We start from the raw sequence: 115,343 nt of genomic DNA, 5'->3' as shown, positions 1-115,343 counted from the left end.
TTGATGACCTGAAAGTCAAAAGTACCGGCTATCACACGATTGTGATGCAATGGGATGCGGTGCCGGTACTGGATGCAGGCGGATTAAAAGCGTTTCGCCGTTTTATTGATGAAGCCGGTGTGGACACGCATATTGTCGTTACTGATATTCCGTTCCAGCCGCTGAAAACCCTGGCGCGGGCACGCATCGTACCGGTTGAGAATAAAATCAGTTTTTATCCGTCAGTCAGCAAGGCTCTGATTGAACTGGGGCTGATGAGCGGTGTGACCTCTGAAGCATGACAATAGGTTATACTGAATACACGGCGGGCGCAGAGTCCGCCGTTTCTTTATCCGGCACCGGAGAAAAATCATGGCTGTATTTCGTCTTCCGTTTCTTAACTGGCTGATTATCAATGGCATTGCTGCCGCCTGGCTGTATGCCAAAGATGCACTGGTTATTCAGTTCAGCGGATGGGGCGGTATTTTAGCCATTCTGATCGGGCTGGAAAGCCTCGGCTGGATTGGTGCGTCACTGGTGTATTTCCGCCGCCATAACACCACGCCGAACCCGCTCGGCGAAGCCACGCATCTGATCACCGGCGGGCCGTTCCGGCTGTCCCGTAATCCGGTTTATCTCGCACTGACCACGGCCTGTACCGGGTTTGCGCTGCTGACCCATTCTTATTATTTTCTTATCGGCGGACTGATTTTCTGGCTGATCACCGATCTGTTCAGCATCCCGCAGGAAGAGAAATTCCTTGCCGGAAAATTTAAACAGGAATGGACGGCATATTGCCAGCAGACACGACGCTGGCTGTGATTGCGAATATTGCAAATCAGATATTGTAAATCAGATATTGTAAATCAGAGAGCGCTGCCCTGACCGCCGTTTGCCAGCAGATACTGCCACAGGCCGTTCATACCGAGCCAGCGGTTGCTGCACCAGTCCGGTGCCAGTAAGGTCGGACGCCGTGCGCTGGCGCAGATTCGGTGATAAATTACGTCCGGCGGCGTGTGGCGGATCATCTCTCCGGCAGTGGCAACATATTCTTCCAGCGAAATCACGGGTAAGCGCCCCGCCCGCCAGGCTTTTGCCATCGTGCTGCCGTCCACAATATGCAGCGGATGCAGTTTGATGCCCTCAACCCCGGTATCCAGCACACACTCAAGTGTGATGAGATTATCAGCGGCAGTTTCTCCCGGCAGACCGCTGATCAGGTGACAGCACACTTTCAGTCCGCGTTCGCGGGCCGCCCGGGTCGTTGCCTGATAACAGGCAAAATCATGACCGCGGTTGATGCGTTTCAGGGTTTTATCATGTGCGGTCTGCAATCCCAGCTCCAGCCATACTTCATAGCCCTGCTGCTGATAATGCTGAAGCAGATCCAGTACCGCCTCCGGTACACAATCCGGCCGGGTGCCGACACATAATCCGACCACATCCGCCTGTGTCAGTGCGGACTCATACATTTTTCGCAGCAGTTCCACTTCCGCATACGTACTGGTATACGCCTGAAAATACGCGAGATAACGTTTGGCGCGGGTGATTTTGACGGACTGCTGACTCAGCTGATCCTCAATAGAATCATACTGTGCATTTTCATCCGCAAAAGAGGCCACATTACAGAAGGTACAACCGCCGCGCCCGAGGGTGCCGTCACGGTTGGGGCAGCTGAAGCCGCCGTGGAGGGTGATTTTATGAATTTTTTCGCCATAACGGCGCTGAAGATCAGCGCCGAACATGTTAACGACTGTGTGAAGCTGCATCGGAAATTATTCGGTATCCAGCTCAGGGAAGCTTTTCACCAGATCGTCAATCGCTTTAACCTGCTGCAGGAACGGTTCCAGTTTTGCCAGCGGCAGTGCGGAAGGACCATCACAACGGGCATTATCCGGGTCCGGATGCGCTTCCAGGAACAGACCGGCCAGGCCAACCGCCATCCCGGCACGGGCCAGTTCAGCCACCTGACCACGGCGACCGCCGGATGCGGCACCAAACGGGTCACGGCATTGCAAGGAGTGCGTGACATCGAAAATCACCGGGCAACCGCCGGAAGCTTTTTCCATCACTTTAAAGCCCAGCATATCCACAACCAGGTTGTCATAACCAAAGTTTGCGCCGCGATCACATAAAATGATCTGATCATTACCGCCTTCACGGAATTTATCCGCGATATTACCAACCTGCCCCGGGCTGATAAACTGCGGTTTTTTGATGTTAATGACTGCGCCGGTTTTTGCCATCGCTTCCACCAGATCAGTCTGACGCGCCAGGAAAGCCGGTAACTGAATCACATCCACCACATCCGCCACCGGCTGTGCCTGCCAGGATTCGTGAACATCAGTAATAATTTTAACGCCGAAGGTTTTTTTCAGCTCTTCAAAAATCTTCATCCCTTCCTCAAGACCCGGACCACGGTAAGAGTTGATGGAAGAGCGGTTTGCTTTGTCAAAAGAGGCTTTGAAGACATACGGAATATTCAGCTTCTGCGTGACAGTCACGTAATGTTCGCAGATTTTCATCGCCAGATCGCGGGATTCAAGTACATTCATGCCGCCGAACAGAACAAACGGCAGCGCATTGCCGACACGAATATCCCCGATAGATACGACTTTCTGTTGCATGGTATAACCTTTTGGCAGAGGCAATTAAATTGCGTTTATGGAAATCACTAAACCGGTATCAGTTTATTAATGCAGAACGATATGCTGCTGTTCGTATGTGTGGATCTGCATTTTTATCATTTCCGATACCGGGTCCTGCGGACATTGCTCAATAAAATAGTTCAGATCGGAAATCGCGATATGACTGCAATCCAGCTGGGCATAGATCAGCCCGCGGTCACGGATTTCATACGGATCATCCGGGTCAAATAATAAAATGGTTTCGCTGACTTTCAGTGCCTGCTCCATTTTTTTCTCTTCCATCAGCGCGACTTTAATACTGTCGAGGTATTTGCGCACCACATGGCTGTTTTCGGCTTCCTCAAGGTCATCCCCGGTGAGATGATGGGCCGGGCTGACCGTGCCTTTAATCCAGACATCCAGCGTGTGCTGATCCAGAATATCGCCGTTAATCGGATTGATAAACAGCGTATCGTCATCAAGATCCGCCCGCAGAATAAGCTGGGTCGGGAAAACCACCGGCACAACCGGCAGACCGATGGCCTGTGCAATATGCAGGAACAGGATGCCGAGTGAAACCGGTGAACCGCGCTGTGTGCGCAGCATATTGTCCAGCCACAGCGTGTCAGACAGTGAATAAACACCGCTGGCACCACCGAACTGCCATTTATGATAAAAGAGGGTAATCAGTGTCTGTAAACAGGTCTGTTCGTCGGACTGCGGCGGGAGGCGCTTACGGGTCTGGCGGATAAGTTCATTGATGTGTGTTTCTGCCTTTTCCCGGTCAAAATCAGGGCGGACAGTTTTCAGCACTAACATAATGCCGTTCAGTAACGGCGCACCATTGAATTCAAAATCGGCAATGCTTTTCATTTCTCTTCCCGTTGACCTAAAGTAACCCGATCATTTCCGCCATAATCGCGGCGGGTTTCCACCCGGCAAAATCCGTTTTCCCGGAACAGTTCACGGACAGCCTCTCCCTGCCGCCAGCCATGTTCCACAATCAGCCACCCGCCGGGTGTCAGATAATGTACGGACTGCACAGCAATTTCCGCCAGATCGGCCAGACCGTTCTGCGGGGCGACCAGCGCACTGCGCGGCTCGAAACGGACATCCCCCTGCACCAGATGCTCATCATTTTCATCAATGTATGGGGGATTACTCACTATCATAGCAAATTGATGAATCGGCAGTGAAGCAAACCAGCGACTTTCTTTAAACGCTGTATTTGTCAGTCCCAGGCGGGCAGCGTTACGCTGCGCCAGTGCCACCGCATCCGGCTGAATATCCGCCCCGGTCACATGACAATCCGGCCGTTCGGAAGCCAGAGCCAGTGCGATGGCGCCGGTGCCGGTACCGAGATCCAGAATATCGCAGGATGACGACGGTAACAATTCCAGTGCCGCCTCCACCAGACATTCGGTATCCGGCCGCGGGATCAGTGTGGCGGGAGAAACTTCCAGCGGCAGTGACCAGAACTCACGCACACCGGTGATATACGCTACCGGTTCGCCCTGCTCCCGGCGGACGAGCAGCGCCTCAAGGCGTTGCTGTTCATCCCCGCTGAGCGCGGTTTCATCAAACGCAATAATGTAACTGCGGGTACGGCCGGTGACAAACGTCAGCAGAATCTCCGCATCCCGTTTCGGGCTGTCGCTGTGACTTAAACGGCTGACAGCCTCCGCCAGCCATGTCCGGAACGTCATCACTCCTGCTCAGACAGCGCCGCGAGCTGATCTGCCTGATATTCATTCACCAGCGGCTGGATCAGTGCATCCAGCTTGCCTTCCATCACTTCATCCAGACGGTACAGCGTCAGGTTGATGCGGTGATCGGTCACACGCCCCTGCGGGAAGTTATACGTGCGGATACGATCCGAACGGTCGCCGGAACCCAGCAGATTACGACGCTCAGAGGCTTCAGCCTCATGACGGCGGGATTCTTCTGCTGCCTTGATACGTGCAGCCAGCACTGAGAGAGCTTTGGCTTTGTTTTTGTGCTGTGAACGTTCGTCCTGGCACTCCACCACAATCCCGGTCGGAATATGGGTGATACGGATAGCGGAGTCCGTGGTGTTAACGTGCTGACCACCGGCACCGGATGAACGGAAGGTATCAATACGCAGATCCGCCGGGCTGATATCCGGCAGTTCCGCTTCCGGTACTTCCGCCAGTACCGCGACAGTACAGGCAGAGGTGTGGATACGTCCCTGGGATTCGGTTTCCGGCACACGCTGCACGCGGTGACCGCCGGATTCAAACTTCAGATTACCGTATGCGTTTTCACCGGTGACTCTGAAGATGATTTCTTTATAACCACCGTGTTCGCCGTCATTACTGTTCATAATCTCAATCCGCCAGCGGCGTGATTCCGCATAACGGCTGTACATCCGGAACAGATCACCGGCAAACAGCGCCGCTTCATCACCGCCGGTGCCCGCACGGACTTCCAGGAAGCAGTTGCGTTCATCATCCGGATCTTTCGGCAGTAATAAGACCTGTAATTCCTGCTCTAAGGTTTCATTCCGCAGTTTTGCGTCTTTCAGCTCTTCCTGTGCCATCTCCTTCATTTCAGGATCATCAAGAAGCATTTGCGCGGTTTCGATATCATCCTGAATGGTCTGCCAGGCTTCAAAACATTTCGCAACGTCAGTCAGCTGCGCATATTCTTTCGACAGAGCACGGAATTTATTCTGATCAGCGATAACATCGGCGTCCGCAAGGTGCGCCTGAATTTCTTCATAACGTTCTTTCAATGCTTCCAGTTTTGCGACAATAGAAGGCTTCATTCGTAGTCTGCTACCTTAAAAAATAATATAGAGGAAGTTAATGATGCTCCAGCCCGAGGCTGTCGCGTAACAGAGTCAGGCGGCCGGTATCACCATCGCCGGCGGCCTGCTGAAGTGATTTGGTCGGTGCGTGGATCAGGCGGTTGGTCAGCTGCTGCGACATCTGGTTGATGACCTCTTCCGGGTCATGCCCCTGCTGAATCAGTGCCACCGCTCTGGCGGCCATCGCAGCGCGGATCTCTTCGGCCTGTTCGCGGTATTCACGGATCGTGTTTACCGCGCTCTGGGCGCGCAGCCATTCCATAAAATGTCCGCTTTCCTGCACCACAATGGATTCTGCCTGTTGTGCCGCCACCTGGCGTTGTGCCAGATTGTGCTCAATAATCGCCTCAAGATCATCCACAGTGTAGAGATAGACGTTACTGAGTTTTTCGACATCGGCTTCAATATCACGGGGAACCGCAATATCCACCAGCAGCATAGGCTGATTACGCCGGGCTTTAAGTGCGCGTTCCACCATACCTTTACCGATAATCGGCAACGGGCTGGCCGTGGAGCTGATAACAATATCCGCTTCCGCCAGCCGGCTGTCGATTTCCGGCAGTGTGATCACCTCTGCATTGACTTCCTGCGCCAGCACGCGGGCCCGTTCACGGGTACGGTTGGCGATCATCATATGTTTTACGCCGTGCTCATTCAGATGACGGGCAACCAGTTCAATGGTTTCCCCCGCCCCGACCAGCAGGATATTCAGTTTGGATAAGGATTCGAAAATCTGACGCGCCAGTGTACAGGCCGCAAACGCCACCGATACCGCATTGGCACCGATATCAGTTTCAGTACGCACCCGTTTGGCAACAGAAAAGGATTTCTGGAACAGGCGCTCCAGTTCACGGGAGAGTGAACGGCATGTCTGCGATTGTGCAAAGGCTTTTTTGACCTGCCCCAGGATCTGAGGCTCACCGAGCACCAGAGAGTCCAGCCCGCTGGCCACGCGCATCAGATGACTGACGGCGTCGTTATCCTGATGCCAGTAAAGACTGGACATCAGTTCCTGCGGGTTGATGTTGTGATAGCGGCACAGCCAGTCAATCAGCTGATCGCGCTGATCGTTCTGTTCATCCACACTGAGATAGATTTCTGTCCGGTTGCAGGTAGACAGCACAACGCCGCCGCTCACGGACGGTTGTTCGAGCAGATTGGTTAATGCCGCTTCCATGCTGTCCGGTGAGAAAGTCACTTTCTCACGCAGGGCCACAGGGGCGGTTTTATGATTAATGCCGAGTGCTAATAAAGTCATATCCTGCAATACAGACCGGGGTAAGTGTGTAAAATACCGGTTAAGTATACCGGAAATCAACACCCTTACTAAGGATAACTGCATGCATTTTAGCAGCCGGTTCCGTGCAATTAAAGCGTTAAACAGGAAACAGTGATAATAAGCACATAATATGATGCGCAACAGGAGGCATTCACGGCACGGATAATTGCGTAAATCAGCGTAAGAGAGGTAGGAAACAGCCACTGAAACAGGCACAATACTGTTATTGCTTTTATAAGTTGTTAAAGGAAATTACAACGTGGCCTCTATTCAATTCCCGCGCTTTATCCGGTTACTGCCTCTGTGCAGCCTGATACTTGCCGCCTGTACCCTGCCCGACAATACAGAGAAAGGCGATGTTTCCGCCACTTCTGCCGGCTGGAAAGCACAGACACAACACATTAATCAGTTACAGCGTTACCAGACACGCGGGTCGTTTGCCTACATCGGCGCAACGCAAAAAACCTATGCCCGTTTTTTCTGGCAGCAGTACTCTCCTGACAGCTACAAACTGCTGCTCACCAACCCGGTCGGCAGTACCGAACTCGAACTGATTGTCAAAGACGGACAGACACAGCTTACTGATAACAAAGGTCAGAAATATTACAGTGATGACCCGGACAGTATGATTTACCAGCTGACCGGCATGGCCATCCCGATGGAAAACCTGCGTCAGTGGATTGTCGGCCTGCCGGGCGATGCGCAGTCTTATGCCATCAGTAATCAGTATCACCTGAAAGCACTGAACTGGTCGCAGGGCATGGAAAAGTGGAAAGTCACTTATCAGTCTTATGATGAAAAAGTGTCCCCGCAACTGCCGAACCGCCTGGATATCGAACAGGGTGATAACCGTATTAAGCTGAAAATGGATTCATGGACACTCAACTGACATCTCTGACCTGGCCGTCCCCCGCCAAACTGAACCTGTTTCTGTATATCACAGGCCGCCGTGCGGACGGCTACCACACTCTGCAAACCCTGTTTCAGTTTCTGGATCATGGTGACAGTGTCACAATTACGCCGCGCACTGATGGTGTGATCCGTCTGCTGACTCCGCTTGCCGGCGTACCGGATGAGCAGAACCTGGTGATCCGCGCAGCCCGTCTGTTACAACACTATGCCAGGGAGCATCAGCTGACCGCCGGTTTACCCGGTGCGGATATTGCCGTTGAAAAAGTGCTGCCGATGGGCGGCGGTATCGGCGGCGGTTCCTCCAATGCGGCCACAGTGCTTATCGCACTCAACTATCACTGGCAGTTACAGTTACCTGACGACACGCTTGCAGAACTCGGAGTCACACTCGGTGCCGACGTCCCGGTATTTGTCCGGGGCCATGCGGCCATTGCTGAAGGAATAGGCGAAATTCTGCACCCGGCATCTCCGCCGGAGCGCTGGTATCTGGTCGCACACCCCGGAATTTCGGTTCCGACACCGCTTATCTTCACAGATCCGCAATTAATTCGCGATACGCCGATCCGCTCTCTGCCCGCATTATTACAGGCTCCGTACGCAAATGACTGTGAACCGATTGCAAGAAAACGTTTTCGTGAGGTTGATGATCTTCTTTCCTGGCTGCTACAATATACCCCGTCACGCCTGACCGGTACGGGTGCATGTGTGTTCGGAGAGTTCGAAAACCAGGCAGCCGCCCGACAGGTGTTAATTAACGCGCCGGCGTGGGTGAAGGGCTTTGTGGCACGTGGTGTCAACATTTCGCCGCTTCATCAGTTCCGCGCTGGTCTACTGTAATTGCCCCTGATTCCGTCCCCGGACGCTTTCAGGTTCACAATTCAATCTCTCTGGACGCATGCCTGAGGTTTTTCTCGTGCCTGATATGAAGCTTTTTGCTGGTAACGCCATCCCGGAACTAGCACAACGTGTTGCCAACCGCCTGTACACTAACCTCGGAGACGCTGCAATCGGTCGTTTCAGCGACGGTGAAGTCAGTGTTCAAATCAATGAAAACGTGCGCGGTGGTGATGTATTCATCATCCAGTCTACCTGTGCACCGACCAACGATAACCTGATGGAACTGGTTGTTATGGTTGACGCGCTGCGCCGTGCTTCTGCGGGTCGTATCACTGCTGTTATCCCGTATTTCGGCTATGCCCGTCAGGATCGCCGCGTCCGCTCCACGCGTGTGCCAATCACCGCGAAAGTGGTCGCTGACTTCCTCTCAAGTGTGGGTGTTGACCGTGTGCTGACAGTAGATCTTCACGCTGAGCAGATTCAGGGCTTCTTCGATGTCCCGGTTGATAACGTATTCGGCAGCCCTATCCTGCTGGAAGATATGTTACAGAAAAATCTGGATAACCCGATTGTGGTTTCTCCGGATATCGGTGGTGTGGTCCGCGCCCGTGCGATCGCCAAACTGCTGAACGACACTGATATGGCTATCATTGATAAACGCCGCCCGCGTGCGAACGTTTCTCAGGTGATGCATATCATCGGTGATGTTGCCGGTCGTGACTGTGTACTGGTTGACGATATGATCGATACCGGGGGCACGCTGTGCAAAGCTGCGGAAGCACTGAAAGAACGTGGTGCGAAACGTGTGTTTGCATACGCAACTCACCCTATCTTCTCCGGCAACGCGGTAAACAATATCCGTGATTCTGTGATTGATGAAGTGATTGTCTGTGACACCATTCCGTTATCAGCGGAAATTAAAGCACTGAATAAAGTCCGTTCACTGACTTTATCCGGAATGCTGGCAGAAGCCATCCGCCGTATCAGTAATGAAGAGTCTATCTCCGCGATGTTCGAGCACTGATTTAACCATCAGCGTACACATTGCGTGTCTGAACCCGTTGTGAACACAACGGGTTTTTTGTTGGCAGGTATTTAACCGCAGAGGGTAATAACCGTTCCCGGTTATTTTATGACACCCGTGTTACGGCATTCGGCGGCGATAGCGGCTGTGGAAATGACGCAGCCAGTAATATTTATCCGCGATGGATTCACGACGCCCGCTCAGACCGGCTCCGCTCAGCCATACCAGAGCACCGATAAAGATCCCCATCAGAGAGGCTTCGGAATAAATATCCGGTAACGGGAGTGCGAAAATAAGGACACTGACAGTAAAGGCCATGCTGCCGACCATCAGTAACATACCGACAACCATCAGCAGGTTACCGAGTAATAAGGATAATTTACGTTTCATAGGGACCTCCGCCACTCTTTTGTCTTTTAACAACTCAAAGTACGAAAGCAGGAATTCCTTCTTGACACTAAGTATAGCCTGAATTTGCCGTAATATGTTGCGGTTCAGATCACACAGACCAAAAATAAAACATTTTATTTGGCTTATTGTGCCAAAAAGCGAAATTTAATAATTCATCACTAAATTATTGCACAAATAGTCACACCCGTCCCGGAAGGACGTTTCTTTTGTACTCCGCGCGGGTGACGGGTAGAATAACCCTCTTTGCAGTCAAACCTGCCTGAACAACAAGTGATACAAGTGTGAGTCAGATAAAATTAATTGTGGGGCTGGCCAACCCCGGTGCGGAATACGCCCAAACCCGCCACAATGCCGGTGCCTGGTATGTGGATGAACTGGCCCGCCGTTATAACCAGTCATTAAAATCAGAAAGTAAGTTTTACGGTTATACCGCGCGCCTGAATATTCAGGGAAATGATGTCCGCCTGCTGGTACCGACCACCTTTATGAACCTGAGCGGAAAAGCGGTCAGCGCCCTCGCTGGTTTCTATCAGATTGCCCCGGATGAAATTCTGGTGGCACATGATGAGCTGGATCTCCCGCCCGGCGTGGCAAAAATGAAACTCGGCGGCGGCAACGGCGGCCATAACGGCCTGAAAGATATCCAGAGCAAGCTGGGCAACAACCCGGACTTTCATCGCCTGCGTATCGGCATCGGCCATCCGGGTGATAAAAGTAAAGTGGTCGGTTTTGTGCTGGGCAAGCCCCCGGCTTCTGAACAGCAACTGATAGATGAAACCATCGATGAAGCGGTACGCTGCACCGATGTGCTGATGAAAGACGGCATGGCAAAAGCCATTTCACGTCTGCATACATTTAAAGCCGGTCAGTGAGCCGCAGGTATCGTCTGTTTATCCGTAACCGTGTATAATCGGTGGCAATTATTTAACGTGCTTGCAGGCCGTTTTGGTCTGCTGTCATTTTTAAGGTGAAGAATTTATGGGTTTCAAATGTGGTATCGTCGGTCTGCCGAACGTCGGGAAATCAACGCTGTTTAACGCGCTGACCAAAGCAGGAATTGAAGCGGCGAACTTTCCGTTCTGTACAATTGAGCCGAACACCGGCGTAGTGCCGATGCCGGATGCCCGTCTGGATGCACTGGCGGAAATCGTAAAACCACAGCGTATTCTGCCGACCACCATGGAATTCGTCGATATCGCCGGTCTGGTGAAAGGCGCATCCAAAGGTGAAGGTCTGGGTAACCAGTTCCTGACCAACATCCGCGAAACAGAAGCTATCGGTCACGTTGTCCGCTGCTTTGACGATGATAACATTGTTCACGTTTCCGGCCGTGTTAACCCGGCAGAAGATATTGATACCATCAATACCGAACTGGCGCTGGCTGACCTCGACACCTGCGAACGCGCTATTCACCGTGTGCAGAAACGTGCCAAAGGCGGCGATAAAGACGCGAAACTGGAACTGGAAGTACTGGAAAAATGCCTGCCGCTGCTGGAAAACGCACAGATGCTGCGCACGCTGAACCTGAACAAAGAAGAAATGGGGGCTATCCGCTACCTGAGCTTCCTGACACTGAAACCAACCATGTACATTGCCAATGTCCATGAAGATGGCTTTGAGAACAACCCGTATCTGGATCAGGTGCGTGAAATCGCAGAGAAAGAAGGTTCAGTGGTTGTGCCGGTATGCGCGGCAATTGAATCTGATATCGCCGAGCTGGAAGATGGCGACCGCGAAGAGTTTATGGCTGACCTCGGTATCGAAGAACCGGGTCTGAACCGCGTGATCCGCGCCGGTTACGCCCTGCTCAACCTGCAAACCTACTTCACCGCCGGTGTAAAAGAAGTCCGTGCATGGACCATCCCTGTCGGCGCAACCGCTCCGCAGGCAGCCGGTAAAATCCACACCGACTTTGAAAAAGGCTTTATCCGCGCCCAGACCATCGCATTTGAGGATTTCATCCAGTACAAAGGCGAACAAGGTGCAAAAGAAGCCGGTAAAATGCGTGCAGAAGGCAAAGATTATATTGTGAAAGACGGCGACGTGCTGAATTTCCTGTTTAATGTTTAACTAAAATTTGTAGTCTTATGATATTTTGCTGATATCAGAAGCATCGTAAAAAACCATAAAATCCACGCTATTGCGTGGATTTTTATTAGGATACTTACAACCCCTCTCAGCTTCGCCGGATAATAATCGAAAAAATGCTCCGCAGCACTGAACCCGTTTCTCAGGCAATTGCCAGCTTAATCATTTCGAAGACTTTTTTAGCACCGGCGTTGGATTGAGTCAGTGTGATTTTCTGTTTTTTTCCCTCTTTCAGCCAGAGAGTAATTTGCTTATTCAGCGCACCGGAAAAAGTGACCTTCCCGATATTACTGAACCGTGTGAAGAATTTCTCTTCATCCTCAAACATGCCCGGTAAACAATAGATAGCCTCATCGGTTAACACTACGCCACGATCACCTTTACCCATCAGTGTTTCATCAAAGTAAACAAGGACATCCTCTTTTTTAAGAGGCGGTAATGTTCCGGCTCCGGCAACAGCCTGAATAAAGTTACCGATTTTTTTATCATTCAGCCCATCATAACGATAAAAGTGATGATCTTTGTTCGTCGCGCAGCACTGTTTTTTTTCATCATTCAATCGTTTGGCAGACGGTTCATCCGCAGCTGCGCTTAATTCAGCCAGTGAACCGGTTAACGATGCCCCCACGGCGCCGGCGCCGGGAACAATCACGGTGGAGACTACTGTCTGAGTAACATTGCGCGTGTAGCCGGCAACAACCGTTCCCTTGGCTGTAGTGTATCCGCTCACCGACTGAGGAAGTTTCGTGGTTGTTTTTACCAGGCTCGTCCGGAATGCCGCACGCAGCGAGGCGACAATTGACACAATCAGCAGCACAATCATCGGTACAGAGAGCAGCATAACTGAAAAGAGAAACAGGCTGTGTTTTGTCGTATCCGAACGCTCGCTGATACGCACAACACATCCCGCTGCTGCGATAAGGTAGACAACTCCGCATCCTATCGTCAGTAATAAATTACTGCTGCCGTAATAATTAAACTGACAGATGACAGGAATTAAGAGACTGCCATATAGTGCCGCGCTCAACAGGGCATCCGGCAGCAAATTCTGAATGCTCTCAAATGCCCTCACGATGTTGTAAAATATCCAGCATACCAGGAGTATCCAGCCAATAACGGGGATTGCCGCAGCGATTGCCATCAAAATGAAGCTTACAATGACTCCGCCCAAAATAGCTGCAAGGTGCCCTTCCGATGCCAGGTAGTAAATAAAAAACAGAAGTGCAAAACCAATCATCCCGGGTACAACAATAAAAATAGTGTCCGGTATGAAAAACACGACAACCCAGGCCGCCAGCAATAATAAAAAGCAGAGGCCGGGTCCGGCATTCTGTGCTTTTACCGTTACATCCGTATAATTGGTCATACCGTCGTTCATCCTCTTATTTACTCACGTTTCTATGTTGTAACCGGAGAACACATTGTGTGTTTCTCCCGGGTGTTTATATGAAAAACCAGCGTCCCGGGGAAATACTCCCCAATATATTAAATAATTATTTTCCGCATAACATTGTCTTTACAAAAAGTAAGGAGCACTCCTGTGACAACATTAACTTTTTTTATCATCATTCATATACCCGCTGTCACTCAGATTTCCGTTAAAATAAACAGCGTAACACCCTAAATTAATAAACATACTCATAATTAATTTCCGCATGATGGTTATAGACACCGTCCTTTTCACCATTCTCACTTTCAATTAACACCGTTATATCCTGTTCTGCACGTGTACATCTGCCGAATTTATTCCAGTCTTTGCATGTTGTCACGGTTGTTTCGGTTGTGGAAAATGTCTGAACCATTGTACTGCCTGATTGTTTACCATCCGCCGTATAGGTATATTCTTCCGTTGTGGTATCTGACCGGGTTCGTGTTAAGCGGTCTTTGTCATCATAAAAATAGCGTGTATTTGAGCTGTCATTTGGTTGTGTACTGACTCTGTCCAATTTTGACAACCGTCCTTTCTTATCACTTAAAAAGCGGGTCTCCGCTTTGAATTTCATACGTTCATCACCGAGCGTGGCATAAGACGTATCTTCCGATTTTGTTATTTTCCCGTTGCGGTCAGTCAGGAATTTTCCGTGCTGTCTTTGAACCATAAATGTGTTATCAACACCATACTGGTCAATATCAGACAGTTTAAATGTCATATTATAGCGCCAGTTTTCATCCTGCTTATTTATCCTGATGTTAAAGACATTGACGATAACATGCTCTTTTATCCGGGATTTAACGACCTTATTGTTTTCCAGTATCAGTAATCCACCACAACCATCAAATTTCACATACGCATTGTTATCGATATAGTCATCACTGCTTTTTATATGCATTTTCATTTCTTTCACAGAGTCGTTAAAAGGCCGCTCCTGAATAAAAATAAAATTATTAAATGCGTTAACGGCAGCCGTTTCTGCTGAACAGGTATTTTCACCGGCATACATATTATAAGAAAATCCACATATCAGGCTTAACAGCAATAATCTTTTCAACGTACAGACTCCCGGCAACGGAATAAAACGGAATAAATGGTTAATGTTTACGAATTATAGATTGATGACGGCTGACTGCAAGATGTATTCCTGTTATTCACCTGCTCTTTCCACGGTCATTGCATTCAAAATCTTTGACCCGGTTAAAAGATATTATTTTTCACTGCGGTACATTGACCCTGTACTTAATAGGTCCTATTAGTCAGGAGATAACATCTCCATAACGGAGTCATATAATGTCCGCAACAAAAATAATTATCATCATTTCCGGTATTATTATAGGGATCAGCGCTGTACTCCTTGGTATATACGGAAACCCGCCAAATATGGGTGTTTGTGTCGCTTGTTTTATCCGGGATAGTGCAGGCAGTATGGGGTTGCATAATACCGAAACCGTCCAGTATCTTCGTCCTGAAATTTTTGGTTTTATTCTCGGCTCATTCGGGGCTGCGGTTATTTTTAAGGAATTTCAATCCAAAGCCGGTTCCGCACCGGTTATCCGGTTTACACTCGGTTTTCTGATGATGGCCGGTTGTCTGGTCTTTTTAGGGTGTCCGCTGCGGATGATCCTGCGGATCGGTGCCGGTGATTTAAATGCCGTTGTCGGGTTATTCGGCCTGGTCGCCGGTATTGGTATCGGTAGTCTGTTTATTAAAAAAGGATTTTCATTACCACGTAATTATCAGCAGTCTGCCGCTGAAGGTCTGATATTACCGGCCGTGTGCCTGGTGTTATTTGTGCTGTTTATTATCGACAGTTCCATTTTCAAATCCAGTGTCAAAGGGCCGGGGGCCGCTCATGCTCCGGTCTGGATGGCAATAACCGCCGGGCTTATTATCGGTGTGATTATTCAGCGCACCCGCTTCTGTTTTATCGGGATGGCGAAAAATATCTTCCTGTCACGCAATTACACGATGGCAATCGGCGTTCTCGCTCTGCTGCTGGTTGTTATTGCCGGTAATATGCTCACCGGAAAAATCAATATCGGCTTTGATAACCAGCCGATTGCGCATAATGACGGGCTGTGGAATTTCCTCTCCATGTCGCTGGTCGGATTATGCGGCGTCTTTATTACCGGCTGCCCGCTGCGGCAGTTAGCTAACGCCGGACAGGGTAATACCGATGCGGCGGTCAGTGTGCTGGGTATGCTGACCGGTGCGGCCTTTGCACATAATTTTTCTTATGCCTCAAGCCCTGCCGGTGTGACTGAAAACGGTAAACTGGTTGTTATTATTGGTCTGGTACTGACTATCGCCGTCGGCCTGATTTACACCCGGCTTGCCAATAAAAAATCCGGAGCTGAGAATGTTTCATAACTATCTGTTTCATAATTATCTGTTTCTGTTCCACGTGCAGCACGGATTAAAAAAACTGAAAATCCGTTTGCAGGAAGATTCCGTGACATCATCTGTTATCGATGCACCACGAAAAATAACCACGGAATGTGAAACTGCACTGGCGGTACAGTTTTCCGCTGAACATGATTATCTCAATTATACCGGTGAAAATATCCGTGAAGTCTGGCGGGTGAACGGGACAGATTATCAGCGGGTATGGGCAGACGAAACCATGTAAGATCGTCTTTGCTGTATTATGATATGGATGGCAAGGCGGCAGCCGGATCTGCCGCCTTTTTTGATCCTGCTGCTCTGTTCAGCTGAAAACAATTTACAATCAGCGGCAATCAGTTCACTATCAACTATTTCGTATTATCTGCTGTTTATTTTAGAAAAGCCGGTGGTCATCCTGTGATATCAACCCGTTCCCGAGTCATTATCCATCTGAGCAGTTTTTTGATAGTGATTTACAGCCTGACGCTGTTGTTACCGATGCTGGTTGCACTTATTGCGCAGGAACAGAGCTTTTTTGCGTTTGCCGGCAGCTTCCTGATTTTTTTTTCCCGCAGGATTAATCTGCTGGTACCGCAGTAAAACAAGCGGACTGCAATTACAGACGCGGGATGGCTTCCTGGTTATTGCTGTCTTCTGGCTGTTATTTTCCATCATCAGCGCGATGCCGTTCTGGCTGGATGATCACCTGAACATGGCATTTGAAGATGCCTTATTTGAGGGCGTTTCCGGGATTACCACTACCGGAGCTTCGGTCTTCCATAATGTGACGGATTTACCCCGTTCCGTTTTATATTACCGTGCCCAGCTCAATTTTATCGGCGGACTCGGTGTTATTGTTCTGGCGGTGGCGATATTCCCGTTGCTGGGTATCGGCGGAATGCGCTTATATCAGTCAGAAATGCCCGGTCCGTTTAAGGATGAAAAATTAACCCCGCGCCTGGCCAGTTCAGCCCGTAATTTGTGGTTTACCTATTTATTACTGGGATTTCTCTGTACGGTTGCGTTTAAACTGGCCGGAATGTCATGGTTTGACGCATTATGTCACGGACTTTCGACGGTGTCGCTCGGCGGGTTTTCCACTTACAGTGAAAGTATCGGTTATTTTAACAGTTCTGCGATTGAGCTGGTGGCAGGTGCGTTTTCATTATTATCCGCCGTCAACTTTACCCTCTATTTCGTCGCGCTGGCAAAACGCAGCCTGAAGCCCTTATTCAGTAATACGGAATTACGGTTTTATTTTGCAGTGGCCGCCTTTATTATCGCCCTGGTCTTTTTTGAGGTCTGGCGGGCAAATATGTATTCTTCCGCGGAAGAGTCTTTTGTACATGCCTTTTTTCTGACCAGTTCCATGCTGACGGATAACGGACTGGCCACCGGTGATTATGCACAATGGCCGTCTCATATTATTGTTCTCCTGCTGTTTGCCAGCTTTTTCGGCGGTTGTGTCGGTTCCACCTGCGGCGGGATAAAAGCGATCCGTTTTTTAATTCTCTCCAAACAAAGCTGGCGGGAAGTCTATTCTCTTATCCATCCGCGGGCACAAACACTGATAAAGGTTGGTGATACGGTTGTTCAGCACCGGCTGATTAACTCCGTGCTGAGTTTTTTCTTCCTTTATATTATCAGTACCTGCTTTTTTATCTGGTGTCTTAACCTGATGGGGTACGATTTAATGACCTCGTTTGCCAGTGTGGCGGCCTGTATTAATAATATGGGGCTGGGATTCGGATTAACGGCGCCCGGGTTCGGGGAGATCTCCCCGGCGGCAAAATATCTGCTCTGCTTCGCCATGTTATTAGGCCGTCTGGAGATATATACCCTGCTGGTGCTGTTATCGGTCAGTTTCTGGCGTAACTGGCCGTAGCCCCGTCACATTCTCAGCGCAAACGCATTGGTTTTCCCTGTGTTTTTGATTACCGTGATCGGTAGTCAAAATAAGAAACAGGGAAAGCCGTATGTCTTCATCTGATAGTATCCTCCGTAAAATCACCGCCCTTCTCGATAACCACCACGCCCGTTATGAAATAATGAGTCACGATGCTCTCGGGTTTACCTCTGATGAGGTCGCTCAGGTACGCGGCGTTGAACTGGGACAATGTTCCAAAGCCGTGGTACTGAAGGTGAAAGGTAATGGTGTGAAGAAAAATGTGCTGGCGATATTACCCGGAGATGAAAAAATTAACAGCGAAAAACTGGCTGGTTTTTTCGGTGGTAAAAAGATCTCTTTTGCCACCGCTGAACAGGTAAAGACATTAACTGACTGCGTTCCGGGTGCACTCGCACCGTTTACCTTTAATCCGGATCTGGAACTGGTGATTGACCCGGTACTGTTTGAGCGTTATACCGATATCGCCTTTAATGCCGGTACACTGACAGAAACCATTGTTCTGAATGCGGATGATTACCGGACGATTGTGAAACCACAGGAATTCAGCTTTATTCTGTGATACGGTTTTATTCATAAATAAAAATAGCTTATAAATCAAATAACAAACAAAAAAACGTCTTATTTTTGTTTTTTTATTTCACAAATAAAAGGGGTTATCACTTTTATTATGTGATACCTGTCACATTAAAATGAAACAAATACTATTGTTACATTCAAAACAATCGGTTCAGCCCGATTTTATCGAAAGTCATTAGTGATTTAACAAATGTCAATAAGAATGATTTTATAGCGGTAAGAATAAAACACAATTACTGTTACTAATTGCGGCTTATTTTGTTAATTTAATGTTATTTTGATGCGATGATACGTAATTAAATTACATAAAAATATTAATTAAACAATTTATTATTAATTCTGTAACATTATGATATCAATAATGGGCGCAGATCACATTTTTAGCGTCTACTCCCCCTTTTTATTATCCCGGCTCCTATAGTCAGGCTTCTATTTGGTCTCCCTGCAACACTCTCTGTATCCATATAAAAAGGGTTATTACCGATGAAGAAATCATTTTTTAAAGTCGCTGCATTATCTGTTGCGCTTTTCTCTGCCAGCGTCATGGCAAAAGAATACGAAATCGTCAACGTCGTCAAAGTCTCCGGGATTCCATGGTTTAACCAGATGGATAAAGGGGTTCAGCAGGCGGCAAAAGATCTGGGCGTCAATGCGTATCAGGTCGGCCCTTCCACGCCGGACCCGGCTCAGCAGGTAAAAATTATTGAAGACCTGATTGCCAAGAAAGTTGATGCGATTACCGTTGTTCCGAACGATGTAACTGTTCTTGAGCCGGTCTTTAAGAAAGCCCGTGAACAAGGCATTGTGGTGCTGACTCACGAAGCGCCGGACGGTCATAACGCTGACTGGGATATCGAAACTATCGATAACGATGCTTATGCCAAAGCCACAATGGATGAGCTGGCGAAAAACATGGGCGGCAAAGGCGGCTATGTGATTTATGTCGGTTCCCTGACGGTGCCTCTGCACAATAACTGGGCGAATCTGGCGGTTGAGTATCAGAAAAAAACCTATCCGGAAATGTTTGAAGTGACCAGCCGTATGCCGGTTGCCGAAAGCATTGATGCCTCTTTCGCGGCAACCAATGATCTGATGAAAGCCCATCCTGAAATGAAAGGGATTGTCTCTTACGGTTCGCTGGGTCTGATTGGTGCCGGTGAGGCCATCAAGAAAAAACGTGCGAAAAATAAAATCAGCACCGCAGGTATCCTGATGCCGGCCCAGGCTGCACCATACCTGAAAGGCGGCGAAATCAAGAAAGGTTACCTGTGGAACCCGGCTGATGCGGGTTACGCACTGGTGTCGGTCTCCAAAGATATACTGGACGGCAAGAAAGTCGCCGATGGAGTGGAAGTCAAAGATCTGGGTAAAGCCGAAATCGATACTCAGAAACAGGTGATTAAATTCAATAAAATCCTGGAAGTTGACGGCAATAACGCCACCTCGCTCGGTTTCTGATCCTTCTCTATTTTTTGTTAAAAAGGGCAGCATACGTGCTGCCCTGTTATGGGCTGGTATATGTCAAAAGACGCACTGATTACCTTAAAACAGGTTTCCAAACACTTCGGCTCCGTCATTGCACTCGATAATATAAATCTGACGTTTAACCGGGGTGAGGTTCATTGTCTCGCCGGCAAGAATGGCTGCGGCAAAAGTACCTTATTCAAGGTGATCTCCGGTGTTCATCCGCCGGAAAAGGGCGCGGAAATTATTATTAACGGGCAGAGCTACAGCAGGTTAAACCCGCAGCAATCTATTGAGCAGGGTATTCAGGTGATTTACCAGGATCTCTCGCTCTTTCCTAACCTGACCGTTGCTGAAAATATTGTGATTCAGGAACATGTCAGGTGGTACAAGGGGCTGGCCAACCGCCGCCGCCAGATGAAACAGGCGCAGGAAATTATCAGCCGAATTGGCTTGTCCCTGCCCCTGCATAAACGTGTTGAACAACTTTCCATTGCTGAATGTCAGCTGGTCGCTATCTGCCGCGCGATGGCAAATGATGCCCGGCTGGTGATTATGGATGAACCGACAGCCTCACTGACGCGCAGTGAAGTCAATCAGCTGATCCGCGTGGTCGCTGATTTGAAAGCAAACGGCGTCACGGTGGTGTTTGTCAGCCATAAGCTCGATGAAGTGATGGAAATTTCCGACCGGATCTCCGTGATCCGTGACGGAAAACTGATCGGAACGTATGACGCGGATAAGATGAACAGTGATGAGCTGGCGTATCTTATGACAGGTCAGCGTTTCGAGTTCACACCACTTTCTGCGTACAACACCGGGGGACTCTTACGTCTCAGCGCAGAGAAACTGACAAAGCAACATCAATTTTATGATATTGACCTGAAGCTGCATGCCGGCGAAGTGGTCAGCATTACCGGGCTGCTCGGTTCCGGACGCACAGAGTTGTGTCTGTCACTGTTCGGCATGACGAAACCGGACAGCGGCACCCTGCTGATCAACGGTTCACCGGTTCAGCTGCACTCCAACCGGGATGCGATTAATCACGGCATCGGCTATGTATCGGAAGACCGCATGAGCACCGGACTGGTGATGGAGCAGTCCATTCACGACAACACCACCTCGGTGGTGCTGCCGCGTCTGACCCGCAAAGGCGGACTGCTCGACCATACCCGGGCGCATGACCTGGTCAGTAAGCTGATTGAGGCACTGCAGATAAAAGTGTCCGATCCGGCGCTGCCGGTTACCAGTCTGTCCGGCGGGAACGCCCAGCGTATCGCTATCGCCAAATGGATAGCGGCGAAACCGGACATTCTGATCCTCGATTCCCCGACAGTCGGCGTTGATGTCGCCAATAAAGAGAGTATTTATCAGATCATCAGAATGCTGGCCGCCGAAGGCATGGCAATTCTGATGATCAGTGATGAAATTCCTGAAGTATTCTATAACAGTCACCGGGTCATTGTGATGAAAGAAGGTCGTTTTACCCATGAGTTCAATCCGTTAACAACAACGGAGCAGGCAATTACGGAGGCGGTTAATGCTTAAGTCATGTCGTCATCTGTTTGCGCATCATGAGTTCTGGCTGGCGGTATTAATTGTGCTGCTCAGTGTGTTTCTCAGTGTCACCAATGAAGATTTTATGACATTGGGAAATGTGTTTGATATGACCACCAGCACCGCTATCCTGGCGATTATGGCCTGTGGTCTGTTTGTGGTGCTGGTCTCCGGCGGGATTGATATCTCCTTCCCGGCCACGGCGGCAACCGCACAGTATGTGATGGCAACGTATGTGCTGTCACAGGGCGGTAATTTCTTTATCGCCTTTGCTATCGCGGCTGTTGTGGGTTTACTGCTGGGGCTGATCAACGCCCTGCTGATTTACCGTCTGAAAGTACCGTCTATTATTATCACCATCTCCACCCTGAACGTCTTTTTCGGTCTGCTGATCTATTTCACCAACGGTGAATGGCTGTACGGCTTCCCGGAGTGGTTTATGGATGGCGTTGAGGTGATGTCATTTACCGGCAGCGACGGTTATGACTACGGCCTTTCCCTGCCGATCCTGACACTGATTGCGGTGGTTATTTTCACCGGTTTTCTGATGAGCAAAACCCGTGTCGGCCGTCAGATTTATGCGGTCGGCGGTAATGCGGATGCCGCGAAGCGCGTGGGTATCAGTATTCTGGGCGTGATGCTGTTTGTTTACGGCTATATGGGTGCCCTGGCGGGGATCGCCTCTGTGGTACAGACACAAATCACCCAGTCTGTGGCACCGAATGCCCTGATGGGATTTGAACTGACCGTGCTGGCAGCCGTGGTATTAGGCGGTGTCAGCATGACCGGCGGCAAAGGTACGCTTACCGGGGTTATCCTCGGGGTTGCCCTGCTGGCGATTGTCAAAAACGGCCTGACCCTGGCCGGTGTACCGTCTTACTGGCACACCGTGCTGACCGGGCTAATCATTGTTATCAGTATCAGTTTCACCGCGTATAACGAAAAACGCCGTGCTGCTGCCGGAGGTCATCTGTCATGATGTCAATGCTGAATCTGCGGAGTGACCGCAACATTATTTACCTGCTGGTGATTATGGCCGCTATCCTGCTGTTGCAGGGGATGTTTAATGCAGGTGCGTTTTTCTCTGTCTCCAACTTCCAGTCGATGACCTCTCAGATGCCGCTGCTCGGTATGCTGGCGCTGGCGATGTCAGTCTGTATGCTGACCGGCGGGATCAACCTGTCCATTATCGCCACGACGAATGCCTGCGGACTGGTGATGGCGAGTGTGATGGCGATGAGCCCGGGCGACGGTGCCATGTTACTGCCTGCCCTGCTGGCCGGTCTGGTCACAGCTGTGATTATCGGGCTGATTAACGGTTTCCTGATTGCGTTTGTCGGGGTGTCTCCGATCCTCGCCACGCTCGGGATGATGACCTTAATCAACGGTCTGAATGTGCTGATTTCCGGCGGTACGGTGATCTCCGGTTTCCCGCCGTCATTACTGTGGCTGGGCAACGGTACGCTGCTCGGTATTCCGATGCCGCTGATCCTGTTCCTGCTGTTTGCGTTCCTGCTGTGGGGACTGCTGGAGTACACGCCGCTCGGCCGTACCGTTTATCTGATGGGTTCCAATGAGAAAGCAACGCGCTTTTCCGGCCTGAACACACAGAAAGCGACGATGGCCGTGTATGTGATTTCGTCTGTCCTGTGCTGGGTGGCCGCGATTATTATGATGGCCAAGTTTAACTCCGCCAAAGCGGGATACGGGGAATCTTATCTGCTGATCGCCATTCTGGCTTCCGTGCTCGGCGGCGTGAACCCTGACGGTGGTTTCGGGCGCATTATCGGTATTGTGCTTGCTCTGTTTGTCTTACAGATGCTGGAAAGCGGCCTGAACCTGCTGGGTGTCAGCAGTTACCTCATCATGGCGTTGTGGGGCGGTATTCTTATCTTATTTATTGCATTGCAGAAAGCCCGGTCATAAGGGAGCGGATTATGAGTGTCTATTTTATTGGTGTGGATGTCGGGAGCGGCAGCGCCCGGGCCGGGGTTTTTGATGCAGCCGGACGCAAAAAAGGCGAAGCAAAGCGGGATATCCGTCAGTTTAAGCCGCAGGCGGATTATGTGGAGCAATCCTCCGATGATATCTGGCGCAGTGTGTGTCTCGCGGTAAAAGATGCCGTGGCACAGGCGCGTATTGATCCGATTCAGGTCAAAGGCCTTGGTTTTGATGCCACCTGCTCCCTGGTGGTACTGGATAAACAGGGTCAGCCGCTGACCGTCAGTCCGACCGGACGCAGCGAGCAGAACATTATTATGTGGATGGATCACCGTGCTATCAGTCAGGCACAGCGGATTAATGATACCAAACACCCGGTGCTGGCGTATGTCGGCAACCGCATCTCACCGGAGATGGAAACACCGAAACTGTTATGGCTTAAGCAGAACATGCCGACCACCTGGGCGAAAGCCGGTTATTTCTTTGATCTGCCTGATTTTCTGACCTGGAAAGCCACTTATACCAACAGCCGGTCGCTCTGCTCCACTGTGTGCAAATGGACTTACCTCGGCCATGAAGATCGCTGGGATACCCATTTCTTCCGCCAGATTGGTCTGGATGATTTGCTGGAAAACGATGCGCAGATTATCGGCCGTGAGATCCGCCCGATGGGTGAACCGGTCGGTAACGGCCTGACACCGAATGCAGCCGCCGATTTGGGGCTGATCCCGGGAACACCGGTTGCCACCTCGATTATTGATGCCCATGCCGGCGGGATCGGTGTGCTGGGTGCTGCTGATGCCACCGGCGCACAACCGGATTTCAATACCCGGCTGGCGCTGATTGGCGGCACCTCATCCTGCCATATGGCGGTCTCCAAAAATGCCCGCTTTATCGACGGTATCTGGGGTGCTTATTACAGTGCCATGATTCCGGGCTACTGGCTTAATGAGGGCGGACAGTCCGCAACCGGTGCGCTGATCGACCATATGATCACGTCACACCCGCAATACAGTGATGCGAAAAAACTGGCGGAACAGAATCAGCAGACTGTTTATCAGCTTCTCAACGACCGCCTGCTGGCACTGGCGGGGTCAAAAGAAGATATCGCCCTGCTGACACGGCATATCCATGTGCTGCCGTATTTCCACGGCAACCGCTCACCGCGGGCGAACCCGAACCTGCGTGGTGTGGTGACCGGTCTGCGTATGACACAGACCCTTGATGATCTCGCGCTGATTTATCTGGCGACCATCCAGGCGATTGCGCTGGGCACCCGTCATATCATTGAAGAGATGAATAAAGCCGGATATGCCATTGATACCATCATGGGATGCGGCGGTGGCACCAAGAACCCGATCTTTATTCAGGAACATGCCAACGCCACCGGCTGCGCCATGCTGCTGCCGGAAGAGAGCGAAGCCGTTCTGCTGGGATCGGCCATGCTCGGCTCGGTAGCGGCGGGCTTCTATGCCTCGATTCCGGAAGCGATGCAGGCGATGAGCCGGATCAGCAAAACGGTCACGCCGCAGACGGAGAGCATCAAACAATTTTATGATGCCAAATACCGCGTATTCCATCAGCTGTATCATGATGATCAGCGTTACCGGCAACTGATGTCAGAAGTCTGATAATAAACAGGTTCCGGCGGATTCAATCACCGGAACCTGTTATTATTTATGCCCTTATCCATTAAAACCGCAGGTTCTCCGGCAGCATTATGAATGGAGCCGGGTATAACCGTTATTTTTCCAGCGTCACCGAAAATACACCGGTTGCGGGGATCGGCATAAACATCTCATATAATTCTTTGCGGGTCTCTTCAGGATCCAAATCAGAAAACAGCTCCGGATGCAGCCATTTCGCCAGTGCCTGAAGTGCAATAATATTCTCCGGCGAATCATAGAAAATATGCCATAAACCATGAACTCTGCCTTTTTCAACGGCGGATAATTCACCGATCGGGCTACGCTGAGATATTACTTTCAGACTGGTTTGTGCCGCCTGCGGTGTTGCAAAATACCCCAGTGTCACGCCGCGGCTCCCTTCGGGAAAGACACCAGTGGCAACATAAACATCCGGATGACGGCTTAAAATGTATTCCGGATTTAATTTACCAATAGCGCCCGGAATAATGGTTTCACCAATCGCCGTGCCGCCGGCAAGATTAATCATATCCGTCAGACTGCCTTTGCCGGGTGAACCGCAGCACTCTTGTAAACCGGGTAAATAGTCCACAAAAATCACCGGTTTCTTGTCTGCCGGAATATTCACCGGGATACGGGCAATAACATCATCCATTTTTTGCTGATAATAGTGATTAAACCGTTCTGCCTCAGCTGTTTTTCCGATAGCCTGCCCGAGAATATGCATACTTAATTGTGTATTCTTTACCGGATGCCGGCTGAAATCCACATGAATAACCGCAATACCGGCTGATGTTAATAACCTGGCCGCTTCACTGCCGGCACCCGGTCCGTGTCCGCCTGTCATCGGTAAAATAACCAAATCAGGCTGCAATGCTAATGCCTTTTCAATACTGAAGGTATCTTCTGAGCCGCCCCCCACCACAGGAACGGCATCGACCTGCGAAAAGACCGCTTTAAAAGCGGCATAACCCTGAACATCCAGATCACGAAAATCACCCTGCCAGCCGGCAATCCGTTCAAATGGCGCGTCTTTTTCCAGTATGGCGAGCGGATAAATCATTCTTCCCTCACCCAGTAAAATCCGCTTTACATTATCCGGTACATCAACCTGACGTCCGGTAATATCGGTGACCATAACCGCCTGAGAATATAACGAGGACATTAACAGCCCCGCAGATAAAGCTGTTTTTAGTATTGTTGATACTGTCATTTTGTATTCCCGTTGACAGAAGAAGTATAATTATGCCGATGTTTTCTTTTTTTCCACCAGATAACAATGCCGCTGATATACAGCAGCGGCAGTAATATTCCTGAAATAAATGCGATAATAAGGCCCGGCATTCCGATACCTATATTGCGGTGTAACTGAGTAATCAGTAATTTATATTCAGGTATGACTGACAAAATATCAGGCCGTGCCAGAAAAATACCGGTAACCGCGATCAATAACAGCGGCAGAGAAAAATAGACTGCAAAAAAGTAATGCCACTGCCGCCACTTTGCCGCGCCCTGTAATCCAGGGCGGAATAAAAACAGCGCAGATATAAACTGACGCCACCCTCTGCGCGGCCACCACAAAATAATCCCGCTGATAACAGAGAGGGCCAGAATAATGCCGCATAATGATACCAGCCAACCGCCGGAAACCGGCGGTAATAAAAGAGTCCGGTGCAGAGACACAATCCGAGAAAAAATCAGGTCATCAAAAATAATAAACCCTTTCGGTATGCCGGTTACCGGATCAATAAAGGCGATCCCCAGTTTGTCCGAATCAGAAACGGAACCAAAAACCATTGCGTTCGTTGCCGGAATAAAGCCACTTCCGGGCGCCGCTTCCCCCATCACACGGGTGAGTTCAGGGTAAGCCATCTGCGCATTCTGCCGCCAGACTTCCGGCGGCAAAAAAACAGCGGTTCCGGTTACCGGCGGCGCATAAAGCACCGCCTTACCTATTTCCCATTCCAGAACCGGTTTTTTCATTAATAACACCGCACCAGATATTCCGAGCAGTGAAATAAAGAACCCGGCAATAACTCCCGGCCAGAAATGTAACCTGAGCCAGTTTTTACGTGTTATGTACTGAGTCATTGCGATTACCAGTTATAGCGCAATGACGCAATAATTGTTCTGTCAAAACCGACAGAACATCCCCCGGCTGAGCAACTGGTGTAATATTTTTTATCAGTGACGTTATTGATATTAATACCGGCACGCCAGTTTTTAAAATCAGCATTGATTCCGCCCAGATCATAATGTGCTGCCATATCAAATAAGGTATTTGACGGGTTGGAAATAGTGCCGTCGTTATTAACCGGTGAAGACCCGGTATAACGGGCACCCGCAGCAAAACCTAATCCCTGTAAGTACCCTTTCTGAATAGTATAATCTGCCCATACTGATGCCGTATGTTCCGGTAAACCGACAGGACGCTGTCCTTTCTCTTCCGGATCGGTCGTTTTGGTATTTTTCAGTTTATTAAAGGTATAAGCTGCCGTCAGATTCAGTCCTTCCGCCGGCATATAGGTTCCCTGAATTTCAACACCCCGGGAGCGGACTTCAGCTGTCTGAATACTGTTTAAATTATTATCAGGATCTGTCGTCAGCATATTTTGCTGTGTCAGTTCAAAGACCGTCAGTGTGGCATTAATATCACCGCTTTCCGGCTGATATTTAAGACCGGCTTCCGTTTGTTTCGCTGTTACGGGTTTATAGGTTTCTCCGTAAAAATTAACACCCAACTGCGGATTAAATGAGGTTGAATAACTGACATACGGCGCTAACCCGAAATCTGTCTGATACATTGCTGCTGTACGATAGGTAAATTTGCTGTCACGCTGATCGCTGCTGCTGTTTGTTTTCCGGTTTTTTGTTTTGCTGTCAGACCAGTCTTCTCTTCCGCTTAAAACCAGTATGATGCCGTTATCAAACTTTGCCTGCTGCTGTAAATAAATACCCGCCTGATCACTGGTCTGAAGGGTATTTGCCATCATATTATTCACCGGCCCGTACTGACCGCCGTAAACCGGATTGAAAATATCAATCGGTGCCGCTTTCCCGGACATCAGTACATAATCTTCCCGTGTATGGCGGTAATCAACACCGGCCAGCGATGTCATTTCCGTATCTTTCAGCCACCAGTCTGCTTTTATATTATTATCCAGGCTGAACACATCGCCTTTAATACGAAAATGATAAGCCGCACGGTTAAGCGTACGCATATCCGGTGACAGATATAACCCCTGAGCGATATTGGTATTTAAGTCAGTGTGGCTGAACCGCGCACCTGAGTGCCCGGAAAAAGTATCATTAAAGGTATGATCTAACTGATATCCCAGTGACGCCTGTGTACGGTTATTTTTTAACCCCGGTTCATCGAGGAAAACATTCGGATTCACTTTACCGTCAGGATTGGGTAACAGTGTTCCTGCCAGAGGTAAAAACGGGCGTGGTGCACCAAATTTATCATGCGAGTAATCGGCCAAAACAGTCAGAGTTGTATCGTCATCCAGCCAGGTCAGTGCGGGAGCGATATAGACTTTGTCATCTTTAACATGATCAATTTGCGTATCACTGTTACGGACAAGCCCGGTCAGCCGGTAAAAATAATGGTCACTGTCGCCCACGGGACCACTTAAATCGCCCCGGATCTGTTTGCGGTTATAATTACCGCCCTGTACCTCAATTTCATGAAAGGGTTTATATAACGGGCGCTTTGTTACCTGATTAATAATACCGCCGGGTGAGTTCTGACCATATAATACAGATGCAGGCCCGCGGATCACATCAATACGTTCGAGCCCGTATTGTTCCGCTTTCGGCCATGCCTGTGCCGTTGTGCTGCGCAGCCCGTCTCTCAGCATCCCGGTGCTGGTAATATTAAAGCCGCGGATACTTAAATTATCAAAACGGGAAGATGCGGCATCGTTTGTCTGCAAAACACCGGCGGTATAACGCAATGCTTCACTGACAGACTGTGCATTATGCGCGGTCATTTCATCGCGGGTTAATACCGTGACCGACTGTGGCGTTTCAATAAGCGGTGTATCTGTTTTTGTTGCACTGACACTGCGGGTGGCAATATAACCGTCTATTTTACCGGCGGGTGATTGTGCCGGTTTGGCAGTAACGATTATTTCATCATTATTTTCGCCGGACTGAGTTTCAGACGCGGCAACTGAGGAAAACAACAGCGGCAGGAGAGCAATACATACCGGAGAAAATGCACGACCTGAGATAACCGGATAATAAAGAACAGATTTTTTCATTGAAATACGAACCCGCAGAGAGAATGAATACAGTAATGATAATGTATCTCATTTACCGTTTTATCTTCTGCGGGAGACTTTCGCTGTTATGACTATTTGTTTATCACAAATACTATCTGTTTGATTGTACTAACATAAATCTTTAGGTGAAAAACCGAACCGTCTGCGGAAAGCCGTTGAAAATGCAGCCGGTGAATAACCGACCTGCCAGGCAACAGCAGACACCCGTCTGTCACCGGCACACAGCAGGCGATGCGCTGATTGTAAGCGCTCTTCCTGAATAAATGACGCGACAGACAAACCGAACAGCTGCTTAAAGCCAAAACTGAGTTTACGCATATTCAGACCGGATTGGCGGCTGAGCTGATATACCCCCGGCGGATTGGCCAAATCGGCTAAAATACAGTCTCTGATATCATACAAACGCCGTATATCATTTGTCGTCAGTTTAGGATGATGGGGCGTGCGGGTATTTTGCTGAATGTACTCAAATGATATTGCGCATAATTCAAGAATTTTGCCTGTCAGATACATCTCACCCGGCGCGCCGCCAAGCGGATTATTCAGAATCTGATTTCCCAGTGCAGTTAAGACATTTCCCGCTTTTCCGGACAGTAATTGTGGTCCGGCCGATACCGCTGCTGTTAATAAAGGCGGTGGTGCGATTTTAAATGCATCCATCAGACTGTCTGATAAACAGACTGACACAAAGCGGATGTCTTCCTGCTGTAAAAAGCGCTGACGGCTTTCCTGTTCATCAAGGTTATTGGTAATAACACATAAGGAAGCCCCGGAAAGTGAAATACTGTTTTTATTATCCGGCTGACATTCCAGTTCACCATTCATCATCAGAACCAGTTTCAGCCCTTTCCATAACGGCTCGCTGACCCATTGTCCGGCATCCGGTGTCATTTTTCCGCAATAAAAAAAGGAATCCGCGCCGGGCAGCAATGTATTCATTTTACCACCGTGCATGATATTTCACCTTTTGCACCTGAATAAAAGCGAATAGTAACCATTATCACATTTAATTTCCACCCCGGTCATCTCATACCATTAGTCTATTATCCTTCATTTATTTATAAATACAGTCAATTTGACTATCAGGAATAATGTCTGTTGCGTACCGGTAGTAAGATCATCATCACAAAATAGCAGCGCAATCCTGTTGCTTATAATCTGCCTGAGTGCACAATTCTGTTGCGTTTCGTGACAACCCTCACAGTTTACAGGGGTAACGCGTGTGTCACCTTCAGGGTTTCCATCGGTACTTCTGTCTTAACACTTTGAATACTGGGTATTTGTGTCAGGTGATCAGCATGGAAGCGCCGGTAAGAGGTCAGGTCTTTGGTCACAATACGGATCATGGCGTCACATTCACCGGCCATCAGGTGACACTCGACAATCTCCGGCATTTCATTAATGGCGGCGACAAAATCATTGATCGTCTGTGCGTCCTGTCCCTTAAACCAGATACGGGCATAGAGCATCAGCCCCGCACCTATCTTGCTGCCGTCCAGAATCGCCGCATAGCGCCTGATAACGCCGGTTTCCTCCAGACGCCGCACCCGTCTCAGACACGGTGACGGCGAGAGCCCGACTTCGCGTGCCAGCTCCACATTTTGTATTCTGCCGTTACGTTGCAGCTGATCCAGTATCCGCCGATCCATCTTGTCCAGTTCAATTGACATTTAAATCATCCTCTGACGACTTCTGCGCAATAATATTGCTAAGAATAGTTTTTTCGGGTCAATTTAACAACCTAATTTCCTGCAAAGCTCCGTATAATTCACATAACAAATCAGGACGTCACAAAATTGAATTAAATTCTTAATATTCAACAAATTGTGAATTATTAATATATTTTTGAACTTGGGGTGTCGTATGGTCATAAATACATTGATGGTGTTTGGCGCAACCGTGTTACCCATTGTATTTGCTCCCGGACCCGATATTTTATTCGTTTCGTCGCAAGGTCTTGCCAGCGGTTCCCGTGCGGCGCTGAAAGCCAATATGGGCGTGCTGCTGGGCTACGGGATGCATTCGGTTCTGGCGGCATTCGGACTGGCAGCCGTTGTTGTGGCATCCCCGCTTCTGTTTAACGGCATGCGCTGGTTCGGTGTGGCCTATATTGCTTATCTGGCTGTCCGCATGGTGATGTCCGCCATGCACAAGAGCGAAATGCCGCCGATGCAACCGGCGGCCAAATCTGTCATTACCAAAGGTTTTTTCACCAGTTTCCTGAATCCGAAAGGCTTGCTGGTCTACTTTGCTATCCTGCCGAACTTTATTTCCGGCAGTGAAAGTGTCGCGATGCAGTCCCTGCTGTTATCTGGTGTCTATATCGCCAGCTGTGCAATAGTTTACAGTGGCGTGGCTCTGATTTTCGGCCAGATGAGCAAAGGGGAATACAACGACAAGCGCCGCCGTCTCGGTGAAGGTGTTGCCGGAGGATTACTGGCCACCGCCGCAGTTAGTCTGGCATTTAGTTAATCCGCATCTGTTTTCGGCAAAACGGGCACTTTCAGTGCCCGTTTTTTTATGTTTGTCTCTCTGTATGCCGCAGTAATCCGCTTTATCTTATCCCTGTGTTTTCTTCAGTACATGGCACAACTGCCCCAGCACTTTCATCGCGTTATCCAGCCGGTCATTCCATTCAAATGAACAGTTCAGGCGGAAAGCGTGGTTAAACTGGTCGCTGGTGGAAAACATGGAGCCGGGTGCTATGCTGATCTGCTCATTAAGTGCCATCCGGTACAGTTTGACCGCATCAAACGGCGGTTCAAATTCCAGCCAGAGAAAATAACCGCCCTGCGGACAGTTCACTTTCACATCTTCCGGGAAATATTCACTGATGGCATACAGCATCCGGTGCTGGCGCTGCTCCAGCTGCTGGCGCAGTTTTTTCAGATGCGCGTCATAACCGCCCTGACCGAGGTATTCCGCAATGGCCTGCTGTGTCGGCATACTGGCGGATACGGTACTCATCATCTGTAACTGCTGGACTTTTCGCGCATGCTTTCCGGCCGCCACCCAGCCGACACGGAAGCCCGGTGCCAGACATTTGGAAAAAGAGGAACAGTGGAAGAAATTGTTGTCTTTATCCAGGCTTTTCGCCGGCTGCGGTGCTTCATTACCAAACCAGAGCTCGCTGTAGACGTCATCCTCAATCAGCGCAATATCATGCCGTGTCAGGATCTCCACCAGCCGCCGTTTATTTTCCGGCGGCATTGTGCCGCCGAGCGGGTTCTGGAAGTGGGTCATCAGCCAGCAGGCTTTGATATCATAGCGCCCGGCCACGTCTTCCAGTGCATCAGGATCCATGCCGGTCTGCGGGTCAGTTTTGATCGCCACCGCTTTCAGGCGCAAACGCTCAATCGCCTGTAATGCCCCGTAAAATGCCGGGGATTCAATTACCACCCAGTCACCCGGTTTGGTGACCGCCTGTAAACTCAGTGACAGAGATTCCATTGCCCCGGCGGTGATAACAATATCATCCGGTGAAACATGGATACCCTGCGCAGCATAGCGACGGGAGATATTACGCCGCAGTTTTTCATTCCCCGGCGGCATATTGACCACCGCACTTTGCGGAGCGATACGGCGGGCTACGGCGCCCAGCGCTTTGGAGAGCTTCGGCTGAACCAGCAGCGAGGGGTCAGGGAATGCAGAGCCAAACGGGATGATAGCAGGATCTTTGCAGGCCTGAAGCACATCAAACAGTGATGCGTTAATCTCCACATTTTCACTCAGATGCATACCCAGGCCGCCTTTGGCCGGAGCAAACGCCGGTGCCCGTTTGGCGACAAAGTAACCGGACTGCGGACGCGCCACCACCCAGCCCTGACTTTCCAGTAACTGATACGACTGTACGACAGTCATCAGACTCAGCCCCGACTGTCTGGCACTTTCACGCAGGGACGGAAGTCTGTCCCCGACCTGCCAGATATCATCTTCTATCTGTTGTTTTATCTGTTCTGCTAGCTGTTCATAGCGTGTCATGACGCAATCCCCGGATAACTGTTATATACATATTATGATTAATTGTCACTATTATAGTCTAGCAACACATGGTGTACTGTGCCACACATTTCATCTGCGTAGTATTTGCATAGCTATAACAACGAGAGGTCACTATGTTTGGGTTAAGTGCCCTTGAGCTTGCGCGAATTCAGTTCGCCTTCACTGTGTCGTTTCATATCATTTTCCCTGCGATCACCATCGGTCTGGCGTCATTTCTGGCGGTGCTTGAGGGAATGTGGCTGAAAACCCGCAATGAGGATTACAAAAAGCTCTTTCATTTCTGGTCAGCCATCTTTGCCGTGAATTTCGGTATGGGTGTGGTCTCCGGTCTGGTGATGGCCTATCAGTTCGGTACCAACTGGAGTTTCTTTTCTGAGTTTGCAGGATCAATCACCGGTCCGCTGCTCACCTATGAAGTTCTGACCGCGTTCTTCCTGGAAGCCGGTTTTCTCGGCGTGATGCTGTTCGGCTGGAACCGTGTCGGTGAAAAGCTGCACTATTTCGCCACCTGTATGGTTGCACTCGGCACGCTGATGTCCACTTTCTGGATTCTGGCGTCCAACAGCTGGATGCAGACCCCGCAGGGGCATGAGGTAATCAACGGTGTTGTCGTGCCGGTGGACTGGTTTGCCGTGATTTTCAACCCGTCGTTCCCGTACCGCCTGCTGCATATGACAACCGCTGCATTTCTTGCCTCCGCCTTTTTTATTGCCGCCTCTGCGGCCTGGCATCTGCTGCGCGGCAATAAATCCGGAGCCATGAAAAAGATGTTTTCCATGTCATTGTGGCTGATTGTGGTACTCGCACCGCTCCAGGCACTGATTGGTGATGCGCACGGGATCAATACCCTTAAATATCAGCCGGTTAAGGTGGCGGCGATGGAGGGTCACTGGGAGAATAAACCCGGTGAAGCTACACCGCTGATCCTGTTCGGGATTCCGGATAATGAACAGGAAAAAACCCGTTATGCCGTGGAGATCCCGGGGCTGGCCAGTCTGATCCTGACACACAGTCTTGATAAACAGGTACCTGCACTGACTGAATTTCCGCCGGAAGACAGACCGGATAACGTGTTTGCGGTGTTCTGGTCATTCCGCGTGATGGTCGGCCTCGGCATGCTGATGCTCCTTGCTGCCGCCCTGAGTCTGTGGCTGCGTTACCGCGGGCGTTTGTATGATTCGCGTCCTTTCCAGCGCTTTATGTTATGGATGGCACCGTCCGGGCTGATTGCCATTCTGGCGGGTTGGTTTGTAACTGAAATCGGCCGTCAGCCGTGGGTGGTTTACGGATTGCAGCGCACGACTGATGCTGTCTCAGCACATGGTGATATGCATATGAGTATCAGCCTGCTGATCTTCTTTGCTGTTTATGGTTCTGTGTTTGGCATTGGCTATATCTATATGATGAAGCTGATCCGCAAAGGTATCGCGCCGGAGGTGTCTCATGGGCATTGATTTACCCCTGATTTGGTTCGTCATTATTATATTCAGCACACTGATGTATATCGTGATGGACGGATTTGACCTCGGCATCGGCATTCTCTATCCCTTTGTGAAAAGCAACGCTGACCGGGATCTGATGATGAACAGTGTTGCGCCGGTCTGGGACGGCAACGAAACCTGGCTGGTGCTGGGGGGAGCCGCGCTGTTCGGCGCTTTCCCGCTCGCCTATGCGGTGATTCTGGATGCACTCGCCATTCCGCTGACACTGATGCTGGTGGCCCTGATTTTCCGCGGCGTGGCCTTTGAGTTCCGTTTTAAAGCGGATGAAGACCACCGTTATTTCTGGGATCGCGCGTTTCTGATCAGCTCGGTTATCGCCACTTTTGTCCAGGGCGTAGTTGTCGGCAGCGTTATTGAGGGCTTCCCGGTCGCCAACCGTGCCTTTACCGGCGGTGCATTTGACTGGCTGGCGCCGTTCCCGCTGTTCTGCGGTTTCGGTCTGGTGATCGCGTATGCCCTGCTCGGCTGCGGCTGGCTGGTGATGAAAACAGAAGGCCATTTACAACAGCAGATGTATAAGGTGCTGAAGCCGCTGACGCTGGTAATGCTGGCGGTACTGGCCGTGATCAGCCTGTGGACGCCGCTGGCGCATGACGCCATTGCGGTACGCTGGTTCAGTTTCCCGAATATTCTGTTCTTCCTGCCGGTGCCGCTGCTGGTGCTTATCTGTGTCGTTGCGCTGTTCCGCAGTGTCAGCCGCCATCTGCACTACACGCCGTTTTTTGCGGCACTCGGTCTGGTTTTTCTGGGTTTCACCGGACTCGGTATCAGTATCTGGCCAATGATTATTCCGCCGGTGATTGATTACAAAATGGCCGCTGCCCCCGGTGAAAGCCTGAGCTTTATGCTGGTCGGTGCTTTATTCATCATACCTGTGATCCTGGTATATACCTGGTGGAGTTACTATGTCTTCAGAGGAAAAATCACCCATGACCAGGGCTACCACTGATCCTGCCGCACCGGCGCCATGGTGGAAAAAAACCGCCTGGATGCTGGCTATCTGGGCAGGCAGTGTGCTGGCACTGTTTGCAGTCTCATCACTTTTCCGCTTATTAATGACGGCGGCGGGAATGAAAGTAAAATAGTCGTCATATCTCATCAGTAAGTACCTCATCAGTACGTCATGCACTGTTTATACAGCTGCATTGCCCGGCACACCGCACCCCCATGCGGTGTGCTTTTTTTAATAATTTTATTGATAATGATTACCATTCTTCTAAATTCCTGATACACTCCGCGAAATAGATATAACGAAACTAACAACAATAAAACGGAGAATTGCGCATGAGCCGGGAAAAAAATATCTACTGCCCTGCACCACCGCGTCTTATTCAGGTGAAATCCTTTACCGATGTTACCCCCAATCTGCGCCGAATTACCTTTACGGCAGATTCTCTGGACACCTATCCGGCAGATTGTGAAGGCGGACACCTCAAGCTGTTTATTGCCAAAGACGCGCCGAACCCGCCTGCACTGCCGGTACTGTCAGATAAAGGACCGGTCTGGCCGGAAGACAAACCACGTCCGGTTGCCCGTACCTATACGGTGCGAGCAATCCGCCCTGAACTGAAAGAAATCGATATTGAATTCGCCATGCACGATGATGCCGGCCCGGCAGTGGATTTCGCGAGAAATGCCAAACCGGGTGATTATCTCGGGATTACCAATCCCGGCGGGCCTGATCCGCTGTTACCGGCAGCAAAACACTATTATATGGCGGCTGATTTAACCGCACTGCCTGCGGTTGCCGCACTGCTGGAAAAAATGCCCGCTGAGGCGCAGGGAAATGTGGTTATCCGTATCGATCATGCTGAGGATCAGCAGGAGCTGAACAAACCGGCCGGTATCACCCTGCACTGGGTAACCGGCGGTACGGAGAAAACTGCGGAGATCACCGCACTGTTTAAAAGCTGGCCGGTCGCCGATGTGACAGAGTGTACGTTCTGGATTGCCGGGGAAGATGCGATGGTCAGGGATCTGCGCCGCTATGTGCGCCGGGAACTGAACGGGGAACACAGCCAGATGTATGCGATCCCTTACTGGCGCTTCGGTTATGATGAAGAGGGTTATCACCGCCAGCGCCATGATGTGATGGATGCTGACGACTGATGATAAACAGGCTGCGGCAGGTTCTCTGCCGCAGCTGCTGTGAATCAGTTATACGCCTGTAATGCCCGCAGACAAAGCGATGAACGCACGCAGTCATCCTGTGTGAAAGACACCACTGACACCATTTCATCATCCCGGAAACGGCGCAGCGCATCTGCCAGCCCGGACGGGACATTGCCCGGTAAATCACACTGACTGACATCACCGTTGACAATAACTGTCACATTTTCCCCCATCCTGGTCAGAAACATTTTCATTTGTGTGACAGTCACGTTTTGCGCCTCATCGAGGATCACCACCGCATTCTCAAAGGTTCGCCCGCGCATATAGGCAAACGGCGCAATTTCCACCTTACCTATCTCCGGACGCAGACAATACTGCAAAAATGAAGCACCCATCCGTTTCACCAGAACGTCATATACCGGCCGGAAATACGGGGCGAATTTTTCACTGATATCCCCGGGCAGAAAGCCCAGATCTTCTTCCGCCTGTAATACCGGACGGGTGACAATAATCCGCTCTATTTCCTTATTAATCAGCGCATCTGCCGCCAGTGCGGTACTGATAAAGGTTTTACCGCACCCCGCCTCGCCGTTGGCAATAATCAGCTGTTTATGGGCTATCGCCCGGATGTATTTATCCTGCGCATCATTTCGCGGCAAAACAGTACTGTTATCGCGTTTTTCCCGCGCCATACCGATGGCTTCCACCCCGCCTGCCGGGATAAATACCGCCACATTATCATCATTAAAACGTGCCCTGCGCGACTCTTTCCGGCTCATTCGTTTTGCCTCTTTGCGTGCTCTGACTACCGCTTTTTGTCTGCCCATAATCTTAATCCTGTTGATTTATGATGACGGAATAACTGAAACAGTGAGTTAGCAACCGGCGGCTCCCCTCAAGCCATGAGTGAACATTCAGATAAAAAAAAGCCGGTGATAAATCCGCCCTGTTGTTCAGGGTATTTATCACCGGCCGGTACTGTCGTTCGTCTGTATGTCGCATTCGTTATCCTCAGATGACAAACTAAAGCGAACACTAAACTGACTTTGTGACAGTATAATGACAATACTTTCTTTTCAGCAATTAAAATCTGCAGACATTTAACATTTTTGCCACATTTCTGTTATCCGCCGCACATCAGCGTGCTTTGCAGTTTTTCGCCATGCTGTAACCTGCTGCCTGCGCGGATACCGCATCCGGGAACATTTCAATATTTTTACTGCTGATCCGGTTATAGCCGGGGCAATCCGGAAAGTGGTAAATCCTGCTGTTACGATTACCGCGGATACGCTGATCAGCCGCTTTTTTTTCTGCTTTCGGCGGTACTTTCACCGGTGTTACCGGCGCAGACGGCAGACGGGTAAAAATACCGTCAGCACTGTTGATATGCCCCTGTTCCCAGCGTCGTTCACCGGTCACAAACGGGTTTGACTGCCCGGTCACCGCACTGATACGGCGATCCCGTTCCCGCTCGGCGGCCGACGGCGGAAATTCGCTGTCCCAGACCATCAGTAATTTCTGCTGCTGTTCTGACATTGCCAGGTCGTAGCGGTCATGCATATAAAACCAGACACGCGCCACCTCACCTTTGACTTCATCGCGCGGCTCGAAAACACGCTGTTTAAAATCCACCCGGCTGGTGCACTGCCCGTAACTCAGTGAACCGGCACCGCGGGCGATGCCGTACCGGAAGTTACTGCGATCACCGTTAACTTCACCGACCGACGGGGCGAGATTGTGAAGATCGGCCTCCATAGCGCGGAATACCGGGTCTTCACTGATACAGTTTTTGCGTCCGCCGTTCTGCCAGCACTGACGCTGATGCCCGAAAACCCAGGCCGGAACGATATGCTCCCACTCAATCCGCTCTGCACGGGTCACCTGTGCCCGCACACGATAGCCGCAACTGCTGAGATCCACCCGGCCGCCGGATTTTCCGGCCCAGTCCCACTGACAGCCGCAATAGAGCGTACCCTCTCCCTGCGGATTACGGTTCTGGTCGTGATAGACCTTCTCACGGGCAACTATTTTTGCCTCGTCGAACCGTTCCGGTGCTGCAGCACCGGCGGCAAACGTAATAACACAAAATAAAAATAATAAAATACGAAATGATTGAAAAATATGCATATAAATCATAAACCAACAGAATACCGGGGAGGACAATTATGCCACGCTGCGCAGGAATTATCGCCTCAGATCTTTTATTTATCCGCCAATCCGCCGGATAAGGCCTTTTTAGGGCGTTTTTTTACAGAATGGTTTTAATCCGAAACTTTATACTCTGCTGACATCAATAATAATTTTGGAGAATAATCATGCATCCGCTGGTTGATGAGATGATCGATGAGATAGTCGGCACTGCCTGTGCCCATAATGAGGAAGAAGTTGATGTCCGTGTGCAGGAGAGCAATAACCGGGTGCAGATTCAGATTAGTGTGACCGATAAACCGGTGATGGACATTATTCTGAATCTGACCCGTATCAGTTAAACGCGCGGACGCTTGCGGTAAAGCCATAAACCGGGGACTGACAGCCCGATGGATAAAGCGCCGACCACAAAGGCCGCCCGCAGAAAATTACTCACCAGCATTTCCAGCAGTTCAGGGGTAAAACCTGACTGCGACAGTTTAATAACCGCCAGCATCGCCATATAGGCATTAATTCCCGGAAACATCGGAATAATGGCCGCCACCGTAAAAACTTTCGGGTGTGCCAGCCACCAGCGGGACCACTGAATACCGATGATCCCGACCAGAACCGATGCCCAGAATGTGGCGGAGACAATATCAAAACCGGCGGCAATCAGGATAAACCGGCTGCCGTGGCCGATTGCCCCCAGCAGTGCACAATATTTCAGTGCCCGTTTCGGCACATTGAATACCATGGCAAACCCGGCCGCGGGGATCGCCGCCAGCAGCATATCCTGTGCCAGTGCTGCCAGGAAGGATAATATCGTCATCATATCCAGTCCCTCAGGCTGCCGAGTGTAATTGCGGTAAAGATACCGATACAGGTTGCCAGGGTAAGCAGACTGGCCATCGCCCAGCGGGCAAGACCGGTGTTAACATGTCCTTTGAACATATCCGCAACCGCATTGATCAGCGGGAACCCCGGAACCAGCAGCAGTACGCTCGCGGCCATGGCAATACCGGATGTTGCCGAAAACAGCGGGATTTTCAGCATCATTCCCGCCACCATCGTGGCAACAAACGCCGTAAAACAGAAGTTAATCAGCGGGTTCATATGCCGTGCGGTCAGCACCTGACGGACATACATGGCGCAACCACTGGCCGCAAAGGTAATCACCGCCCCGTCCCAGCCGCCGTTATTCAGTTTGCAGAAACAGGCGCAGGACAGTGCCACCATCAGCACCATTACCCAGCGCGGATAGCGCAGCGGTTTCATATGCGCGAATTTTTTCTGCACCCCTTTGCAGTCCAGATGTCCGTGCTCCGCGAGGATCACCACATGCTGCACCTCCGTCACGATATGCATATTGATACCGCGATCCACCACCTTACGGGTGGATGTCAGGCAGTGCCCGTCAATGATCGTGGTGAGCACAATGGCATTCGCCGAGATGGCGCAATCCACCTGATCTGCCCCGAGTGCTTTTCCTGTCCGCCCCGCCAGTTCTTCCACCAGCATACTTTCCGCGCCATGCTGTAACAGCAGCAGCCCGCATTCGATACACAAACGGGTGATAGTCCGCTGCATATCCTGAGTCACCTCTTTCCCCTGCCCCATAGTTTTACCGTTAACCGTTGATGGTCCGACTTTCCCGCTATTCTAATTCTTTGTATTAACAACTCACTGGGTTTGATCAATAGTTTGATAATAAATCGTCATACTGTACCGTAATTGCAGTATGGCAGGGAAACGGGCTATTGAGCAATCCGGCGCGGCGTGGTTAAATCAGAGCTTGTCACTGTTACCGGAGCCCGTATCTGTTATGTCACCAACCCCGTCACCATTAACCCCGAAAGGGCAGCGCCGCCGTCATGCCATTCTTACTGCCGCTGCGGATGTTTTTATCCTTCATGGTTACGAAGGCACGACACTGGATATGATTATTGAGCAATCCGGCGGTTCACGCTCCACACTGTATACCTCTTTCGGCGGGAAAGAAGCGCTTTTTCTGGCGGTTATAGAACATCTTATCAGCGGAATTTTTGAGGATAATGAAGAGGAAGAACCGGAAGCAGCCACCGATGCGGAAACATTGTTATACACCAGCGGAAGACGTTACCTGAACAGTATTGTTCACCCGCAGTCACTCGGTTTATATCAGCTGATTCTGGCGGAATCACAGCGCTTCCCGCAAATCAGTGAACAATTTTACCGCGCGGGCCCGCTGCGCGCCGCACAGCAACTGGCTGCCGGGCTGAAAACACTGCCGGGAATTGCCGCGTCGGAGGAAACATTGCTGGCTGTTGCCGCCCGTTTTCTGGAAATGCTGAAAGCCGACCTTTATCTGCCGGTTTTCAGTCATCAGCATAAGAAACCAACGGCGGAATTTATTGAAAAGCAACTGCCGTTATCCGTGGAGATAACCGCCTGTTACCTCCGCCACAAATTAACACCCCAATGAACAGCAGTTACTGTTAACATCTGCCTTCAGGCGGTAACTTCTGCCGCCTTTGCCTGTGCCGCAGCCATATCATCCGCCACAAATACCGGTACACCGTAAACGGCACCGGCCATCGGCGCGAATTTTTCCAGTTGTGCTTTATCGCCGGTTTCCCGGTTAACAGTCAGGATCATTACGCTGCAATATGCCGCCATTTTCTCTTTTCCGGTTTTCAGCCAGCGGCGGACATACTTCCGTGCATCCATATCTTCCTGCGTATCCGGTTTTTCCGGACCTGTTTTCGGCGGATAAATTAAGGCAAAAGGTGTCTGCTTATCCAGTAGTGCATCCAGCTCTTTCACCCATTGTTCTGTCTGTGCCATATTTTCCGGGAATGACTGCATTATCACCACAGGAAATGCAGTGGTATCCATATGAACAAAATTAACTGCTGACATAATTACTCCGTAATCTTTTTTGTATTCATTGGTACAATATTGTTACGTCCATAACCTGTCAACAAATAAGAATGCGTTTCAATTGCATCCGCACAAATTGTTCATTGTGTGATCAGTCATTCCCGGCCATGTTATTCTTATGCAAAAAGTAAGTAGTTATTCTGAGATTCATCTTATTCTTATATATATTCCATGATATTTCGGGGCATATTGATTAATTATTCATATCCGTTCCTGCCTACAACATAAGGTCTATAATGAAAAAGCTGACACTAATTTCCCTGGGATGCCTGTTCTCTGTTACTGCTTTCGCTGCTAACGCCAGCAAAGTCTGTGATGAATATTTCACCGAGATTGACGCGATGGTCAAACTTGCAGAACAGGAAGCCAAAGGCGATGCTGATGCAACAGCACAGATCAATGCCATGAAACAACAGCTGGAAACAGCGAAAACACAGATTAAATCCGTGCCGGAAGAGACTCAGGACATGGCGTGTCAGCAAGGTCTGGATGCACTGAAAGAATTCAAAGCATCGATGGAAAAACAGTAATTCTGTCTTCTGCAAAAAAGGTCCGTGTTTACGGACCTTTCCGTTCCTGTCATGATACTCAGCGGACAACCAGTACAGAAATCGGTGCGTGTGCCACAATCCCCGATGCAGTTGACCCCAGCAGATGCGTTGAGATACTGGGATGCCGCGAACCGACAACAATTAAATCCGCATGAATTTCTTTTGCTTTTGCCAGCACCTTATCTCTCGGGGTGCCGTAATCCACAAAATAGCTGATCTGTTCCGCCGGTAAATCCACTTTTTCTGCAATCGCTTTCAGCTCTTCTTTTGAACGGGCGACCGCTTTTTCGGCAAATGAATTCAGTAATTCATAGTGATAGTTATAGCTTATCGAGAATTTAGAAATATCCGGCACAGAGTGAAACAACATCAGTTTCGCCTGTGACATTTTCGCCAGATAAATCGCATGTTTCAGTGCATTGCTTGTCAGTACATCTTCTGTCACATCAATAGGAACTAATATCGTTTTATACATACCATCCCTCATTGTCAGCCCGTGTTATATTTGATTTAAGTATAGGCAATAAACCGGAAACCACCGTGCCCGGCATCATGTTTTTTCAGAAGAAACAGACAGGAAAATATCCGGTGGCACTGAAGGCCACCGGAGAAATATCAGAGACGCGCTGAACTCAGCGGACGACCATCACCGATACCGGGGCATAACGGACAACACCACCGGCGGTGGAACCCAGCAGATGGGTGGAAATATTCGGACGGCGGGAACCGATAACAATAATATCCGCTTTCACTTCCTCCGCAGCCTGAATAATTTCATCACGCGGGGAACCGAATGTAATGGTATAAGCAAGACGTTCCGGCGGCAGATCAATAGAATCCATCAGCATATGAATATCTTCTTCCGCTTTGATGGTTGCTTTATCTTTTATTTCCATATAACCCAGCGCATACGCATTAATAATCGCGGATGAAATAGGCAGGACATGGACAATATGCAGCTTAGCCCCTGTTTCATTCGCCAGATAGAGTGCGTGGCGGACAGCTTTGCTGGTCAGTTCTTCTTCTGAAATATCAATAGGAACCAAAATTGTATTATACATACTGCCTCCTCGGGTAAGTCATGCGATATGGCATTACTATACTGAACAATGAGGAAAATATCTGTGAGATTGATACCGTTAACTCTTATTACCCTGTGTTTTTGTTATCAGGCGGTTACGGATCAGTCTGACGTAATCAATAATTTCATGGGCGGTTAATCCGACCGGGCCGGTACCGGCAGCCACACATTCATCTGCTGCCGCGCCGTGCAGCCAGACCCCGCCGCACACGGCTTCCTGTACCGGCAACCGCTGAGCCAGCAGACTGCCGATAATGCCGGATAACACATCTCCGCTGCCTGCGGTCGCCAGCCCTCGGTTACCGCTGTGATTACACCACAGCACGCCTTCCGGTGAGGCAATCAGGCTGTGATGCCCTTTCAGTACGGCCCAGCAGTGATACTGTGCCGCCAGTGCCAGCGCTGCGGCCGGGCGATCTGCCTGAATATCCGCCACCGTGGTATGCAGCAGCCGGGCGGCTTCCTGAGGATGCGGGGTTATCACGCACTGATCATCCAGCGCAATACCCGGCGTCACCGCCAGGATATTCAGTGCATCCGCATCCAGCAACTGTGGTTTTCCTGTCTGTATAAACGCAGCTTCCGCCAGTGCGCGGCTCTCTGCACTTTGCCCCAGACCGGGGCCGGTGACCTGCGCGGTTACCGCCGGGTCATCCGCCGGGGATCGGGCTGTCCGCAGCATCAGTTCAGGCGCATTTTCAATAAACGGTACCGGTAATTGCGGCTGGTTAAATCCCAGGATCACTTTACCGCAACCGGTTTTCAGTGCCGCACACCCGGCCAGAATTACCGCGCCGGTCATTCCCTCCGCACCGCCGGTGATCCCGAGTGTACCAAAGGTTCCTTTATGGCTGTCCTGCGGACCCGGTGTCTTTAACATCGGGTAATCACGGGTTATTGCATTGATATCAATAATATTCATCTTATTATTTTGCCTTTTTCAGCGGATAATGAATACACCCTGTTTATCAGCATAGTAGGAAACTAAAAAAGAAAGTAGAGCAGTGACGGGCAGATCTGGTATTCTTTGCGGCTGAAATATCCGGGAACGATAAATATAACGGTTGAGGTTAACCATGAATAACGCATTTAAAACAGAAAACGATACTGAAAAACTGGCTGCGGAAGTGACCTGCTTAAAGGCACTGGTGACATATTTACTGAAGGCGGTGGGTCAGGCGGATGCCGGCCGTATTATCGTCAATATGGAACGTCAGATCAGTGAAATTGATGATGAACATCTGGCCGGTACATTTAAAGATACCATTGCTCAGATTAAAACAGAGTACCGGAAATAATTTCCGGCCTGGCAATTAATGCTGTCCGGGAATAATGCAACGAATCGCTAAAGAGAGGATGAGTTGTTTGTGTCAGGATAATGTTCCTGTACTAAATACCCTTTCTTTTTTATTTTCGTTTCTGTCCGCACGCTGTTATACCATTCTGTTATACAACGTGCGGACTTTTTTTATACTGTTCTGTTATTACTTATCCGGTTTCACTTCTTTCAGCAGACGGACAGCAAATATCCCGAGTACAGCCACCCCGGCTACCAGAATTCCCCACAACAGCCAGGTTTTCCAGGCAAACGGCGGTGCCGCTTCCGGTGCCGGCAGTAACTTCGCTTCGCCGCCCAGCGTAACCACCTTTTCTGATACATCCGCCCGCGGAATCGCATCCTGATTATTCAGATAATTACCCGGCAGCAGCTGTGCCAGCGGTAAAAACGCCGCTCCGGCATCATGAGCCCCCCATACCAGCAGATACGGCGCAGAGCCCTGGGCGTTAAAGGTCAGATATTGTGCGTATTTCACCCCGGTAACCTGCGGCGGGCTATCGCGCCAGCTGCTGTTAATCGCCGTCAGCCGCACCTGACGGACCGGCAGATCATTCATCCGGATGCTGCTGTTCCGGTTTTCTGTGTCATCCGATACCAGTGAATAAAGCACTTTGTTATCCAGCGGCAGCCAGTTCCCCGCTGTACCGCTCCGGTATTCGATCCGCACCGGCAGAACCGTATTTTCCTGGTCGATATGAAAATCCAGGCGGCTGAGATTCTGCGTATTCGGCAGACTGTAAATCATACTGCCATCGGTGTCTGCTTTCGGCGTAAAGCCGAAGCGGTTAACCTCCCGGCGTTCCACTGTCCGCGACCCCGTTCCTTCCGCTGTTGTGATCTGCGGTGGTGCCTGATTGTTATCCCCGGTCACGGAAAGCAGCCAGTATTTCGCCCTGCTTTCATCACCGCGGATATAGTCCGGGATTTTTATCTGCTGTGCCAGCAGTGTGTCATCGCCGGATTTCAGATCCATCAGCGGCACATCGCGGATCACCGGAGACCAGTTCTGTTTGTCATCGCTGCTGAACAATGATGCTCTGGCCTGCATATTACCGGTCTGCTGCGGCCAGTTCAGTGTGATTTCGCGCAGCGGCAGCGGGAGCTGCTGTTTATTATCCGGCACCAGCAGATAGGTTTCGGTTGCCGGCCGCACCAGGCTGTCCGCATTATCATTGTAGATGGTCAGTTCTGTGCCGTTATCCGCTTTCAGACGGATTTTACGGTTGCCGTCCTGCTCTTCCGCACGGCTTTGTGACAACGGATAAATAACGAAGCGGATACGTGCACTTTCATCTTTTATCTGCTTTGCCGCCGTCAGTGACATCGGCACCGGTGTTCCGGTGCTGTCAAAGATACGGATATCCCGCAGATCCGGCCATACACTGTTCAGCCAGACATTATCCGGTACTGTCAGCCGGTAAAATGGTGAATTCTCCGTTCCCGGCTGTAACTCCGCCCCCTGGTTAAAGTCATTCAGTGTTTTAGCCCCGGTTTCCGCGCGGGAAAGCATTGTCACTGATGCCAGTACCGCCGCCAGGAGCACCGTTCCGGTATGCCATTTGCGGCGAAATGCTGTCTTTTTACCTGTGATCATCCGTTATTTTCCTTATTATTCTGCATATCAGTGCCTGTCTTCGGCGGTAACGGCGAGAAATAGCCCACAACCAGAATCAGAAGTGCCACCCCGATAAATGCACCGGCTCTGGCAAGCCCGCTGCTCTGGTTCATATCAACCACAAAGAGTTTGAGGATCACCACAGCAAAGATAACCGCGCCCGCGACCCACAAATGGCGTTTATGCCGCCGGGTGGCGGTTGTCATCAGGATCACCGCCGTCAGTGCCCAGACAATCGCCAGTGTGGTCTGGATCAGACGGGACTGTAACAGTGCCGCGGTTGTCCATGCGGTTCCGTCCGCAAAGGCCAGAGCACGGATCAGAATCCCGTTCGCCCACCAGACAGCCAGCCCGGCGGTAATAATACCAAGCACGCGGACCACATCAGTCCGGAAACGGACTTTCGGTGTGGTTCGCATCACGGCATCGCGCAGACACCACAGGGCGGCAAGACCGAACAATCCGGCTTCATCCAGCGGATTCAGCAGCGGGACATATTGCCAGAGTGATAACTGACCATCCTGCATATTTCCGGCAAATAATCCCATCCCCAGCAGAACGGCCAGCGGATACACGCTTTGCCAGTACAACGCACCGTGATTATCCAGCGGCGGCCACCGCAGGCGCTGCATGGCATACAGCACGAAAAATACGCCGCATACTGCCAGCATCGCAATAAAGTAAGCCCACTCTTCCATGCCCCACGGCAATTGTGCTTCCGCCCACAAGACTTCAGTGATCAGCAGGCCGATCAGTGTCCAGAGTGTTGCACCGTGCATCAGATTGCTGACAACCCGTGGTGCCTGTTCCGGCAGCAGCCGGATCAATGCAATCATCGTACTGATGACCAGCAGCCAGATAAAGCCGCCGTACAGTGACCCGGCCGGATGTATCCCGGCAGAAATATAACCGCACAGCATCAGCAGACTCACTATCCACAGCGCGCTGATGCAGTAATACAATTGAGTCCACTGTACTTTCCGGGCCAGGAAGAACCAGCTCCAGACGGAGATCACAAGCCCGGTCAGCACATACTCCTCACCGGACAGTAATTCCCCCGCCGGTGATAACCACGGCAGAATCCACAGCCAGGAGAGCCAGGTAATCATTGCAGGGATAATCAGCAGCCCGGAAATCAGTTTGCTGCGCGGCATCAGGCGGAAATGGTGATGAAGCGCCCCGGCAACCAGCAGCCCGCCCCACTGGAAGATATACATCCAGGTCGTTTGTTCTGACCAGTATATGAAGTCCATGCTGTAGAGCAGAGAGGCAAACCCGAGCAGCACCAGTCCGGTGGCACTCCAGCCGACAATCCGCTGTTTTTGCAGACAGGCAAACCACAGGATCGCCAGCCCCTCAATCGTCCACGCCATTGACGTCCATTGTGGTGACAACGCCATCGGCACCGCCAGTGAGATAAAACCGATACTGAGCAGCAGGAACCCGAGAGACAGACGCTGCCCGTCCGCCCGGAAACGGCGCAGGCTGACCACCGTCAGCAGCAGATAGAGCAGCCCGAAAGCAAGCGACGAGATTGCCGTACCGAGATAAAACGGTTCTGTAATGGCATATTGCAGTGAAAACGCCAGTACCGGCGGTGCGAACAGCAGCACCGAATCCACCATCAGCTGTTTTCGTCCGTTGTCAGTCAGGACATGATGGCGGGCATACTGCTGGGTCATCAGCCCGTAGATCACCAGGTTCAGAATAATAAAGATCTGGCAGCTCAGATAAAATTCCGGACGGTAATTTTCCACGCCCCAAAGCACACCGACCACAAACGTAAAGGTGAAACCGACAATATTCAGAACCCGCCAGCCCTGCCAGTAGTTCATCACCAGAATCGAGACGGAAAGCATCAGATAATAAGAGAACAGCGCGATATAGTTACCACTGCCGGTGGAGAGCAGCACCGGAGCCGCGTAACCGCCGATCACCGCCAGAACGGCCAGGCTGACCGCGTTTTGTATCACGGCAAAGAAAACAGACGCCAGACAGATAATGACCATCAGCGCCAGTGCAAACGTCAGCGGCAGGAACTGGTAGAGCTTATAAGCGGCAAATATCGTGATATAAAACGCACCGAGGCTGCCGCCCTGAACTATCAGGCTGTACAGCCGGTTTTTATGGCGGACACACCAGCCGACAACAAAGAGCGTCACGGACAAAATTGCCGAGCCAATCAGGCGGACTTCCGGTGTCAGGATATTATTTTCGATACTGAATTTCAGCAGATATGAGAGACCGATAAACAGCAGCAGAATACCGGTTTTAGCCGGGAGATTACCATTAAGCAGCCATTCAATAATACCGGCTGCCGGGCTTTTCCGCGCCGTATCCGCAGTACCGGCCGGTAATGGTATAATAACAGGTTCAGGATCAGGTTCCGGTTCATCGTATACAACCGGTTCCGGCATCACCGTGACAACGTCAGACAACTCAGCAGACTGAACGTCAGTATTTACCACCGGCTGACCACCGGTCAGTGCATCCAGCTCCCTGCGCAGTGATTCCGTTTCCTCTGTCAGAATACTGACCTGCATTCTCAGCTGCGTTGTGCGCCTCAGCGCCGCAACAGCAATAAACGGCGTCACCACAATGAGCGCCACCAGCACAAAACCCCAGAAGAGTAATGAATCCATGTTTATCCTGTTTTTCAGTCTTTAACTTACAGTGTAGACAATTTTTAATTTCCGTTATCTCACATACTGCCTGTTATGCTGCTAAAAATCCGGCGAATAAATACGGATAGCTGACAAATACCATAAAATGCTGTTTTATCCCGTTAATGCGTTGTTAAAACACCACTAATAGCGGCAGGTACCCCGGTTTCGTATATGTTTTAACTGAAAATCATTTTTTCGGATTTTAAATATTGACTGTTATCACAAAAAGAGGCAATTTTGAGATACTGATCACAACAATATAAGGACACTCATTATGCGATTTTTAGCCCGTTTCTTAAAAGAGTTAGATAATGTCACTGCGTCCTTCTGTGTGGTCGCATTTTACCGGAACCGTCTCTGAATTCGGATAATGCCGGTCAGCATTTTCGAGTCTTATCGCTCCAAATCAAATTTAGTTGAAATGTTAAATTTAATTTGTGACAAAGGTTGACTCTCATCAACAAAGTGCTACAGTTATGTCATCGAATTGTGAGAACGCAATAAACAAGAACGCAATTATGTTACCTGCAATAAAAAATATCAGACGTTTTATCTCAGAGCTCAATAAAATCGCCCGTATTATATTCTGAAGATAAACGCACATCGTTTCAGGCTCCCTCTGCGGAGCCTTATTTTTTTCTGCGCTGTACCCCATCCTGCACCGAAAGGTTTATACTGACCGCATTATTTTTTATGAAATAAGGAGCAACTGTCGTTATGCAACATGACATCCAGCGTCTCAGAAGAATTCGTCAGACCCCGCAGATGCGTGATCTGTTCCGGGAAACCTCATTAAGCCTCAATGATCTCGCGTTACCGATTTTTGTCGAGGAAGGTGCCGATGACTATAAAGCCATCGACAGTATGCCGGGCGTTATGCGCATTCCGGAAAAACGTCTTGCTTATGAAATCGAGCGGATCGCCAAAGCCGGTATCAAATCCGTTATGACGTTCGGCGTATCTCATCATCTGGATGCGACCGGCAGCGATGCCTGGGCGGAAGACGGGCTGGTTGCCCGTATGTCCCGTATCTGTAAAGAGACGGTACCTGAAATGGTCGTGATGTCCGACACCTGTTTCTGTGAATACACCAGCCACGGGCACTGCGGCGTGGTCCATGACGGCGTGGTGGACAACGACGAAACACTGCATAATCTCGGGTTGCAGGCGGTGATTGCCGCGCAGGCGGGTGCTGATTTTATCGCCCCTTCTGCTGCTCAGGACGGCCAGGTACGGGCGATCCGTCTGGCTCTGGATGCCGCCGGGTTCCATCAGACCGGGATTGTCTCCTACTCCACCAAATTTGCCTCTGCCCTTTACGGCCCGTTCCGTGATGCAGCCGGCTCCTGCCTGAAAGGTGATCGCAAAACCTATCAGATGGACCCGATGAACCGCCGTGAAGCCATCCGTGAATCACTGATTGATGAGCAGGAAGGTGCCGATATGCTGATGGTGAAACCGGCCGGCGCTTACCTGGATATTCTGCGTGATGTACGCGAGCGTTCAAACCTGCCGCTGGCCGCCTATCAGGTGAGCGGTGAATATGCGATGATCAAACTGGCCGCACAGGCCGGTGCAATTGATGAAACCCGCGTGGCACTGGAAACGCTGGGCTCAATCAAGCGCGCCGGAGCTGATTTAATCTTCAGTTATTTTGCCCTGAGTCTGGCAGAGAATAAGATCCTGAGCTGATTGTGTAAAAGCTTATGCTGATTAGCCTGTGGTAACGGGCAGGTCAACGAAAAGCATGCGCGTCACGGATGACGCGCCTGAGCGCACACGGATGTGTTTACAGCGACTTTTCGTTTTGCCCGTTGCCGGCAGGCGTAAACTCCGGACTTACAGACCTCACTTCTTATTTTTTTCTTCCAGATACGCTTTCAGCACTTTCGCCTGATTGTGCTCTTTATCTTTTGCCGCAAACAGCAGTGTCAGATTACCCTGCGCGGCTCTGTCCAGCAGCGGTTGCCATCCCTGCGGTCTGCTGTCCAGTTCTTCGCGGTAACGCCGTTCAAACTCAGAAAACTGATCGCTGTTAGCGTGGAACCACTTGCGTAAATCGGTATCCGGCGCAACATCCTTATTCCATTCATCATAATTCAGATCGGTTTTTTTAATGCCGCGCGGCCACAGCCGGTCAACCAGCACACGGTAACCGTCACTTTCCGCGACCTCATCATAAACCCGTTTGCAGAAAATCATATTGCAGCTCCTTTAATCTGTTTTTCATGACTCAGTAACCAGGCTTTGCGTTCAATTCCTCCGGCATAGCCGGTCAGTTCACCATTTTTGCCGGTAACACGGTGACACGGCACCAGCACTGAAACCGGATTCATGCCGTTTGCCCGTCCGACAGCCCGGACAGCACGCGGGCAGGATAACGACTCAGCCAGCATACTGTAAGTAACCGTACAGCCAAACGGCACGGACAGTAAAGCATCCCAGACTTTTTGCTGAAAAGGCGTTCCCGGCAGCACCAGCGGAACCGTAAATTCCGTCAGTTTACCGGCAAAATAGCCCTGCAATTGTGTATCCAGCAGTGTCAGATGAGGATGACTTCCGTCTTTCACCGCCATTTTCAGCCTGGACGAAACCAGCTGCAAGGTATCTTCGCGACGGTTGTCCTCAGTAAATTCCAGAAAACAGATACCCTGCTCCGTTGCTGCTGCCGACATATCACCCAATACTGTGCTGATTTGTGTACGATATATCATCAGAGTTCCTTTGTTTTTCGCGTACCGTTATAAGGTGTACTGTTTTCTTTACGAAACTGTCTGTTTTTTGAGTTAAAATTGATTTTATTATGCTCAACTTCTTTTTAGTGAAAACTTGATTGAACTCACACTAATGAGTAAAGTACACCCCAACGATACAGCACATTGACTGTACCATTTTAGATTAACAGATAAACACGTTCACCTGAGTATTGAACATTATTTTCAGAAATAATGGAGGAATTGTTATGGCTAAATTAATTAAATCCACAAAAACAACTTTCGATCGTATTACCACTGCAGTTATGACAATTTCTGTACCGCACTTCTTTTAATTAAGACGCGACAAATTGCCGGTGCCGCTGTTATTTATGCGGCACAAAAAAAATCGACAGCTCAAATGCTGTCGATTTTTTTATTTATGTTATTCCGCAACTAACGGTTTATTGTGCGCTTTTTGCGATATCAGGCACTTTGGCCAGGTCAGCGGCAATCTTAACGGTTTCATCAAGATACGCATCCGGTCCTTCGTAATCTTTCGGCAGTGCCTCCAGATTCGCCAGCGGTTTCTTACCTTCACGGGCATAACGTTCATTAATCCGTTTCAGTCTGATCCCTTCCAGTTCTTTATCTTCTTTATCACGCTTCGCGTAATTCAGAGAGATAATATACTGTGTTGGTTTATTCGCCTTAAACCGGGTCAGATCTTCATAAATATATCCGAATTCCGGATCGGCTTTTGAACGTTCCTGATATTTCTGTGCCAGTTCAGGTACCGCTTTACGGATAATATCAGTCTGTGAATACTCCGCCGGGGCAATGCTGTCCCACGGCAGTGCATTATCCTCAAAACTTTCACCGATATCGTCGTTATCAAAGCCGGTCGGCATAATGATATCCGGGGTTACCCCTTTACGCTGGGTACTGCCGCCGTTGATACGGTAGAATTTCTGGATGGTATATTGCACAGAACCTAAATCCGGCCATTCCGGGCGCAGCATCTGATCGTAAATCCGGCTGACCGGACGGTGCTGCTGCACAGTTCCTTTACCGAAGGTCGGCTCACCGACAATCAGTGCACGGCCGTAATCCTGCATCGCTGCCGCAAAAATCTCAGACGCGGAAGCACTCAGGCGGTCAACCATCACCACCAGCGGACCTTTGTAGTAAATGACATCATCGCTGTCAGCATCTTCACGGACACGGCCGTTATTATCCCGCACCTGCACCACCGGACCACTGGTGATAAACAGACCGGACAGATCCACCGCTTCAGTCAGTGCACCACCGCCGTTACCGCGCAGGTCGATAATCACCGCATCCACTTTCTCTTTCGCCAGTTTCTGCAGCTGAGTTTTGGTGTCATTGGTCAGACCCACATAGAAACCCGGAATATTGAGCACCGCGACTTTCTGGTCGCCGACCTGTTTGATGGTCATTTTCACCGCTCTGTCTTCCAGGCGGATCTGCTCACGGGTCAGGGTGACAATACGCGGTTTGGCACCTTTGGTATCACCCAGCACTTCGAGGCGAACTTTACTGCCTTTGGCGCCTTTGATCTGCGATACCACGTCATCCAGACGCCAGCCGACCACATCCACCATCGGCTTTCCGGTCTGGCCGACAGCCAGAATTTTATCCCCGACCGCCAGTTCTTTGCTCTTCAGCGCAGGACCACCGGCGACCAGTGAATTAATCACCGTATAATCATCATCCATCCGCAGCACGGCACCGATGCCTTCCAGAGACAGGCTCATTTCAGAGTTAAACTGCTCGGTATTGCGCGGGGAGAGATAACTGGTGTGCGGATCGATCTCGCGGGCAAACGCGGTCATGATCAGCTGAAAGACATCCTCACTTTTGGTCTGAGTCAGACGCTTAAGGGCATAGGTATAGCGCTTGGTGAGGGTTTCTTTGATTTCGTTGTCATCTTTGCCGGACAGTTTCAGGGTCAGCCAGTCATATTTGACTTTGGCATCCCACAGTTTGTCCAGCTCGGCTTCTGTCTGCGGCCACGGTGCTTTGCTGCGGTCCACATCAATGACATCATCGCCGTCAAAATTCATCGGCTGTTTCAGACGGTTCAGCGCATACTGAAAGCGCTCGAAACGGCGTTTCTGTGACAGATTAAACAGATCATATAACGGCTGTAACTCCCCTTTGCGGAGATAGTTGCCGACATCTGCTTTATTTTTGCTGAATTTCGCCACATCAGACGCTAAAAAGACGTTATGGCTGTAATCCAGCAGATTCAGATAGCGTTCCAGGATTTTCGCTGAAAATTCCGGGTCCAGCTGAAACTGGCGGTAATGGGAGTGCAGAAACCGGGATGTCACACGCTCACTGACCGTGGAGTGCTCCGGTGCCTGCTGAGTATCCGGTAACTGGCTGATTTTGACATCCGGCAGCGCAGTGGTGCCGGTTTTTGCCATCGTATTGCCGGTTAAACTGAATCCGATGAGCAACGCCAGGGGTAAAAATTTGTTCATGCCTCGGTTGACTCCGTATCAGAATTTTAAGTGTTCCGCACGCACGATCATTGCCAACCCTGAAGGCAGCTGAACACGTACACCGTCTTTGGTGATCTCGAGAACCTGCGCATCCATAACGCCGGAACCGACTGTCACTTTCAGTTGCTGTCCAACCTTCAGTGCCTGAATATCAGTAATTGGTGTCAGTTCAGACTGAGATTCGGGACGGGGTGCACGTGGTTTACGTGGTGCGTCAGCGGATTTTGGCGACTGAGCTTTGCCGGTACGCGGCGCTTTAGGCTTGTCCGTACGGCTGCTGCGGGAGTCAGCGGCAGCTTTATCTGCCTGACGTGGTTTTTTCCCGCCTTCCTGCTCACGTTTCTGCGCGCGCTGTGCCTGGACTCTGGCTTTAGCTTCCGTTAACTGGGTACGGGCATGTTCAACATGTTCCGCTTCCAGATCGCCGCAATCGTTACCATCCAGATCAACACGTTTAGCCCCTTCTTTAACGCCGTACAGGTAGCGCCAGCTCGAGGTGTACATCCGCAGTGCGGTACGTAACTGTGTTTTACTGATACCATCTTCTTCAGTGATACGACTGACGATATCGCGGAAGATGCCGATTTTCAGCGGACGGGCTTCGCCTTCTGCCACAAAACATTGCGGGAAGCGCTGAGCCAAAAATGAAATAATTTCTTTACTGCTATTCAACTTGGGTTGATTTTCCATGAATTTTCCTGATTACAACGGTGCTTTGCCAACCAGCAGGCATGAACAGGCGTCATTATAATAGTGTTGCAGACAAATGCTATGCTCCCGGAGGCCTAACTTGCGATCATTTCACGATATTTCGGCATAAAGCACGTTGCAAGATGTGCGCAGAGCGCGTCATTCAAGGCTTTGAGACCAATTTCATCATTATTATCAAAACGATTAAAAATCGGGCTGTCGATATCCAGCACGCCGATAATCTGACCATTTACGATAAGCGGCAACACGATTTCTGAGTTACTGGCCGAATCACAGGCAATATGTCCGGCGAAATCATGCACATCATCCACACGGATGACCCGTCCCTGCGCAACCGCCGTTCCGCAGACACCCCGCCCCGCAGGAATACGGACACAGGCGACTTTGCCCTGAAACGGTCCCAGCACAAGGGTATCACCCTGGAGAAGATAGAATCCGGCCCAGTTTATCTGTTCCAGTTCATCAAACAGGACAGCACTGACATTGGACAGTGTTGCGATGACATCCTTCTCATCACTGATGAGCGATGTTAAACGGCGGGTTAAATCCTGATAAAACGCGAGTTTGTTCATGTGTCACACTACAGTTACGGGTTAAATATCCGGTTAAAGTAATGTTTAATTTATATCAAATAACAAGGCAGCCCTATAGGAATAATTACAAATCCTTTCACATTTTCCGGGAATAAGGAGAGAAAAAACGGCGGGAATAAAAAAGAGACCGGATAAAGTCCTCTATCCGGTCCAGGGAAAAAGGCTCGTAGCGAGCCGTGCGCTAAAATTGCCATTGAAAATATCGTACAACCTACATGATTAAGATTAGTCGGTTTGGTTACATATGCAAAATATTTATTTATCAAATCGTTAACATATATCTGATTTAAATGGCTTATATTTCAGTTGGTTAATTAATAACCGAATATTAATCGTTAAATTTCATAATTAATATGTGTTATTTATCACCACACAGCGCACCGGCAGCCTCTTTCACCGGGGTCAGATCCATCTCTTTTTCCGGGTTTCCGGGTTGTTTTAATGTAATAACTGAGAGATCAGTCACTTTTATTTTCTGCTCTTTCGCCTGTTGTGCCGCCACATCATTCAGCGGGTATGACATCAGTGTGGACGGATTAATCACCCACAGTGCATTTCCGTCCCGGCAGTTGAGCATCACTTCCTCACGGGTAAACGGCCATTTCTCACCAAACTGGAATTTGCTGATGGTTTTCAGCGGCGCAGCCTGTGCCGCTCCCGCCAGTAAAAGAGGAATTAATGCCAGAGCTTTCATCATCGTATGTCCCGGTTGTCAGCCCGCCGGAGAGTTACGCAGGCTGATAAGTTGCAAAAATCGCCACCATTAAAATGGCCAGTGTGCCGAGAATTATCTCAATCCAGCTGTTAATCATCAACAGGCGGAAGCGGCCTGATTGTGCGATTTTCGGTACTACCGCATAACGGTTGATTACCGCCAGCAGGACCATCGTCAGTACCAGCCCGGTTTTCAGCCACAACAGTGCCTGATAATCACTGCCGCTCCACTGCGGCCAGTCCGGCAGCAGCATCAGAGTGCTGATAAGGCCGGTTGCCAGTACCAGGAAGACAGCAAGGTGACCCAGGTTTGAAAAACGGATCAGTGTCGCGGTAACGTCCTTTGGCAGCCCCTCGGCAAGCGTGTCCCGCCGGAGCAGGATCAGCAGACAGACCAGGAACGGCCATAATCCGCCGAACCAGTAAGCAGCACTGAGAAGATGAACAACCTGATTAAGCTGATATAACCGCCCCGCCCAGCCGCTGTACAGCATACCGTGGCCGGTAAACGCATGCAGCGCCAGCATCACAGCCGCACACACCAGGAACAGCGAACTTTGTGCTCTGCCGGCCGGCAGAAGCAGTCCGCCGCAGAGAACCACCGCAAGCACCAGTTGCCAGCGCCAGATCTCCCCGAAAGATGTCGACAGTACGGCGGATATAATGTCCGGGTCCCGCATATCTGCCCAGCCATCCCCCATCAGTGCTGCCTGTAACAGCAGCCAGAGAACGGTTGTCAGAGCCGCGAGCACCGCTGCACAGCGCGCAGTGTAACGAAGCCTGACCCGCAGCAGCAGCGCCACCCGGTCACCGGAGAGCAGGACAGAGAACAGGCCGCAGCCCGCAAGGAGCATCACGGCCGTAAAATGAATGAAGCGGCAGATAATCAGCAGCGCTTCCGGTGTCAGTTCCATAACCGGCTTATTTCACCGTAAACTGATAGGCACCGTTGGTTTTATGTCCGTCAACAGAAACCACTTTCCATTCGACATGATAGACACCGGCAGGCAGCGTTTCCGTCAGCGGGAGGATCAGACGGGTATCATTCCCTTCCGCCAGTTCCGGTTTTCCGGCTGCCACACTCTTATTCTGTGCATCTTTCACACTGATTTTACTGAATTTAAGTTCAATACCTTCGGAGAAGTCCAGTGAGATATGTTCAGGCGATCCGGTCACTGCGGTATCAGCCGCCGGTACCAGCGTTTTGACATGCGCATGCGCGAAAGCCTGCTGGCCGGATAAACCAACGAATAAAACAACAACAGCAGATAATTTGCGCCAGTGCGCCGTCAGGTTAGTTAACATAATGGTATGCCTCATTTTTGCAGGTGATGTAATTATGCGGGACATACTAGCGCAACCAGGGGTATTGCGGAAACCTTCACAGGCCGGAGAGTGTTTTTTGTGATCGGTAACACAAATAAAAACCACACAAATATCAGTACATTATGATAATTGTGTGGTTATATTATAAATAATAATGCTGTCAGCAATAATCAGCTTGCTGAAGGCTCGCTCGCCATGCGACCCAGATCTTTATCCAGCAGGAACATCGATTTACCGCTGTCACCCACCATCGCAAATTTATCCAGTACAGATTTGAACAGTTTTTCTTCTTCGTGTTGTTCAGCCACATACCATTGCAGGAAGTTAAAGGTGGAGTAATCCTGTGAGGTCAGCGCAGCATGTACCAGTTTATTAATTTCATCAGTAATTAATTTTTCATGCTCCAGCGTCAGAGTGAAAACTTCACTCACTGAACCGAATTCAGTCGGTGGTGCATCGATGGCTCCCAGCAGCGGCATCGCGCCGGTATCGCTGAGATAATTAAACAGGCGCTGCATATGTTCCATTTCTTCCGCGGCATGCGCTTTTAAAAATGCGGCAGCACCCTCGTAACCTTTATCAGCACACCATGCGCTCATCTGCAGATATAAATTCGAGGAATAGAATTCAAGATTCAGCTGGGCATTCAGTTGTTTGACCATATCCGTCTTTAACATATACAGGCTCCTGAGTAATAGTTTATTTCATCATCTGCGGTCATTATGCACACTCCTGCCGGGAAGAAAAGTGCTATTTAATAACTTCACAACATATTGAAAACAAAATGATTTTGTAAAGATAATCAGAATTAATCGCATTCTCTTTACTGGCAAACTGAATACGCTTTAATCCGGGCTTGCAGTCCGGCGGAAGCTCAGTTAAGTTAAGGCCGTCAGCCGTTACAGGAGCATATCGTGGGTTATAATCTTGCCGAACTCAGTCAGGAAGAGATGGATAAAATCAATGCGGACTTAGCCGCATCCGGTGTCGCCTTTAAAGAGCGCTATAATATGCCGGTGATCGCCGAGCAGGTGCAGCAGACACTGCCGGAATCCCTGCGTGCCTATTTTGCCGAACGTCTGGTGTTTTACCGTCAGCGCAGTGCCGGATTATCCCGCCTGCCGTATGAGCCGAACGCCAAACGCTGAATATAATAAAGGCGTGCCTGAGCACGCCTTCAGGCCGTCGACAAACCCGCAGGGGTTGGCGACGACCGACAAATATTGTAAAAATAAATCAGGAAAATCAATTTATTGATTTTCGGCTGATAACACAAAGCAGGAAAAACCGCGTTTTATCCTGCTTTGTCTGCAATATTAAGGCGTGCAGTTGCACGCCTTTTTACGGTTTAACCGTCAGTGTCATTACTGCGGCAGACCGTAAGTCATGGTTTTTGCCGCACAATTGATATCAACGGTATAGCTGACCTGCTTTTTCGAGCCGCGCACTACCAGCGGCACGCTGTAATTACCGTCTTTCTCAGTCACTTCCGCCACATTCACCCAGGCAACCGGCTTGCTGCCCAGCAGCGCTTTATCATCCTGCCAGCGCGGGTAACGGCTCTGCACAAAATCATATTTCACCTGTGCCGCTATCTGATCTTTGTTCAGCGATTCGCACGACGGGAACGTCACCATACGCTCATTTTTGACTTCTGCTGTCGCCGGCGCCTGTGCGCTGACGGTAAATGCCAGCAGAATACCTGCACCTGCCAATCCGGTACGGGTGAACAGATTCATTGCTTTCATAAAACCTCCTGTTTTAATCCCGAAAGAGACTAAATGTCATTTTTATACAATAGCGCTTAATCAAATTTTACTTAATGCTTATTGATACAAACTAACATATTTATTATCAGGAAATTGTGACACTTGTTAAATATTTGTTTCTGTTATTCGCTGTCGTCATCTTCCTCATCAAACATCGCGCGGATCTGCTCACCGCCGTGATGCCGTTCGCGTAACTCTGCCGCAACCTGTGCGATGGCCTCACCACTGCTCATTCCTTCCTGCATCAGGGTATGGATACGCTCAACAGCGGCCTGCTGTTCTTCATGACTTAACGCGGGCATTCCGGTAAACATAATCACCTTCTATAACATTTCAGTAAAAAACACATTATACTCATAATGATGGCGGTACGCATCCGCCTGTTTTCCGATAAAATAACCGGCAGTTTCCGGACACAGATTACTGACAAATTTAATGATGACATCACATTCCGTACCTGTACTGACACCGCTCGAATACCAGCCCGGTCTTGCCCTGAGCCTGTTTGCCCCGCTGTCACATCAGCCTTGGGCCATGCTGCTGCACTCCGGCAGTGCACAACATCAGCATAACCGCTTTGATATTCTGACCGCCGATCCCCTGATGACCCTGACCACCCGGGGGGATGAAACCTTAACTGAAGATAGCCGGGGCCGGTGTGTCCGTCAAAATGAGGACCCGTTTCAGTTACTGGATACTGCACTGGTACAGTGCGGGCTGAATCCGCTGCCGCACGATGATTATCCGTTTGCGGGCGGTGCCATGGGATTGTGGGGATATGATCTCGGACGACGGACTGAATCCCTGCCGTCGCTGGCACGCAATGAGCTCTCTGTCCCGGACATGGCCGTCGGTATTTATGACTGGGCGGTGATTGTTGACCACCAGCGCCGCTGCGCCACATTAATCACTTATACTGATCCCGCCGCACGTCTGCACTGGCTGGAAAACCAGACCACACCGGAAACCGTGCCTTTCGCCCTGACCGGTGACTGGCAGTCCGATATGACCGAAACGGAATATCACGCCAGTATTGCCCGTATTCATGACTATTTACAGGCCGGTGACTGTTATCAGGTCAATTTATCGCAGGGATTTACCGCCCCGTATGAGGGGGATGAATGGCAGGCTTTTCTGCGGCTGAATGACGAAAACAAAGCGCCGTTTTCCGCATTTCTCCGCCTGCCGGATGCCGCTGTGCTATCTGTGTCGCCGGAACGCTTCCTGTGGCTGAAAGACGGCACCGCCGAAACCCGTCCTATCAAAGGTACCCGTCCCCGTCATCTGGCTGATCCGCAGGCTGACGAGGCAGAAAAACAGGCACTGGCCGCGTCAGAAAAAGATCGCTCGGAAAACCTAATGATTGTTGATCTGATGCGCAATGATATCGGCCGGGTGGCACTTCCGGGTTCGGTCAGTGTACCATCGCTGTTTGCTGTTGAGCCGTTCCCTGCGGTCTGGCATCTGGTCAGTACCATTACCGCACAATTACCTGCGGCATGCCGGGCGGCACATTTATTGCGGGCCTGTTTTCCCGGCGGTTCCATTACCGGCGCGCCGAAAATCCGCGCGATGGAAATCATTGAAGAACTCGAGCCTGTCCGCCGCCACGCCTACTGCGGCGCTATCGGTTATATCAGCGCCTGCGGCACCATGGACACCAATATCGCGATCAGAACACTGATTGCAGAAAACAACCACCTGTATTGCCGTGCAGGTGGCGGAATTGTCGCCGACAGCCGTGCCGCAGACGAATACCAGGAAACGTTTGATAAACTGGGCCGCATCCTGACGGTGCTGCCGGAGAGAAAAAATGAGTCCGCTTGAACGCTTTATTCCGCGGTTTCAGTTAACCCGCCCCTCTGAAGCGGAAATTGCCGGTGAGCGTGATCGCCGGGCGGCGGTGTTACTGCCCATTACCAATAAAGAGCGGCCCGGCATTCTGCTGACACAGCGGGCCGCGTCGATGCGTTCCCATCCGGGTCAGATTGCCCTGCCGGGCGGCGCGGCGGATCCCGGTGAAATCTCCCCCATCGCTACGGCATTGCGTGAGGCACGCGAGGAAGTCGGTATTCCGCCGCAGTCTGTGAAGGTGCTGGGACAAATGGCACCAGTGGACAGTGTGACAGGTTTCCGGGTGACGCCGGTGGTCGGGATTATTCCGTCATCACTGCCGCTGTCGGGTAACCCGCAGGAAGTGGCGGATATCTTTGAACTGCCGCTTGATGCCGCTCTTGATCTGAGCCGTTACCGCTACATTGATATGGCCCGTAATACCGTAGAGCGCCGCCTCTATTTTTACCTGTATGAAGGACGGATGATTTGGGGATTAACAGCCGGTATTTTATATCGTCTCGCAACGCAAGTGAAAAATGATTGATTTGTAACCGATTTCACACTTCTGCCCTATTTCCCCCTGTTTTTTTTCATCAGGTATGCCCGATTTTTATCCGAAAGCGCTGTTACGCAGTGAAAAATGCGATAAACTACTTTATCCGTGTGAGCAAATAACAGTAAAGTAACGCGCTTTACGATAAATCACTATTACATTGTTTTTTAAGGAGTCTGACGTGATTAGCGTTTTTGACATGTTTAAAGTGGGTATTGGTCCTTCCAGCTCCCATACCGTAGGGCCGATGAAAGCCGGGAAGCAGTTTGCTGATGAGTTGGTTGAAAAAGGTCTGATTTCCCGTGTGACCCGCGTTTCTGTTGATGTCTACGGATCACTCTCCTTAACCGGGAAAGGTCACCACACCGATATCGCCATCATTATGGGTCTGGCCGGGAACTTACCGGCAACCGTTGATATCGATGGTATTGCCGGTTTTATCCGCAATGTGGAAGAGACTGAGCGTCTGTCACTGGCCAATGGTCAGCAGACCGTGGATTTCCCGCGTGAAGGCGGCATGAATTTCCACACCGGTAACCTGCCGCTGCACGAAAACGGTATGAGCATCACTGCATTTGCCGGTGATGAAGAACTGTACACCAAAACCTATTACTCCATCGGCGGCGGGTTTATCGTCGATGCAGAGCATTTCGGTCAGGATAACGCCAATGAAACACCGGTTTCCTACCCGTATGCGTCAGCTGAAGAGCTGCTCAATCACTGTCATCAGACCGGGCTTTCAGTTTCCTCTCTGATGCTGAAAAATGAGCTGGATATGCACAGCCGTGAAGAGATCGACGCGTATTTCGCCGATGTCTACAAAACCATGACTGACTGTATCGCCCACGGTCTGGAAACCGAAGGTATTCTGCCGGGGCCGCTGCGTGTACCGCGCCGCGCCGCCGCGCTGAACCGCCTGATCAACTCAGCCGGTAATCTGTCCAAAGACCCGATGAACGTGGTTGATCTGGTTAACATGTTTGCACTGGCCGTCAACGAAGAAAACGCCGCGGGCGGCCGTGTGGTCACCGCACCGACAAACGGTGCCTGCGGGATCGTACCTGCCGTGCTGGCGTATTATGATCACTGCATCGAGAAAGTCACGCCGGAAACCTACCTCCGCTACTTCCTCGCCTGCGGCGCGGTCGGTATTCTGTACAAGATGAACGCATCTATCTCCGGTGCGGAAGTCGGTTGCCAGGGCGAAGTCGGCGTAGCCTGCTCCATGGCAGCGGCCGGTCTGACTGAAATCCTCGGCGGCAGTGCGGAACAGGTTTGTGTCGCAGCTGAAATCGGCATGGAACACAACCTGGGCTTAACCTGTGACCCGGTTGCCGGCCAGGTTCAGGTGCCATGTATCGAACGTAACGCCATTGCCTCCGTGAAAGCGATCAACGCCGCCCGTATGGCTATGCGCCGTACCAGCGCACCGCGTGTTTCTCTCGATAAAGTCATCGAAACTATGTATGAAACCGGGAAAGACATGAACGCCAAATACCGTGAAACATCACGCGGCGGTCTTGCAATCAAGGTTCAGTGTGACTGATTTTGTGAATTAAGTCTCAAAACATAATTCGGTAACATTAATATCCCTGCAACATTGCAGGGATATTTTTTACCTGAAGCGCATCAGCACCGGTTGTTTTTCAATCAAACACCCTGTTTTCAGGCAGAAATGCTAACAATATGTGAAACCCATCAACACAACACTCTGATAAATGCCTCATTCACAACCCATCACTCTGAGAAATAACTCTTTCAACACAATAATTAACTATAATTAAGTGTTTAATGTTTCTGTTTTGTTGTTTTCTGACGGAAAGCAAGTTTTTTTACATCCATAGAATGTTACTCTGTCATTTAATTAGTGCCCCGAAATTAATTACCGCTGCTTAAACGTAAATAATTAGCGGTATCACGGGCCTGAGACTATCTTTACACCGGAGTCTTACGGTTTTTTTCCTGACCCATAAAAGATTCTGTGTAATACACAAGAACCATCCTGTCTGATGTTAAGGGGGAACAGAGGTGAGTATAGCCATTATGATTGGCACCCACGGCAAAGCCGCTGAGCAGTTACTGCGCACGACTGAAATGCTGATCGGTGAACAGGAGAACGTCTCCTTCATCGATTTCGTACCGGGGGAAAATGCCGACACACTATATGCGAAGTACAATGAAAAGCTGCCCGGTTTATCAACCGCTGACGGGGTTTTATTCCTCGTTGATACCTGGGGCGGCAGCCCGTTCAACGCAGCAAACCGCATCGTAACCGAGCAGGACCAGGCCGCAGGCGGCAACAGTAATTATGAGATAGTCACAGGCGTCAACGTACCGATGCTGGTCGAAACCTTTATGTGCCGCGATGACAATCCGTCATTACAGGAACTGGTTGCGGTCGCACTGGAAACCGGCCGCGAAGGTATCCGCGCCCTGAAAGCACAGGAAGAACCGGCACCGAAAGCGGCACCTGCACCAAAACCGGCCGCACAGCCGGCGGCACCGGCAGGCCCGGGCGGACACATGACCATCGCCCTCGCCCGTATCGATGACCGTCTGATCCACGGCCAGGTCGCCACCCGCTGGACCAAGGAAACCAACGTCAAACGTATTATTGTTGTCAGTGACGATGTCGCCAACGATACGGTCCGCTCAACACTGCTCAAGCAGGTCGCGCCTCCGGGTGTTACTGCGCACGTGGTGGATGTCGCCAAAATGGTCCGTGTCTGGAATAACCCGAAATACGCCAATGACCGCTGTATGCTCCTGTTTACCAACCCGGCCGATGTTCTGCGCCTGGTGGAAGACGGCGTGGAGATCAAATCGGTTAATATCGGCGGGATGGCTTTCCACGAAGGTAAAAAACAGGTTAACAATGCGGTTTCCATCGATGAGAAAGATATTGAGGCATTTAAAGCACTGAATGACCGCAACATCGAGCTGGAAGTCCGTAAAGTCTCCACCGATTCAAAAATAAAAATGATGGATTTAATCAGCAAAGCTGAAAGTTAATTTGACCCATTACTCAATACAAAATTTGTTGTTTGCAAAATGACTGGTTAAAGGAGAAACACAATGGAACTTTCCGTTGTACAAATCGTCCTGGTCTTCATCGTTGCCTGTGTCGCGGGTATGGGGTCAATCCTCGATGAATTCCAGTTCCACCGCCCTCTGGTCGCCTGTACGCTGATGGGGATCGTACTGGGTGATATGAAAACCGGGATCATGATCGGCGGTACGCTGGAAATGATCGCGCTCGGCTGGATGAACATCGGTGCGGCTGTGGCACCGGATGCGGCGCTGGCATCCATCATTTCCACCATCCTGGTTATCGCCGGGGGTCAGAACATCGGTGCCGGTATCGCGCTGGCGATTCCGCTGGCGGCAGCCGGTCAGGTGCTGACCATTATTGTCCGTACCATTACCGTTGCCTTCCAGCACATGGGTGACCGTGCGGCGGATAAGGGGAATCTCACCGCTCTGGGGATGATCCACGTCAGTGCCCTGCTGTTACAGGCAATGCGTATCGCTATCCCGGCTGTCATTGTGGCCGTGTCTGTCGGTACTGATGTTGTCCGTGAAATGCTTGACTCGATTCCGGACTGGGTCACCAACGGTCTGAATATCGCAGGCGGCATGATTGTTGTGGTCGGTTACGCGATGGTTATCAACATGATGCGTGCCGGCTACCTGATGCCATTCTTCTATCTGGGTTTCGTTACCGCGGCATTTACTGATTTCAACCTGGTTGCGCTGGGTGTTATCGGTGCGGTTATGGCTGTGCTGTATATCCAGCTCAGTCCGAAATACAACAAATCGGAAGTCGTTGTCGCTGCCGGCAGCAAAAACGACCTGGATAACGAGTTAGACTAAGAAGGTGAGCAACATGGTTGATACTACAAGCAACGTAACCGGCAGAAAACAGTTAAGAAAGAGCGATATCCGGGGTGTTTTCATCCGCTCAAACCTGTTTCAGGGTTCATGGAACTTTGAACGTATGCAGGCGATGGGCTACGCATTCTCGATGGTACCGGTGATCCGCCGTCTTTATCCGGAAAATAATGAAGAACGCAGGCAGGCTATCAAACGCCATATGGAGTTCTTTAACACACATCCGTATATGGCTGCCCCTATCCTCGGTGTGACCTGTGCGATGGAAGAGCAGCGTGCGAATGGCGCGGCTATCGATGATGGTGCCATCAACGGTATCAAAGTCGGTCTGATGGGACCGCTGGCCGGTGTCGGTGACCCGATCTTCTGGGGTACCGTGCGTCCGGTCTTTGCTGCCCTCGGTGCGGGGATTGCCATGACCGGCAGCCTGCTCGGGCCGTTACTGTTCTTCTTCCTGTTTAACCTGGTCCGCCTGGCAACCCGTTATTACGGTGTGGCTTACGGCTATAAAAAAGGACTGGATATTGTTCAGGATATGGGCGGCGGCTTCCTGCAGAAACTGACAGAGGGGGCATCAATCCTCGGCCTGTTTGTTATGGGTGCGCTGGTAAATAAATGGACAAAAGTGAATATCCCGCTTGTGGTGTCGGAAATTAAAAACCCGACCACCGGCGAGATGGAAATCACCACTGTCCAGACCATCCTCAACCAGCTGATGCCGGGCCTGATGCCGCTGCTGCTGACATTCGGTTGTATGTGGCTGCTGCGCCACAAAGTGAATGCCCTGCTGATTATTATCGGCTTCTTTGTGCTGGGCATTCTGGGTTACGTCTTTGGTTTCCTGGGACTGTAACCGGCAGCACGCGCGTTAACGGACGTATATTTTCAGAGCGCGTATTTTCAGAATGAATATGTTAGTTTAAACGGGAGGCTCGCCTCCCGTTTTTTGTTTCACTTCAGGGGAAAGAACCACAATGACTGTAAATGATATTGTTCTGCTGGCCGTGATTGTGCTGATGCTGCTGTTTGCCGTTTATGACGAATTTATTGTTAACACACTGAAAGGCAAAACACAGCTGCGGATAAAACTGCGCCGTAACCATCGCGCTGATGCCGTGATCTTTATCCTGCTTATCGGTATTGTTATTTATAATAATATAACCGGACACGGCAGCCCGTTAACAACCTATTTACTTTCCGGGTGTATTATCATTGCAATTTATCTGGCTTTTATTCGTTCACCAAAGTTATATTTTAAACAGGATGGCTTTTTTTACGCCAATGCATATATTAAATATGACAGAATAAAAACAATGAATTTATCAGAAGACGGCATTCTTCTTGTGGGTTTGGAAAATCGGAAAATTTACATAAAAGTCACCCATCTTGATGATTTACAAAAGATTTATAATTTTATGATTAATCATAAATAATAACCCCTGATTTTTATCCCCCTACAGAAATAAAGACTAATGATAATATTAGTCTTTATTTTCTTATTAAATACCCTGGTAATGAAAATCATTCTCATTAGCATCTTTATAAATTAAAATATATATTCTTGCCTTTTTTATTTTCTGTGATATCTTTCCGGTCACGTCATTGGGGAGTAGCCTGTTCTGTTATTAACCTCACAGAGAAATAACAGAAAATCCGTGTCAACATACTTGCGTGATATTATATCAGCATGGTGCGGATGCCGTTTCGGTTGGCAAGACCATAGACACGCAGTTCACCGGAGGTCGGGGTTGGATTGTGTGTATATGGATAAGCTACCCGACCGAGACTGAGTTTATGAGTTTTTACGCCACCCTCGTCCTTGCCCTGGCCCTGTCTATGGATGCCTTCGCCGTTGCTGTCTGCAAAGGCGCTACCCTGAACAAACCACCTTTACGTGAAGCACTGCGCACCGGTTTTATCTTTGGCATAATTGAAGCTGTCACCCCGCTTATCGGCTGGGCAATCGGCATTTATGCCAGTCAGTATGTGATGGAATGGGATCACTGGATTGCCTTCTCACTGCTGTTTATCCTCGGTGCACGTATGATTTACAACAGTGTCACTGCCGGTGATGACTGCTGTGCCCGTCATGAAAAACCACAACGTCACAGCGCATTACATCTGGCAACCACGGCTGTTGCCACCAGTCTGGATGCCATGGCAATTGGCGTCGGTCTTGCCTTCCTGGAAGTTAATATTGTCCATACCGCGATGACTATCGGGCTGATGACCATGATTATGGCCACCACAGGGATGATACTCGGGCGTTATATCGGCCCGCTGCTGGGCAAACGGGCTGAAATTATCGGCGGGATTGTACTGATTATTATCGGCTTCACCATTCTGTATGAACACATCGGTTAATCCGCAGTGGTGATACGTTCTGATGACCCGCTCCGGCGGGTCTTGTTGTTTCTGAATCTGACTTATTCTTCCCGGCGGTATACCCGGATCAGAAAATTGGTTTCACAGGAAAATGCGGTTTCGGCTGCCAGCTGATTTCTGACCGCGTCCGTCGCTTTCCAGGCAAACGGTGTCATGGAGAGCAGAGCGAGTGCATCCGCACCGTTCAGCACCATCGGATAAGCCACCTGCTGTTCCTCTGCCGGGCCGAATCCCGGAAAATGTTCTTCTTTCAGCGGATGCAGATGTACCTCATCATAAATACGTGATTTCAGCTGATACAGATGACGCGGTCCCGGTGTTACCGTAATCACAATACCGCCCGGTTTCACCACCCGGGTTAACTCGTCAGGATTACATGGCGCATAGATCCGCAGCACGCCCTCCAGACTGTTATCCTCAAAGGGTAAACGCTGGCTGGAGGCCACACAAAAGCTGACCTGCGGATAACGTTTTGCCCCGTAGCGGACTGCGACCTTCGCCACATCCAGCCCGTAAACCGTAATCTGCCGTGCTGCAAGGCGTTCCGCCAGCGCACTGGTGTAATAGCCCTCACCACAACCGATATCCAGTACCTGTTCTGCCTGTGCCGGTAAATATTGCTCAAATGCAGCGATCACCTGATCCCGCAGCGGACGGTAATGATGATTATCCAGAAATGCCCGGCGTGCCTGCATCATCTCTTTACTGTCACCCGGTTCTTTTGAGCGCTTGAACTGAACCGGCAGAAGGTTGATATATCCCTCTTTCGCAAGATCAAACTGATGGTGATTTTTGCAACTGTAACTGCCGGAACGGCGTGTCAGCGGGTGCTGGCAAAGCGGACATTGGTAAGACATAATCATTCACTGTGAAATAATGTAAAGGTGCAACCGGCAACGGCCTGTGCCGGTGACGGAAAATCTGAGGCGAAACCATACCATGAAAACCTACTGGTGGCAGGATAAAATTGATGATTATCAGCAATGGCACAGCCTGCTCATCAGGGTTAATCCGGAAACGGCAAATAAGGATGCGCCTGCTCTGCTCAGCGGTCATTACAGCCGGATGCAATTACAGCTGCGCGGCACTCCGCTGTTCTGGGCAACCGTTCTGCGCGACCATTGCGGTGTCTGGCTGATTTGTAATCAGGACCATCCGGCTCAGCAGAATCTGTTATCGCCGCTTCGCTCACAACAGACTGAGAAAATTGCTGCTCTGCCGGCAGATCAGCAAACCCCGCAGTGGTGCCGTTACTTCGCCCGGGATTTGCAGGAACGGTCCTCCCCGCTGCTCACCGCCGGAGAGTGGTTGCTGCGCCCGATGAATATTACACCGCCGTCCGCTCCTTATATTGTCAGCGCACCGCATCCCCGCGAAAAATGGTGCTTCCGTTCGCCGTTCACCAAAGATATCAGTAATGCGGACTGGCAGTTATACCCCGGTGATTTACCTGATCTGCAATCCCCCGAACGGGTTATATTTGTGGACTGGTGGTTCGGCGGTTACCGGCTGCTGCCGCGCTATACCGTTGAACCTCAGAGCAGCCGCCTGAAATACTGGCGCAAAGTGGCCCGCGAAGGAAAACTGCCGCCGGTGCTGGTCTGGTATATCAGCGGTCTGGCATCCTACCTCATCCTGGACGGCCATTTGCGGTTACAGGCAGCGTATGATGAAAATATCCCCCCCTCCTTTATTGTACTCAGTCAGTATCATGAATGCCGTTACGAACCCGACCCGGCTGAGATTGAAAAAGTACAGAGGGCATTAGAACATCAGATGCATAAAAATCCGCGCCCGAATGTCCGCGGAATAAACCAGACATTAATCAGTCTGTATCAGAACCGGTACGGACGCCATTCCACCCGCAGCCGGGCAATACTGGGTGACGGCAGTACATGGGAAGAGGACGTTTCCCGCTATCTGCACCGGTATCAGGATACCGGGCATCTCACTGCCATTTTACGGCGGACAGAAGAAACGGAGTGACCCGCTAATCGGATAAATCTGCTGTGAATATTTTTTGTTCAACGCAGAATACAGCTTTACCCGTCAGATTACTCTCCGCCCCCTGAGCCATATAAGGAATATCTATGTCCGGATTCACCCGTACCTTTATTACACCACTTTTGCTGCTGTTTTCAGCCTCGCTGTTTGCCGCGGCAGAAACCAAACCGGCAGCGCCGGAAAAAACCGCCGCAGCTGATCTGGATCTGGTCTTTGTTCTGGATAAAAGCGGTTCAATGTCCGGTTTTGAACAAGACACCATCGGCGGTTATAACTCCGTTCTTGCGGAAAACCGTAAAAAAGAGGGAAATATTTACGTCACAACGGTTTTATTCAACCAGGAAAACAGCACACTGCACAACCGCGAACCTATCAGTAAAGTCAAAAACCTGACCCCGGATGATTACACCGTCGGTGGTAATACCGCATTACTCGATGCGGTCGGCGTAACAATTGAAAAAATCCGCGAAAACCGGAAAATTACCAAAAACAATAATGTGTTATTTGTCATTATTACCGACGGTGAAGAAAACAGCAGCAGTAAATACAGCCGGGATAAGATCAAAACAATGATTAATTCTGCGGAAAAAGAAGATAAGTGGGACTTTATTTTCCTCGGTGCCAATATTGATGCGATCGCAGAAGCCGGAAATATCGGAATTAAAAGCGACAACGCCACCGGTTATGTGCAGGATAAAGCCGGTTATGGCAAAGCGTATGAAGCGGTGAATAAAGCTGTTGAAGTAAAACAGCAATCAAAACCGATTACTTCCGACTGGAAAGCTGACGTCGAAAAAGATAACAACGAACGCAGTAAAAAATAACAAAACACCTCTTATTTATTCACCAAAACAGTACGGTTCGCCGTACTGTTTTATTTTCTCGTCCCGCCATTCTTTTTTCCCCGCAACTCTGCTTACCATGAACATTAAATGACCAAAGTTCAGCCGGATAATTACGCCAATTTGACTATATTAATGCCAATAACAACCACGAGGTGTAATTATGTTTAAAAAATCTTATCTTTTTTTAGCATTGATTCCTTTTATCTCTGTTGCCGCACCGGGTATTGATGAAAGTGATGATGTCACAACCTCAATGCCTGATTTTGCTACCGGTAAAATAGAGCAATCTGCCGGTGTTAAATTAGGTTCCGGGTTTATCAGTAACGATGCAAATAACACGATTATCATTGGTAACACGGCGGATAAAAATGAAATCCCGCCGGAAAACCCGAACAGCAGCATACCGGCAAACCAGCCAAAACCGCCGGTGGCAAAGTCTGATTCTGATATTGCTATCGGTAACAGTGCCTATGCTGACGGTTCCGCAGATGGCCAGGCCGGAGCTCCGTCAATGGCTGTCGGTAATGGCGCCGTTGCCAAAGGTGAAGGCTCTGTTGCCCTCGGCAGCAAAGCCGTTTCTGACGGAATGGGCGGTGTGGCCATCGGTGATGCGGCGAAACAGAAAAACGGCGGGATCAGTATCGGCGGCAATGCCAGCGCCGGTGCGGGTGGTACCATTGATAACCCGTTCGGTGGTACGGTTGAAATCAACAACAGCGTTGCTATCGGCCGTGATGCAAAAGTCACCGGCGGCGCCATTGACTCTATCGCTCTGGGTTCCGGCTCTGTTGCCGGCAAAACCAGCGGTGATGCCCGCTTCCTGGACAAAACCGATGCAGCGGCTCAGTACACCGGTGAATTATCTATCGGGAAAAAAGCAGAAGCCCCGCAATGGGGTGAGAAAGATACTTACCGCCGGATCACCAATGTCGCCGGTGGTTCAGAAGATACCGATGCCGCGAATATTGCCCAGCTGAACGTGGTCAATAATACCGCCACTGCGGCAGAAAACACGGCCAAAGCAGCTGATACAAAAGCAACGGATGCCAAAAAAGCGGCAGATGCTGCGGACGGTAAAGCCACTGAAGCACAAAAAACGGCGGTAACGGCAAATACCAATGCGGTTGATGCCCGTAATACGGCTTATACCGCCAATACCACAGCGCAGAAAGCCAATAATACCGCGAATAGTGCCTATAACCTGGCAACGCACAACGCCGCCCGTATTGATAAACTGGAGCTGCGCTATGATGAGCTGAATGACAAAATGCAGCGCGGTTTTGCAATGTCCGCCGCCACATCAAACCTGTTCCAGCCGTATAACGTCGGTAAATTTAACCTCAGCGCGGCAGTCGGCGGATATAACTCTGAAAATGCCGTTGCTGTCGGCAGCGGCTACCGTTTCAATGAAAATGTCGCGGTTAAAGCCAGCCTCGCGACTTCCGCGTCAAACGGCGGAGATGTTATGTACGGTGCCGGTATGAATCTGGAATGGTAATAAACAGCTAAAAGTAACACAGGCTACCGGCCGGATACCATTTTGCTATTCTGCGCCGGCAGCCATTACATTAAAAACGTTTATTTTCCGGGGGGGTTAAGCATTATCCGGCAATTGGTTCCGGACATCGGCAGCTCAGCAAAATATAAAAACAAAAATACCAATAATATGCCGGAAAAATCAGAATTTAACACTCACCTTAAGTTCAGAACAGGCGACTAACTCTGATTCCTCAGAGTACAGAAAATAAAACAACCGAGGATAAAAATACAATTACAATCAGTGCGAGTAATGTTCTGAATATACCCTTCAATGTTTGCTCAAGAAATACTAATCCGTGTTTGTTACCCATCTCTTTCAGAATCCATAGCGCTACTCATTTTATTTTAGTTATGTGAAACCCATCACGATATAATGATATTACTTATCCATTTAGTCAATAAATATACTGTTTTCGAAATCTTTTTTTGATGAGTATCGGCTCCTCCCCCTGCAAACCTGATAATGAAACTCATTTTGTTTTGATACGTTTTCTGTCCGCTTTACACCTTCCCGGAAAGATCTGCATGCCGTACAGCCGGGACCTGAAATAATCCGTCCCATGCTATCAATTAGTTGATAATGCTTTATCACCGAAAGCATGACACAACGCAATAAAATTTATATCATTATGTTATTAATGAATTTTTATCTTGTAAATCGCATATTTATCACATCAGCCATCTGACACAAACACAACTACGCACATCGATAATATCGCGTTAGTGAGAATTATCAGATTTTATGATTGAAAATCCATCTCCGAAAACCTGAAAAGGCGTTTATCTGTTTTTTTTACTAAAAAAACGTGTTCAGGCGCAATTTTTATTTGCCTTAAGATCAGAAACCCAATAAATTACGCACCAAATTGGTTTAACCCAAAACTACATAACAGTCATACACACAGATACAGGAGCTCCTGACACCCCCGGCTTGCATCAGCATCCCGGATGATTTTGATGTCATACTCATACTGACAATGATTTTGCAGACTCTATTTCGACCGGCACTTCCGCAATACGGCCGGATTTTTATGATGGACGCAGATTATTTATATCGCTAATTTTATTGGCAACATTATTTAATTAACGCCGGGTTTATTGCTGTCAATGCAATAAGTCAACACAACCTTATTATCTGGAAAAAACGAATATCACCATGTCTGAAAAACATAAAAAACACTTTAATAAAACCTTGCTGGCATTATTTCTGACATCACAAAGCACTTTGGCATTTTCCGCAATGGACTATCAGGTTTCACAGATAAAAGAGATTGGCCAAGCTGCTGCAATATCTTCAGACGGAAGTATTGTTGCCGGAACTTATGAGATTTCGGATAATAACTACCGGCCCTTCCTTATTGTAAATGGCAATTCATTTGATCTGAGTAAATATGCCACCGGCAATGACAGCATTTATATCTCCGGCCTTTCCGCTGACGGTAATATGGCGACGGGTTATATAGTTGACGCAAATGATAACGTCAAATCGAAAATGTATATTTACATTGCCAATACCGGCGATATAAGTATTCCGGATCAACAGGCATTTACCAGTGTCGCCTCACAGGGTATTTCCGGAGATGGTAAAACTATTATCGGTATTGCAGACCAAAAGGCTTTCCGTTTTACGGAGCAGGACGGCATAACATTACTGAATCCGGCGGATTCTGAAAGCTCAACAGCAAACGGGGTTAATCATGACGGCAGTGTGATTGTCGGCCGCTTCATCACCGGTAATGGTCAGGCATTTAAATATACCGCAGATAACGGCATGGTATCCCTGGGCACACTGAGAGACGATAACACAGGCCAGTCAAATGCTAATGCGGTATCCGCTGACGGGCTCGTTACCGTAGGCTCGTCAACAGACAATAACGATGAAACACATGCTATCCGCCATAGTGATAAAGAAGGTATGCGCGATCTCGGTACGCTGAAGAAAGATAATACAGGGTATTCCAGTGCGTCATCGGTTTCACATGACGGACAATTTATCGTCGGATCGTCTTATAATGAAGATGATACCGAACGTGCCTTTGTCTACGTTTCCGGTGAAAAAAAGATGTACGAACTGAAACCTGTTCAGGATGAACTCGCCGGAGAATCCAGCGCTGAAGCAATTTCTGATGACGGCAGAGTCGTTGCGGGTTATGTGCAGAATGAAAACAATGAAACATCCGCTGTTTTATGGAAACTGGACTATAAACCGCCGATGACACCACTTGAGCCGTCAACACCGGTTGACCCGGTCAAACCCGTTGAGCCGGTCAAACCTGTCGAGCCGATCAAACCCGTTGGCCCGGCTGAACCTCTGACGCCGGTTGAACCGTCCGGACCCGGTGAGGTTATTATTTCCAATCCTGTTGATATCGCCAAAACCCGTAATACGGTGACAAAACTGGCAAACAGCAACTATCAGGTTCTGGATTTGTATCAGACCGCGCTGTATAACCTCGCCGAAAGCCGTTGCCGGATGGGCGATGACAATTACTGTACCGGCCTGTTTACCCAATACGATAATGTTCACCGGAACAGCCGTGTCGCTACCGGCGTATTTGGTTCATTCCGTTTACCGGCAGAAAACTGGACGCTGGGCGCATCACTGAATTTTGCGGTTAACACGAATCTTGCTGATGGCTACGATACCCGCGGAAGTAATAATCCCGGCGTCGGCACATGGTTACGTTACCAGAAAAACAGTGATAATACCGGCTTTAGCAGTGAATTTTCCGCCGCATTTTTACAGCAGGATCTGGAAATTACCCGCCGGGCACAACGCGGAACGGAAACCGGAAAAGGTAATTCCGATATAAAAGGTTACTATGTAAGATTCACTACCGGTTACGGTATTAACGTCAGCGAAAATACGCTGGTTACTCCGCTGGCTGCTGTTAAATATCACCATGTCACACGGGCCGGATATACTGAATCAAATGGCATTAGTTTTCCTGCAACTTACGGCCGTGCCGGAAATAAAAATCTTGATTTACAGCTTGGTGTTGATTTAAAACACCGTGTTAATCAGAGTGCAGAACTGGATGCGGGTATCGGTGCCGATATCAGACTCCGCCATCAGCGCGATGCATTTACCGGTCATATTCAGTATGTGAACGATACTGATTATATTTATGACCGCGGAGACAATCAAAATATAAAACCATATGCCCGTGCCGGTGTAAATTACTTTATTAATGAGAACTCAACAGTTCGCGGTGATATCGGTTATCACACCACTGATTACCGTAATGATGGTTTACAGGTTGGCCTCAGTTATTCATACCATTGGTAAGCACTTTTAAATTAGCTGATATTATCCGGCAATACTTATTTATTGCCGGATTTTTTATTTCCTGTTTTATTTCAGTTTTTTTGTTTCCCGGGTATAGGAAAGATAATGCACAACAGTTTTGCTTTGAATAATGGCATTTAACTGACTGTCAATCCGGCGATCATCCACGGTTGCCCGTTTATGCTGACGGTGATGTTCTGCCGGGGATGACACCATAAATGTCTCCATAAATTCATCCTGCGTGCCGGGAACCGAAAACAGCCCTCTGGAATAACCGCCATCCCGTAGCCGGACCCGTTTCAATTGTTCCATCAGGTCAAAAAATTGTATCTGATGCTCTGTATTCACTTTGTACTGAATACACACCATTACCGGATTTTTATTATCCTCCGGATAATACTGAAATTCCTCCGGCAGGATCAGATGTTCAGAAGGCGATAAATTAATATTATCATGATCAATTTTTACTTTCAGCACACACAGCCAGACAACTACCGTACCGGCAGCCGCCGCAAGCAGCGCTGTCGTGACTGATGTGTGCGACGCAATCTGCCCCCAGATTAATGAACCGGATGCCATTGAACCTGAAAATACCGTCAGATAAAGCGCCAGCCCTCTTGCCCTGACCCAGTCCGGCAATGCTGTCTGCGCTGATACCATCAGGGTGGAAAGTGTGATCAGCCAGCTGAATCCGGCAATAATACTGCCCGCGATCGCCAGATATTCCGAGGTGGTCACGGCAAATATCACCAGCACAATCACAGTACCGGCAGTCCCGGAGGTCACTAATGTTCCGGTGCTGAACCGTGCGCGCAACGCGGACAGACTGAATGCTCCGATGACCGCTCCGATACCGATACTGGTGGTTAAGATCCCGTATAACGTTGCATCACCCTCAAGTGATACCCTGGCAACCAGCGGCAGCATCGCCCAGTAGGCACTGGCAAATATAAAGAAAGCAGCGGCTCTGATAATGGTTTTAATTAATGCCGGACTGTAACGGACATAGCGCAGCCCGGAAATCATCGCAGCAACCACAGATTCTGCCGGTAAGGTGTTTTCTTTGTGCTTCTCCCCTTTCCACCACCACACCGCCGCAATAATGGCAATAAAGCTGAACGCGTTAAGAACAAACGGAAGATAAAGCCCCACCTGTGAGATCAGCACCCCGGCAAGTGCCGGGCCGATGGCACGGCTGATATTTATCCCCATACTGTTTAATGCGATCCCCGCTTTTAATTCATGAGGCGCGACAATACCCTGGACAATAGCCTGCCAGGCAGGACCTGAAAAAGCAGCCCCGGCGCCGAGAATAAAAGTAATAAACAGCAGCCAGCCGATACTGACCGCACCGGAATAAACCAGAACAGCCAGTAATGCAGCGGCAAAAAGCATCGTGATATTGACAATAATAAGCAGCTTGCGCTTATCAAAAATATCAGCAACAGCCCCGGCCGGTAAGGCTAATAAAAAGACCGGCAATGTTGTCATGGCCTGAATAGTCGCGATCATGACAGGATCAGGGCTCAGATTTGTCATCAGCCATCCTGCACCGACATCATTCATCCATGTACCGATGTTAGAAAATAATGTCGCCACCCATAACACAAAGAAAACACGGTTACGCAGCGGTGACCAGGCAGATGATTGCGGATTAGTCATGTGAATATGATCTCCGGTTTAATGTGGCTGATGTTTCACCACCAGCCACCGTATTAACAGACACAGCAATAATTAAAATGCAAAACAGGAACACCCCAGTGCGCCCCAGAAGGCATTATCATCCGCAACCGGCACAGACGATTTACGGGCAATATCATGCTGATGGCCGTGCACGTGACACGAACCGCAGCACTGGTGTAACTGATTCAGGATCGCGGCTTTATTTTCCTGCTGTAAATAAGAATAATGCCCCGTGACTTTAATAACCGGTGACCAGTCAGGTAAAACCGGAATTGACGGCGGTGCCAGCGGTCCGAAAATACCGTTACCGTAAACGATCTCGCCATTTACTACCGTCAGCAGTGATTCGATAGCTTTAATTTCCGGTTCAAGCACACGGAAATAGTCGTCAGACAAGGCAATAAAATCCGCAAACTGCCCTGATTTAATCTGCCCTTTTTTACCCTGCTCATCAGAGAACCAGGAGCTGCCGATAGTCCATAACTCTAACGCGGTATCTCTGTCTAACCGGTTATTGTCATCGTACATTTTCATACCACCGACTGTCCGGCCTGACACCAGCCAGTAAAGCGCTGTCCATGGGTTATAACTGGCTACGCGCGTCGCATCCGTCCCCAGCCCGACCGGCACCCCCGCGTTGAGCATTTTTGCCACCGGCGGTGTGTGTTTCACCGCTTCATGACCATATCTGTCCGCGAAGTATTCCCCCTGGAATGCCATACGATGCTGGATAGCCAATCCGCCACCCAGGGCTTTTACCCGTTCAATATTTTTTTCACTGATGGTTTCCGCATGATCGAAAAACCAGTGCAGACCGTCAAACGGGATCTCTTTATTTACTTTTTCAAACACATCCAGCATACGGCTGATGGATTCATCATAGGTGGCATGCAGACGGAACGGCCAGCGGTGCTCAACGAGGTGGCGGATCACAGCTTCAAGTTCCGCATCCATATTGTCCGGCAGATCCGGTCTTGGTTGCAGAAAATCCTCAAAATCAGCCGCAGAAAACACCAGCATTTCCCCCGCGCCATTGTGACGGAAAAAATCGGTTCCCTCCCCCGGCGACACCATGGATGTCCATTCGCGGAAGTCCTCCAGTTCCTGTTTCGGACGCTGGGTAAACAAGTTATAAGCGATACGGATGGTCAGCTGATTCTGTTTTGCCAGTTCCGCGATCACCTCATAATCTTCCGGGTAGTTCTGAAAACCGCCACCGGCATCAATCGCGCTGGTTACCCCGAGGCGGTTAAGCTCACGCATAAACTGACGGGTTGAGTTAACCTGATAATCCAGCGGCAGTTTCGGGCCTTTCGCCAGCGCGGAATACAGCAGCATGGCATTCGGTTTCGCAATCAGCATACCGGTCGGGTTACCGTGCTCATCCCGCTGAATTTCCCCGCCCGGCGGGTTCGGGGTATCTCTGGTATAACCGATCACCCGCAGTGCTGCCTTATTCAGCAGCGCACTGTCATAAAGATGCAGTACAAAAACCGGCGTATCCGGTGAAACGGCATTGATCTCGTCTAATGTCGGCATCCGTCTTTCGGCAAACTGGAACTCACTCCAGCCACCCACAACCCGCACCCACTGCGGCGCCGGTGTCACATCAGCCTGTGCTTTTAACATCGCCAGAGCATCCGATAATGACGGAACACCTTCCCAGCGTAATTCAAGGTTATAGTTCAGCCCGCCGCGGATAAGATGAAGGTGCGAGTCATTCAGGCCGGGAATAATCACCTGACCTTTAAGATCAATAATCTCCGTTTCTTCATTCCTGAACTCCATGGCCTCATCGTTGGTTCCGACAGCAATAAATTTACCGTCACGGACTGCAACGGCCTGAGCAACGGGATTTTCACGATCGAGAGTATGAATATCACCGTTAATAAATATTTTTGATGCGAAGATTTTATTCATCATGATGTGTTTCCTGTTTATGAGGAACTCACTGCTTATCAAAGCGTGTTGTGGCAAACGACATAAAAAAATAACCGGAGAGTGACCTCTCCGGTTATAACGCTGTTATCTGATAACGCGCTGAGGTGCTTTATGAACCATGGTATAGGCATAATCAACACCCATACCGTAAGCACCGCTGTGCTCCTGAACCAGCCCCATCACTGCGTCATAGGTTTCTTTGCGGGCCCAGTCACGCTGATACTCCAGTAATACCTGCTGCCAGGTCACAGGAACAGCCCCGGCCTGCACCATACGGTCAATGGAACGTTCATGCGCATCAACTGACGTACCGCCGGATGCATCTGTCACAATATAAACTTCATAGCCTGCTTCAATCGCCATTAAGGTCGGGAAATTTAAGCAGACTTCAGTCCATAATGCCGCCATAACTAATTTTTTACGGCCGGTTGCTTTAACGGCTTCGACAAACTTCTGATCTTCCCAGGAGTTCATGGAGGTACGTTCGATAGGTTTTGATTCAGGATGGACAGCCAATAATTCAGGCCAGATATATCCACTGAAGCTTTCTGTTTCAACAGAGGTATAAATGGTCGGCACATTGAAAATTTTTGCTGCTTTCGCCAGACCAACGGTATTATTTTTCAGTTGCTGGCGGTCAATATTAGCCACACCGAAAGCCATTTGCGGCTGATGATCAATAAAAATAACGGCGGAGTTTTGCGGACTTAACAGCTCTAATTTAGACATAATATATTCCTGTTCAATTAGTTAAGTTGATAACGCCTGAGTATTAAACTCACTTACTGACAGGAAACATAATAAGTTCTCACCTGATAATGACCAGATGGCAAATTTGACTTTAGAAGTCAAAAAAAATGAATAACATTTGTTATCTGTTGATTTATTTATCTTTTATACCGGATTTTACAGAATAAACAGAAACGGTTTTGTGCATTGATAACAATACATTCATTATAATTTAACTTAAATACAGTATATTAATTCTTTCTTTATTTTATTGCTCTGAATGAAATGATATTAACTGCCCGTCTTATATTAATAATCATTCGTTATTCAGATGATCCCAAAAAATATCTCATTTTGTCCTTTATCACTCTTTTCTTATTTTATCTTTTGTATACCGGCCATAATGTAAATATCCCGGTAACAAGATGCAATAATACCGACTTTAATACCCATTCAACTTGTGCCTGAAGCTGCTAATAAGTGCTGGGCACGACAAGCCATAAAAACAAAAAAAGCCCACTTTTACATGGGCTTAATTCGTTATTTTTCCAGTCACTGCCAGCGGGTTTTTATTGGGGGATTATTCCCACTCAATCGTCGCCGGTGGCTTGCCGCTGACGTCGTATACGACACGGGAAATGCCGTCGACTTCATTGATGATGCGGTTGGAGACACGGCCTAACAGGTCGTATGGCAGATGTGCCCAGTGTGCGGTCATAAAGTCGATGGTTTCGACTGCGCGCAGTGAGACAACCCAGTCGTATTTACGGCCGTCGCCCATGACGCCGACAGAACGTACCGGCAGGAAGACAGTGAATGCCTGGCTGACTTTGTGGTACAGATCTGCTTTGTGCAGTTCTTCGATAAAGATAGCATCGGCGCGGCGCAGGATGTCGCAGTACTCTTTTTTCACTTCGCCCAGCACGCGGACACCCAGACCTGGGCCCGGGAACGGATGGCGGTACAGCATATCGTACGGCAGACCGAGTTGCAGACCGATACGGCGGACTTCATCTTTGAACAGTTCACGCAGCGGTTCAACCAGACCCAGTTCCATATCTTCCGGCAGGCCGCCGACGTTATGGTGGGATTTGATTACATGGGCTTTACCGGTTTCAGAGGCGGCAGATTCAATCACATCCGGATAGATAGTGCCCTGCGCCAGCCATTTGACCTGTTTCTGTTTTGATGCTTCTTCATCAAAAATTTCAATGAATGTATGGCCGATAGCTTTACGTTTGGCTTCCGGGTCCGCAATACCTTTCAGGGCATTCAGGAAACGGTCTTCCGCTTTGGCGTGGATGATATTGAGGTCAAATTTACCTTCGAACATCTCCATAACCTGCTCTGCTTCGTTCAGACGCAGCAAGCCGTTATCCACGAATACACAGGTCAGACGTTTGCCGATGGCGCGGTTTAACAGCATCGCGGTCACAGAGGAGTCCACGCCGCCGGAGAGCGCCAGGATGACGTGGTCGTCACCGATCTGCTCACGCAGGCGGATAACGGTGTCTTCGATAATGGCTTCCGGAGTCCACAAGGCTTCACACTGACAGATATCCAGCACGAAACGTTTGAGGATTTCCAGTCCCTGGTGAGTATGGGTCACTTCCGGGTGGAACTGCACGCCGTAGAAACGTTTTTCGTCGTTTGCCATGATTGCGAACGGACAAGTTTCAGTGCTGGCAACAGTGACGAAATCAGACGGGATAGCGGTGACTTTGTCGCCGTGGCTCATCCAGACATCCAGCAGCGGTTTGCCGTTGTCATCCAGCATGTCATGGATGCCACGGAACAGTTCGCAGGTTTCGCGGATTTCGACCTGCGCATAACCGAACTCGCGCTCGTCAGAGGTTTCCACTGCGCCGCCGAGCTGCATAGACATGGTCTGCATGCCGTAGCAGATGCCGAGAACCGGCACACCGGCACGGAAGACATATTCCGGTGCGCGCGGGCTGTTGTGTTCAGTGGTGCTTTCCGGGCCGCCGGAGAGAATAATACCGTTCGGATTGAAATTACGGATCTGTTCTTCAGTGACATCCCATGCCCACAGTTCACAATAAACGCCGATTTCACGGATACGGCGCGCGATCAGCTGAGTGTACTGCGATCCAAAGTCGAGGATAAGAATGCGGTGCTGATGAATATTCGTTGTCATTAATGTATGTTCCAAAAGCAAACAATTATAGGCTGGCGGTCCGCAGACCGCCGCATGAATCAGAGACCTGAACGGTAGTTTGGTGCTTCTTTGGTGATCGTCACATCATGAACGTGACTTTCCTGAATCCCGGCACCACTGATACGGACAAACTCTGCTTTAGTATTCAGTTCGTGAATAGTTGCACAACCGGTCAGTCCCATGCAAGAGCGCAGGCCGCCCATTTGCTGGTGAACGATGGTTTTCAGCACACCTTTGTAAGCCACACGGCCTTCGATACCTTCCGGCACCAGTTTGTCCGCCGCGTTATCGGTCTGGAAGTAACGGTCTGAAGACCCTTTGGACATCGCACCAAGTGAACCCATACCACGGTAAGATTTGTAAGCGCGGCCCTGGTAGAGTTCCACTTCTCCCGGAGATTCCTCGGTACCGGCAAACATCGAACCGACCATCACACATGCCGCACCGGCAGCCAGCGCTTTCGCGATATCACCGGAGAAACGGATACCGCCGTCAGCGATAACAGGGATACCGGTACCTTCCAGCGCTTCAACCGCATCAGAAATCGCGGTTAACTGAGGTACACCCACGCCGGTCACGATACGGGTGGTACAGATAGAACCCGGGCCGATACCCACTTTCACCGCGCTGACACCAGCCGCCGCCAGGGCTTTCGCACCTTCGGCTGTTGCGACGTTACCGCCGATGATTTCGAGATCAGGGTATTTTTCACGGGTTTCACGGATACGCTGTAACACGCCTTCAGAATGGCCGTGAGAGGAGTCGATTAACAGAACGTCCACACCGGCAGCCACCAGCGCATCAACACGCTCTTCGTTACCGGCACCGGCACCGACAGCCGCACCGACACGCAGACGGCCGTGCTCATCTTTACAGGCGTTTGGCTTACGCTCTGCTTTCTGGAAGTCTTTGACGGTGATCATACCGAGCAGATGGAATGCATCATCCACCACCAGCGCTTTTTCCACGCGGCGTTCATGCATTTTCTTCAAAACCACTTCACGGGCTTCGCCTTCGCGGACAGTTACCAGACGCTCTTTAGGCGTCATAACAGCAGTAACCGGCTGATCCAGGTCAGTCACGAAACGCACATCACGGCCGGTGATGATACCGACTAATTCATTATCGGTAGTGACTACCGGATAACCGGCGAAACCGTTCTGTTCGGTCAGAACCTGAACTTCACGCAGTGTGGTGCACGGGGTAACAGTCTGCGGATCAGAAACCACGCCGCTTTCGTGTTTTTTCACACGGCGGACTTCATCGGCCTGACGCTCGATGGACATATTTTTATGGATAAAACCGATACCGCCTTCCTGGGCAAGGGCAATCGCCAGACGCGCTTCCGTTACGGTATCCATCGCCGCCGAGATCATCGGGACGTTAAGACGGATCTTCGCGGTAAGTTGTGTCGATAAATCGGCAGTGTTAGGCAGAACTGTGGAGTGTGCAGGAACTAAGAGGACATCATCAAAGGTTAAAGCTTCTTTTTTAATACGTAACATGTGCAATATCTCACCAGGCAGCAGGATTGAAAGAAGATAAAATATTGCCGCGGCATTATACAGGTGGTAATCGGTTGCGCCTAGCCTTTTTTTTAAAAATTCGTTGATAATCTGTCAGAAGGCGGTAGTATCGGACAATTAAGTCCTTGTTTTATTATTTGATCTGGCTCACATGTTGCTACCTGAAAATACCGCAATTTTTACTGTTACCCGGTTAAATACGACAGTCCGGCAGTTACTCGAGCTGGAAATGGGCCGGATTTGGATCAGCGCGGAGATCTCCAACTTCTCACGCCCGTCTTCCGGTCACTGGTATTTTACCCTGAAAGATGAAAAATCCCAGGTGCGGGCAGCGATGTTCCGCGGCAATAACAGCCGTGTGACATTTGTGCCGCAAAACGGGCAGCAGGTGCTGGTGCGCGCCGCGATCACCCTGTATGAGCCGCGCGGGGATTATCAGCTGATTATTGAATCCATGCAGCCCGCCGGTGAAGGTTTGCTTCAGCAGCAGTTTGAACTGCTGAAAGAGAAGCTGAAAGCCGAAGGACTGTTTGATACCCGTCTGAAAAAACCGCTGCCGGTACCTGCCACCTGCGTGGGGGTGGTGACATCCGCTACCGGTGCCGCCCTGCACGATATTCTGAATATTCTGCGCCGCCGTGACCCGTCGCTGCCGGTTATTATTTATCCCGCACAGGTTCAGGGAGCCGATGCACCGGCACAGATTGTCCGTGCTATCGAAACCGCCAACCGCCGTGATGAGTGTGATGTGCTGATTGTCGGGCGCGGCGGCGGTTCACTGGAAGATTTGTGGAGTTTCAATGATGAGCGGGTGGCTCGGGCGATTTTTGCCAGCCGTCTGCCGGTGATCAGTGCCGTCGGCCATGAAACGGATATCACTATCGCCGATTTTGTCGCGGATTTACGGGCACCGACACCCTCCGCGGCCGCCGAACTGGTCAGCCGTGATCTGACTGAACGCCTGCGGCAGATCCAGTCTGTTCAGCAGCGTCTGGAAATGGCGATGGATTATTTTATTGCCAGAAAACAGCGGTTGTTCAGCCAGTTACATCACCGTTTACAGCAACAGCATCCGCAACTGCGTCTGGCGCGGCAGCAACAGCTGATTCAGCGACTCGAACAACGGCTGATTCAGGCCGGACAGCATATGCTGACACAAAAATCCCGTTTGCTGACACAGACTGAGCAGCGTCTGATGCGCCGTGACCCGCGTCCGCAGTTACAACAGCAGCAGCGCCATGTTCAGCAGTTGCAGTTCCGTCTCTCCTCCGCTATGCGGGAACAGCTCAGTCAGCAGCGTGAGCGTTTCGGGCGTCTCTGCTCAACGCTCGAAGGTGTCAGCCCGCTGGCAACACTCAGCCGCGGGTTCAGTATCAGCCAGACGGACAGCGGTGAAGTGCTGAACAAAACCCGTCAGGTGAAAGTCGGGCAGAAAATCACCACCCTGTTACAGGATGGCAGTGTGGAGAGTGAAATTATCGCCGTACACAAAAAAGCGGCTGCCCGTAAACGAAAAGCCGCTGAGTAATATACGGTTTTACCGGTGACATTGTCACACATTAAGTGACAGTGTCACGGAACCTGCTGTTCATCCACCATCAGCAGGAACACATAGCCGAGTGCCACATCCCACAAATAGTTAAATCGTCCCGATTTACCGCCGTGCCCTGCTTCCATATCGGTATAGAGCAGCAGCAGATTATCATCCGTTTTCATCTCCCGCAGTTTTGCCACCCATTTTGCCGGCTCCCAGTATTGTACCTGTGAATCGTGCAGGCCGCTGGTTACCAGCATATTCGGATAGGCTTTCGCCTCAATGTTGTCATACGGACTGTAGGCACGGATATCGCGGTAAGCGGATTCATTTTCCGGATTGCCCCACTCGTCATACTCACCGGTGGTCAGCGGAATGGACGGATCAGACATCGTAGTCAGCGCATCAACGAACGGCACCTGTGTCACGATACCACGATACAGCTCCGGAGCCTGATTAATCACCGCTCCCATCAGCAAACCGCCCGCACTGCCGCCGGTTGCGTAGATCCGGTCTTTCGCACCATAACGCCGTGCAATCAGTTCCCGCGTTACATCAACAAAATCATTAAAACTGTTGATTTTATGCTGCATTTTTCCGGCATTGTACCAGCGCTTACCCAGCTCACCGCCGCCGCGGATATGCGCCTGAGCATAAACAAAACCGCGATCAAGCAAACTCAGCCGGTTGGCGTCGAAATCCGGGTCCATACTGGCGCCATACGCGCCGTAGCCTTCAATCAGCAGCGGATTATCTCCCTGTGAATCGTGTCCCTGTGAATCATGTCCGGGCTGATAGTGATCTTTATGCCAGACCAGTGAAACCGGTACCTGTACGCCGTCACGGGCAGTGATCCAGATCCGTTCACTGTGATAATTCTCCCGCTGAAAACCGTTTACCTGCATCTGTTTCAGTAACGTACGTTCTCCGCTGGCCATATTCAGTTCATACACCGACGCCGGTGTGGTCATCGAGGTATAGCCGTAGCGCAGCAGCTGACTGTCCGGCTCCGGATTCAGTCCGAGCCATGCGCAATAAGCACCGTCATCAAATGCGACTTGTGTTTCTTTCCCGCTCTGCCGGTGAATAATACGGATTTTCGGCAGCGCGGCGTGCCGTTCCTGTAATACCAGCCAGTCACGAAACAGTGTGAAATCCTCCAGATCGGTATCCGGTTGCGGTGCAATCAGCGTTTGCCACGGATGCTCCGGGGAATCGGTCTGATAGAGGCCAAACAATTCATTTTCGTGGTCAGAGCGGATATAAAACTGCCCGTCCAGGTGATCAATATGATATTCACGCCCGTCCTGACGCGGCGAGAAACAGATCGGCGGCTGTAACGGCGCATTGGCATTCACCAGCTGAACCTCAGAGGTGACCGGGCTGTGACAGCCGATAAAAATCCAGTCACGGGAGGATGACAGAGATAACCCGGTATAAAAACGATCATCTTCCTCACGGTAAACCAGTACATCCTGTGTGGTATCGGTGCCGAAACGGTGACGATAAACCTCGAACGGCAGCAATGTCTGCGGATCCTGACGGACATAGAACAGCACCGAACCGTCGGCAGACCACACCAGATCGTCAGCCACGTCTGTCAGCACCGATTCCTGCCAGTCATTATCGGTCAGATCACGATAAGCAACCTGATATTCACGGCGGCCGACTTTGTCCTCGGCAATCGCGATACGGCGGTTATCCGCACTGACGGCCAGCGAAACCAGCTCGTAATACGCCAGCCCCTCTGCCCGCACATTGCCGTCCGCCAGCAGTTCCCACTCGTCACCGGTTATTTTGCGCCGCTCATACAGCGGATACTCTTTACCTGCCTCAAAACGGGTGCGGTACACATAACCGTTATAACGGTACGGCGCGGATTCATCGGCCTGCGGCATACGGGCAACCATCTCCTCATACAGCGCCTCTCGCAGCGGTTCAGCGGCCTTCAGTTTCTGTTGTGTATAGCGGTTTTCATCCGTCAGATACTGAATAACCAGCGGATCACTGCGGGTATCATCCCGCAGCCAGTAGTAATTATCCGTCCGGGTTTCACCGTGTGCGGTGAACTGTACCGGACGTTTAAGGGCCTGCGGGATAGTCATACCTGCTCCTGATCTGTTTTTTTGTTGTGATGTCATAAAAATTTACTAAATTCTGCCCTTTGTTCCGCGATTCCGCACTATGATAGTAACGTTTTCATTTGTTTTAATTCTTTATTCATCACCGGGTTTTCACCGGTTCAGGAGGTTACAATGAAACAATACCGCGTTGCTGTTGTTGTCGGTTCTCTGCGTGAGCAAAGTTACAACCGTCAGCTGGCGCATGCTCTGGTCTCCCTTTTCCCCGCACACATTCAGTGTGAATTTGTCAGTATCGGTTCACTGCCGCTCTATAATCAGGACTGTGATGCACAGCCGCCTGCTGAAGTACTGGCATTCAAACAGCAGATTTCACAGGCTGACGGTGTGATTTTTGTCACGCCGGAGTATAACCGCTCTGTCCCCGGTGTGCTGAAAAACGCACTGGATCAGGGCTCCCGTCCGTGGGGACAGAACAGCTGGGACAGTAAACCCGCTGCTGTGATCGGCACCTCTGCCGGGGCAATGGGTACGGCGATGGCACAGCAGCACCTGCGCAATGTGCTGGCATTTCTGAATATGCCGACTCTCAACCAGCCGGAAATGTACCTGCAATGGTATGACGGCATGGTCAGCGCAGACGGCACATTCAGCGAAAAAACCGGTGCTTTTGTGCAGAAATGGGCTGATGCCTATGTCCGCTTCCTGGAAGCGCACAGCTGATAATCCGGCCGGGCAGACTCAGCGGAATGTCAGTTGCTGCCCGGTATTAAAATCATCCGCATTCAGGGCATGACGCCCTCTGTCTCCGGTACAGTGACAGCCGTACACCCGGGTTTCCGGGCCAAGTGCCTCTGCGGCACGGCGTAACGCGGCCGGTGTTGCCCGGCGCAGATGCAGTCCGCCGACCACCGCCTGTACCGGTGCATTATCCGTCAGGGCCCGCGCATGCTGTATCACCGACTCAATCCCGGAATGGCTGCATCCGGTGATAATCACAATCCCCGCCTCCCCGCGCCAGATCAGAAAACTGTCATCCCGGACATAATCCGCCTCCCCGCTTCTGAGCAACACCCCGTAACGGCGCACCACGGCCCGCCGGGTGATTTCTCCGGCAAACAAAAAACGGGATGAGATAGCGTACGGTTTTTCGGTCAGCACAAACTGATAGTCACGGCGCAGTGTGTCCTCACAGAACAAGGGGGATAACCGTTTGAATTTCAGCGGGTAACTGCCCAGCCACAGCGCGGCACGGCGCGGTTCAAAAATATGCGGATGCGCAATCACCGTCAGCGGGGATGGCAGTTTATGCCGTTCAGTACGGGTTAATCCGCCGAAATGGTCATAATGACCGTGCGACAGTACCACCGCATCAATCTCTGACAGTGAAATCCCCAGCGCCTGTGCATTACGGATATAGGTATCATCTGCCCCCGTATCAAACAGCAGCGAGTTTTCCCCGTCCTCCAGCAGCAGGCTCAGACCGGCGTGAGATTCCAGTTTCGGGTCAGAATTAGTATTTTCCAGCAGTGCAGTGATACGTAACATGGATAATAATCCCTGAAAGATAAATATGTTCTGCCGTTATATATAACACAGTGTTTTCCGCTATAACGCATCTGTATTGTACCGCAGAGCGCAGATTATGATTTAATTCAGGTAATGTTAATAAATCAGCATGACCCGGCTGTAAAATTGTTAAATAATAGCCGGCCGATACCGACTTTCAGGAGTTCCGCATGGGAATTATTACCGCTTTTGCGAAAAGCACCGATAACAGTCAGCTTTTACGCCTTTTGCATCAGCAAATAGAAAAACAGGATGTACCGGTAGTCTGCCGTGATGACCTGGATGATCAGCTCACGGATATCGCCGCCTATATGCATGATGAACATTATCCCGCCCTGGCGGTTCGCCGGAAAAAAATCAATATACTGACCGGGGTACTCGCCCTGCCGGTATTACTCTTCTCTCTGCTGCTGTTTTCACAGAAGATTATTGATACCCTGTCACTGAATATCGATATCAGCTATCTTTCACTGACCCTGCTGGACTATAGCCTGACTTACATTTGGGCTGTATTTATTTATGCGGCGGTGTTGTTCGGGACTATTTTTTATTTTTATTTCCTGCAAAAACAGGCAGAAAAATATGCCGGCCATCTGATTGATGACTTTATCAGCCGGATATCTCGGTAACCTGAACGGATTAAGATCAGATTAAGCCCCGTTGTCACATTAATTTGCCTGCGTTGTCACAGTAAACGTCAATGCTATACTGAAATCCGCTTTTACAGAGCGAATTTACAGAGAGAGAGAAAAAAAACGTGCAAATTCTATTAGTCGAAGACGATTTACAATTAGGCAAAGCATTGTGCCGGGGTCTGGAACTGGCCGGTTTCCGGGTGTGCTGGCTGCGTCTGCTGGCCGACGCCCGCAGGCGGCTGACAGAACAGCACTTTGATCTGATGCTGCTGGACCTCGGGTTGCCTGACGGCGACGGTTTTGACTCTCTGGTTGAATGGCGTAATAACGGGGAACAAATTCCGATTATTATTATGACTGCCCGCAACCAGCGTGATCATCTGGTGAATTCCCTTGATTCGGGAGCGGATGATTTTATTTCCAAACCTGTTGAACTGCCGGAATTAATTTCGCGGGTTAAAGCGGTTTCCCGCCGTATTGCCGGTTTTTCCTCACAATTATGGAAAGTGGATAATATTACTCTTAACCCGATGAACCATCAGGTAACGCTGAACGATGAATTATTATTGCTCTCCGGTAAAGAATATCAGTTACTGTACGAGTTAATGCGTAATACCGGCAATGTGGTACGCAAACCGGAGCTGGAACAGCGTTTATTCGGGCTGGACGATAAAATCGAAAGTAACTCCCTGGAAGTGCATATCCATAATCTGCGCCGTAAAATCGGCAAAGAAAAAGTGATTACTGTCCGCGGAATTGGCTATCTGCTGAAAAAGGACAGCGAATAAGTGAGAATCCGCTCATTCTTTGTTTACACCGTTCTCCTCCAGACGTTCTCAATGCTCCTGCTGTGGGGCGTCTGGATTGCCTGGCTGAAATACGCTTACCTGCCGGATTTAAGTGAAGATTTTAATGCCCAGCAAATGGTTATTGCCCGGGGTATGTCCGATACCCTGCGGGAAACCCCCACAGATTCCGCCACCTTTCCGCAAATCACCCGTGCACTGGAGAGCATGTACGCCAATGCGATGAAAAGCGGGCTGGAAGAAGAAAATTATGATCCGCTGGTCGCCATTCTGCACAGCACAACGGGTGAAGTCCTGTACAGCAATAAACCGGATGTCCATATTCCGCTGAAACCGGACGGAATCGAGCGTTTCTCTGAGGACGGTGAAACCTGGTATCTTGCTTATAATACCGACCCGGATATGCAGCGCACCGCGGTGATCGGCGAATCCGGTACCGACCGTCATATGCTGATCGGCGACCCGGCAACCGGTACTGCCGTTCCGCTGCTGTTTATTCTCGGTACTATGCTGTCATCCACTATTATCACCACCTATCTCAGTCTGCGCCCGCTGCGTGAAACCACCCGCAGTATCGCCACCCGTAATCCGGGCAATCTGACACCAATCAGTATGAAGTATCAGTACAATGAAATGCGTCCGGTGCTGCATGCCATCAACCAGCTGATGCAACGGGTGGATGCCGCCAATCTGCGGGAAAAACAGTTTATGGCGGATGCCGCTCATGAACTGCGCACACCGATTGCTGCGGTACTGGCACAAATTCATCTGCTCAAACAGATTGATGACCCGGCGGAACGTAACGAAATTACCGCCGATATGGAAATCAGTCTGGATCGCGCGGTGTCATTGTCGCGGCAGCTGATTGATCTGGCCCGGCTGGAAACGGAAGATTATCCGCTGAAAATGGAAAAAATCGACCTGACTCAGGCGCTGAGCCACGCTATTGCTACGCTGGTGCCCTATGCCCTGCGTAAAGATATTGAATTTTCCTTCGACGGCCCGGAAAGCTGTATTATTGTCAGCGATAAACAGGCACTGTTCTCCATTATCAACAATATATTAAATAATGCGGTGAAATACTGTCCGCCGGGCAGTCAGGCGGAAGTCTCACTGAACACAGGAACACCGGGGGAAGTACAGATCATCATCCGTGATAACGGTGACGGGATCAGTGAACAGCATCGTCATCGTCTGTTTTCACGTTTTTTCCGTGTCCCCGGCAGCAGTGAAAACGGCAGTGGCCTCGGCCTTGCTATTGCCCAGAATCTGGCGGAAAAAATCGGCGGTTATCTCTCGGTCACCGACGGATTACAACAGCGTGGTATCGGGTTTGTGATCCATATTCCGGCTGAAAACCGTGAAATTCCCGCCGCATCCCATGACAGTTCTGATACATAAGGCTATGCTGAAAACAGTCAGAACAGGAGGGACAGATGAAACAGGCACTGATTATTATCGACCTTATCAATGACATTACCGGCAAACACGGGCTTTCCAATGCCTGTCATGAACAGACAGAAGCCCGTCACCTGATCGCCGCCACGCGGGAAACCGCTCGTCAGGCACGTCTGCGGGCGATCCCCGTAATATGGGTACGGGTCGGGTTTGCGGATGACTGGCATGATATCCCTGCCGGGTCACCGATGTTTCAGCGGGCGAAAGAGATTGGCGCCCTGAAACTGAGCGGAAGCGGTTGTGACTGGGCAGACGGTACCGATGTGCAGAAGGAGGATATCTGTTTTGTGAAGAAAGGCGTCAGTGCCTTTGCGGGAAATGATTTACTGATCTGGCTGCGCAAAGCCGGGATTGAGCATCTGGTTCTGGCTGGTGTCAGTACCGTGATGGCGATTCAGAGTACGGCACGTTATGCCCACGACAGCGGGTTTTATGTCTCGGTGGCAGAAGATTTATGTGCCGCCCCGACAGCAGAGCTGCATCAGATAAGCCTGGAGATGCTCCGGCCGATGGCCGCTATCACCACCTCCGCCGCCTGGCTGGCACAATAACTTTTCATTATCCGCGCAGTTTCCCTGCGCGGATCTCCTTGCTTACCACAGCGACAGCAGATAACGCAGCAGCGCGGTCACAATCGCGGCAGCCAGCACTATCACCAGAAACGGCTTTTTATACCATGTCAGCAACCCGGCAACCGCCACCCCGGCCATTTTCGGCCAGTCTGATAATTCCTGCCCGCTGAAAATAGTCATGGTCACTGCCACGGCAAACAGGATGACAATCGCACCCGCTGAGAGCAGATTTTTGACATGTGACGACACCGAGAAACGCCCGCTGAGCAGTGCCCCGGAAGCCCGCATGGCATACGTCCCGACCGCCAGCAGTGCGATCCCCGTCAGAATGGATAATGTATCCGGCATTATGCTCTCCTCAGGCTGACAACCAGCCCCAGCAGTGATAACAGTACCGGGATACCCGGCGGTAAAAACGGTGTGGCGGCCAGTGCAATTACAGCACCCAGCAACGCGGCGCGGCGGGTTTTCGCTTCACGCAGTGCAGGCAGACATAATGCAAGGATAATGGCCGGGAACATCGCATCCAGGCCCAGCGCTTTGGTATCCACAATAAACGTGCCGAGAAACTCACCGATAATCGTTCCCAGCGGCCAGCACAGAAAAATTCCCAGCCCGCACAACCAGAAGGCGGCTTTTTGCTTATCTTTCTGTTTTTCCGCCAGACCGAACACCACACTCTCATCATTGAGAATATGAAAGCCCAGCAGTTTTTTCGGGCCTGTACCGGCGAGATCATGTACCGCCAGACTGAACGGCACGTGACGGGCATTGACCAGCAATCCGGCCAGCGCGGCAGACACCGGACTGCCGCCTGCGGCCACCACGCCGATAAACAGAAACTCTGACGCACCCGCCAGCACAACCAGGGACAGTGTCAGCGGTACCCAGAGCGGGAATCCGCTGGCATGTGCCAGCGCACCGTAGGAGACGCCGACAATTAAATCAGCCACGCAGACCAGCAAAATATTGCGGATCATGGCATTATCGAGTGGAATAGCGAATTTCATTGCGATAGACTTATAAATTGAACGATACGTTCATTATGTCGAACGCTTTAAATTACGCAAGTGTTAATTCCGGGTTATTTCCGTTAACCAGCAGAGAGTACATTTTATGGATTCACCTATCACCCCGCCCCTGCAGATTATGGCTGTCAGGCTGACTGAAGAGCGTCAGCGCCAGGGTCGTTCCATCGCCGATGTTGCGCGCAGTGCCGGTATTGCCAAATCCACACTGTCACAACTGGAGTCGGCACAGGGAAATCCGGGAATCGAAACACTGTGGTCACTCTGCGTGGCACTGAATATCCCGTTTGCCAGCCTGTTTGAAACCCCGAAAAGCCGGGTAACCGTGCTGCGGCGCGGGGAAGGCATTCAGGTCAGCGCCGAGAATGCCTATTACCATGCTTTTCTGCTCTCTTCCGCTTCTGCGGTTAACCGGCGTGACCTGTACACCATCACGGCGCAGCCCGGTAAAGATCGTATTTCCGAGCCGCATATGGCACAGGTTACCGAACATATCCTCCTGATGACCGGCAGTGCTGTCGTTGGTACTCTTGATGAACCCGCCACACTCCTGCCCGGCGACTATATTTCCTACCCCGGCGATGTCCCGCATATTTTCAAAGCACTGGAGCCGGATACCACGGCTGTGATGATTATTGAGCATTGATTTACGCATTTGCTATTCACAAATACTTACTTATCGCAAATAATGTAAAGTGAAGTTTATCATTTCGGGTATATTCCGCATCCGGTATCAGGCTGCTCCGGCACGCACTGATGCCGGTACAACGGGCTTACTAAGGAAAAACCATGCTTGATTTTAACCGTCAGAATTTAACTCATATGACAGCCGGTGCCCTGAAAAAACAGCGGGGCTATTTGTGGATCATCGCCATTCTCCTGCTGGCCGGTGGTGTGGCCTGTCTGATGAATCCGCTGATTTCCGGTGTCACCCTCAGCTATATTATCGGGGGGCTGCTCCTGATAAACGGGCTCTCCATGTTATTTGTGACACTCAGCAGCCGGCTTTACAGCGGCGGCAGTAAGCTGTTTTCCGTTCTGGTTGCGGTTGCCTATCTCCTTCTGGGTTATGTCTTCCTGACCGAACCGCTCACCGGGATGCTCAGTCTCGCCATTCTGCTCGCCATTCTGTTTATTGCGGGCGGGATACTGCGTCTGGGCTCCGGTCTGCGTCAGATATCACAGGCACGCGGCTGGCTGAACATTATTATCGGTCTGCTGGATCTGTTTATCGCCTACCTGCTGGTCGGTAACGGCCCGATTGTGTCGGTCTCCCTGATAGCGACTCTGGTCGGTATTGAACTGCTGTTCAGTTCTTTCGGGCTGATCGCCGCGGCTTCCGTCCTTAAAAAGAGTAATTAACCGCTTCCGGTGGCGCGGGCAAATCATTTGCCGCGCCATTTTCCCTTTTTTTCATTTTTTCCGCTTTTATCGCAACTTTACATACCCTTTCAGTATCCGTACCTGAAAAATGGTACAGTATTCAATGTGATCCCATTTTAATATTTTGCTGCTCACTGAGGAGTCTGTAAAAACCACGTCACAGGAGATATTTTTTATGGAGCAACAACTGCGACTATGGCTGCAACAACGATTTGAACTCAGTAATGATTACGCTTCATGGACGGCCATTACCGGCGTAATTGTTCTTATTCTGGCTATCGCTGTTATTCTGCATCTTTTTCTGCACAAAGGCCTGCTGCCGTATATTGAACGCCGCAGCGGCGGCTCACAGCGTCCGTGGGGCGCACTCATCACCCGGACCAAACTGTTTAACCGGTTTGCGCTCCTGATTCAGGGTATCGTCTTTAATATCCAGGCGCTGGTCTGGCTGGGACGCGGCTCTGCCGCACAGGAGATCCTCACCACCGGTGCGCAGGCATGGTGCCTGCTGTTCGGCATGCTGCTGCTGTTTTCAGTCATGGATATTCTTCAGAGCCTTTCACGTCATACTCCGTCTCTGAGCCGCCTTCCGCTGCGCGGTGTCATGCAGAGTCTGAAACTGATTGTCGCGGTACTTTTCAGTATTCTGATTATTTCACTGCTGATCGGTAAATCGCCGCTGATTCTGCTGAGCGGACTCGGTGCCATGACCGCGGTTCTGATGCTGGTCTTTAAAGATCCGATAATGGGACTGGTGGCCGGCATTCAGTTATCGGTCAATGATATGCTCAATGTCGGAGACTGGCTGGAAATGCCGAAATACGGTGCGGATGGTGCGGTAACAGACATCGGTTTGACCACCGTAAAAGTGCAGAACTGGGATAATACGATCACCACAATCCCGACTTACGCCCTGATCTCTGATTCCTTTAAAAACTGGCAGGGAATGACTGCATCAGGCGGTCGCCGTATTAAACGCAGTATGAATCTGGATACCACCAGCATCCGCTTTCTGACCGATGAGGAAATCAGTCAGCTGCGGGAGTCACCCCTGATCGCCGGTTACATTGATGCCAAATTACAGGAAATTTCGGAATACAACGCGCAGGAACCAGCGAATACCCCGCTGAACCAGCGGCGGCTGACCAATATCGGGACATTCCGTGCATATGCGGAGGCGTATATCAAAGCCAATCCGCATATTCACAAGAAAATGACCACCATGGTACGCCAGCTGGCCCCGACACCGGACGGGCTGCCGGTGGAAATCTACGCTTTCACCAATGTGACGGCATGGATAAGCTATGAGCAGATCCAGTCCGATATTTTTGATCATCTGTTCGCGATACTCCCGCAATTCTGGCTGCGGGTGCATCAGACACCAACGGGCTTTGATATGCGCGGTATCGCCGCCCATTTCGCCCGTGAGTGTGAATCAGAACGCCGAACCGGGCTGTAACAGAAACTCCGCCTCTTCCGGGGTGGAGTTCCGCCCCAGAATCTCATTGCGGTGCGGGTAGCGGCCGAAGCGGTCAATGATCGCTTTGTGCCGCCGCTCAAAATCCTCAGTGCTCTCATCGAGCCCTTTAAACAGTAATTCTGCCTGCTGATGGATCAGCGCAGATTCCGAATGCATATACGGCATCAGTACAAATTTACGCTGAACCGGAGGTAATTGCAGGTAATCTGCTGTTTTCACCGCCTCCTGAGCCAGCACCAGTGCCATCGGATCCTGCGCAAAGGACTGTGCATCCCCGCGCCAGAGGTTACGGGAGAACTGGTCCAGTACAATAATTTCCGCCAGACGCCCGCCGATATGCTCCCGCCAGCTGAAACATTCCCCGGCTGCCGCCTGTTCCCATATTTTAAGAAAACGACGGCGGATCAGGTCATCAAACTGTGTGTCCTTCTTAAACCACTGCTCCGGTGTTGCTTCATTAAACCAGAAATTCAGTATCTGCTGTGCTTCCATTGTCAGGCTCCTTATCAGTCCGGTATGAGGATCTCTCCCTTTGCCCGGCGGTCATATCACGGTATGCTTGGGGATCATTATTAGTTTAACGCATATATTGTCAATTATTTATCACAGGCTGATCTCCATGGGAAAACTGTCCGCACACACTGCCACCGTTTACGGCATCCTGTCTATTTTGTTCTGGAGCACCATTGTCGGATTAATCAAACGGGTCAGTGAGGATTTCGGACCGGCTTTCGGGGCAGCTCTGATATACACCCTCGGATCCGTCATGTTACTGATGGTGACCGGATTCCCTGCCATCCGCCGCTGGCCGCGCCGGTATCTGATCTGGGGGACCGCGCTGTTTGTCAGCTATGAGGTCTGCTTTATTCTGGCTCTGGGTTTTTCGCAAAACCGCCAGCAGGCGATTGAACTGGGTATGGTGAACTATCTCTGGCCATCCCTGACGGTCGGACTGGCCGTGATCATGGGCGGACAGCGTTTGCGCCTGATGCTGATAGCAGGTCTGGTACTGGCCGTTCTCGGTATCAGCCGGGTGATCGGCGGGGAGGACGGGTTATCATTTTCCTCCATCGCCGCCAACGTCGCCCTTAATCCGCTGAGTTATGGCCTTGCATTTGCCGGCGCGGTGATCTGGGCATTCTACAGTAATTTATCGCGCAGACTGGCTGACGGAAATAACGGAATTACGCTGTTTTTTATCATCACGGCCCTGATGCTGTGGGTGGTGACCGCCGTTGACGGCATAACTCTGCCTGCTGAGTTTTCCGTTTCCACGATAGGTTTCCTGATTGCTGCTGCCGCACTTTCCTGTGCCGCTAATGCCCTCTGGACCATCGCGGTACTGCGCGGGAATGTTGCACTGATAGGTACACTGTCTTATTTTACCCCGGTACTCTCCACCGCGTTCTCCTCATTATTACTCAGTACCGCCCTCTCCTTTGCATTCTGGCAGGGAGTGCTGATGGTCACCGGCGGTTCATTATTATGCTGGCTCGCCACCCGCCGGAAATAACCCGGAAATGAATCCGCGGATTTGCGGCAGAATATGCTAAATTAGCGCCAATGTTATTGTTTGTTGCCTGTCAGGAAATACGATGTCCAAAAAACTTAAACATAAACTGGTTAATTTATTCTTACAGCTTTATACACGCCGCCGTGATTTTTCTCACTCAGTCACGGCCTTTAAACAGCTGGAGACAATCGACTTCCGTAATATTGTCATTTATTCGACAACCGCACTCGGGGATTTTCTGATGAATACCCCCGCGATTCATGAAGTCAGAAAACGTTTTCCTGATGCCCGGATTACCGTTGTTTCCGGCAATAAAATGGCCCCCTATATTCGTACCGGTATTGGTAAAGACTGGGATGATGTAGTGTGCTGGAACAGTAAAGTTAATACTGTTACCAAACTGGTCAGAGATTTAAAAGCGCACGGAACACCGGATCTGATTCTGATTATGCACTCGCATAACCCGTATGATTACCTGAGTGCCATCATGACCGGCGCACCGTTTGTTTTCCGCTGTAATCATCCTGACAGCCTGCGTTCACTGATGGAGCCATGGCTGACCAACTATAATGGCAGCAGCAATTGTCATACCATCCAATCCCGCCTGAATCTGATAGCACCGCTGGGATGCCGGTTTACCGGCAGCAGTATAGAGATGCATGTTCCCTGTGATGTCACTAAGGAACCGTCTGCGTGGCATAACGTCGGTTTTCAGATGGGGGCATCCAGTGAAGAAAGGTGCTGGCCGGTACCTTACTTTGTACAGCTTGCCACAGCGCTGATGTCAGCAGATGATAAAATCCGCATAGTTTTGTTCGGTTCACCGGGAGAGATGCATCTTTCTGAGCAGTTTATTGCGCTGCTGCCTGCGGAATTTCATCGCCGTACCGAATCGCTGACCGGTAAAACATCCATGACGGAACTGACTCAGGCGGTGAATAATGTTGATGTTCTGGTTACCGGAGATACCGGAACCATGCACATTGCAATTGCCCTGAAAGTCAGAACTGTCGGCTTATTTGTCAGTGCTGCGGCTCATGCCACAGGACCTTATCAGGACCCGCATCTTCACCGCGTGATCACCGGTTTTACCAGCCCGTTGTCAATCCCGCCCGGTAACCATGAGATGACAGCGATTAGTCCTGACCGGGTAATCACTGCTGTGCAGGATGCACTGACTGATGTTTATCCGGATACACACGGGCTTTGACCGGGCCTGATTACTTACGTAAAAGCACGGTCTCACACCCGGCTGAAAAATGCAGTAGACTGACAAAAAAAGGAGGATTTATGTCAGAGAGTATGAAAAAACCGCGTATGACACAGGAAGAAGAGGATGAAATAGAGACCCTGACGAAAGGTCTTGTCATGCGGGATAAGATGAAACTGCCGAAGATTGACAAAGAAACTGAACTGCAGCGCCCTGAACGTTTGCGCGCGTGGTTCCGGGCACGTCTTAAATTTCACCGTGACGCAGCCGGAAACAGTTAACCGTATAACAGTACTGCCGGTGATGTATCAGCACCGGCAGTCTGATAATACTTATTTTGCCATCTCAATAATTTCTTTTGCTGTTTTACCCTGTAATTTCTCTTTCAGCGCTGCCATCATTTTTTCTTCATCACCACCACTGGCAAATGCCACCTGGAAGCTGATTTTAGTAATCGCGCTTTTCAGCTCACGGGATTGCTCCGGGCTCAGATCTTTTTCCATTTTTGCAATGGATTCCTGTGCTGTCTGCTGTGATGACATATCCAGTGTTGCATCACCGCAAGCGGTAAGTGCGAAAGAGAGCGCGATAACTGCCAGTAATTTTTTCATTATTCCACCTCGTTAATTATATCCGCGGTATTTTACATTGCCGGACAGATAAAACCATGTTTATTACAGTCAAAATTAACCGTTTATTTATACAGTTATAATCCCCGCGGTCTGCTGCAAAAACCAGACATTTATTTGTTATTGTAAATCAGCTGTTTTTCAGTACCTGTGCCGATATAATACTTCCGTCTGAGAAATACACGGAAAAGCTATGTTTAACGAATGTGTTGTTGATGAAATTTTAAACTGGATAGAAAACAATCTGGAGTCTGATCTTTCATTAGAAGCCGTTGCCGGAAAAGCAGGATATTCCAAATGGCATTTTCAGCGTATTTTTAAACAGCAGACCGGTTACACCCTGGCAAATTATGTCCGCGCCCGGCGTTTATCCTGTGCGGCCATCGCGTTACGTCTGTTACCGCTCAACCTGATGCATTTATCCATGAAGTACCGTTTTGATTCACAACAGACATTTTGCCGGGCCTTCAAACAGCATTTTGGCATCACCCCCTCTGCTTACCGTAAACAAAACGGCTGGCAGCCGGGCGGATTTGTTCTGCCGAAACGCTATGCCGGAAAACTGCACTCATCGGTTGAAATGACAACCCTGCCGGAAAAAGTTCTGACCGGAACCACTCATATTTATCAGGCCGCATCCGACACCTGGAATATGTGCCTGCCACAGTTGCGGAAATATTACTGGCAGCCTTTTTTACAGCGGCTCACTGTTTTACCGGATTCGGTTTATGCTATACACGGCGTCAGTAAATCTGCAGGTGATACCTTCTCAATGTATTACGCCACACTGGCTGAGACACATTATCTTAAAAGCACCACACCACAAGATATTATTTACACACCGGACCATGCTCATTATTTGAAGATCATTTTTACCGGTGACTTTTCAGATATTGATTTTCAGGATATTACCTACGATATCTATAATAATTTACTGCCGGAGCTGAACATCATCCGCAATCCTGATCACCCGGATACGGAAGAATACGTATTTCACGATAATCTGACAGAATTAAACCCGGAAAATCCGAAATCCGCAGTCCGGACGATTAATTATTACATTCCGGTGCTGACGGATAACGCCGGTTTGTGATCATTATCTGCCATCATCATGCTATGACGGTCCTTTTGTTCTTCTGCCAGCCGGGCAATATTATTTTTCTGTCCGGCGTCATAAAAGCCAAGAATAACAGTAAATAATACAAAACCATATACTACTTTTTGTTTTGACGGTACCTGTCTGCTGACGACAGTATAAATAATCAAAGCCGTCGCAATAACGACCACTGATATATATACGTAGTTTTCCATAACAGTCACTCCCCTGATTATGTTCCGACCATAATTTACCTTATCCGGCGGGATATTATTCTGATACTCCTCCTGAAATAGAAAAATTAGGAATTAACCGTTGTATATTTCCTGTTTTTTACAGATTAACCGGTTATTATAAATACGAGTATCTTCTGATTTGCGGAGGTAACCCATGTCATCATATACAGAACGTATTACCACAGCACACATTCAGTGTGATGCAGAAGAAGAACTGCTGCCGCTGTTAAAAGAACTGACCGATAAGCAGATGCTGGGCGGCTGGCGGTTACGCAAACATGAAACAACGCCTGCCGGCACACCTTCTCCCTGGTATCTGCTGAAAGATAATGCACAGATTGCCCTGCTGCCGACACATCCTTACGCCGCTGTTTCCGTTGCGGATGCCGGTATCGCGGAGGCGGAGGAAATCACGGAACATAACGGCCGGATTGAACACCTCAGTAATGCCATAAATTCCACTTACGGTATTTTATATTGTCACCTGTCATTTAAAACGCTGACGGTGTAAGACATGTCAGATAATGTACCGGGACTGTTACGTATTTCCCGATTATTCTGATACAGGTGATTCCCGAACAGGTCTATGTTGTAACACGCCAATTGTTCAGGAGTTTACATGATGAAAATGAATATGAAGAGAGTAAGTGCAGTGACTTTATCTGCAGTCCTGCTGCTTGCTGTGGCCGGTTGCTCTAATATGTCAAAACGTGACCGGAATACTGCTATCGGGGCCGGTGTCGGCGCTGTCGGTGGTGCAATCCTGACCGACGGCAGTGCACTGGGAACCGTCGGCGGTGCGGCAATCGGCGGTCTTATCGGAAATCAGGTTAAAAAATAATTTCCGGAGCCGGCGTTCTGCCGGCTCTTTCATCGCGATTACCGTTATTTATGACTCTTTATTTATAACTCTTTATTTATAACTCTTTTTAACTACCCTGCTTTATACCGGTAATGTCCGGTAATTTTCCAGCTGAACAGGACATCCTCGCTGACCTGCCCGCCGCCGATATTATGCATTATCAGCCGGTTTCCGCTGTGCGGGGCTATTTCATCTGTCACAATACCGATATGCGGACGGCCGTTATCCAGTTGCCAGGTCACAATATCACCGGCCACATAATCCGCCGCATTTTGTGTTATCGGTTTGCTTTCCCCTTTCCGGCTGAAAAAGACCATCAGATTAGGTACCCGCCGGTGATCAATGTTGGTATCCGGCCGCGTTTGTCCCCACAATTTACGCCCCGGATAACGGGAAAATGCCGTTTTAATATCTTCATGAACTTCTTTTTGCAAATCGATGCCGATTTTCCGGTAACTGCGGATCACCACATCAGAACATACCCCTTTCCGGGGAGAAACATCCCCGCCCGGATAGCTGATTTTTTCATAAGACGGGTCATACAGAACCAGACGATCAAGCTGCTGAGCAGCCTGACTCAGCGAATCCGCACTGTGACCGGCAGGTACTATTCCGGCAAACAGCAAAACAATCCCCGGCCAGGTAATATAACGACGCATTATTCCTCCGCAATGGCTCAGAATATCCCGTCGTTGCTCCAGATATACCGTAATACCCCGGCAGCATCCTGCGGACTGAGCTGCAATATACTCTGATACAACGCTGATTTTATTTCACAGGCCAGTATGGCATCTTTTTCCAGCGTTCCGGCTTCCTCTTTATCCAGTAAATCGCCATAGGTATGGCGTAACCGGAGAAAGACACTGATGTATAATGCGTCAATTTCTGCCTGAGATAAACCCGGCTCTGTCTTTTTTGCGGGTAAAAACTTAACCGTTGTTCCGTTATCCTGCCCGGCCGGATAAATAAAACCAAAGCACAGTCCCCCGGAAGGATCTTTATCCATCGCATTATTAAATAATGCCAAACGATTTTCTGCATATTGCAGAATAATTTCATCCGGTGTTTGTTGCAGTAATACTTTCCGCTCTGTCGTATTACTGAGGTAAACCATGCGGTAAAAATTCTGTAGTTTGAGGCCGGATAACAGGTAACTCCGTCCGGATATCTTGTTGTATTCCGTTTCAGCTGTTACGGCTTTCGGTAACAGAGAAAAAATCAGAAGTAAAAAGATAAAGAAAGCAGATAAATACGCTGTAATACGTAACCGGGGTATTACAGTAAACAGCAGATCAGTCCCCGGCACCGGAGCAGAATTTACGGATACAGCACCCGTCTGCATCTGCACTGTCATATCAGCAGATTACCGGAATCATTCCAGTACCAGTTTATCCTGCCCGGCCCGTTCAGCCCAGACATTATATTCTCTGACCAGCGTCATCACTTCATTGTTGGAATCTTTCATTTCCCGCATATGTGCCTGGAGTTTTTTCAGATCACCGGGAAATTCACGCTGAATCTCCTCTGTTTTTTTCCGTAAGCGCTGCATTTCTTTATTTCGTTTTTCCAGTGCCGCCACCAGCATATCCCTGATTTGATTACACTGCGCAATAGCTTCGGCTTCAGGAGAAAATTCCGGATACTCCCGCATATCATCATTATCAGTCATAAACGTATTATCCTTGTCTGCAATATACCGGACATTGATTATAACGTTTTACTGCCGTTATTGTCTCAGCACCTTACCCGCCGGGAAAAATATTACAGTCTGTTTATCCGGCATTATATTTTCACCGGCAGAGATATTCACTTATTACTCATTCGGTGATAAAACAGATTAAGTATAATTATGTGTATATTCGTAATAATCAGTTACATCAGGCTATCAGTGCTGACATTGTTCGCTCAAAGTATAATTGATTATAAAACTCAGCACACTGATTAATTTTACTTGCGGCTATTTATATCTGATAAATTAAATGAAGATATTTTATATATCCGAGAATATTGCAATGAGAACACTATATGCTATAAAATTTTTAAAAAATACAACACTACGGGGAGATATATGCTATAATAACACAGGCTAATAATTGCTTTATACGTATACAAAAGAGTCACTTATGATTAAATATTTCTGGTATTCTTTAAAGAAAAAAACCCTCCCCCGCCAAGCCGTTATTTTTTTCAACACGTCAACGTTATCCGGAAAAAAAAGATGTAAAATACTTTTAAAATCAGGAATTATCGCTGATCAATCTGTATCAATTACATCTCCGGTATATTTTGAATTCGGAAACATTAAGTTAATTGGTGATGTCTTTATTAATGCAAATTGTAATTTTCTGGATAATGCACTAATTACTATTGACCATAATACAATGATTGGCCCTAATGTCACTATCAGCACCGTCAGTCATCCTGTATCTCCGGAAAAAAGACATAGCGACAATATCATATTGCCTGTTAATATCGGAAAAAATGTCTGGATTGGTGCAGGGGCAGTTATTCTGCCCGGCATAACAATCGGGGATAACAGCATTATTGCCGCGAACAGTGTAGTCAACCATGACATCCCCGCCGATTCTCTTTATGCCGGTACCCCCGCACGCTTTATTAAAACAGTATAATTATTTGGTTCTGTACCAGCCCATTAATGTGATATAGGCGTTGACGACTGAAATTAATGAACCACTGCCTGTATTTCCGGTTGTGCCGGAAAAACTATGACTATGTGCGCCAATTGCAACAGTATGGTTATATACAATACTCTTACACATGCAGTTAATGTGCTCCGGACTGTATTTTATGCTGAGCAACAAGCACATTGACCGGATATATTTCGCTCATTAAAGTGTTCCGTTATTTAACGGAGTACTTTAATAATATAAAATTCATTATCAACTACCAGCCTGATCCCGGGACACCTGTCGTTACTGTTGTTGTCTGTGTTGGTGAAGAGGAAGAATCACTGATTTAGTACTTAGTTCACTAATATCAATAGACACCAGAGCGTTATTGTATTTTTTCATATCACTTTCCTTATGAATTTTACCATAACTGTTAAGAGCAAAAATCTCAAAGACACCAATAAGAAAAAGGGATAATAAATAATAAAAATCAACCGTATTATAAATACTGAAATAAAAATCAAAACATATTACCAAAACCATCGCAGCAACCCACGACAATGCTTTTACAATATATTTTCTTTTATCTTTCTTGTGCTTATCGAAATCAATATGGATTGCATTATCCACTAAAACATACGGCATGATATTTCTCAGGGTAATATCTCCATACTGCCACTCGTTTATTTTTGCCGAGATAAACATAAAAATATTTCTGTCTTTATGTTTAGTAATTCTCGTTGTTCTCTTACTTATTATCTCATCTATTTTTATATTAAGATAATTAATGATTATTTCATCTTTAGCTTTTTCCTTATAACTACAAAATTCATTTAACCGCTTATTCTTAAACTTAGAATAAATACCAAAGAAAACCTCGTATTTATATCCGATAAAAATCATTATCGTTAATAGTATTAAATATCTTTTTTCGGGATCAAACACATATTTGACTATCTCATCAACAGAATCCATCAGTTCTTTAAATGCAGACATATTATTTAATCCTTAATCTTATACCATGAAAAATATCCTCTGACCTGAACGGGATACGCTCAATGCAATGCAGGACATTTAACATCAGGAGATACAACGACAAAAGAAACAGCAGGAGTCCGCATAGCTGCCTTTTTTCTTTCATGCAAAGGTAAACGCGATTAATACCACCAGCGGCGGGATAGCCCCCACACCTATTGGTGACGCGGCGATAAGAGACAGAACATATATGGTGAGCATAATCACAATCCGCGGTTAGTTAAATTCGTCGCTGTAAACTATATCACCCTGTCCCGTCACGGGATATCCGCAACACCGAATCATCTTGCTGAACACGTGCGGAGAATTGAGCAGACCATGACTATTGATGGCACGAATATGGCACGCGCACTAATAAAAACCGTTTAGTTATGTATTATGCAGAAAAGAAAAAACCCGTTAACTGGTTGAGAGTTAACGGGTCTTTATATGGTGCCGGCTACCGGAGTCGAACTGGTGACCTACTGATTACAAGTCAGTAGTTTTGTTTTTTAATCAATTAGATACCGCATTAAATCACGCTTTCACGTCCCAACAATTAAAAAGATTGAAAAGGTATAAAGCACATCTAAAACCATTTGTGTCCCAAATATGTCCCATCACTTCTACCAACAGCTATACCCCCCATCATTTAAACAATTTGCATATTTGCGACAACTCTTTGTCTAACTGGTGCCACATTAACTTTTCACCTCCGGTAACTGACTAAAATTTGTTGTGTATGCCGGTGATAGCATTTCGCTCTTCATCTTATACCCGCTGCCAACACCTTTCCGGCAAATATACAGAGTTGTATAATTACTAAATTTATAAAGTATCAGATAACTAAGTTACCTTACTTTTTTACTGTACTGATAGTAATCACTTCTCCATCCTCTTTCACAAATTCACTCTGTAATTTACTCGGTAAAATATCCAACACTAATTCAGATGGACGACAGAGCTTTACACCCAATGGAGTGACAACTATTGGTCTGTTAATCAGAAGAGGATACTTCAGCATGAAATAGATAAGCTGTGTATCTGTGAATCGACCACTATCAAGTTCCAGTTTTTTGTAAGGTTCAACATTTTTACGCAGCAGATCTCTTACTGTAATCTTCATTTTTACAATGAGTTTTATCAAAACATCTCTGTCTGGTGGTGTATCCAAATAATGGATAATATTAGGTTCAATACCGCTACTTCGGATCATAGCAAGTGTATTCCGGGATGTTCCGCAATCCGGATTATGATAAATCGTTATATTGCTCATGTAGTCACCATTAATTGAGATACGAAAGCCTTATGACTAAAGTGATTAGAGTAATGGTTAAGACCGGAACAGTCATAATAATGCCTGTTTTTAAGTAATACCCCCATGTGATAGTCATATTTCTCTGAGATAAGACATGAAGCCATAATAATGTTGCAAGGCTTCCGATAGGCGTAATTTTCGGACCTAAATCTGCACCGATAACATTGGCATAGACCATGGCTTCCTGAATAAGACCGGTTGCATTGCTACCATCAATCGATAATGCCCCGACAAGGACGGTCGGCATGTTATTCATAACAGAAGATAAAAAAGCAATGATATAGCCTGTTCCCAGTGTTGCTGCCCATATTCCCTTGTCAGCGAGGTAATTAAGTATTTCTGACAGGTAATTTGTGAGCCCGGCATTTCTCAGACCATAGACGACAATATACATACCCAGCGAAAAAATAACAATCTGCCACGGAGCACCACGTAACACTTTCCGTGTATTAATTATTTTGCCATGTGACGCAACAAGCCATAAAACAGATGCACCCACTGCCGCAATAGCACTGACCGGAATACCCAGCGGTTCGAGAACAAAGAAACCAATGAGCAGTAAAATCAGGACAAACCATCCCGCCTTAAATGTTTTCAGATCTTTGATAGCCGATGCCGGAATAACCAGCTTTGACGTATCGTAGTATTTTGGAATATCCCTGCGGAAAAACCAGTGCAGCATAAAAAGTGTTGCAATAATAGCAACAATATCTACCGGCACCATGACAGAAGCATATTCTGTAAATCCGATATTAAAGAAATCAGCAGAGACAATATTTACCAGGTTTGAGACTATCAGCGGCAAACTGGCTGTATCGGCGATGAATCCTGCGGCCATAACAAACGCCAATGTTGTCCCTTTACTAAATCCCAGTGCCAGTAACATTGCAATAACGATAGGTGTTAATATGAGTGCTGCACCATCATTGGCAAATAAGGCGGCCACACTCGCGCCCAGCAAGATAATATAACTGAATAATAGTTTCCCTTTTCCGCCCCCCCCATTTTGCTACGTGGAGTGCAGCCCATTCAAAAAAACCACTCTCATCCAGAATAAGGCTGATGATAATAACGGCGACAAAAGTCCCTGTCGCATTCCAGACGATATCCCAGACAACAGGGATATCCTGAACAGTAATTACTCCGGATAAGAGTGCAGCTAACGCACCCAGGGTCGCGCTCCAGCCTATACTCAGCCCTTTGGGCTGCCAGATAACAAAGGTAATGGTCAGAACAAATATTAATGCAGCAACAAGCATAGCAACCTCTTTCAGAAGGTGCAGGAAGCACCTTCTGCCAATGATAAAACTCAATCAGCCAACCGGCTCAGTGCCACGATACCAACAGGCTCGTTTTCAAGCAGCGGTACGATTGCTACTCGTTTTGCCAGCGATGATGTCACTTTTTTGATCTGCGGAATTTCATGCTCTGCTCTGGAAAGTAATAACGGAGATGTTGTTTCAGTGACAGAAAGGCTGTTATTGATGACCCAGGCCCACGGATGAATACCAGCTCTCATAAGATCATTCTGTAAGTTTTCGGCTTCAAGTACCGGGGTTGTTTCTGCCAGGGTCGTAATGATGACCTTGGTTCTTTCCGGATCCTGCAGTTGCATCATAGGTGTCAGGAAATGGCCTTTTTCACCCATTTTTTTTGCGATTTCTTTGTGATAGGCACCGGTGGCATCGAGCAGAAGCAGAGTATGCCCGGTTGGTGCTGTATCCATAATAACAAAACGATTCCCGGCTTCACGGATGATGCGTGAGAATGCCTGGAATACAGCAATTTCCTCTGTACACGGAGAACGCAAATCTTCCTCAAGTAATGCCCGGCCTTCCGTATCCAGAGATTTTCCTTTTGTCTCCAGTACATAGTTGCGGTAGCGTTCGGTTTCTGCAACAGGGTCAATCCTGCTGACCTGCAGATTAGGCAGGCTCCCGTTTAATGTATTTTCCAGGTGTGCAGCCGGGTCTGAGGTAGTCAGATGAACATCAGCGCCCTGTTCTGCGAGTTTTACTGCAATTGACGCGGCAATTGTGGTTTTACCGACACCGCCTTTACCCATCAGCATCACCAGTCCGTGCTTCTGCACTGCAATCTCGTCAACAAGAGACGATAGTGGCTGCAATGACAGGTCAGGCTTAGTATTGTGAATAGCCGGCAATGTTTGTTCTTTGTCAGATAATAATTCCTTTAGTGCCTCGATCCCGACCATATTACGGACACGTAGCATCAACATGTCTGTCGGTAGGTTGCGGAGTATATCCGGCATATTTTGTATTGCAGTCTGTTCACGGTTACGGAGCGCCTGCGATAATTTGTCTCCGGCTGTCATCGCTGATTCCGGGAATACACCATTAATTATCAGCTGCTGATTTTTTACACCTAATGCTGAAAGCTCGTCATAAGTACGGGCAACTTCACGCAATGCGGCTGACTGAGGGCGGGCAACCAGAATTAAGCGGGTTAATTGTTTATTGCTCAGTGCGTCAACTGCCATGCTATATTGTTCACGTTGCTTTTCAAGTCCGGACATCGGGCCGAGGCAGGAAGCACCGTCCGGATTATCACTGATGAAATCACTCCAGGCACCCGGTAACTGTAACAACCGGATAGTATGGCCGGTCGGAGCTGTATCAAAAATAATGTGGTCAAACTGATTTGTGATTTTTATATCTGTCAGTAAGCCGGTAAATTCATCAAATGCAGCAATTTCGGTTGTACAGGCACCGGATAGTTGCTCGGTGATACTCTGAATTACGGCTGCCGGTAAACTGTCTTTTATCGGGTCTATGATTTTTTTCCGGTATTCTTCCGCAGCGGCTTGGGGGTCTATCTCGATAGCGGACAGATTAGGTACGGCGGAAATCTGTGTAATCGTATTGCCGATAGTTTGTGAAAATACCTGTCCGACATTGGACGCCGGATCGGTACTGACCAAAAGAACTTTTTTTTCGCTCTCTGCCAATTTAATCGCAGTTGCGCATGAAATTGATGTTTTACCCACACCACCTTTACCAGTAAAAAATAAGTAATCGGGCACGTTATCCAGAAATTTCATTTTTGTCTCCTCAACAGCATGTCTTATTGTTTCCGCAGCAACCGGCTGACAGGACTGATTTTTCATCAGAAATGCGAATACCAAACCAACGGGCTAACTCATGCCGTTTCGGGTAACGTCCTGTCAGAACAACCTCGCCATCAAGAAGCAGTAATGGCAGTGCATCTGCGCCGGCAGTTTCGAGAAATACTTTAGCTTTTGCGTTATTTACAAATTCCATCGGCTCTTGTCCCAGATTAAAACGGCGGACATTGGCACCCTGTTTTTTCAGCCAATCAAAATCAGTGGCAAAATCCACTAACGCCTGATCGACATCTGTTCCGCAGACGCCGGTACTGCAACATAAGGCAGGATCAAACACTTCCAGCTTCTTCATATTTACACCTCATATATGATTAATCGAATATGTTAATTTAAAAAATTTTATGCCTGACAGTTACCTGCTGTATTTTTGTTGTTTATGGCAGCGAGTAACTGTGAAACTCTGTTTTTCTCGGTGGAATATGTCACCTCGATGATATTTTTAATCCATGGTAACAATGCCGGAGATAACCTGTAATGAACCCATTTCCCGTGTTTAGAGTCCAGAAGTAGTCCAGACTCTCTGAGCATTGCGAGATGTCTTGATGTTTTTGGCTGTGACAAATTTAGTGCTGTGTAAATATCACAAACACACAATTCACCAGATGCTTTAAGCAGTAATATGATATTCAATCGTGTTTGGTCGCTTAATATTTTAAACAGTTGTAAGGATTCCATATCTGCTCCTGTATAGTTATTGAGGCTTAATCTACTCCTGTTACACATATGCGTCAAATCGAATATATTATTTATCGTAATAAATAAGGAATAACCACCAATACCCTGACCACCAACTTTAAAAAAGCCAAGGATGAAGCAAGTATCGACTTGGAAGAGGATACGCCAGCTACATTCTATGAAATGCAGTCATTATCTGAGCGCTTATACAAGAAACAGGGAATAAGACCAAAAATCTGCCGGGTCATAAAAACCAGAAGCAAATGGATAAATATCATGATGACCGTGGAAAAATAGGATAAAGGTGTTGATCTGATATTTTATTGACCCATAGTTAAATTTGTGTATCGGCCTTCCAGGCTGTGTGCCAACTGCCGACATATTTTGTATTCTTTGTGAACTGGTTTATAGAAAGCAGATCAATGTATCTGTTCAATGCAAAGAAAAAATCCCAGTATCTCCGGAAAAAAATGCCGGGAGTCTGTTGTTACCTGGCTATGAGCGCAAACACACCCCAACCAAAGTATTCCCGCCCGTACGTCACATGGCGTTTCGGCGAGATATTTAACTCAGCCCTAACCTCAGCAGCAAAGTCGTCATCAGGATTGGCTTCCAGCCAGCGGCGCATGGTCAGCCATTTCGCGGCTTCATACCTGTCCCAGCCATCCTGGTCCGCCAGCACCATTTCCACCACGTCGTAGCCGAGGTCGTCGAACGCACTGATAAGTTCAGGCAACATCAGGAGATCAGCTATTGCGCTGACGCCGCATGCCTGAGCTATCTCTTCTGTTGAGGGTAGCTGACGCCAGAAGGGTTCTCCGATAAGCATGATCCCGCCCGGCTTAAGGCTCTGCGCCAGCAACTCCACCATCCCGGCAAATCCACCGGCAATCCATGTCGCACCTACGCAGGCGGCCACATCGAATTTATCTTCTGCCACATACCCAGCGGCATCGTTATGTATGAACTGAACCCGATCGCTGACACCGAGCTCTTCAGCGCGCAGTCTGGCCTGCGCGCTGAACAACTGACTCATATCGATACCGAGCCCAGTAATGGAGTACTCCGGGCCAGGTACAAAGCATTTCACCCGAGCCGCTGCCCAGGTCAAGAATGTGTGTATTCGGCTTCATGCGTAACACACGACCCAGCGTGGCGTACTTCTCTTCCGTGAACGGGTTGTGGATGCGGTGTTCGCTTTCACTGATGGTAAAAATACGTGGGATATCCAATACTGAATTCCTTTTATTGCTTTGAGTATTAAGAGAAAGTTCCTCTGAGGTTTTTGCTTTTTCAGCCAGCAGAGCAAACAACTTCCCTTCAAATGTCTCGCTGACTGGCCAGTTGTGACTTTCAGGAGGAGGAAGCAGGGTAAATCCGGCATTGTTGAGCAAGCTAGCGTACTCTTCATCGCGCCAGGCCGTCATTTGGCTGCCGAAACGCGAGGTGTGACCATTTACCTCTATGGTCCAGAACTGCGTTGAGCTGATCTGCGTTTTTTCATCCCAGCCATGTTCCGTCAGTAGTAGATGAGGGACACCCAGAAAAAGCCCGTCCGGACAGCGTTGCCAGCTCACTTCAGCCATTCCCTGACGCTTAACTTCTTCGAAAGTATGGACTTCAGTGAGCAGCCTGCCCCCCGGATCCAGCCACAGCGCGCAGTGGTTGACGAGCAAGCGCGCATCCTCCGAGCTGAACACATTCAGTTCCCCGAACGTCATCATGATGAAATCGAACGACCTATCCGGCCAGTATGCACGGATATCCTGCTGAATATAGTCGATGTTTAAACCAGCATTCTGCGCCTGCTGACAGGCCCAGTTCACGGATGCCGGTGAGAAATCCACGCCAGTGCAGTGAAATCCACGCTCCGCTAAGCGGTGGGTATAAAAGCCGGGACCGCAACCGAGATCGAGTATGTGTGCCCCAGGGGATAACTGGCTGGCGATCCACTCTACCTGTTGCTCAATGATGCTCTGCCTGCGGCTGGCCCAGTCGTGGTCCTGCGATAAATGGTTCGACAGCATGCGCTGGCTGAAGGCCGGTTCGTCCCAGGGGATTTTGCTTTCCTCCGCCGACAGTTGAATGTGTCGGGATGAGGAAATAAGGGTGCTGATATCCATCATGCTCTCCTTAGCGGTTATCAAGCTGCGCACGAACGTTATTCAGCCCGGTGGTGTTGATGCGGTACGGCTGACCGTTGACGGACTTGATAAGTTTTTTGGTTTTGAGTTTTTTGAAGGTGGCAAGGGTACAGTCGGTGAGCAACAGCCCTTCACGGGTGTAACATTCAACAGCGGTGAGGCGACCAGACGCATCGCGGACTTGCGCAATACAACCACCTTTGGCGAGAACGTGTAAGGTACGTTGTTCCTGACGGGATAAATTCATACTGGAAAACCTGTTTAATCATCATGTGCAAAACTTGCAAACACACAGTGGTGTCCACATTCGATTTCGGCGCATTGATAATCAGTTCGACCTAAAAAGGTCGGTAAGCTGATTATCGGATGATTACATTCTCCAGCATCAAAGCCTCGGGTTAGTTGAAAGGTATTTACGGAATAAATGTTAACACACAATTTAAATATGGGTATGTATCATACGATAAAGTGTGATTTGTTTCATAAAACTACCTTTTTTAACTTTGGCCTTCTCCCCATTGATTCACACAGTGGTGATGACCTTGCCAAAAAACCGGGGCTTATACAGCAACAGGTATCGCGCTATGAGTCTGAAAAACATCAATGACCATAGACACTGTTGTGATGATTGCTCACGCACTTAATGTTTCTTTAAACGGATTCTATCTGATTACTTTACCTTCCCTGAATATGATAACTGTGCAATTTTGTTAAATTATTACAACGTACGCAAATATCCGCGCCGGATATCCATCAGCGCGACTTTGTTTTATTCCTCTGAATCTTCGGCCTGCTCCGCAACCTCCTGTGCTTCACGCCCTGCCTGCTCACGTTCCATCTGTTCAGCCAATTCGCGCTGTTTCACATTCCACACTGAGCCCTGCGGCATTTCCACGCGCACATCCAGGCGGGTGTATTCCGGCAGGTCACAGGGCTCGCCGTCCTGATAGAAAATGCGCTCACCTTCCGGGGTGACCTCTTTCAGCCGCCAGTTCTGGAAACGTTCCGGCAAATGCGCATGCTGACGGTGACAGGTTTCAATTATGATACTGCCGTCTTCCAGTACGCGGTCATCGACATAAATCAACTCAAGGCCGTTATTGTCTTTCGGTACCGAAATTCCACCGTTTACGCCCCATGCACCATCTGAGTTATAACCAAGAATGCCGGTGATGTGATACTGGCCGGTGCCGGTACCACGGACTTCCGCACCTTCGGATTCGTCGTTGGCATCAAAGGTACCGTCCGGGTAGATTTGGATAATTGGGGATGAGCGTTTTATAAATCCATTTCCATCCACTACGGTGTTCTTTTCGGTTCTAAAAGTCCAGGCACTTCCCATGGTATTTGTACCCTGAGTACCAGCTCGATAATAAAGCAACCCATCGTTCCCGACAATTAATTGCATATTAGAAGTATTACCGCTGGAATCGCTCCAACCTCTAAAATTTATAAGACCCATATATTGACGATTTCCATTCCCCCATATTTGGTCCATCTCAAATAAACCATTGGTGATACCAAAAGGGTATTTGGTAAAATCATTAACCTCACTCTTTGATAATTTCCTGAAATCCCAATGGCGTTGCATAGCAAATTGTGGCAACGGATTTGCCACAAACGGTAATTCTAATTTAGTGGCCTTGTCATTGACCCACTCTCTGGTTGCAAGCGCTCCGCCATTAGCAGGCAGGCCAAAGTATCGCCACCCGCCTCCGCCGCCATTTGCAACAATGGAAGGTGATGCGGCAGTTGAATCCAGTGCAACTGCGATGGCTCCAGACTTTGCGCCAACAAGCTTTTCCATGTAATGCGCACCAGCCCAATCTATGTTTTTAGTCGCGCTATCTATTTTTGTAATGCTGTCGGTTATTCCTTTTAGATTATTGTCTGTTTCCTGAATCGCTTTATTTAGTGCTTTAACACTCTTCAGCGTCACCTTCTGGCCGTTCGGCAGCTCAATTTCCACCTGGACGGTGTCTGTCATCCACTGCTGCATGGCCTGGAGAAAATAAACGATATAGCCCTGGTTCGCTGACATGGTACGGGCTGCATCCGAAATGGTATCCGGTACCGTGGTGGCAATGGAGTATTTCGCGCCGCTGAGCGTTACCGGGGCGTTGAATGATAACACCAGTTCGGTATCACTGTTTACCGCGCGGATCATCATACTGACGGGTGTCACCCCGTTCTCGATACAGATAAGCTGGCCGGGGGCCACGCCGTGAATATTCTTTTTCCACTGCGTACCGGTACCGGTCACAATCGGTGAACCGGCGTTAATGGCTATAGTGCCGTCTGTGTAAATCATGGGGTTTCCTTAAATTTCAGACGAAAAAAAACCGCCGGAGCGGTTGTTGGAGGAGATTATTTATTTTGATTTTAGTTTTGCGGATCGAAGTAAGCGACGGTAACGGCGATAATCAGTCCTCTGTACTCTTGCCTTTAACACATGTAATTTTGTCAAACGTATCCATGCGGA

114 protein-coding genes, 5 pseudogenes and 1 riboswitch (1 of these 120 running past the window's edge) are annotated in these 115,343 nt (G+C 49.3%); of the genes and pseudogenes, 56 read left to right on the top strand and 63 right to left on the bottom strand.

What is annotated here, in order from left to right; translation table 11 throughout:
- On the top strand, positions 1-281 hold the final stretch of the coding sequence (gene dauA / locus JC793_RS08815) for a C4-dicarboxylic acid transporter DauA (RefSeq protein ID WP_046892230.1). It extends 1,441 nt beyond the left edge of the window; only the last 281 of its 1,722 coding nucleotides appear in the window; its start codon lies beyond the left edge, outside the window; its stop codon occupies positions 279-281.
- 70 nt (positions 282-351) lie between these two features.
- Positions 352-801 (top strand): methyltransferase family protein, encoded by a 450-nt coding sequence (locus JC793_RS08810; protein ID WP_218428202.1) that lies wholly within the window; start codon positions 352-354, stop codon positions 799-801.
- A 44-nt stretch (positions 802-845) separates the two neighbouring features.
- On the opposite strand, the gene mnmL is transcribed toward JC793_RS08810, so the two are convergent.
- The 6 genes from mnmL to hemA all read right to left on the bottom strand — a co-directional run bounded on the left by mnmL (position 846) and on the right by hemA (position 6,694).
- Complete coding sequence (mnmL, locus tag JC793_RS08805) at positions 846-1,748, bottom strand: tRNA modification radical SAM protein MnmL/YtqA (RefSeq protein WP_218428200.1); 903 nt, start codon at positions 1,746-1,748, stop codon at positions 846-848.
- A 6-nt stretch (positions 1,749-1,754) separates the two neighbouring features.
- A complete protein-coding gene (kdsA, locus tag JC793_RS08800; protein ID WP_127376746.1) occupies positions 1,755-2,606 on the bottom strand; it encodes a 3-deoxy-8-phosphooctulonate synthase in 852 nt (283 codons plus the stop codon).
- A 66-nt stretch (positions 2,607-2,672) separates the two neighbouring features.
- A complete protein-coding gene (sirB1, locus tag JC793_RS08795; RefSeq protein WP_218428198.1) occupies positions 2,673-3,479 on the bottom strand; it encodes an invasion regulator SirB1 in 807 nt (268 codons plus the stop codon).
- Positions 3,476-4,312, bottom strand: coding sequence for a peptide chain release factor N(5)-glutamine methyltransferase (prmC, locus tag JC793_RS08790; RefSeq protein WP_218428197.1), 837 nt, complete (start codon positions 4,310-4,312; stop codon positions 3,476-3,478). The genes sirB1 and prmC overlap by 4 nt, the downstream gene beginning before the upstream one ends.
- On the bottom strand, positions 4,312-5,394 hold the full coding sequence (prfA, locus tag JC793_RS08785) for a peptide chain release factor 1 (protein ID WP_046892236.1): 1,083 nt from the start codon (positions 5,392-5,394) through the stop codon (positions 4,312-4,314). Before prfA ends, prmC begins: the two co-directional genes overlap by 1 nt.
- Before the next feature lie 37 nt (positions 5,395-5,431).
- Positions 5,432-6,694, bottom strand: coding sequence for a glutamyl-tRNA reductase (gene hemA, locus JC793_RS08780; protein ID WP_046892237.1), 1,263 nt, complete (start codon positions 6,692-6,694; stop codon positions 5,432-5,434).
- A gap of 280 nt (positions 6,695-6,974) precedes the next feature.
- Here hemA and lolB point away from each other — a divergent pair, with 280 nt between their 5' ends.
- The 3 genes from lolB to prs all read left to right on the top strand — a co-directional run bounded on the left by lolB (position 6,975) and on the right by prs (position 9,488).
- Positions 6,975-7,604: a lipoprotein insertase outer membrane protein LolB gene (lolB, locus tag JC793_RS08775; RefSeq protein WP_107679841.1), complete on the top strand. Its 630-nt coding sequence runs from the start codon at positions 6,975-6,977 to the stop codon at positions 7,602-7,604.
- Positions 7,589-8,464: a 4-(cytidine 5'-diphospho)-2-C-methyl-D-erythritol kinase gene (gene ispE, locus JC793_RS08770; protein WP_107679840.1), complete on the top strand. Its 876-nt coding sequence runs from the start codon at positions 7,589-7,591 to the stop codon at positions 8,462-8,464. The genes lolB and ispE overlap by 16 nt, the downstream gene beginning before the upstream one ends.
- A 76-nt stretch (positions 8,465-8,540) precedes the next feature.
- Positions 8,541-9,488, top strand: a complete 948-nt coding sequence (gene prs, locus JC793_RS08765; RefSeq protein WP_107679870.1) for a ribose-phosphate diphosphokinase — start codon at positions 8,541-8,543, stop codon at positions 9,486-9,488.
- A gap of 120 nt (positions 9,489-9,608) precedes the next feature.
- On the opposite strand, the gene JC793_RS08760 is transcribed toward prs, so the two are convergent.
- Positions 9,609-9,878, bottom strand: a complete 270-nt coding sequence (locus JC793_RS08760) for a stress-induced YchH family protein (protein WP_218428195.1) — start codon at positions 9,876-9,878, stop codon at positions 9,609-9,611.
- A 302-nt stretch (positions 9,879-10,180) separates the two neighbouring features.
- On the opposite strand from JC793_RS08760, the gene pth reads away from it, so the two are divergent.
- The gene (gene pth / locus JC793_RS08755) at positions 10,181-10,771 is read left to right on the top strand and encodes an aminoacyl-tRNA hydrolase (RefSeq protein WP_072867781.1); all 591 of its coding nucleotides are present in this window, start codon (positions 10,181-10,183) and stop codon (positions 10,769-10,771) included.
- A gap of 106 nt (positions 10,772-10,877) precedes the next feature.
- Complete coding sequence (gene ychF / locus JC793_RS08750; RefSeq protein WP_046892242.1) at positions 10,878-11,969, top strand: redox-regulated ATPase YchF; 1,092 nt, start codon at positions 10,878-10,880, stop codon at positions 11,967-11,969.
- 160 nt (positions 11,970-12,129) lie between these two features.
- Here ychF and JC793_RS08745 read toward each other — a convergent pair whose 3' ends face one another.
- Positions 12,130-13,353 (bottom strand): hypothetical protein, encoded by a 1,224-nt coding sequence (locus JC793_RS08745; protein ID WP_218428193.1) that lies wholly within the window; start codon positions 13,351-13,353, stop codon positions 12,130-12,132.
- 259 nt (positions 13,354-13,612) lie between these two features.
- On the bottom strand, positions 13,613-14,317 hold the full coding sequence (locus JC793_RS08740) for a hypothetical protein (protein ID WP_247717348.1): 705 nt from the start codon (positions 14,315-14,317) through the stop codon (positions 13,613-13,615).
- A gap of 395 nt (positions 14,318-14,712) precedes the next feature.
- Between JC793_RS08740 and yedE the strand changes: the two genes are divergently transcribed.
- From yedE to JC793_RS08695, 9 genes and pseudogenes are all read left to right on the top strand, one after another.
- Positions 14,713-15,792 (top strand): YedE family putative selenium transporter, encoded by a 1,080-nt coding sequence (gene yedE, locus JC793_RS08735; RefSeq protein ID WP_182107827.1) that lies wholly within the window; start codon positions 14,713-14,715, stop codon positions 15,790-15,792.
- Positions 15,782-16,051, top strand: a complete 270-nt coding sequence (locus JC793_RS08730) for a hypothetical protein (RefSeq protein ID WP_218428191.1) — start codon at positions 15,782-15,784, stop codon at positions 16,049-16,051. Before yedE ends, JC793_RS08730 begins: the two co-directional genes overlap by 11 nt.
- A 254-nt stretch (positions 16,052-16,305) precedes the next feature.
- A pseudogene (locus JC793_RS08725) lies at positions 16,306-17,692 on the top strand (TrkH family potassium uptake protein).
- 91 nt (positions 17,693-17,783) lie between these two features.
- Positions 17,784-18,275 carry a YbaK/EbsC family protein gene (locus tag JC793_RS08720; RefSeq protein WP_218428189.1) on the top strand — a complete coding sequence of 164 codons (492 nt, stop codon included), beginning with the start codon at positions 17,784-17,786 and terminating at the stop codon, positions 18,273-18,275.
- Between the two features lie 500 nt (positions 18,276-18,775).
- Positions 18,776-19,750 carry a substrate-binding domain-containing protein gene (locus JC793_RS08715; protein WP_046892247.1) on the top strand — a complete coding sequence of 325 codons (975 nt, stop codon included), beginning with the start codon at positions 18,776-18,778 and terminating at the stop codon, positions 19,748-19,750.
- 60 nt (positions 19,751-19,810) lie between these two features.
- On the top strand, positions 19,811-21,304 hold the full coding sequence (locus JC793_RS08710) for a sugar ABC transporter ATP-binding protein (protein WP_247717347.1): 1,494 nt from the start codon (positions 19,811-19,813) through the stop codon (positions 21,302-21,304).
- Entirely contained in the window at positions 21,297-22,292 is a 996-nt protein-coding gene (locus tag JC793_RS08705; protein WP_182107821.1) for an ABC transporter permease, read from the top strand. The genes JC793_RS08710 and JC793_RS08705 overlap by 8 nt, the downstream gene beginning before the upstream one ends.
- Complete coding sequence (locus JC793_RS08700) at positions 22,292-23,239, top strand: ABC transporter permease (RefSeq protein WP_197565216.1); 948 nt, start codon at positions 22,292-22,294, stop codon at positions 23,237-23,239. The genes JC793_RS08705 and JC793_RS08700 overlap by 1 nt, the downstream gene beginning before the upstream one ends.
- 11 nt (positions 23,240-23,250) lie before the next feature.
- Positions 23,251-24,885, top strand: coding sequence for an FGGY-family carbohydrate kinase (locus JC793_RS08695; RefSeq protein WP_046892250.1), 1,635 nt, complete (start codon positions 23,251-23,253; stop codon positions 24,883-24,885).
- 112 nt (positions 24,886-24,997) lie between these two features.
- Here the strand turns inward: JC793_RS08695 and JC793_RS08690 are convergent, their stop codons facing one another.
- The 5 genes from JC793_RS08690 to JC793_RS08670 all read right to left on the bottom strand — a co-directional run bounded on the left by JC793_RS08690 (position 24,998) and on the right by JC793_RS08670 (position 30,859).
- Positions 24,998-26,065, bottom strand: coding sequence for an ABC transporter substrate-binding protein (locus JC793_RS08690; protein ID WP_218428184.1), 1,068 nt, complete (start codon positions 26,063-26,065; stop codon positions 24,998-25,000).
- A 44-nt stretch (positions 26,066-26,109) separates the two neighbouring features.
- The gene (locus JC793_RS08685) at positions 26,110-26,991 is read right to left on the bottom strand and encodes a PepSY-associated TM helix domain-containing protein (RefSeq protein WP_218428182.1); all 882 of its coding nucleotides are present in this window, start codon (positions 26,989-26,991) and stop codon (positions 26,110-26,112) included.
- A gap of 5 nt (positions 26,992-26,996) precedes the next feature.
- On the bottom strand, positions 26,997-29,168 hold the full coding sequence (locus JC793_RS08680) for a TonB-dependent siderophore receptor (RefSeq protein WP_218428180.1): 2,172 nt from the start codon (positions 29,166-29,168) through the stop codon (positions 26,997-26,999).
- A 129-nt stretch (positions 29,169-29,297) separates the two neighbouring features.
- Complete coding sequence (locus JC793_RS08675; RefSeq protein ID WP_218428178.1) at positions 29,298-30,143, bottom strand: helix-turn-helix domain-containing protein; 846 nt, start codon at positions 30,141-30,143, stop codon at positions 29,298-29,300.
- A gap of 251 nt (positions 30,144-30,394) precedes the next feature.
- Positions 30,395-30,859 (bottom strand): Lrp/AsnC family transcriptional regulator, encoded by a 465-nt coding sequence (locus tag JC793_RS08670; protein ID WP_046892251.1) that lies wholly within the window; start codon positions 30,857-30,859, stop codon positions 30,395-30,397.
- Between the two features lie 193 nt (positions 30,860-31,052).
- On the opposite strand from JC793_RS08670, the gene JC793_RS08665 reads away from it, so the two are divergent.
- Entirely contained in the window at positions 31,053-31,661 is a 609-nt protein-coding gene (locus JC793_RS08665) for a LysE family translocator (RefSeq protein ID WP_046892252.1), read from the top strand.
- Positions 31,662-31,748: 87 nt separating this feature from the next.
- On the opposite strand, the gene JC793_RS08660 is transcribed toward JC793_RS08665, so the two are convergent.
- Entirely contained in the window at positions 31,749-33,170 is a 1,422-nt protein-coding gene (locus JC793_RS08660; RefSeq protein WP_052927460.1) for an aminotransferase-like domain-containing protein, read from the bottom strand.
- A 134-nt stretch (positions 33,171-33,304) separates the two neighbouring features.
- Between JC793_RS08660 and JC793_RS08655 the strand changes: the two genes are divergently transcribed.
- From JC793_RS08655 to JC793_RS08640, 4 genes are all read left to right on the top strand, one after another.
- Positions 33,305-34,645 carry a cytochrome ubiquinol oxidase subunit I gene (locus tag JC793_RS08655; protein WP_218428176.1) on the top strand — a complete coding sequence of 447 codons (1,341 nt, stop codon included), beginning with the start codon at positions 33,305-33,307 and terminating at the stop codon, positions 34,643-34,645.
- The gene (gene cydB / locus JC793_RS08650) at positions 34,635-35,642 is read left to right on the top strand and encodes a cytochrome d ubiquinol oxidase subunit II (RefSeq protein ID WP_218428174.1); all 1,008 of its coding nucleotides are present in this window, start codon (positions 34,635-34,637) and stop codon (positions 35,640-35,642) included. Before JC793_RS08655 ends, cydB begins: the two co-directional genes overlap by 11 nt.
- Positions 35,623-35,778 (top strand): DUF2474 domain-containing protein, encoded by a 156-nt coding sequence (locus JC793_RS08645; RefSeq protein ID WP_072056843.1) that lies wholly within the window; start codon positions 35,623-35,625, stop codon positions 35,776-35,778. Before cydB ends, JC793_RS08645 begins: the two co-directional genes overlap by 20 nt.
- Before the next feature lie 199 nt (positions 35,779-35,977).
- Complete coding sequence (locus JC793_RS08640; protein ID WP_218428172.1) at positions 35,978-36,802, top strand: siderophore-interacting protein; 825 nt, start codon at positions 35,978-35,980, stop codon at positions 36,800-36,802.
- A gap of 44 nt (positions 36,803-36,846) precedes the next feature.
- Here JC793_RS08640 and phoH read toward each other — a convergent pair whose 3' ends face one another.
- Together phoH and JC793_RS08630 are read right to left on the bottom strand one after the other, a co-directional pair.
- Positions 36,847-37,632: a phosphate starvation-inducible protein PhoH gene (gene phoH, locus JC793_RS08635; protein WP_107679824.1), complete on the bottom strand. Its 786-nt coding sequence runs from the start codon at positions 37,630-37,632 to the stop codon at positions 36,847-36,849.
- A 310-nt stretch (positions 37,633-37,942) separates the two neighbouring features.
- Entirely contained in the window at positions 37,943-38,941 is a 999-nt protein-coding gene (locus tag JC793_RS08630; protein ID WP_218428170.1) for an endonuclease, read from the bottom strand.
- A gap of 179 nt (positions 38,942-39,120) precedes the next feature.
- Between JC793_RS08630 and JC793_RS08625 the strand changes: the two genes are divergently transcribed.
- On the top strand, positions 39,121-39,294 hold the full coding sequence (locus JC793_RS08625) for a hypothetical protein (RefSeq protein WP_166707674.1): 174 nt from the start codon (positions 39,121-39,123) through the stop codon (positions 39,292-39,294).
- Here JC793_RS08625 and JC793_RS08620 read toward each other — a convergent pair.
- Positions 39,291-39,764, bottom strand: coding sequence for a threonine/serine exporter (locus tag JC793_RS08620; protein ID WP_247716798.1), 474 nt, complete (start codon positions 39,762-39,764; stop codon positions 39,291-39,293). The genes JC793_RS08625 and JC793_RS08620 overlap by 4 nt on opposite strands.
- Positions 39,764-40,552 (bottom strand): threonine/serine exporter family protein, encoded by a 789-nt coding sequence (locus tag JC793_RS08615; RefSeq protein ID WP_046892259.1) that lies wholly within the window; start codon positions 40,550-40,552, stop codon positions 39,764-39,766. The genes JC793_RS08620 and JC793_RS08615 overlap by 1 nt, the downstream gene beginning before the upstream one ends.
- A gap of 205 nt (positions 40,553-40,757) precedes the next feature.
- Here JC793_RS08615 and JC793_RS08610 point away from each other — a divergent pair, with 205 nt between their 5' ends.
- Complete coding sequence (locus JC793_RS08610) at positions 40,758-41,396, top strand: TetR/AcrR family transcriptional regulator (protein WP_046892260.1); 639 nt, start codon at positions 40,758-40,760, stop codon at positions 41,394-41,396.
- Between the two features lie 26 nt (positions 41,397-41,422).
- On the opposite strand, the gene JC793_RS08605 is transcribed toward JC793_RS08610, so the two are convergent.
- Positions 41,423-41,833 carry a hypothetical protein gene (locus tag JC793_RS08605; RefSeq protein WP_046892261.1) on the bottom strand — a complete coding sequence of 137 codons (411 nt, stop codon included), beginning with the start codon at positions 41,831-41,833 and terminating at the stop codon, positions 41,423-41,425.
- Between the two features lie 257 nt (positions 41,834-42,090).
- Here JC793_RS08605 and JC793_RS08600 point away from each other — a divergent pair, with 257 nt between their 5' ends.
- Positions 42,091-42,384 (top strand): DUF5339 domain-containing protein, encoded by a 294-nt coding sequence (locus JC793_RS08600; protein ID WP_046892262.1) that lies wholly within the window; start codon positions 42,091-42,093, stop codon positions 42,382-42,384.
- Positions 42,385-42,442: 58 nt separating this feature from the next.
- Here JC793_RS08600 and JC793_RS08595 read toward each other — a convergent pair whose 3' ends face one another.
- The 3 genes from JC793_RS08595 to JC793_RS08585 form a co-directional block, all read right to left on the bottom strand.
- A complete protein-coding gene (locus JC793_RS08595; protein WP_052927453.1) occupies positions 42,443-42,880 on the bottom strand; it encodes a universal stress protein in 438 nt (145 codons plus the stop codon).
- A gap of 157 nt (positions 42,881-43,037) precedes the next feature.
- Positions 43,038-43,466: a universal stress protein gene (locus JC793_RS08590; protein WP_046892264.1), complete on the bottom strand. Its 429-nt coding sequence runs from the start codon at positions 43,464-43,466 to the stop codon at positions 43,038-43,040.
- 78 nt (positions 43,467-43,544) lie between these two features.
- Positions 43,545-44,408 carry an NAD(P)H-hydrate dehydratase gene (locus tag JC793_RS08585; protein ID WP_218428168.1) on the bottom strand — a complete coding sequence of 288 codons (864 nt, stop codon included), beginning with the start codon at positions 44,406-44,408 and terminating at the stop codon, positions 43,545-43,547.
- A 154-nt stretch (positions 44,409-44,562) separates the two neighbouring features.
- Here JC793_RS08585 and JC793_RS08580 point away from each other — a divergent pair, with 154 nt between their 5' ends.
- Positions 44,563-44,784, top strand: coding sequence for a DUF2594 family protein (locus JC793_RS08580; RefSeq protein WP_046892266.1), 222 nt, complete (start codon positions 44,563-44,565; stop codon positions 44,782-44,784).
- Between the two features lie 186 nt (positions 44,785-44,970).
- Here JC793_RS08580 and JC793_RS08575 read toward each other — a convergent pair whose 3' ends face one another.
- Together JC793_RS08575 and JC793_RS08570 are read right to left on the bottom strand one after the other, a co-directional pair.
- Positions 44,971-46,419 carry a DUF3999 domain-containing protein gene (locus tag JC793_RS08575; protein WP_218428166.1) on the bottom strand — a complete coding sequence of 483 codons (1,449 nt, stop codon included), beginning with the start codon at positions 46,417-46,419 and terminating at the stop codon, positions 44,971-44,973.
- Positions 46,416-49,082, bottom strand: a complete 2,667-nt coding sequence (locus tag JC793_RS08570) for a DUF2339 domain-containing protein (RefSeq protein ID WP_218428164.1) — start codon at positions 49,080-49,082, stop codon at positions 46,416-46,418. Before JC793_RS08570 ends, JC793_RS08575 begins: the two co-directional genes overlap by 4 nt.
- A 741-nt stretch (positions 49,083-49,823) precedes the next feature.
- On the opposite strand from JC793_RS08570, the gene hemB reads away from it, so the two are divergent.
- Positions 49,824-50,798 carry a porphobilinogen synthase gene (gene hemB / locus JC793_RS08565; protein ID WP_046892269.1) on the top strand — a complete coding sequence of 325 codons (975 nt, stop codon included), beginning with the start codon at positions 49,824-49,826 and terminating at the stop codon, positions 50,796-50,798.
- Positions 50,799-50,954: 156 nt separating this feature from the next.
- Here hemB and JC793_RS08560 read toward each other — a convergent pair whose 3' ends face one another.
- The 9 genes from JC793_RS08560 to ftnA all read right to left on the bottom strand — a co-directional run bounded on the left by JC793_RS08560 (position 50,955) and on the right by ftnA (position 58,351).
- Positions 50,955-51,308, bottom strand: a complete 354-nt coding sequence (locus JC793_RS08560; RefSeq protein ID WP_107679813.1) for a DUF488 domain-containing protein — start codon at positions 51,306-51,308, stop codon at positions 50,955-50,957.
- Positions 51,305-51,820, bottom strand: a complete 516-nt coding sequence (locus JC793_RS08555) for a methylated-DNA--[protein]-cysteine S-methyltransferase (RefSeq protein ID WP_166707668.1) — start codon at positions 51,818-51,820, stop codon at positions 51,305-51,307. Before JC793_RS08555 ends, JC793_RS08560 begins: the two co-directional genes overlap by 4 nt.
- Before the next feature lie 443 nt (positions 51,821-52,263).
- Positions 52,264-54,309 carry a carboxy terminal-processing peptidase gene (prc, locus tag JC793_RS08550; protein ID WP_107679811.1) on the bottom strand — a complete coding sequence of 682 codons (2,046 nt, stop codon included), beginning with the start codon at positions 54,307-54,309 and terminating at the stop codon, positions 52,264-52,266.
- An 18-nt stretch (positions 54,310-54,327) separates the two neighbouring features.
- On the bottom strand, positions 54,328-55,020 hold the full coding sequence (gene proQ / locus JC793_RS08545; RefSeq protein ID WP_052927446.1) for an RNA chaperone ProQ: 693 nt from the start codon (positions 55,018-55,020) through the stop codon (positions 54,328-54,330).
- A 95-nt stretch (positions 55,021-55,115) separates the two neighbouring features.
- A complete protein-coding gene (locus JC793_RS08540) occupies positions 55,116-55,613 on the bottom strand; it encodes a GAF domain-containing protein (RefSeq protein WP_046892274.1) in 498 nt (165 codons plus the stop codon).
- A 379-nt stretch (positions 55,614-55,992) separates the two neighbouring features.
- On the bottom strand, positions 55,993-56,328 hold the full coding sequence (locus JC793_RS08535; protein WP_218428381.1) for a YebY family protein: 336 nt from the start codon (positions 56,326-56,328) through the stop codon (positions 55,993-55,995).
- A 34-nt stretch (positions 56,329-56,362) separates the two neighbouring features.
- Positions 56,363-57,262 carry a copper homeostasis membrane protein CopD gene (gene copD / locus JC793_RS08530; RefSeq protein WP_218428163.1) on the bottom strand — a complete coding sequence of 300 codons (900 nt, stop codon included), beginning with the start codon at positions 57,260-57,262 and terminating at the stop codon, positions 56,363-56,365.
- A 7-nt stretch (positions 57,263-57,269) separates the two neighbouring features.
- Positions 57,270-57,653, bottom strand: a complete 384-nt coding sequence (gene copC, locus JC793_RS08525) for a copper homeostasis periplasmic binding protein CopC (RefSeq protein WP_218428161.1) — start codon at positions 57,651-57,653, stop codon at positions 57,270-57,272.
- A 191-nt stretch (positions 57,654-57,844) separates the two neighbouring features.
- Complete coding sequence (gene ftnA / locus JC793_RS08520; RefSeq protein WP_107679807.1) at positions 57,845-58,351, bottom strand: non-heme ferritin; 507 nt, start codon at positions 58,349-58,351, stop codon at positions 57,845-57,847.
- A gap of 237 nt (positions 58,352-58,588) precedes the next feature.
- Here ftnA and JC793_RS08515 point away from each other — a divergent pair, with 237 nt between their 5' ends.
- Complete coding sequence (locus tag JC793_RS08515; protein WP_025154120.1) at positions 58,589-58,822, top strand: DNA polymerase III subunit theta; 234 nt, start codon at positions 58,589-58,591, stop codon at positions 58,820-58,822.
- Positions 58,823-59,038: 216 nt separating this feature from the next.
- Here JC793_RS08515 and yebF read toward each other — a convergent pair whose 3' ends face one another.
- Both yebF and JC793_RS08505 read right to left on the bottom strand, forming a co-directional pair.
- On the bottom strand, positions 59,039-59,422 hold the full coding sequence (gene yebF, locus JC793_RS08510; RefSeq protein ID WP_218428160.1) for a protein YebF: 384 nt from the start codon (positions 59,420-59,422) through the stop codon (positions 59,039-59,041).
- A 143-nt stretch (positions 59,423-59,565) separates the two neighbouring features.
- On the bottom strand, positions 59,566-59,757 hold the full coding sequence (locus tag JC793_RS08505) for a YoaH family protein (RefSeq protein ID WP_046892279.1): 192 nt from the start codon (positions 59,755-59,757) through the stop codon (positions 59,566-59,568).
- A 124-nt stretch (positions 59,758-59,881) separates the two neighbouring features.
- Here JC793_RS08505 and pabB point away from each other — a divergent pair, with 124 nt between their 5' ends.
- The 8 genes from pabB (at position 59,882) to mntP (ending at position 68,087) form a co-directional block, all read left to right on the top strand.
- Entirely contained in the window at positions 59,882-61,270 is a 1,389-nt protein-coding gene (gene pabB / locus JC793_RS08500; RefSeq protein ID WP_218428379.1) for an aminodeoxychorismate synthase component 1, read from the top strand.
- Positions 61,257-61,823, top strand: a complete 567-nt coding sequence (locus JC793_RS08495) for a CoA pyrophosphatase (protein ID WP_218428158.1) — start codon at positions 61,257-61,259, stop codon at positions 61,821-61,823. Before pabB ends, JC793_RS08495 begins: the two co-directional genes overlap by 14 nt.
- Before the next feature lie 190 nt (positions 61,824-62,013).
- Complete coding sequence (locus JC793_RS08490; RefSeq protein WP_107679806.1) at positions 62,014-63,378, top strand: L-serine ammonia-lyase; 1,365 nt, start codon at positions 62,014-62,016, stop codon at positions 63,376-63,378.
- Between the two features lie 482 nt (positions 63,379-63,860).
- Complete coding sequence (gene manX / locus JC793_RS08485; RefSeq protein WP_218428156.1) at positions 63,861-64,844, top strand: PTS mannose transporter subunit IIAB; 984 nt, start codon at positions 63,861-63,863, stop codon at positions 64,842-64,844.
- 63 nt (positions 64,845-64,907) lie between these two features.
- On the top strand, positions 64,908-65,705 hold the full coding sequence (locus tag JC793_RS08480; RefSeq protein ID WP_046892283.1) for a PTS mannose/fructose/sorbose transporter subunit IIC: 798 nt from the start codon (positions 64,908-64,910) through the stop codon (positions 65,703-65,705).
- 13 nt (positions 65,706-65,718) lie between these two features.
- Complete coding sequence (locus JC793_RS08475; RefSeq protein ID WP_004237386.1) at positions 65,719-66,576, top strand: PTS mannose transporter subunit IID; 858 nt, start codon at positions 65,719-65,721, stop codon at positions 66,574-66,576.
- A 121-nt stretch (positions 66,577-66,697) separates the two neighbouring features.
- The gene (locus JC793_RS08470) at positions 66,698-67,156 is read left to right on the top strand and encodes a DUF986 family protein (RefSeq protein WP_046892284.1); all 459 of its coding nucleotides are present in this window, start codon (positions 66,698-66,700) and stop codon (positions 67,154-67,156) included.
- A 157-nt stretch (positions 67,157-67,313) separates the two neighbouring features.
- Positions 67,314-67,511: riboswitch (yybP-ykoY riboswitch) on the top strand.
- 6 nt (positions 67,512-67,517) lie between these two features.
- Positions 67,518-68,087, top strand: coding sequence for a manganese efflux pump MntP (gene mntP, locus JC793_RS08465; protein ID WP_166707663.1), 570 nt, complete (start codon positions 67,518-67,520; stop codon positions 68,085-68,087).
- A gap of 62 nt (positions 68,088-68,149) precedes the next feature.
- Here mntP and rlmA read toward each other — a convergent pair whose 3' ends face one another.
- Positions 68,150-68,965 (bottom strand): 23S rRNA (guanine(745)-N(1))-methyltransferase, encoded by an 816-nt coding sequence (rlmA, locus tag JC793_RS08460; protein WP_208323155.1) that lies wholly within the window; start codon positions 68,963-68,965, stop codon positions 68,150-68,152.
- An 82-nt stretch (positions 68,966-69,047) separates the two neighbouring features.
- On the opposite strand from rlmA, the gene JC793_RS08455 reads away from it, so the two are divergent.
- The 4 genes from JC793_RS08455 (at position 69,048) to JC793_RS19735 (ending at position 75,785) form a co-directional block, all read left to right on the top strand.
- Positions 69,048-70,094, top strand: a complete 1,047-nt coding sequence (locus JC793_RS08455; protein ID WP_218428154.1) for a hypothetical protein — start codon at positions 69,048-69,050, stop codon at positions 70,092-70,094.
- 104 nt (positions 70,095-70,198) lie between these two features.
- Entirely contained in the window at positions 70,199-70,936 is a 738-nt protein-coding gene (locus JC793_RS08450; RefSeq protein WP_218428153.1) for a vWA domain-containing protein, read from the top strand.
- Positions 70,937-71,117: 181 nt separating this feature from the next.
- Positions 71,118-72,455, top strand: coding sequence for a YadA-like family protein (locus JC793_RS08445; protein ID WP_166707659.1), 1,338 nt, complete (start codon positions 71,118-71,120; stop codon positions 72,453-72,455).
- Positions 72,456-73,652: 1,197 nt separating this feature from the next.
- Positions 73,653-75,785: an autotransporter domain-containing protein gene (locus JC793_RS19735; protein ID WP_218428151.1), complete on the top strand. Its 2,133-nt coding sequence runs from the start codon at positions 73,653-73,655 to the stop codon at positions 75,783-75,785.
- 66 nt (positions 75,786-75,851) lie between these two features.
- On the opposite strand, the gene JC793_RS08435 is transcribed toward JC793_RS19735, so the two are convergent.
- The 5 genes from JC793_RS08435 to guaB form a co-directional block, all read right to left on the bottom strand.
- On the bottom strand, positions 75,852-77,447 hold the full coding sequence (locus JC793_RS08435; protein WP_218428149.1) for an MFS transporter: 1,596 nt from the start codon (positions 77,445-77,447) through the stop codon (positions 75,852-75,854).
- A 72-nt stretch (positions 77,448-77,519) separates the two neighbouring features.
- Complete coding sequence (locus tag JC793_RS08430) at positions 77,520-79,388, bottom strand: amidohydrolase (RefSeq protein WP_218428378.1); 1,869 nt, start codon at positions 79,386-79,388, stop codon at positions 77,520-77,522.
- Between the two features lie 105 nt (positions 79,389-79,493).
- The gene (locus JC793_RS08425; protein ID WP_046892291.1) at positions 79,494-80,138 is read right to left on the bottom strand and encodes a hydrolase; all 645 of its coding nucleotides are present in this window, start codon (positions 80,136-80,138) and stop codon (positions 79,494-79,496) included.
- Positions 80,139-80,718: 580 nt separating this feature from the next.
- Positions 80,719-82,296 (bottom strand): glutamine-hydrolyzing GMP synthase, encoded by a 1,578-nt coding sequence (gene guaA, locus JC793_RS08420; RefSeq protein ID WP_166707647.1) that lies wholly within the window; start codon positions 82,294-82,296, stop codon positions 80,719-80,721.
- Between the two features lie 59 nt (positions 82,297-82,355).
- Positions 82,356-83,822: an IMP dehydrogenase gene (gene guaB, locus JC793_RS08415; RefSeq protein ID WP_046892333.1), complete on the bottom strand. Its 1,467-nt coding sequence runs from the start codon at positions 83,820-83,822 to the stop codon at positions 82,356-82,358.
- A 172-nt stretch (positions 83,823-83,994) separates the two neighbouring features.
- Here guaB and xseA point away from each other — a divergent pair, with 172 nt between their 5' ends.
- Positions 83,995-85,371: an exodeoxyribonuclease VII large subunit gene (gene xseA, locus JC793_RS08410; RefSeq protein ID WP_218428147.1), complete on the top strand. Its 1,377-nt coding sequence runs from the start codon at positions 83,995-83,997 to the stop codon at positions 85,369-85,371.
- A 44-nt stretch (positions 85,372-85,415) separates the two neighbouring features.
- On the opposite strand, the gene JC793_RS08405 is transcribed toward xseA, so the two are convergent.
- A complete protein-coding gene (locus tag JC793_RS08405) occupies positions 85,416-87,482 on the bottom strand; it encodes a S9 family peptidase (RefSeq protein WP_247717346.1) in 2,067 nt (688 codons plus the stop codon).
- 150 nt (positions 87,483-87,632) lie between these two features.
- On the opposite strand from JC793_RS08405, the gene JC793_RS08400 reads away from it, so the two are divergent.
- Positions 87,633-88,181, top strand: coding sequence for an NADPH-dependent FMN reductase (locus tag JC793_RS08400; protein WP_218428144.1), 549 nt, complete (start codon positions 87,633-87,635; stop codon positions 88,179-88,181).
- A gap of 18 nt (positions 88,182-88,199) precedes the next feature.
- Here JC793_RS08400 and JC793_RS08395 read toward each other — a convergent pair whose 3' ends face one another.
- Positions 88,200-89,006 carry an MBL fold metallo-hydrolase gene (locus JC793_RS08395; protein ID WP_218428142.1) on the bottom strand — a complete coding sequence of 269 codons (807 nt, stop codon included), beginning with the start codon at positions 89,004-89,006 and terminating at the stop codon, positions 88,200-88,202.
- Between the two features lie 191 nt (positions 89,007-89,197).
- Here JC793_RS08395 and JC793_RS08390 point away from each other — a divergent pair, with 191 nt between their 5' ends.
- The 4 genes from JC793_RS08390 to JC793_RS08375 all read left to right on the top strand — a co-directional run bounded on the left by JC793_RS08390 (position 89,198) and on the right by JC793_RS08375 (position 92,477).
- On the top strand, positions 89,198-89,656 hold the full coding sequence (locus tag JC793_RS08390) for a DUF6097 family protein (protein ID WP_218428140.1): 459 nt from the start codon (positions 89,198-89,200) through the stop codon (positions 89,654-89,656).
- Positions 89,657-89,784: 128 nt separating this feature from the next.
- The gene (locus JC793_RS08385; protein WP_046892339.1) at positions 89,785-90,450 is read left to right on the top strand and encodes a response regulator; all 666 of its coding nucleotides are present in this window, start codon (positions 89,785-89,787) and stop codon (positions 90,448-90,450) included.
- Positions 90,451-91,869, top strand: a complete 1,419-nt coding sequence (locus tag JC793_RS08380) for an ATP-binding protein (protein ID WP_247717345.1) — start codon at positions 90,451-90,453, stop codon at positions 91,867-91,869.
- A 35-nt stretch (positions 91,870-91,904) separates the two neighbouring features.
- Positions 91,905-92,477, top strand: a complete 573-nt coding sequence (locus JC793_RS08375) for a cysteine hydrolase family protein (RefSeq protein ID WP_052926082.1) — start codon at positions 91,905-91,907, stop codon at positions 92,475-92,477.
- 42 nt (positions 92,478-92,519) lie between these two features.
- On the opposite strand, the gene JC793_RS08370 is transcribed toward JC793_RS08375, so the two are convergent.
- Entirely contained in the window at positions 92,520-92,846 is a 327-nt protein-coding gene (locus JC793_RS08370) for an AzlD domain-containing protein (protein WP_052926081.1), read from the bottom strand.
- Positions 92,846-93,508, bottom strand: coding sequence for an AzlC family ABC transporter permease (locus JC793_RS08365; protein WP_166707641.1), 663 nt, complete (start codon positions 93,506-93,508; stop codon positions 92,846-92,848). The genes JC793_RS08370 and JC793_RS08365 overlap by 1 nt, the downstream gene beginning before the upstream one ends.
- A gap of 106 nt (positions 93,509-93,614) precedes the next feature.
- Here JC793_RS08365 and JC793_RS08360 point away from each other — a divergent pair, with 106 nt between their 5' ends.
- The 3 genes from JC793_RS08360 (at position 93,615) to JC793_RS08350 (ending at position 96,368) form a co-directional block, all read left to right on the top strand.
- A complete protein-coding gene (locus JC793_RS08360) occupies positions 93,615-94,172 on the top strand; it encodes a helix-turn-helix domain-containing protein (protein WP_166707640.1) in 558 nt (185 codons plus the stop codon).
- Positions 94,173-94,315: 143 nt separating this feature from the next.
- Positions 94,316-94,888: an HdeD family acid-resistance protein gene (locus JC793_RS08355; RefSeq protein ID WP_166707639.1), complete on the top strand. Its 573-nt coding sequence runs from the start codon at positions 94,316-94,318 to the stop codon at positions 94,886-94,888.
- A 196-nt stretch (positions 94,889-95,084) separates the two neighbouring features.
- On the top strand, positions 95,085-96,368 hold the full coding sequence (locus tag JC793_RS08350; RefSeq protein WP_166707638.1) for a mechanosensitive ion channel family protein: 1,284 nt from the start codon (positions 95,085-95,087) through the stop codon (positions 96,366-96,368).
- Here JC793_RS08350 and JC793_RS08345 read toward each other — a convergent pair.
- Positions 96,345-96,881, bottom strand: coding sequence for a DUF924 family protein (locus JC793_RS08345; RefSeq protein WP_166707637.1), 537 nt, complete (start codon positions 96,879-96,881; stop codon positions 96,345-96,347). The two genes, JC793_RS08350 and JC793_RS08345, sit on opposite strands and share 24 nt — an antisense overlap.
- A 127-nt stretch (positions 96,882-97,008) precedes the next feature.
- On the opposite strand from JC793_RS08345, the gene yddG reads away from it, so the two are divergent.
- From yddG to JC793_RS08330, 3 genes are all read left to right on the top strand, one after another.
- Positions 97,009-97,902 carry an aromatic amino acid DMT transporter YddG gene (gene yddG / locus JC793_RS08340; RefSeq protein WP_273745853.1) on the top strand — a complete coding sequence of 298 codons (894 nt, stop codon included), beginning with the start codon at positions 97,009-97,011 and terminating at the stop codon, positions 97,900-97,902.
- A gap of 82 nt (positions 97,903-97,984) precedes the next feature.
- Complete coding sequence (locus JC793_RS08335; RefSeq protein WP_218428138.1) at positions 97,985-99,112, top strand: glycosyltransferase family 9 protein; 1,128 nt, start codon at positions 97,985-97,987, stop codon at positions 99,110-99,112.
- An 80-nt stretch (positions 99,113-99,192) separates the two neighbouring features.
- Positions 99,193-99,393: a hypothetical protein gene (locus tag JC793_RS08330; RefSeq protein WP_046892349.1), complete on the top strand. Its 201-nt coding sequence runs from the start codon at positions 99,193-99,195 to the stop codon at positions 99,391-99,393.
- A 51-nt stretch (positions 99,394-99,444) separates the two neighbouring features.
- On the opposite strand, the gene JC793_RS08325 is transcribed toward JC793_RS08330, so the two are convergent.
- A complete protein-coding gene (locus JC793_RS08325) occupies positions 99,445-99,723 on the bottom strand; it encodes a DUF6694 family lipoprotein (RefSeq protein WP_046892350.1) in 279 nt (92 codons plus the stop codon).
- Between the two features lie 211 nt (positions 99,724-99,934).
- Between JC793_RS08325 and JC793_RS08320 the strand changes: the two genes are divergently transcribed.
- Positions 99,935-100,834 (top strand): helix-turn-helix domain-containing protein, encoded by a 900-nt coding sequence (locus JC793_RS08320; RefSeq protein ID WP_218428136.1) that lies wholly within the window; start codon positions 99,935-99,937, stop codon positions 100,832-100,834.
- Here the strand turns inward: JC793_RS08320 and JC793_RS08315 are convergent.
- Positions 100,798-101,052: a hypothetical protein gene (locus JC793_RS08315; RefSeq protein WP_218428134.1), complete on the bottom strand. Its 255-nt coding sequence runs from the start codon at positions 101,050-101,052 to the stop codon at positions 100,798-100,800. The genes JC793_RS08320 and JC793_RS08315 overlap by 37 nt on opposite strands.
- Positions 101,053-101,227: 175 nt before the next feature.
- Here JC793_RS08315 and JC793_RS19570 point away from each other — a divergent pair, with 175 nt between their 5' ends.
- On the top strand, positions 101,228-101,584 hold the full coding sequence (locus JC793_RS19570; RefSeq protein ID WP_243846769.1) for a hypothetical protein: 357 nt from the start codon (positions 101,228-101,230) through the stop codon (positions 101,582-101,584).
- A 111-nt stretch (positions 101,585-101,695) separates the two neighbouring features.
- Positions 101,696-101,914 (top strand): osmotically-inducible lipoprotein OsmB, encoded by a 219-nt coding sequence (osmB, locus tag JC793_RS08305; protein WP_166708957.1) that lies wholly within the window; start codon positions 101,696-101,698, stop codon positions 101,912-101,914.
- Positions 101,915-102,006: 92 nt separating this feature from the next.
- Here osmB and JC793_RS08300 read toward each other — a convergent pair whose 3' ends face one another.
- From JC793_RS08300 to JC793_RS08290, 3 genes are all read right to left on the bottom strand, one after another.
- Entirely contained in the window at positions 102,007-102,594 is a 588-nt protein-coding gene (locus tag JC793_RS08300) for a DUF1287 domain-containing protein (RefSeq protein WP_218428132.1), read from the bottom strand.
- A 17-nt stretch (positions 102,595-102,611) separates the two neighbouring features.
- Positions 102,612-103,049 (bottom strand): hypothetical protein, encoded by a 438-nt coding sequence (locus JC793_RS08295; protein ID WP_218428130.1) that lies wholly within the window; start codon positions 103,047-103,049, stop codon positions 102,612-102,614.
- 258 nt (positions 103,050-103,307) lie between these two features.
- Positions 103,308-103,604, bottom strand: a complete 297-nt coding sequence (locus JC793_RS08290; RefSeq protein WP_052926070.1) for a YidC/Oxa1 family membrane protein insertase — start codon at positions 103,602-103,604, stop codon at positions 103,308-103,310.
- A 454-nt stretch (positions 103,605-104,058) separates the two neighbouring features.
- On the opposite strand from JC793_RS08290, the gene JC793_RS08285 reads away from it, so the two are divergent.
- Entirely contained in the window at positions 104,059-104,565 is a 507-nt protein-coding gene (locus tag JC793_RS08285) for a DapH/DapD/GlmU-related protein (protein ID WP_218428128.1), read from the top strand.
- Positions 104,566-104,868: 303 nt separating this feature from the next.
- Here the strand turns inward: JC793_RS08285 and JC793_RS08280 are convergent, their stop codons facing one another.
- The 7 genes and pseudogenes from JC793_RS08280 to JC793_RS08250 all read right to left on the bottom strand — a co-directional run bounded on the left by JC793_RS08280 (position 104,869) and on the right by JC793_RS08250 (position 110,717).
- Positions 104,869-105,561 carry a hypothetical protein gene (locus tag JC793_RS08280; protein ID WP_218428127.1) on the bottom strand — a complete coding sequence of 231 codons (693 nt, stop codon included), beginning with the start codon at positions 105,559-105,561 and terminating at the stop codon, positions 104,869-104,871.
- Between the two features lie 719 nt (positions 105,562-106,280).
- Positions 106,281-106,349 (bottom strand): DUF4113 domain-containing protein, encoded by a 69-nt coding sequence (locus JC793_RS08275; RefSeq protein WP_080989261.1) that lies wholly within the window; start codon positions 106,347-106,349, stop codon positions 106,281-106,283.
- Between the two features lie 86 nt (positions 106,350-106,435).
- Positions 106,436-106,855: an arsenate reductase (glutaredoxin) gene (gene arsC / locus JC793_RS08270; RefSeq protein WP_052926055.1), complete on the bottom strand. Its 420-nt coding sequence runs from the start codon at positions 106,853-106,855 to the stop codon at positions 106,436-106,438.
- A gap of 10 nt (positions 106,856-106,865) precedes the next feature.
- Positions 106,866-108,156: pseudogene (locus tag JC793_RS08265) on the bottom strand (arsenic transporter).
- A gap of 50 nt (positions 108,157-108,206) precedes the next feature.
- Positions 108,207-109,958 carry an arsenical pump-driving ATPase gene (gene arsA, locus JC793_RS08260; protein ID WP_052926053.1) on the bottom strand — a complete coding sequence of 584 codons (1,752 nt, stop codon included), beginning with the start codon at positions 109,956-109,958 and terminating at the stop codon, positions 108,207-108,209.
- Positions 109,959-109,968: 10 nt separating this feature from the next.
- Positions 109,969-110,334, bottom strand: coding sequence for an arsenite efflux transporter metallochaperone ArsD (gene arsD, locus JC793_RS08255; RefSeq protein ID WP_052926052.1), 366 nt, complete (start codon positions 110,332-110,334; stop codon positions 109,969-109,971).
- 47 nt (positions 110,335-110,381) lie between these two features.
- Positions 110,382-110,717 (bottom strand): metalloregulator ArsR/SmtB family transcription factor, encoded by a 336-nt coding sequence (locus tag JC793_RS08250; protein ID WP_052926051.1) that lies wholly within the window; start codon positions 110,715-110,717, stop codon positions 110,382-110,384.
- Between the two features lie 90 nt (positions 110,718-110,807).
- Between JC793_RS08250 and JC793_RS19565 the strand changes: the two are divergent.
- Positions 110,808-111,019, top strand: a pseudogene (locus tag JC793_RS19565) (site-specific integrase); the annotation flags it as partial.
- Positions 111,020-111,204: 185 nt separating this feature from the next.
- Here the strand turns inward: JC793_RS19565 and JC793_RS19560 are convergent.
- From JC793_RS19560 to JC793_RS08235, 4 genes and pseudogenes are all read right to left on the bottom strand, one after another.
- Positions 111,205-111,949: pseudogene (locus JC793_RS19560) on the bottom strand (SAM-dependent methyltransferase).
- Between the two features lie 198 nt (positions 111,950-112,147).
- A pseudogene (locus tag JC793_RS19555) lies at positions 112,148-112,744 on the bottom strand (class I SAM-dependent methyltransferase); the annotation flags it as partial.
- Positions 112,745-112,850: 106 nt separating this feature from the next.
- On the bottom strand, positions 112,851-113,108 hold the full coding sequence (locus JC793_RS08240; RefSeq protein ID WP_052926049.1) for a YjhX family toxin: 258 nt from the start codon (positions 113,106-113,108) through the stop codon (positions 112,851-112,853).
- A 522-nt stretch (positions 113,109-113,630) separates the two neighbouring features.
- On the bottom strand, positions 113,631-115,172 hold the full coding sequence (locus tag JC793_RS08235; RefSeq protein WP_218428125.1) for a phage tail fiber protein: 1,542 nt from the start codon (positions 115,170-115,172) through the stop codon (positions 113,631-113,633).
- Positions 115,173-115,343: the final 171 nt, after the last annotated feature.

The organism is Morganella morganii (genome assembly GCF_019242955.1).
In the GTDB taxonomy this organism is placed as follows: Bacteria; Pseudomonadota; Gammaproteobacteria; order Enterobacterales; family Enterobacteriaceae; genus Morganella; species Morganella sibonii.
Note: the sequence above shows the minus strand (reverse complement) of the source record. Positions and strands in the feature narration are given on the sequence as shown.

Bases quoted from the DNA above. Each gene is read 5' to 3' on its own strand.
- JC793_RS08495 (WP_218428158.1), top strand. From the start codon at position 61,257: ATGAGTCCGCTTGAACGCTTTATTCCGCGGTTTCAGTTAACCCGCCCC.
- JC793_RS08360 (WP_166707640.1), top strand. From the start codon at position 93,615: ATGGATTCACCTATCACCCCGCCCCTGCAGATTATGGCTGTCAGGCTG.
- JC793_RS08620 (WP_247716798.1), bottom strand. From the start codon at position 39,764: ATGACGATATTATCCTTCCTGGCAGCACTGGCACAGGATATGCTGCTG.
- JC793_RS08435 (WP_218428149.1), bottom strand. From the start codon at position 77,447: ATGACTAATCCGCAATCATCTGCCTGGTCACCGCTGCGTAACCGTGTT.
- JC793_RS08345 (WP_166707637.1), bottom strand. From the start codon at position 96,881: ATGGAAGCACAGCAGATACTGAATTTCTGGTTTAATGAAGCAACACCG.
- JC793_RS08720 (WP_218428189.1), top strand. From the start codon at position 17,784: ATGTCTTCATCTGATAGTATCCTCCGTAAAATCACCGCCCTTCTCGAT.
- JC793_RS08760 (WP_218428195.1), bottom strand. From the start codon at position 9,878: ATGAAACGTAAATTATCCTTATTACTCGGTAACCTGCTGATGGTTGTC.
- JC793_RS08690 (WP_218428184.1), bottom strand. From the start codon at position 26,065: ATGTCCTCGTTATATTCTCAGGCGGTTATGGTCACCGATATTACCGGA.
- JC793_RS08365 (WP_166707641.1), bottom strand. From the start codon at position 93,508: ATGAAATTCGCTATTCCACTCGATAATGCCATGATCCGCAATATTTTG.
- arsD (WP_052926052.1), bottom strand. From the start codon at position 110,334: ATGAAGAAGCTGGAAGTGTTTGATCCTGCCTTATGTTGCAGTACCGGC.
- JC793_RS08655 (WP_218428176.1), top strand. From the start codon at position 33,305: ATGTTTGGGTTAAGTGCCCTTGAGCTTGCGCGAATTCAGTTCGCCTTC.
- JC793_RS08355 (WP_166707639.1), top strand. From the start codon at position 94,316: ATGCTTGATTTTAACCGTCAGAATTTAACTCATATGACAGCCGGTGCC.
- JC793_RS08590 (WP_046892264.1), bottom strand. From the start codon at position 43,466: ATGTATAATACAATTTTGGTTCCTATTGATATTTCAGAAGAAGAACTG.
- yddG (WP_273745853.1), top strand. From the start codon at position 97,009: ATGGGAAAACTGTCCGCACACACTGCCACCGTTTACGGCATCCTGTCT.
- yebF (WP_218428160.1), bottom strand. From the start codon at position 59,422: ATGAAAGCAATGAATCTGTTCACCCGTACCGGATTGGCAGGTGCAGGT.
- JC793_RS08610 (WP_046892260.1), top strand. From the start codon at position 40,758: ATGTCACCAACCCCGTCACCATTAACCCCGAAAGGGCAGCGCCGCCGT.
- JC793_RS08325 (WP_046892350.1), bottom strand. From the start codon at position 99,723: ATGAAAAAATTACTGGCAGTTATCGCGCTCTCTTTCGCACTTACCGCT.
- JC793_RS08695 (WP_046892250.1), top strand. From the start codon at position 23,251: ATGAGTGTCTATTTTATTGGTGTGGATGTCGGGAGCGGCAGCGCCCGG.
- proQ (WP_052927446.1), bottom strand. From the start codon at position 55,020: ATGGAAAATCAACCCAAGTTGAATAGCAGTAAAGAAATTATTTCATTT.
- JC793_RS08370 (WP_052926081.1), bottom strand. From the start codon at position 92,846: ATGCCGGATACATTATCCATTCTGACGGGGATCGCACTGCTGGCGGTC.
- kdsA (WP_127376746.1), bottom strand. From the start codon at position 2,606: ATGCAACAGAAAGTCGTATCTATCGGGGATATTCGTGTCGGCAATGCG.
- JC793_RS08625 (WP_166707674.1), top strand. From the start codon at position 39,121: ATGCATCCGCTGGTTGATGAGATGATCGATGAGATAGTCGGCACTGCC.
- JC793_RS08400 (WP_218428144.1), top strand. From the start codon at position 87,633: ATGAAACAATACCGCGTTGCTGTTGTTGTCGGTTCTCTGCGTGAGCAA.
- JC793_RS08705 (WP_182107821.1), top strand. From the start codon at position 21,297: ATGCTTAAGTCATGTCGTCATCTGTTTGCGCATCATGAGTTCTGGCTG.
- JC793_RS08645 (WP_072056843.1), top strand. From the start codon at position 35,623: ATGACCAGGGCTACCACTGATCCTGCCGCACCGGCGCCATGGTGGAAA.
- JC793_RS08715 (WP_046892247.1), top strand. From the start codon at position 18,776: ATGAAGAAATCATTTTTTAAAGTCGCTGCATTATCTGTTGCGCTTTTC.
- JC793_RS08595 (WP_052927453.1), bottom strand. From the start codon at position 42,880: ATGTATAAAACGATATTAGTTCCTATTGATGTGACAGAAGATGTACTG.
- JC793_RS08290 (WP_052926070.1), bottom strand. From the start codon at position 103,604: ATGACTGATAATGATGATATGCGGGAGTATCCGGAATTTTCTCCTGAA.
- copC (WP_218428161.1), bottom strand. From the start codon at position 57,653: ATGTTAACTAACCTGACGGCGCACTGGCGCAAATTATCTGCTGTTGTT.
- sirB1 (WP_218428198.1), bottom strand. From the start codon at position 3,479: ATGAAAAGCATTGCCGATTTTGAATTCAATGGTGCGCCGTTACTGAAC.
- JC793_RS08375 (WP_052926082.1), top strand. From the start codon at position 91,905: ATGAAACAGGCACTGATTATTATCGACCTTATCAATGACATTACCGGC.
- JC793_RS08455 (WP_218428154.1), top strand. From the start codon at position 69,048: ATGAAAACCTACTGGTGGCAGGATAAAATTGATGATTATCAGCAATGG.
- JC793_RS08710 (WP_247717347.1), top strand. From the start codon at position 19,811: ATGTCAAAAGACGCACTGATTACCTTAAAACAGGTTTCCAAACACTTC.
- JC793_RS08300 (WP_218428132.1), bottom strand. From the start codon at position 102,594: ATGCGTCGTTATATTACCTGGCCGGGGATTGTTTTGCTGTTTGCCGGA.
- JC793_RS08810 (WP_218428202.1), top strand. From the start codon at position 352: ATGGCTGTATTTCGTCTTCCGTTTCTTAACTGGCTGATTATCAATGGC.
- JC793_RS08640 (WP_218428172.1), top strand. From the start codon at position 35,978: ATGAGCCGGGAAAAAAATATCTACTGCCCTGCACCACCGCGTCTTATT.
- JC793_RS08320 (WP_218428136.1), top strand. From the start codon at position 99,935: ATGTTTAACGAATGTGTTGTTGATGAAATTTTAAACTGGATAGAAAAC.
- JC793_RS08390 (WP_218428140.1), top strand. From the start codon at position 89,198: ATGGGAATTATTACCGCTTTTGCGAAAAGCACCGATAACAGTCAGCTT.
- mntP (WP_166707663.1), top strand. From the start codon at position 67,518: ATGAGTTTTTACGCCACCCTCGTCCTTGCCCTGGCCCTGTCTATGGAT.
- JC793_RS08615 (WP_046892259.1), bottom strand. From the start codon at position 40,552: ATGGGGCAGGGGAAAGAGGTGACTCAGGATATGCAGCGGACTATCACC.
- JC793_RS08630 (WP_218428170.1), bottom strand. From the start codon at position 38,941: ATGATTTATATGCATATTTTTCAATCATTTCGTATTTTATTATTTTTA.
- copD (WP_218428163.1), bottom strand. From the start codon at position 57,262: ATGGAACTGACACCGGAAGCGCTGCTGATTATCTGCCGCTTCATTCAT.
- JC793_RS08445 (WP_166707659.1), top strand. From the start codon at position 71,118: ATGTTTAAAAAATCTTATCTTTTTTTAGCATTGATTCCTTTTATCTCT.
- JC793_RS08405 (WP_247717346.1), bottom strand. From the start codon at position 87,482: ATGACTATCCCGCAGGCCCTTAAACGTCCGGTACAGTTCACCGCACAC.
- JC793_RS08700 (WP_197565216.1), top strand. From the start codon at position 22,292: ATGTCAATGCTGAATCTGCGGAGTGACCGCAACATTATTTACCTGCTG.
- JC793_RS08505 (WP_046892279.1), bottom strand. From the start codon at position 59,757: ATGTTTACCGGAATGCCCGCGTTAAGTCATGAAGAACAGCAGGCCGCT.
- JC793_RS08660 (WP_052927460.1), bottom strand. From the start codon at position 33,170: ATGACACGCTATGAACAGCTAGCAGAACAGATAAAACAACAGATAGAA.
- JC793_RS08280 (WP_218428127.1), bottom strand. From the start codon at position 105,561: ATGTCTGCATTTAAAGAACTGATGGATTCTGTTGATGAGATAGTCAAA.
- JC793_RS08540 (WP_046892274.1), bottom strand. From the start codon at position 55,613: ATGAACAAACTCGCGTTTTATCAGGATTTAACCCGCCGTTTAACATCG.
- ispE (WP_107679840.1), top strand. From the start codon at position 7,589: ATGGACACTCAACTGACATCTCTGACCTGGCCGTCCCCCGCCAAACTG.
- pabB (WP_218428379.1), top strand. From the start codon at position 59,882: ATGACATCACATTCCGTACCTGTACTGACACCGCTCGAATACCAGCCC.
- prmC (WP_218428197.1), bottom strand. From the start codon at position 4,312: ATGACGTTCCGGACATGGCTGGCGGAGGCTGTCAGCCGTTTAAGTCAC.
- prc (WP_107679811.1), bottom strand. From the start codon at position 54,309: ATGAACAAATTTTTACCCCTGGCGTTGCTCATCGGATTCAGTTTAACC.
- JC793_RS08285 (WP_218428128.1), top strand. From the start codon at position 104,059: ATGATTAAATATTTCTGGTATTCTTTAAAGAAAAAAACCCTCCCCCGC.
- JC793_RS08580 (WP_046892266.1), top strand. From the start codon at position 44,563: ATGAATAACGCATTTAAAACAGAAAACGATACTGAAAAACTGGCTGCG.
- JC793_RS08425 (WP_046892291.1), bottom strand. From the start codon at position 80,138: ATGTCTAAATTAGAGCTGTTAAGTCCGCAAAACTCCGCCGTTATTTTT.
- JC793_RS19735 (WP_218428151.1), top strand. From the start codon at position 73,653: ATGTCTGAAAAACATAAAAAACACTTTAATAAAACCTTGCTGGCATTA.
- JC793_RS08585 (WP_218428168.1), bottom strand. From the start codon at position 44,408: ATGAATATTATTGATATCAATGCAATAACCCGTGATTACCCGATGTTA.
- hemA (WP_046892237.1), bottom strand. From the start codon at position 6,694: ATGACTTTATTAGCACTCGGCATTAATCATAAAACCGCCCCTGTGGCC.
- JC793_RS19570 (WP_243846769.1), top strand. From the start codon at position 101,228: ATGTCATCATATACAGAACGTATTACCACAGCACACATTCAGTGTGAT.
- JC793_RS08450 (WP_218428153.1), top strand. From the start codon at position 70,199: ATGTCCGGATTCACCCGTACCTTTATTACACCACTTTTGCTGCTGTTT.
- cydB (WP_218428174.1), top strand. From the start codon at position 34,635: ATGGGCATTGATTTACCCCTGATTTGGTTCGTCATTATTATATTCAGC.
- JC793_RS08555 (WP_166707668.1), bottom strand. From the start codon at position 51,820: ATGATATATCGTACACAAATCAGCACAGTATTGGGTGATATGTCGGCA.
- JC793_RS08685 (WP_218428182.1), bottom strand. From the start codon at position 26,991: ATGACTCAGTACATAACACGTAAAAACTGGCTCAGGTTACATTTCTGG.
- JC793_RS08535 (WP_218428381.1), bottom strand. From the start codon at position 56,328: ATGAAAGCTCTGGCATTAATTCCTCTTTTACTGGCGGGAGCGGCACAG.
- JC793_RS08470 (WP_046892284.1), top strand. From the start codon at position 66,698: ATGACTGTAAATGATATTGTTCTGCTGGCCGTGATTGTGCTGATGCTG.
- JC793_RS08395 (WP_218428142.1), bottom strand. From the start codon at position 89,006: ATGTTACGTATCACTGCACTGCTGGAAAATACTAATTCTGACCCGAAA.
- xseA (WP_218428147.1), top strand. From the start codon at position 83,995: ATGTTGCTACCTGAAAATACCGCAATTTTTACTGTTACCCGGTTAAAT.
- JC793_RS08560 (WP_107679813.1), bottom strand. From the start codon at position 51,308: ATGATTTTCTGCAAACGGGTTTATGATGAGGTCGCGGAAAGTGACGGT.
- arsA (WP_052926053.1), bottom strand. From the start codon at position 109,958: ATGAAATTTCTGGATAACGTGCCCGATTACTTATTTTTTACTGGTAAA.
- JC793_RS08330 (WP_046892349.1), top strand. From the start codon at position 99,193: ATGTCAGAGAGTATGAAAAAACCGCGTATGACACAGGAAGAAGAGGAT.
- JC793_RS08575 (WP_218428166.1), bottom strand. From the start codon at position 46,419: ATGATCACAGGTAAAAAGACAGCATTTCGCCGCAAATGGCATACCGGA.
- JC793_RS08240 (WP_052926049.1), bottom strand. From the start codon at position 113,108: ATGAATTTATCCCGTCAGGAACAACGTACCTTACACGTTCTCGCCAAA.
- JC793_RS08250 (WP_052926051.1), bottom strand. From the start codon at position 110,717: ATGGAATCCTTACAACTGTTTAAAATATTAAGCGACCAAACACGATTG.
- JC793_RS08600 (WP_046892262.1), top strand. From the start codon at position 42,091: ATGAAAAAGCTGACACTAATTTCCCTGGGATGCCTGTTCTCTGTTACT.
- JC793_RS08430 (WP_218428378.1), bottom strand. From the start codon at position 79,388: ATGAATAAAATCTTCGCATCAAAAATATTTATTAACGGTGATATTCAT.
- JC793_RS08605 (WP_046892261.1), bottom strand. From the start codon at position 41,833: ATGTCAGCAGTTAATTTTGTTCATATGGATACCACTGCATTTCCTGTG.
- ychF (WP_046892242.1), top strand. From the start codon at position 10,878: ATGGGTTTCAAATGTGGTATCGTCGGTCTGCCGAACGTCGGGAAATCA.
- JC793_RS08745 (WP_218428193.1), bottom strand. From the start codon at position 13,353: ATGACCAATTATACGGATGTAACGGTAAAAGCACAGAATGCCGGACCC.
- JC793_RS08665 (WP_046892252.1), top strand. From the start codon at position 31,053: ATGGTCATAAATACATTGATGGTGTTTGGCGCAACCGTGTTACCCATT.
- ftnA (WP_107679807.1), bottom strand. From the start codon at position 58,351: ATGTTAAAGACGGATATGGTCAAACAACTGAATGCCCAGCTGAATCTT.
- hemB (WP_046892269.1), top strand. From the start codon at position 49,824: ATGCAACATGACATCCAGCGTCTCAGAAGAATTCGTCAGACCCCGCAG.
- guaB (WP_046892333.1), bottom strand. From the start codon at position 83,822: ATGTTACGTATTAAAAAAGAAGCTTTAACCTTTGATGATGTCCTCTTA.
- mnmL (WP_218428200.1), bottom strand. From the start codon at position 1,748: ATGCAGCTTCACACAGTCGTTAACATGTTCGGCGCTGATCTTCAGCGC.
- JC793_RS08675 (WP_218428178.1), bottom strand. From the start codon at position 30,143: ATGCACGGTGGTAAAATGAATACATTGCTGCCCGGCGCGGATTCCTTT.
- JC793_RS08740 (WP_247717348.1), bottom strand. From the start codon at position 14,317: ATGCATATAAAAAGCAGTGATGACTATATCGATAACAATGCGTATGTG.
- yedE (WP_182107827.1), top strand. From the start codon at position 14,713: ATGTCCGCAACAAAAATAATTATCATCATTTCCGGTATTATTATAGGG.
- JC793_RS08295 (WP_218428130.1), bottom strand. From the start codon at position 103,049: ATGGTTTACCTCAGTAATACGACAGAGCGGAAAGTATTACTGCAACAA.
- phoH (WP_107679824.1), bottom strand. From the start codon at position 37,632: ATGGGCAGACAAAAAGCGGTAGTCAGAGCACGCAAAGAGGCAAAACGA.
- JC793_RS08480 (WP_046892283.1), top strand. From the start codon at position 64,908: ATGGAACTTTCCGTTGTACAAATCGTCCTGGTCTTCATCGTTGCCTGT.
- guaA (WP_166707647.1), bottom strand. From the start codon at position 82,296: ATGACAACGAATATTCATCAGCACCGCATTCTTATCCTCGACTTTGGA.
- JC793_RS08670 (WP_046892251.1), bottom strand. From the start codon at position 30,859: ATGTCAATTGAACTGGACAAGATGGATCGGCGGATACTGGATCAGCTG.
- JC793_RS08475 (WP_004237386.1), top strand. From the start codon at position 65,719: ATGGTTGATACTACAAGCAACGTAACCGGCAGAAAACAGTTAAGAAAG.
- JC793_RS08235 (WP_218428125.1), bottom strand. From the start codon at position 115,172: ATGATTTACACAGACGGCACTATAGCCATTAACGCCGGTTCACCGATT.
- JC793_RS08350 (WP_166707638.1), top strand. From the start codon at position 95,085: ATGGAGCAACAACTGCGACTATGGCTGCAACAACGATTTGAACTCAGT.
- JC793_RS08730 (WP_218428191.1), top strand. From the start codon at position 15,782: ATGTTTCATAACTATCTGTTTCATAATTATCTGTTTCTGTTCCACGTG.
- arsC (WP_052926055.1), bottom strand. From the start codon at position 106,855: ATGAGCAATATAACGATTTATCATAATCCGGATTGCGGAACATCCCGG.
- JC793_RS08315 (WP_218428134.1), bottom strand. From the start codon at position 101,052: ATGGAAAACTACGTATATATATCAGTGGTCGTTATTGCGACGGCTTTG.
- prfA (WP_046892236.1), bottom strand. From the start codon at position 5,394: ATGAAGCCTTCTATTGTCGCAAAACTGGAAGCATTGAAAGAACGTTAT.
- JC793_RS08680 (WP_218428180.1), bottom strand. From the start codon at position 29,168: ATGAAAAAATCTGTTCTTTATTATCCGGTTATCTCAGGTCGTGCATTT.
- osmB (WP_166708957.1), top strand. From the start codon at position 101,696: ATGAAAATGAATATGAAGAGAGTAAGTGCAGTGACTTTATCTGCAGTC.
- JC793_RS08570 (WP_218428164.1), bottom strand. From the start codon at position 49,082: ATGGATTCATTACTCTTCTGGGGTTTTGTGCTGGTGGCGCTCATTGTG.
- JC793_RS08335 (WP_218428138.1), top strand. From the start codon at position 97,985: ATGTCCAAAAAACTTAAACATAAACTGGTTAATTTATTCTTACAGCTT.
- rlmA (WP_208323155.1), bottom strand. From the start codon at position 68,965: ATGTCTTACCAATGTCCGCTTTGCCAGCACCCGCTGACACGCCGTTCC.